Below are 115,343 nucleotides of genomic sequence, written 5' to 3' on the forward strand. Positions count from 1 at the left end.
CGCTTCGGCCGGGCCTGGCGCCGCAAGGCCCCGGTGGAATCCCTGATGCCGCTGCGCCTCGCCCGCTACGGCGTACCGCTGTCGGAGACCGCCCCGGCAGGCCTCGCCGCGGCCGGGATCGGCGCAGGGGCCGGCCGCGCCGAAGCCGGGGGCCCGGCGCCCGCCGTCCCCGTGGCCGAGGCGGTACGCCGCGTCCGCCGGGGCGCGGCCGACCTCCGGATCGCGCTGCCCGAGCCGCCGGCCGCCGCCGACCCGGTCGACGAGCCCGTGCAGCCCGAGTCGCCGCTGCGTCCGGGGGAGACGCCGGAAGCGGCAGCGGACCGGTTCGCGGACGCCTACCGGGCCTTCGTCGACCAGTTCCGCGTCGCACCGACCACCGCACAGTGGGCCTTCTGGCTGCACGACCGGTACGGCACGTCCACCACGTCGGGCAGCCCGTTCCCGGAGGCGTCCCTGGGCCCGCTGCTGCAAGTCCTGCGCCGACGCCACGGGGCTTCCCCCGAGGACACGGCGCCCGGTACCCCAGCGGCCACGACGCCCGCCGGACACCATCGCGCCTACGCCGAGGCCCGACGGTAGTCCTCCACCACGGCGGCGGGAACGACCCGGCCGGACCGGCCGGCCTTTCCCGCAGTCGCTCACAGAGGGACCCTGGTGACGGGCGGAGAGGCGCGCCCTGCGCTCGAGCCGACCGCCGAGGCGGGCCGAGGCAGGCCTGTCCGTCGCGCACGCACCGGATGACCAGGGAGGTGAGGGCCGTGATCAGGTCGGTCGTGGCCGGCGTGGACGATTCACGGGAGGGCAGCGCGGCGGCGGACTGGGCGGCCCGGGAGGCCCTGCGGCGAGACGTGCCGCTCCGCCTCGTGTGCGCCTGGGAAAGGGGCCTGCCCGAGGGCGGCACCGAGACCGCCGTGCCCGGACTGCGGGCTCCGCAACAGCACGCCCGCCAGGTCCTGCACACCGCGCTGGCGCAGCTGGGCCGGCGGTATCCGGGGCTGGCCGTCTCCGCCGAGCAGGTCGCCGGGCCGCCCGTTCCCGCACTGCTCGCCGAGGCTCAGGGCGCCGATCTCCTCGTCATCGGCAGCCAGGGAAGCAGCGGGCTGAGCGGGTTCGTCTCCGGGGCGGTCGCCATGGCCGCCGTGGCCCGTATGGAGCGGCCGATCGTGCTGGTCCGGTCCGACGAGACCGCGGAGACCGAGCATCTGCGCGCCGCCGACGGGCAGCCGTCGGTCCGCACCCCGTTCCGCGACGTCGCCGTCGCCGTCGACGTCGAGGGGTCCTACGACGAAGTGCTGGACTTCGCTTTCCGCGCCGCCGAGCTGCGCCGGGCGCCGCTGCGGGCGGTGCACGCCTGGCACGTGCCGTACTCCCCGGGCCTCGCGGCCACCGAGCAGCGCGCCCGTGTCAGGGCGGTCGCCGAAGAGGAACTGACGCGGCTGCTCGCGCCCTGGCGGACGAAGTATCCGGCGGTGGCCGTCCGGGAGAACCTCCACGAAGGGCGGCCGGCCCATGTGCTCGTCCGGGCCGCGGGCGGAGCGGGACTGGTGGTCGCGGGCATCCGCAGGAGCCGCACCCCCGGCCCCCCGCGCACCGGGCCGGTCGCGCACGCGCTGATCCACCACGTGCGGTGCCCCGTCGCGCTGGTCCCGCACGCCTGAGCGCCGCCGCGGCCTGCGCCGAACCCCCGGCGGGCGGCTCCCCGGACCCGAGCCGCGGCCCTCGACCATGGTCCGCGCGTCACAGGCGGGCCGCGTGATCGGGGACGTAGGTCTGCAAGTCGCGCGGCGGGCGCTCGTACCCGGTGGACGACGGCCGCTCGGGCAGCTCGATCGAGGGCTCCGGCACGCCGTGGTACGGCACCGAGTCGAGCAGGTGGGCGATCATGTTCAGCCGGGCCCGCCGCTTGTCGTCGCTCTCGACGACGAACCAGGGCGCCTCCGGGATGTCGGTGTGCACCATCATGTCGTCCTTGGCCCGTGAGTACGCCTCCCAGTGCGTGATGGACTCCAGATCCATCGGGGAGAGCTTCCACCGGCGCAGCGGGTCCTCCAGCCGCTTGCGGAACCGCTCCTGCTGCTCGGTGTCGCTCACCGAGAACCAGTACTTGCGCAGCAGGATGCCGTCCTCCACCAGCATCCGCTCGAAGATGGGGCACTGGTGCAGGAAGCGCTGGTGCTCCTCCTTGGTGCAGAAGCCCATCACATGCTCCACACCGGCGCGGTTGTACCAGGACCGGTCGAACAGGACGATCTCCCCGGCGGCGGGCAGCTGCGCCACGTACCGCTGGAAGTACCACTGGGTGCGCTCGCGTTCGGTCGGCGTCGGCAGGGCCGCGATGCGGGCGACGCGCGGGTTGAGATGCTCGGTGACCCGTTTGATGGTGCCACCCTTGCCGGCCGCGTCCCGGCCCTCGAAGACGACCACCAGCCGGGCGCCCTGCGCCCGCACCCACTCCTGCAGCCGCACCAACTCCGTCTGCAAACGCAGCAGTTCCTGCTCGTAGACCTTGCGCGGCACCTTCGCCGTCTGCCCGCCGGCCATGTCGCCCGCCTTCCTGGCCCCTGCCCGGGACCCGCTGCCGTGGACGCTCGCAGTGTAGGCACCCGGGCCGCGCCGGCGCCCGCGGGAGGCCACCGGAACCTCCGGCCGGCGACCCGCCTGTGGGGCGCGGCCGGCGGTGCGCGCCGTGGGCGACGGCGATGGCAGGATCGGCCGGATGAGCAAGGATCAAGAGGATCGGCCCGTCGCCCTGGTCACCGGGTCCACGTCGGGGATCGGGGAGGCCGTCGCGCGCAGGCTGGCGGCGGACGGCATGCGGGTCGTGGTGCACTCACGGCGCAGCACACGGGAGGGGGAGGAACTGGCGGCCGGGCTCGGCGGGACATACCTGCGCGCCGACCTGGCCGTGGAGCACGAGGCCCGGGGCCTGGTGGAGGCGGCCCTCGACCGGTACGGGCGGCTGGACGTGCTGGTGAACAACGCCGGCATCAGCCGGCCCGTCCCGCACCACGACCTGGCCGCGGCCGCCCCGGAGGAATGGCGGGAGGTGCTCGAGGTCAATCTGATCGCACCGTGGGTGCTGTGCACCGCGGCGCTTCCGGCGCTGCAGGCGTCACCGGGCGGCGGCAGCATCGTGAACATCACCAGCCACGCCGGAGTGCGCCCCAAGGGCTCGTCGGTGCCGTACGCGGCGAGCAAGGCCGCGCTGAACCACGTGACCCGGCTGCTCGCGGCCGCGCTCGCCCCCGGCGTGCGGGTCAACGCGGTGGCGCCGGGCCTGGTGGACACGCCGATGACGAAGGACTGGGCCGACGCCCACGCACTCTGGCGGGAGCGCGCACCCATGGGCCGGCCGGCCCGGCCCGCCGACGTGGCCGACCTGGTGGCATCGGTGATCGCCCACAGCTATCTCACCGGCGAGGTCATCGTGCTCGACGGCGGCCTGAACCTGACCTGACGGGGGAAGGCAAGAGGCAGGTGCGCCTTGACAGTTGGAAGTCGTCAAGGCGTACTTGCCTCATGCCTCTGGTCGAGGACTACGGCGAGCACTGCCGGACGCACGGCAGTTCGTGGGCCGGCATCGGCGTGGCCTTCGGCGCGGAGTCGGCCGGTGTCGCGCCCGGGACGGTCCACGAGGCGGTCGGCGCCCGGCTGCGCAGGGGAGCCTCGCAGGCCGCCGCACGGATCGCCTGGACGCCGTACTCCCGCAAGGCGATGGCCACCGCCGAAGCGCGCGCCGGGCAGGCCGCGCTCCGCGACGAGTCCGACGAGGTGACGCGATGACGGCACCCGGTACGGCCGATGCCGAGCGGGTCAACGCCGGGATGTGGCACGCCTATGGGGCGCACCACCTCGGCCGGGCCACGCCCCTGCCCGAGGTGGACGGCATCGACTGGGGACCGTCGGGGACCGGGCCGGGGGACGGTGTTCTCGGTGACCTCACCGGCCTGCGCGTGCTCGACCTCGGCTGCGGTCCGGGGCGGCACGCCGCCCACCTGGCCCGCGCCCACCGCGCCGCCGTGGACGCCGTCGACGTCTCACCGACCCAGATCGACCGCGCGCGGGCGCGCTACGGCGACCTGCCGGGCCTGCGGTTGATCCAGGCCGACGCCGTCGCGCATCTGCGCGCATCGGCGCCGTACGACGTGATCTACTCCCTGTCCGCCATCCACTTCATCGACCCGCACCGACTGCTGCCCGTCCTGTCCGCGGCCCTCAAGCCCGGTGGGCGGCTGTACTTCACCGTGCTGCACACCAACTCGTCCGGACACGGGCCCTCTTCGGAGGTGAAACCGCGCCCGGAGATCCTGCGCCTGGCCGGCGGCGGTGAACTGACCGGACACATGTGGGTGCTCACCCCGAAGCTGTGGACGGAGCTGCTCGCGCACCACGGGCTGCGCGTCGAGGAGGTCACCGCGCTGGACGCGCCCGAGGACGGCAACCAGGCCTCCTACCGGCTCTTCCAGGTCCGCAGGCCCGCCCGGATCACGTCCCGTCCCCGTACGGCTCAGCCGCCCGTCGCGCACGCGGCGGCCGGGGTCGGCGCCGTGCTGGTGGGACCGCGCGGTCTGCTGCTGGGCCGCCACCGGCGGGGGACCGTCGAGCTGCCCGGCGGCACGGTGGAGCCGGGCGAGTCGCTGGAGGAGACGGTCGTGCGCGAACTGGCCGAGGAGACCGGCCTGCACGCGGACCCTGCCGACGTCCGCCTGCTGGGCATGCTCCTGGACCAGGTCGGCGGCGTCGTCCGCATCACGTTCGGCGCGCTCGTCACGCGGTGGCGCGGCGAGCCCGCCGACCAGCCGGGCGAGCGCGTCGGCGACTGGGGCTGGTGGCCGCTGGACGCGCTGCCGGCGGGCCTGTTCGAGTGCAGCGCCCAGATCCTCACCGCCTGGCGCCCCGACCTGCCCATCGACCATCCGCCCGCCCGCTTCACGCCCTTCGCCCAGCCACACGGCGGCGAGCCGCCCCGCCCTGGTCCGGACGCCGTCGGTCAGGCCGGGAAGTAGCCGCTCAGCACGCAGCCGTCGACGAGCGCCTTCTCCGTGCGGTGGCCGCTCGGCGGCGAGAAGTCCGGGTCGCAGGTCAGGAAGGCGAGTCCGGACGGCGACAGGGCCTCGATCTGGTCGTCGCCGACGGGTACGACCGCGTAGTTCCTGCCGATGGCGGACAGGTCGTTGTTCTTCTTGGCCGCGGTCTGGAACTTCCGCATGTCCGACACCAGCAGCAGAGCGATGGGATGCCGGAAGTCCTTGCAGACCGCGCGCTCCTTGATGCCCCAGGAGGGGTCCGCCGCCTCCTGCGTACCCCAGGCGGTGTCCTCGGCGCCGTGTCCGGCGTCGTACTCCGCGCCCGGCACCACGTCCTTGCAGGAGGTGAACACGTCGATGTAGCGGGAGAGCGTGTCCATGTCCGAGGCCTCGGACAGATCACCGCCGAAGCCCTGCTCGGTCGCACCCTCGCCGCCCGCCCCGGCCGGGCCGGCCGAGGACGACCCGGGCACGGCCTGCTCGGCGCCCGAAGCGGCGGAGGTGCCGCCGCCGCACCCCGCCGTCGCCGCGAGCGCCATCAGGGAGGCGGCGGCCGCGAGTGCTCGCTTGACGTGGATGATGTCCGTTCTTTGTCGGAGACATGATCGTCAGGTCCCTAGCCGAACGAACCTCCCGCCTCCCACGCCCGCCGATCTCCGTGGCCGACCGCGATCCCCCGGTGTCGACAGCGGGGCTCCCCTGCGGCTATTTTTTTTACATGTATAAAAAAACGCGAGGACAGCCGGGAATGGTGCTGGCAGCCGTGGCCGTCCCCCAGTTCGCCGTCGCCCTGGACCTGTCGGTGGTCAACGTCGCCCTGCCCGCGATCCGCACCGCGCTGGGGTTCGCCCCACTCGACCTGGCGTGGGTCGTGCACGTCTACGCGCTCACGCTCGGCGGATTTCTGCTGCTGGGTGGCCGCGCATGCGACCTGTACGGCCGGCGCCGGCTCTTTGTGGTGGGCCTGGCCGTCTTCGGGCTGTGCTCCCTGGCGGGCGGGCGGGCTGGCCCAGGCGCCCTGGCAGCTGATCGCCGCCCGCGCCGGTCAGGGCTTGGGAGCCGCCGCGGCCACCCCGGCCACGCTGGCGATGCTCACCACCACGTTCCCCGAGGGGCCGCGGCGCGTACGCGCGCTCGGGGTGTGGAGCGGGGTGAACGCCGCAGGAGGAGCACTGGGCGTGCTGGCGGGTGGCCTGCTGACCCAGTACGCGGGCTGGCGCGGGGTGATGCTGATCAATCTGCCCATCGTGGCGACGGCGCTCGCGCTGGTTCTCGCAGGCGTGCCCGTCGACGCACGTCCCGCCCGGCGCGAGAGGCTGGATGTGCTCGGTGCCGTCCTGGCCACGGGCGGAGCCGGGCTGCTGGTGATCGGTGTCGTGCGCACCGACACCCAAGGGTGGGGCTCACCGGCCACATGGGCCATGCTCGTCGCCGCGGCCACGCTCCTGGCCGCCTTCGTTCACGCCGAATCCCGGTCTCCCGCACCGCTGTTGCGCCTCGGCCTGCTGCGCAGCCGCTGGGTCGCCGGCGCCAACGTGCTGGTCTTCTTCTCCACGGCCGGGCAGTTCGCGGCCTTCTACTTCGTGTCCCTGTACATGCAGCAGGTGCTGGGCATGGGTGCCGCAGCAACCGGTGCCGCGTTCTTGCCCTTCTCCGTGAGTCTGGTCGCGGGCAGCGTCGTCGCGACCCGGGTCACCGCGGCACGCACCCCCCGTGCCTCCCTGGTCCCCGGCGCCCTGCTCGCCGCCGCGGGCCTGGCATGGTTCGCCTGCATCAGCCCCGACGGCCGCTTCCTCACGGACGTACTCGGCCCCTGCGTCATCACCGGAGTCGGCGTCGGACTGGTCATCGCCCCGATCGTCGCCGCCGCGACCACTGGCGTCGCCCCCCATGAGGCCGGTATGGCCTCCGGCCTCATGAACAGTTCCCGCCAACTCGGCGGCTGCGTCGGCCTGGCCGCCCTGGCCACCATCGCCGCGCACCGCACCGGCACGGCCACCGACCCAGCCGCGCTCAACGCCGGCTACGCCCTGGGTCTGGCCATCGCCGCCGCGCTTTTCCTGCTCGCGGCGGTCGTGGCGATCGGCGTACTGCCACGCCGCCAGGCCGGAACACCTGCCCCGCAATCCGCCCCCACCAGGGAGAACCGGCTGGAAGGAACGCCGTCATGACGCCTTCCCGGGCGTCGTCCGACGGGGTACGTGCTCCCGGGCGTCCGAGCCCCTTGCCCCGCAGGGGAGTTCACCTGTCGGACGGCAACCGCCCCCGCGTGGCGCGTGCTCAGCGGTGGGCCGTCGCGGTGAGGCGGCGGAGCGCGGCCTGGGCCGGTGGCCCCCAGGTGGGCTTGCCGCCGGGGCGCCCGCGCACACCCGCCTCGCCGATGAGGACGCCACCCAGGGCGCGCATCACGGCCCAGCCGCGGGCACGGCGCAGGGTCGCCGGGTCCGGGGCCGGGCGGTAGGCGTCGTGGCAGAGGTCCACGGCGCCGTCCGGCAGCAGGATCCACGCCGCCGCGAGATCGCAGGCCGGATCGCCCGCGCAGAGATCGCCGAAGTCGATGACACCGCAGAAAGTGCCGTCCGCGGTGAGGACGTTGGCCGGATGCAGGTCGCCGTGGAGCCACAGGGCCGGGCCCGTCCAGACGGGTGCGGCAAGGGCGTCCTCCCAGACGGCGCGGACCGCGTCCGGGTCGGGCAGCAGCCCCAGTTCGGTGGCCGAGGCCAGGCCCTCGGCGACCTGCTCGGCCAGGTCGGCCAGCGGTCCACCGCGGTGATGGCCGGCCGGTGCCCCGGCGGGGGCCGGCCGGTGCAGCGCCGTCAGGAAGCCGGCCAAGGTGCGGGCCGCCTCCGCGGCACGGGTGGCGGGGGCGAGGTCGGCGGGCGTACCCGGCACCCAGGTGGTGACGATCCAGTGCCGGGGGAACCGCTCGGAGGGCTCGCCGAGCCGCTGCGGGACCGGGACCGGCAGCGGAAGGTGCGGCGCCAGGGCGGGCAGCCAGGCGTGCTCCTTGCGCAGCAGCACATCCGCTCTCGGCGTCGCCCAGGGCATCCGCACGGCGAGGTCGTCACCGAGCCGCCACAGCTGGTTGTCCCAGCCGCGCGCGCCGAGCCGCACGGGGTGTTCGGCGAGGTCGGGGTGCTGGTCGCGCAGCAGACTGCGTACCAAGTCCGCCGTGATCTCCGGCATGAGGTGCGTCATGCCGGCCCACCCTAGGGCGTGGCGGTGACGAGGACCCGGCACGGTAGCGTGGTGATCATGGTGGACTGGGTGCTGCGCCCGGCGTCGACGGCGGACATCGACGCGGCGGCGGAACTGCGTGAGGCGGCGATGAGGCCGGATCTGGAGCGCCTGGGGCGGTACGACGAGCACCGGGTGCGGCAACGCCTGCGCGACCGGTTCGAGCCTGCGCACACCTGGGTCATCGAGGTGGGTGGCGCGATGGCCGGCTGTGTGGCGCTGCGGCCGGCCGAGGACGCCCACTGGCTGGAGCACTTCTTCCTCGCCCCGGATCTGCACGGTCACGGCATAGGCTCCGCCGTGCTGCGACGGTTGCTGGAGCGGACCGACCACGCGGGCGCCCTCGTCCGGCTGAACGTGCTGCGAGGCAGTGCGGCCCGACGGCTCTACGAGCGGCACGGGTTCACCGTGGAGAGCGAGGACCCCGTCGACGTCTGGATGGTGCGCAGGCCCGACCGGACCCCGGTCCGCCCCTGACAGGACGTCAGGCGAGGTCGCCCACGACCTCCCAGGTGCGCAGCCGGTCGTCCGGGCCGCCGAGCTCACTGGCGGTGACGACGACCTCCGTGGCCCCGGCGTCGCGGTAACGGCGTACCGTCTCGGCGAGGTGCTTGTCGTCGCCGATGGCCGCGAGGTCCACGGGGTGTGCGGCGCCGGACTGCTCGATGACCCGGGCGTAGGACGGGATCTGCTGGTAGAAGCCGAGCGCCTCGTGCGCGGTGGCGCGGACCCGGTCGGGGTCGCCGGTGACGACACCCGGCACGAACGCGACGACCCGCGGGCGGGGCCGTCCCGCCTCCTCGGCGGCGCGGGTGAGCGCCGGCACGATGTGCTGCTCCAGAGCCCGCGGCCCGGCCAGATACGGCAGGATCCCGTCGGCGAGCCGGCCGGCGACGCGCAGCGCCTGCGGCCCCATCGCGGCCACGAGCAGCGGTACGACGGGCTCGGCACCCGGCACGGACGCGGGCAGCGGCGTGCGCGCCGTGATCAGTTCCCCCTCGAAGTCCGCCCGCCCGGTCTCGGTCAACTGCCGCAGCGCCAGCAGGAATTCCCGAAGCCGGCCCACGGGCCGTTCGAAGGGCAGCCCGAAGGCCCCCTCCGTGAACAGCTTCGTGCCGAGGGCCAGGCCGAGGTGGTAGCGCCCGCCGGTGGCGGCCTGCACCGTCTGCGCCTGGCTGGAGACGAGCAGCGGATGCCGGCCGAACACCGGAAGCGCGGAACTGCCGAGGTGGATGTCGGGCACCTCGCGGCCCACCACCGCCGCGAGCGTGGGGGAGTCGTAGCCGAAGGTCTGGCCGAACCAGACGCTCTTGACGCCGGACGCCCGTGCCTCGCGAGCCTGCCGCACCACCTCGTCGACGGTCAGCGCGGCACCGGGCGTGTCGATGGTCACTCCTACAGTCATGACGACGTCAACTTGCCGTCACCGCAGCGAATTCCGTGACGGTCGTGAACTCCGTGTGTCGTCCCGGGCCGACTCGGGCGTACGGATGGTGCCGCCGTACCAGGTAGATGGATGTCCGCGCCGCGGCGGCCCGGTTCGCGCGACGCGGCCCGCCGTGCCCACGCCCCCGGCACGGTCGTACCCGGTGAAGCGCCCATGTCCCGGGCCTCGTCCGGTGTGCAGGAGTACTAGTGTCCGTGTCATGACCGAAGACTCCCTGCGCTCCGTCACCGTCGAGCGAACCGGCACCGGGCACTTCACCGCGACGAACGCCCGCGGCGGGACGATCAGCTTCGCCACCGAGGGCGCCGCCTTCACCCCGGTCGAGCTGCTGCTCGCCGCGATCGGCGGCTGCACGGCGGTCGACGTCGACGTCGCCACCACCCGCCACGCCGAGCCGGACCGCTTCGCCGTCACCGTGACGGGTCACAAGGTCAGCGACGAGCAGGGCAACCGCCTGACCGATCTCGCCGTCACGTTCTCCGTCGCCTTCCCGGACGGCGAGGCGGCCGAGCGCGCCCGCGCGATCCTGCCGCGCGCGGTCAAGGCCTCCCACGACCGGCTCTGCACGGTCAGCCGCACGGTCGAGACCGGCACGCCCGTCACCGCGACGATCGAGGAGGCGTGACTGCGGAAAGGGATCCCCGCGACGGCCGATGAGTTTTCCCGCGATCGGCAGTCGAAGAAGACGGCTGGTGCGCACGGCCTCCGCGAACGCGGCGCGCGCACCGCACGCATCCGCTGAGCACACGACCCGAAGGAACGACCATGCGCACCCTGATCAGCACCGCCTTCATCTCGCTCGACGGTGTCGTGGAGGCCCCCGGTGGCGAGTCCGGCTACCGCAATGCCGGCTGGACCTTCAAGGACGTCGAGTTCGTCCCCGAGGCGTACGCCCTCAAGGGCCAGGAGCAGCAGGAGGCCACCGCGATGCTGCTGGGCCGGGTCAGCTACCAGGCGTTCAGCCCGGTGTGGCCGGACATGGCGGACTTCGCCGACTACAAGGTGATGCCCAAGTACGTCGTCTCCACCACCCTCACCGAGGGCGACCTCGTCACCGACTGGGGTGAGACCACGATCCTGCGCTCGCTCGACGAGGTCGCCGCGCTGAAGGAGACCGAGGGCGGCCCGATCATCGTCCACGGCAGCGCCGAACTGAACCACAGCCTGTCGGACGCCGGCCTGATCGACCGCTACCACCTGCTCGTCTTCCCGCTGCTGCTCGGTGCCGGCAAGCGCCTGTTCAGCGCCACCGACAAGGACGCCCAGAAGCTGAAGCTGGTCGAGCACGAGGCGTACGCCAACGGGCTGCAGAAGCAGATCTTCGACGTCGTCCGCTGACGGGCCGTCGGGTCGGCTGTCATCCTGTGACGAGGGCGGAGTTGTGCCACGTGATCACGTGCGCATAGGTTCCGCCCCATGGACATGACACGCAGGGCGATTCTCAAGGGCATGGCCGCGGCGCCGTTCGTCACCGCCGCGGGCAGCGCGCTCTTCCCGGCCGTCGCTCAGGCGGCCACCATCGACGCGAGCCAGTTCGGGCTCACCTACCGGACCGGCAACAGCCACGGCGCCTACGCCGACCTCGTAGCCGGGCTCGCCACCAAGCTCCCCACCGTCGACGCCACGGCCGTCATCGCCGACACCAACCGCAGCGCCACCCGCCTCACCAGCGCGCCCGGCACCGTGCAGGCGTTCGCGGCCGGCTTCACCTGGGAGAGCGGCGACCAGACCGTCGACTACTGGATCCCCCAGGGCGTCACCACCAGCGCCGACGCCTACGCCGACGGCCTCTACCCGTCGAACGGCTCCAAGCGCGTGGTCGCGGTCTCCTGGTACTTCGAGACCGACCCGGACGGTGACGGCGTCGACGAGTACCCGATCGACAAGGGCGTACGGCTTTCGTTCGTCGACACCACCAACGCCTCCGCACCCACCTACCGTCACGTCCTGCTGGTCGAGCCGGCCAAGACGTCCTCCGGGGAGTACTCCTTCAACCCCGTCCGCCGGCACGCCGGCGGCATCATGTGGTACGGCGACCTGCTCTACATGGTCGACACCTTCAAGGGGCTGCGGGTCTTCGACCTGACCAAGATGTTCACGGTCGACACCGCCGAGAAGGACGTCTGCGGCCTGCACACCGACGGCAAGTACTACGGCTACTCCTACCAGTACGTCCTGCCGCAGGCCGCCGCCTACGACAACACCGGCAAGTACGTGCGCTACAGCGCGATCGGCCTCGACCGCGCCAGCAGCCCCGACTCCCTCGTGGTCAGCGAGTACTCCGTCTCCGGCAGCGTCGACTACACGGACGGCACCTTCAGCGGCAGCGGCGTCGCCACCACCACGCCCAAGGTGGTGCGCTGGAACCTCGACTACACCAACCGGCAGATCTCCTCGCCCACCGCGTCCGAGGCCGTGACCGTCGCCCAGCAGAAGATCCAGGGCGTCGTGTCCCAGAACAGCAAGCACTACCTCGCGGCCAGCAACGGCTCCTCCGCGGGATCCCTGCGCACCTTCACCTCCGGCGCCTCCACCGCGAGCGCCGTGTGCAACCTGGCCGTCGGCTGCGAGGACCTCAGCTTCCACAGCAGCGCCACCACGGGCTGGGCCTACAGCGAGTCCGTGATCTGGAACCTCAGCGAGTACGCCGGAAAGCGGTACGTCTACGCCGTCCACGCCGACGGCTCGTAACCACGGTTCCGTCCTGGGGTGGCGCGGCCCGCGCCACCCCGTCGGGGCGTCGTCGCGTCAGTGCACCGCCCGCTTCACCAGCTCGGCGAGACGCGCCTCGTCGGCGGCGCTCAGCCCGGTCAGGGCGTACGACGCCGGCCACATGCTGCCCTCGTCGAGGTGCGCCTGGTCGCTGAAGCCGAACGTCGCGTACCGGGACTTGAACTTCTCCGCGCTCTGGAAGAAACAGACGACCTTGCCGTCCAGGGCGTACGCGGGCATCCCGTACCAGAGCTTCGGCGCGAGCTGCGGCGCACTCTCCTTGACGACGGCGTGCACCCGCTCGGCCATGACCCGGTCCGACTCCTGCATCTCGGCGATCTTCGCCAGCACCGCGGCCTCGTCCTCGGCGGCCTTCGCGGCCTTGGAGGCGCGGCGCCCGGAGGCCCTGACCTCCTTGGCGCGCTCCTTCATCGCGGCCCGCTCCTCCGCCGTGAACCCCTCCGCCGGCTCGTCGGCGGCCGTGGCGCTCTTCGCAGACTTCTGGGTGTCCTTCACTGCGGGTTCCCTCCTGGAACATGGATCACGATGGGCCTCGGTATGGGGGGAGTTGCCGGCCCGTCCCGGCCGGCGAAGCGACGTCATCCCCAGGTGCCGGCGATCTGCCGGGTCGTGGCGTTGAGCCGGTTGAACAGGTTCGTGACGCCGATCATCAGCACGATCGCGGCCAGCTGCTTCTCGTCGAAGTAGGTGGCGGCCGTGTCCCAGATCTCGTCGCTCACCGCGTCGGGACGGTCGGCCAGGCGCGTCGCCGCCTCGGCCAGGGCGAGGGCCGCCCGCTCCTCGTCGGAGAAGTACGGCGCCTCCCGCCAGGCCACGACCGTGGCCAGCCGCTCGTCGCTCAGGCCCGCCTTGCGGGCGGTCCTGGCGCCGCCGTCGACGCAGGCGCTGCAGCCGTTGATCTGGCTGACCCGCAGATGCACCAGCTCCAGGATCTGCACGTCCACACCACCGGAGTGCACGGCCTTGAAGAGCTGCTGGACGGGCTGCATGGCATCGGACAGGACGACGGCGGGGTTCTGCATACGGGGCTGCATCTCGGGCTCCTTCGCCGGTTCGGTGCCCCGCTGGCGTCGGGGCGTGACTCCATCACAGACCGGCCCGCGCGTCCGGGCCACGGCGATGGGACACCATGGGACAGCTGAAACAGCCTTGACCAGCGGCTACTTGGCCGGGAAGACTTCTGCGGCCACGGGACGCGAAGGCGGGGGGAACACGGTGGAGGTACGCGAACGGGCGGCGCAGGCCGAACCGCAGGACGAACTGGCGGCACGGCTGCGCCTGCTGCAGGAACTGTCCGGACTCGGCGTGCGGGCCCTCGCCCGCGACACCGGCCTCAGCTCCTCCTCCCTCTCGCGCTACCTCAGCGGACAGACCGTGCCGCCCTGGCCCGCCGTGGTCGCGCTGTGCCGTCTCGTCAAACGCGACCCGCGCCCCCTGCGCCCCCTGTGGGAGCGCACCTCCAACCCGCTGCCGGCGCCCCCGAAGAGCAGCCGCCAGGGCCGGCCCCGGCCCCGCAACGACCTGCCGCGCGACGTCCCCGACTTCACCGGACGCCAGGACCAGCTCACCGCCCTGCTCGACGCGGTCGCCACCCACCGCGCGGTCTGCGTCGACGGCATGGCGGGCGTCGGAAAGACCTCCCTCGCGGTGCACGCCGCCCACCGGCTCGCCGCCGACTTCCCCGACGCCCAGCTCTATGTCGACCTGCACGGCTTCACCGAGGGCCGTCCCCCGCTCGACCCCGACTCCGCGCTGCGCATGCTGCTCGGCGCCCTCGACGTCCCCTCCGAGCGCGTCCCGCAGGACGGCCTGGAACAACTTGCCGCCTGCTGGCGGTCCGAACTCGCCCACCGCCGGGTCGTCGTGGTCCTCGACAACGCCGCCGACGCCGAGCAGGTCCGCCCGCTCCTGCCCGGCGCCGGAGACTCCGTCGCGCTGATCACCAGCCGCAACCGGCTCCTCGGCCTGGACGAGGTGCCCCCGCTCTCGCTCGGCGTGCTCAGCCCCGAGGAGAGCGCCGAACTGCTCGCCCGCGCCAGCGGCGACGGGGGCGGCCCCGACGGGCGCCTCGCCCGCGACCCCGAGTCGGCCGCCGAAGTGCTGCGGCTGTGCGGCCATCTGCCGCTCGCCCTGCGGCTCGCCGGAGCACGGCTGCGGCACCGGCCGGGCTGGACCGTGGGCATCCTCGTCGAGCGGATGGCCGGGGGCACGAGCGAGTTCGACACCGCGTTCGCCATGTCCGTACGGCAGCTCGACCGCGCGCAGGCGCGCCTGTTCCGCATGCTGGGCCTGCTGCCCGGCGAGTCCTTCGACGAGTACCTGGCGGCCGCGCTGGCCGACGTGCCGCTGCGCACCGCGCAGGCGATGCTCGAGGACCTGCTCGACGCCCACCTCGTCCAGCAGCCGACAGCCGGCCGTTACCGGCTGCACGACCTGGTGCACCAGCACGCGCGCCGCGCCGCCGCCGAACAGGACTCGGCGGCCGAGCGGGAACGGGCCCTCGGCCGTGTGCTCGGGTACTACGTGCACGCGGCGGCCGCCGCCGACGCCGCGATGCCGTTCCTGTCGCCGGGCCGGGCGGCCACCGCCGGCCCGCCCCCGGCCGTCCTGCCCCGGTTCGCGGACAAGAACGCCGCCTTCGCCTGGCTGGTGACGGAGTACGCCAACCTGATCGCCGCCTTCGAAACGGCGGCCGCCGTCGGCGCCGACGTTCATGTGTGCGAGCTGCCGCGCTTCCTGCGCGCCTACTTCGCCCGCCGCTGCGGCACCATGCACCTGAACTTCCTCTTCGAGCGGTCACTGGCCGCCGCCGAGCGCCTCGGCGACCCGCTGCAACTCGCCGAGGCGCACAGCGACCTGGGCTTCGCGCGCTACAACGCCGGCCGGCTGCCGGAGGCCGCCGACGCCTACGAAACCGCCCGCACCCTGGTGGCCCGGGCCGGCGATCCCCGCACCGAGGCCGAACTCGCCCTGCGGCGCGGCTACTTGAGCTGGGACGCCGGGGATGTCGAGGAACCGCTCGAACTCTTCCGGCTGGCCGGGACGTTGTACGAGCAGGCCGGTTTCCCGACCGGCGCCGCCGACGCCGCCGCGGCGGAGGCCTGGGCGATGCTCCAGCTGGGACACCGCGAGGAAGCCGCGCGGCGCGCCCGCGACGTGCTCGCCGTCCCGCACACCGACCCGGCCTGGCCGCCCGCCCTGACCGCCCGCATCACCCTCGGCGTGGCCATCGCGGAGGAGGCGCCCGACGAGGCGGCCGCACACCTGGAGCAGGCGCTCGCGGTGGCCCGCGCCGACGGACATCTGCACAACCAGGCCTGGTGCCTGAACTGCCGGGGTGTCGCGCTGCGGCGGATGGGCCGCTACGAGGAGGCGCTGGCCAGCCATCGGGAGGCGTTCGCGCTGCTCGACGAGTTGTTCGAGGAGCACTGGAAGATCCACTTCCTCAACGGCTACGCCGAGACCTGCCGGCGCGCGGGCCTGCCCGAGGAGGCCCTGCGGCTGCACCGGCAGGCGCTGGAACTGGCCCCGGGGCTCGGCAACCGCTACGAGGAGGCGCTGGCCCACGACGGCATAGCGGCTCTGCTCGACGGGGCCGACCCGACAGCGGCCGAGGAACACCGCGCGGCGGGTCGGACACTGCTGCGGGAGCTGCGGGCGGGGTGACGGAGGGCGGGCGGCTGCCGTGTCAGAGGTGCGCGCCGACCGGTCAGGCGGCTGTCGTACGGGAGGCGAGGGCGTCGATGAGCTGGTCTCGGCTCATCTTCGAGCGGCCCGGGATGTCCCGGTCGGTGGCCCGCTGGTAGAGCTCGGCCTTGCTCAGCCCGGCCAGCTCGCGCTTCGAGCCCTGGGAGCGGCGGGTGCTCCCGGCCCCGGTGCTGCGGCCGGTGCCCTTCGCGCCAGCGCCGCGGCCGGCGCTCTTCGCGCGCGTGCCGCCGCCGGTGTTCTTGGGGCCGGTGCTCTTGGCGCCCGCGCCGCGGCCACCCCTCCCCGACGCCTTGTCGCGGCCGGACGGCGCCCCGCGGGACCTGCCGGCCCCGGCCTGCCGTTTACGGCCGCTGCCGCTGCCGCTGCCGCTGCCGCTGCCGCTGCCGCTGCCGCTGCCGCTGCCGCTGCCGCCGCCGGACGAGCGGGCGTTGTCCAGGCTGCTCTCCAGCGCCTTCATCAGGTCGATGACGTTGGTCGCCTCGGGCGCCTCCTCGGCGAGGGCGACCTCCTCGCCCTGCGCCTTGGCCTGCACCAGTTCCCGTACCTTCTCCTGGTACGTGTCGTGATAGCGGCCCGGCTCCCACGGGGCGCTCAGGGCGTCGACGAGCTGCAGCGCGACATCCAGCTCCTTGCCGCGCGCGGCTCGCCCGGACGGCAGTTCCGGCAGCTCCTTGCGGGGGTCGCGCACCTCGTCGGCCCAGTGCAGGGTCTGCAGCACCACGGCCTTGTCCTCGGCCCGCAGCGCGGTCAGATACTCCTTGCCACGCATGACGAAGGTCGCGATGCCGGCCTTGTTCGCCTCGGCGAGCGCGGCGCGCAGCAGCTCGTACACCTTCTGGTACTCCTTGCCGCGCGGGCCCACATAGTAGGTACGGGCGAAGTACACCGGCTCGATGGCGTCCAGGTCGACGAAGTCACTGATCTCGATCACCTGGGAGCGGCCCGGCGCGATCTCGTCCAGCTCGTCGGGCTCGACGATCACATACTCGCCCTCGGACACCTCGTACCCCTTGACGATGTCGTCGGTGTCGACCTCCTTGCCGGTGCGCTCGTTCACCCGCCGGTTGCGGATGCGGTCCGCTGTGCCGCGCTGGAGCTGGTGGAAGTGGACGGTGTGGTCCTCGGTCGCGGAGTACAGGCCGACGGGCACGGTGACCAGCCCGAACGTGATCACACCCGTCCAGATCGCGCGCGCCATGACCGACCCTTCCGTCCCGGACCGCCCCACCGGGTGTCTGTGCCACGGTGGCTTCTGCCGTCCACGCTGACACCGCCGGGCCCGCGGCGCGCGCCGAGTGCGGCCCGTGTGTCACGCCGCGGCGGCCGGATCTAAGTCGATGATCTCCAGCTGCGCGTCGGGGCGGCAGTGGATGCAGGCGGGCAGGCCACCGGCCAGCAGTCGGCGGGCCTCCTCCCGGCCGACCGGGCGGTGGCGCGAACCGGCCATCCGGCAGTCGCCGGTGTGCACCTGAAGAGGCGGGCGTCCGGCGCCGATGCCGAGCTGGACGATCCAATCCGGCCGCGCGGGCCGGTTGCGCCGGCCGCGTTCCTGTTCGGCCTGGCGCCGCTGGAGCGCCGCGATCTTGCGGTCGATGCGCTCGAGCCACAGGGCGTGCCACACCCGCAGGGTGTGCAGGCGGTCGAGGTCGGGCGGCAGGTCATCGAACACAGTTTTGATTCTAGGCCCAAGATCCACCCTCGTGCACTCGCGTGTTCGATTTTTCGTTCGATATCGTGGTGGTGGGAGGTGAGATCCATGAACGCCGACGTTCCCGCACGTCAGACGGCGACGGTCATGCACGTGCGCTGTCCGGACCGGCTGCCGGAGGAGACCTACCGGCAGGTCCTGGAGCAGCTCACGGAGCTGTCGCCGGTCGTGCAGGCCCTGCCGCCCTCCGCGGCCCTGGTCGAACTCAGGGGCGCGCTGCGCTACCACGGCGCCGACCCGCGCCGGCTCGGCGAGATGCTGCGGGTGCGGACCATCTCCCGCCTCGGCGTCGACGTCCGCGTCGGCGTCGGACCGTCCATCACCGTCGCCGCCACCGCCTCCGGACAGATCGCCCCACCCGGCGGCGTCCTCGCCGTCGCTGCGGACCAGGTGACCGACTGGCTCGGCCCGCTCCCCGTCGAGGCCCTGCACGGCATCGGCCCCCGCCAGGCGCAGGTTCTGCGCGACTACGGCATCCACTGCGTCGGCCTGCTCGCCGCCGCCCCGCCCGCCACCGTGCAGCGGCTGCTCGGCGGCCGCGCCGGCCGGCTGGCGGCGGACCGCGCCCGCGGTGTCGACCCACGCCCCGTCGTCCCGCGCGCACTGCCCGCCTCGGCGAGCGTGCGGCACACCTTTCCGCGCGAGGCGCTGGACGGCGCCGACGTCCGCTCCGCCCTCCTGGAACTGGTCGTCCGCCTCGGGATGCTGCTGCGCCGCCGGGGCCAGGCTGCCCGCGCCCTGACCCTGCAGCTGTCCTTCGCCGCCGGCGGCAGCTGGGAGAAGACCCGCCGCCTGGCCGAACCCTCCGCGCACGACGACGACCTGCGCGTCCTCGCCTACCAGCTGATGGACGCCGCGGGCCTGCAACGGGGCCGGCTCACGCGGATCACACTCAAGGGCGAGGACCTCGTCGACGCCGACCGGGTCGCCCGGCAGCTCAGCCTGGAGACCGGCCGTGAGGCGCGGCTGATGGCCGAGGGCGCGATCGACCGCATCCGCGACCGGTTCGGCCCCGGCGTCATCGGCCCCGCGGCGATCTTCCGCAACGCCTCCTGACCGCCCACGCGGGCCGCCCACCCGGGCGGCCCCCGCCCGGGTCGCACCGGCCGACCGACGTGCATCAGCGCGCGGCCGGGCTGTTCGTCGCCCTCCCGCCTCGCCTGGCACCGGCCGGGGTGATGCTGAACCAGCGGCAGGGCGTGGCCTCACCCCTCCCGAGGACCGGAGCTGATCCGCGCCAGGTCCGCGGTCAGCGACTCCAGCCACGACACCGTCGCGTAGTACAGCCGCGGCGTGTCCGGCGGCTCGGCGGCGAACTCCGCGAAGATCACATCGATCGACGGCACGGGCGCGCTCGGTGTGTCCCCGCCGGGATCCAGCGCCGCCGAGACCAGCAGCATCCGCCCGGCCACGCGCTCCCCGACCCCGGCGAGCGCCTCGGCCGCCACCGGGCCCAGCACGGCGTGCGGCGGCTCCAGCAGCCGCTGCGACCCCCACAGGGTGTGATGGCCGGCCATCAGCGTCGCCTGCCAGTCCACCGCGGCCGGCACCGCCGCGGGGGCCCGGCCCCCGAAGTGCGTCGGCTCGCTCTGGAACTGCGCGTACGCGGACTCCGCGAGGATGACCGAGCGATGCAGCGACCGGTGCCCGGCCGGCACTCCCGACGGAGCGGCCACCGGTGTGCCGTGCGCGGCCGAGGCACTGGTCGCCACGACGATCTCCGCCGCCCTGCGCAACAGCTCCGCGGCCGCGTAGCGCAGCTCGTCGTGGGCGCCGCGCGGCCACGCCAGCACCCCGAAGATCGCGCCGATCACGCTGCCGACCAGCACGTCCAGCATCCGCACCTCCGCCAGGTGCCACGTCGGCGGCGCGAGCTGAGCGAAGACCAGCGCCACGAGCACGGTGAACAGGCCCTGCGCCCAGCCGACGCCCCGGACCGGCCCGACGGTGAAGGCGATCAGCATCCACACCGGCAGCAGCACCGCGTAGAAGCGGGTGTCCGTCCCGGCCAGCGCCAAGATCCCGGCGGTCACCAGCGCACCGGCCAAGGTGCCCGACAGTGCCAGGCGGACGGTGTGCCAGGTCGCGTCCATGGTCGTCCTGGTGAGCGTGAGCGTCGCCAGCATGGCCCAGAAACCGTGGGGCAGTGTGTCCACCCCGGCCACGACCCGCGCGGCCGTCAGCGCCAGGGCGATGCGCACCGCGTTCTGGAAGAAAACCGACCGGCGGCCTGCGTGCCCGCGCAGCCGGTGCCCCCACAACAGCGGCGCCGACGTCGTGGCGTACCAGAAACGGCCCGGCGGCACCGGCAGAGCCGCATGCCGGCCCCGTACGGCCAGATCGGCGGCGACCCCCATGGCCAGCGCCGCGTCGGCGACCTCCAGCACGGCGGCGTGGCCGCGCAGCACCGCCGGAGCGAAGCTCAGCACGCCGGTGCCGCGGCACGGCCCGGCGGAGACGGCCGACAGGCGGGCGCGCGCGGTGACCAGCGCCTCGTACGGCGCCAGGGCCGACGACCCGGACCGCAGACAGCCGGCCGTCGCCCCGGCCAGCTCCGCCACCGCGCGCAGCACGGCCGTGACCTCCGGGTCCGGCTCGCCGCGGCCGGTGCCCAGCGCCGCCAGACGGCTCAGCAGGGTGCGGATGGCCAGGCCGGTGTGCGCGAGGGCGCGCGCCCGCCTGCCCGGCCCCGCCGGGCGTTCCGCCTCCGGCACGTGCAGCGGCCGCAGCGCCTGCCCGGCCTCCCACGCCGCCGCCCGGTCCGCGCCGGTCAGGGCGTGCGGCGGTGCGGCGAGGCGCCGAGCGCACTGCGCGGCGTTCCGCGCGGCCCCCGCGGCCCGCTCCTCGTAGGACGGCGGGGCGCGCTCGGCCAGGAGCAGCGCCTCCGCCGCGACGAGCAGGGCGACACCCGCGCTCGTCCCGATCAGGCGGTCGCCGAGCGACCCCGGATCGTACGGAGGGAATGACGGCAGGATGTACAGCAGTTGCAGGCCCGGTGCCGCCCCCGCCGCGCGCGGGCCGCCCACGGCGGAGAAGGCCAGGGTGAAGCCGACCACCAGCATGCCGGCGGCGGCGCTCCAGGTGCGGACCGACAGAGCGGTGCCGACCACCACCAGGACCCAGCACAGTGGCACGGCCCGCAGCAGTACGGCCGCGCGCTGCCGCCCGGTGCCGGGGATCCGCGACAGCCCGCCCAGCGCGATGGCGGTGAACAGCGCGTAGGTCGCCGCCACGGGGCGGTCCAGGCCGTAGCGGAAGACGTAGAAGCCGGTCGCCGCGACCAGTGACACCCGCACGGCTCGGCGGCCCGAGGCGGCGTAGGCCGCCGGGCTCCACCACCGGGCAACGACACCCCGCACCCCTTCAGCATCACGCACACCACCGGACCCGGCACCCGCCCGCGCCCCGCACCGCCCGGAAGGCCGGCCGCTGCCGGCCGCTCAGTACGGGCTGTTCATGGCCGCGCGTACCTCGGCGAGCGTGGCGTCGGCCACGGCCCGGGCGCGCTCGTTCCCCTCGCGCAGGATCTCGCGGACGTGGGCGCGGTCCTGGGCGTAGGCGGCTCGCCGCGCCCTGATCGGGGCCAGGTACTCGTTGACCGCCTCGGTCACCGTCTTCTTCAGCGCGGCGGCACCCGCCGAGCCGATGTCGTCGGCGACCTCCTCGGGGGTGCGCTGCCGGCAGAGGGCCGCCAGCAGAAGGAGGGAGGACACCTCGGGGCGCGTGACCGGGTCGTAGGCGATGTGGCGCTCGGAGTCGGTCTTGGCGCCCTTGATCAGGCGGGCGGTCTCGTCGGCGTCGGCGGCCAGGGTGATGGCGTTGCGGCGGCTCTTGCTCATCTTGGTGCCGTCCGTGCCGAGCAGCAGCGGCGCGCTCGACAGCAGCGCCTCCGGCTGCGGGAAGACGGCGGCGCCGTCGCCGTAGCGGTCGTTGAAGCGGCGGGCGATCGTGCGGGTGATCTCCAGGTGGGGAAGCTGGTCCTGGCCGACCGGTACCAGGTTGGCCTTGCAGAAGAGGATGTCGGCCGCCTGGTGGACGGGATAGGTGAACATCAGGCCGCTGACCGCGGACTGGCGCGAGTGCGCGATCTCGTCCTTGACGGTGGGGTTGCGGCCCAGCTCGGCGACGGAGACGAGGCTGAGAAAGGGCAGCATCAGCTGGTTGAGGGCGGGCACCGCGCTGTGCGTGAAGATCGTGCTGCGGGCCGGGTCGACGCCGATGGCGAGATGGTCCAGGACCAGGTCCTCGACGTGCCCGGCCAGGTTGTCCGCCACATCACGGTCGGTCAGCACCTGGTAGTCCGCGACCAGTACGAACAGCTCCACGCCGAGGTCCTGGAGCCGGACCCGGTTGTGCAGCGTGCCGAAGTAGTGCCCCAGATGCAGCCGTCCGGTGGGGCGGTCGCCGGTCAGGACCCGGAACTGCCCGGGTTCCTTGCGGATCAGCGCCTCCAGCACCGCGCTGCGGGCCCGGGCGGCGGACACCCCGAGAGCGTCGGGGGAGGGAGCGGTGGCGGTGGGAAGGGTGGTGTCCATGAGATCTCCTGGTGAGTGCTGGACGCCGTCGGACGACACAAGCCCTGTTCCAGGGGACACAAAAAGGGCCGTTCGTCCGAACGGCCCTTGTCATGCGTGTGAGGCGGCCGCTCCTAGGAGGAGCGCCACCAGCTCAGACACGCGAAACGATGCATGCGCACATCATACCGTCGGCCGCGTCGGCCCGAGAGGACTTCGACACGACCCGCCGTCCCCTCCGACGCGGTGCGGGGAGGGGACGGCTGGTGCGGCCGGTGAATCCCACGGCCGGCGGGGGGCTACGGCTTGCGGGCGAGCCCCCCGTGCTCGGCGACGATCTCCGGGGTGCTGCCCGGCTCCGGACGCCACTGCGTGACCGGCACCACGCCGGGCTCGACCAGCTCGAGACCGTCGAAGTACGCGGCGATCTCGTCGACCGTACGCAGGTTGTACGGCACGGCGCCGCTGCTGTTGTACGCGTCCTGGGCCGCTTCGAAGACGGGGTCGATGCCGAGCGAACCGTCGTTGACCGCGAGGTAGCTGCCCGACGGCAGGGCTGCCATCAGCCGCGTGACGATGGCGCGTGCCTGCTCGTGGTCACCGACGTGGCCCAGGATGTTGCTGAGGATGAGCGCGGTGGGCCGACCGAGGTCCAGCGTCTTCTCGGCGGAGGCGAGGATGCGCTCCGGGTCCGTCACATCGGCGTCGATGTAGGAGGTCGCGCCCTCGGGGGAGGAGTACAGCAGGGCACGGGCGTGGGCCAGGACCAGCGGGTCGTTGTCGACGTACACGATCCGCGTCTCGGGGGCGAGCCGCTGGGCCACCTCATGGGTGTTCTCGGCGGTCGGCAGACCCGTGCCGACGTCCAGGAACTGCCGGATGCCCGCCTCGCGGACCAGATACGTGATGGTGCGGCGCAGGAACGCTCGGCTGCTGCGGGCGATGGTGACGATGCCGGGGAAGACGGCGGTGTAGGCGTCGCCGGCCTCCTCGTCGACGGGGTAGTTGTCCTTGCCGCCGAGCCAGTAGTTCCAGATGCGGGCGGAGTGCGGCACCGACGTGTCGATCTTCTGGTGCGTCGTCGCGGGGTCGGTCATGGGTCCTAACCGTCTTTCAGCCGAGGCGTGGATCATTCACCGCACAACCTACGTCCGAACCTCCCCCTCCCACCCGCCAGTTCGACCTTTCCCGTGGTGGCGGACCGCCCGGCGCCGCGCCCCGTCCCGGAGCGCCGATTCCGGGCCCGCTGCTCAGCCGGGACGGCCGGGTCGACACGGTCGTCGCGGTGCGCGTCGGCGACGGCCTCATCGCCGGCCCGGACGCCGTGCGCAACCCCGCCGAGCTGTCGCGCGTCGACCGGGAGACCGTGGTGATCCGTTGAGGAAAAGAGCTGAGGAAAAGACGAAGGCAAGGAGGAAAAAACCACTCCTTGCCACTCTCAAGGTATAGCGCACAGGGGGGCTTGCGGCAAGGCCCCCCTCGTGCCGCAGAATCGCCCGGCGAAGCCAAAACCAGCGAAAACGGGGACTTTTGATGATCGATGTGCTCATTGCCGGCGGCGGCCCGACCGGCCTGATGCTCGCCGCCGAGCTGCGGCTGCACCATGTGCGGGTGGTCGTGCTGGAGAAGCTGGCCGAGCCGACCGAGGAGTCCCGCGGGCGTGGCCTGCATGTGCGCAGCGTCGAGATGATGGACCAGCGCGGCCTGCTCGACCGGTTCCTCGCGGTCGGTGAGAAGTTCCAGGTCGGCGGCTTCTTCGGGGGCATCCACAAGCCGTGGCCGCAGGGCGTGGACACGACCCATCCGTACGGCCTCTCCATCCTGCAGCCGGTCACCGAGCGGCTGCTGCGCGAGCGGGCACTCGAACTCGGCGCCGAGCTGAGGCTCGGCTGCGAAGTGGTCGGGGTGAGCCAGGACGCGGACGGGGTGATCGCCGAACTGGCCGACGGCACGCGGCTGCGCTCGCGCCATCTGGTCGGCTGCGACGGCGGCCGCAGCACCGTGCGCAGGCAGCTCGGCGTCGCGTTCCCCGGCGAACCCGCCAAGGTCGAGACGCTGCTGGGCGACGTGGAGATGACCGCGGACCCGGACACGGTCGCCGCCGTCGTCGCCGAAGTCCGCAAGACGCAGCTGCGGTTCGGCGTCATCCCCAACGGCGACGGGGTGTTCCGCGTCGGCATGCCCGCGGCGAAGGTGTCCGAGGAGGATGCGGGCCCGCCGACTCTGGAGGAGTTCAAGGCGCAGCTGCGGGCCGTCGCGGGCACCGACTTCGGCGTGCACTCGCCGCGCTGGCTGTCCCGGTTCGGCGACGCCACCCGGCAGGCCGAGCGCTACCGGGTCGGCCGGGTGCTGCTGGCCGGCGACGCCGCCCACATCCACCCGCCGACCGGCGGGCAGGGGCTGAACCTGGGCATCCAGGACGCGTTCAACCTCGGCTGGAAGCTGGCAGCCGAGGTGCACGGCTGGGCGCCGCGGGGACTGCTGGACAGCTACCACGCCGAACGGCATCCGGTCGGCGCGGCCGTGGTGGCCAACACCCGTGCCCAGATGACGCTGCTGGGGACCGACGCGGGGGCCGTGGCGCTGCGCGCGCTGCTGTCGAAGCTCATGGACTTCAACGAGGTGAACCGGTACATGACCGAGACGGCCTTCGCGGTCGGCGTGCGCTACGACCTCGGCGAGGGCCACCAGTTGCTCGGCCGGCGGCTGCGGGACGTGCAGTTGAAGGGAGGCCGGCTGTACGAGTTGATGCACAGCGGCCGGGGGCTGCTGCTCGACGGTACCGGCACGCTGTCGGTGGCCGGCTGGGAGGACCGCGTCGACCACGTCGTCGACGTCGGCGAGGAGCTGGACGTACCCGCCGTGCTGCTGAGGCCGGACGGCCACGTCGCGTGGGCAGGCGAGGACCAGCAGGCCCTTCTCGGCCCGCTGCGGACGTGGTTCGGCGACCCTACCGACTGATCAATCGGTCGGTTACGGGCTTTCGTCGGAGCGCCGAGCCGGTGGGCGTACCAGACCGGACCGGCCTACCGTTTCCGTCCATACGCGGGACATCCGTGCAACGGCGCCCCGTCCGGGCGCCGTTGCCCTTGAGGGGGCCCCACGGGGGCCAACTCCTACCTGCTCCTGCGCCCTTCCGGCAGGGGCGCGGACGCCGACCAGGTGATCCGCGAGATGTCCGGCCGGCTGCACACGCCGGCCGGACGCACTCGACTGCTGCGGCCCCGGCCCGTCGACTTCACGGCCGTGCGCTGGTGACCGGGCCCGAGCCGGTGAGGACGACGAGCTGCCCCGTGGCCCGGGTCATCGCCACATAGCGGTCGACGGCCCCTGTGACGCCCGTGCCGAACTCCTCCGGGTCGACGAGGACGACCAGGTCGAACTCCAGCCCCTTCGCCAGCTCCGGCGTCAGCGACCGCACACGCGGCCGCTCACGGAACGAAGGGGCGCCGATCACGCAGGCGATCCCCTCGGCATGGGCGGCGAGCCAGCCGTCCAGGACCGGCTCCAGCTCCGACGTCGAGCCGTGCACGACGGGCAGGCCGTTGCTGCGCACCGAGACCGGCACGTTGGCGTCCGGCAGCGCGGCCCGGATGACCGGCTCCGCCTCCGCCATGATCTCCCGCGGCGTGCGGTAGTTGATGGTGAGGGAGGCCAGGGTGACCCGGTCCAGCCCGACCCGCTCCAGCCGCTCCCGCCACGACTCGGTGAAGCCGTGCCGGGCCTGGGCGCGGTCCCCGACGATGGTGAAGCTGCGCGACGGGCACCGCAGGAGCAGCATCTGCCACTCCGCGTCGGTCAGTTCCTGCGCCTCGTCCACGACGACGTGCGCGAACGGGCCGGCCAGCAGATCCGGGTCGGCGGTCGCCAGTTCCGACTCGTCGACCAGGCTGACCCGGGCGTCCTCGCCGCCGAGCATCCGCACCAGCCCCTCGCCGTCGTCACCGTCGGCGCCCGAGTCGGCCACGGCCGCGATCAGGTTGTCCACGACCCGCGCCATGCGCTCGCGCTGGGCGGCGAGCACGGCCACGCGCCGCTGCGCGCGCCGTGCCGCCTCCGGGTCGCCCAGGCGCTGGCGTGCCGCGTCCAGCAGCGGCAGATCGGACACCGTCCAGGCCTGTGGGTCGGCGCGCTGCAGCGTGCGCACCTCGTCGCGGCTCAGCCAGGGCGCGCACATGCGCAGATAGGCGGGCACCGACCACAGGTCCGCGACCAGGTCGGCGGCCTCCAGCAGCGGCCACGCGCGATGGAAGGCCGTCAGCAGCTCCCGGTGCTTGCGCAGCCATGTGCGCAGCTCCTCGGGGGAGGCGTCGCCCTCGTGCTTGTCCACCAGGATGGTGAGCAGTTCCTCCCGGACCTGCTCGCGGGCCTCGTTGTGCGGTGTGCCCGGTTCCGCCGCGTCGAACGCGGCCGCCCAGTCACCGGCCGTGAGCCGGATGTCGGACCAGGGCGTGGTGACCGTCATGCCCTCGGTCGGCGGCTCCTCGTAGAACCGGACGGCCTTCTCGATCGCGCCGACCATGGCCGCGGACGACTTGAGCCGGGCCACCTCGGGATCGGCCTCGACACCCGCCGTCGCTCCCTCGGTCACCAGGTCGCGCAGGATGCAGGTCTGCACGCCCTCCTCGCCGAGACTGGGCAGGACGTCGGAGACGTACGACAGATAGGGCCGGTGCGGGCCGACGAACAGCACGCCGCCGCGGCGGTGACCGAGACGCGGATCGGAGTGGAGGAGGTAGGCGGAGCGGTGCAGGGCGACGACGGTCTTGCCGGTGCCCGGCCCGCCGTCGACGACGAGGGCGCCACGGGATCCGGCGCGGATGATGGCGTCCTGGTCGGCCTGGAGGGTGGCGAGCACGTCCCGCATCCGCGACGACCGGGCGCCGCCCAGAGCGACGATGAACGCCGACTGATCGTCGAGCGCCGCGTGCCCTTCCAGCCCGTCGGCGGTGAACACCTCGTCCCAGTAGTCGCTGATCCGGCCACCGGTCCAGCGGTAGCGGCGCCGGGCGGCCAGCCCCATCGGGTCGGCGTGGGTGGCCCCGAAGAACGGCTCGGCCGCCGGGGAGCGCCAGTCGAGCAGCAGCCGGTGGCCGGTGCTGTCGGTCAGCCCGAGCCGTCCGACGTACACCGGCTCGCCGCCGTCCGCGCCGACCATGCGGCCCAGGCACAGGTCCAGGCCGAAGCGGTGCAGGGTGCGCAGGCGGGTGGTCAGCCGGTGGATCTCGGTGTCCCGGTCCATCGCCGCCCGGCCCATGCCTCCGGGCGCCCTGCGCATGGCGGCGAGACGGTCGGACAGTTCGGCGATCGACTGCTCGAGGCAGGCGGCGACGGCCGCGAAGTGCCGCTCGTCGTCGGCGATCAGTTCCGGGTCGGCCTTCGCGGACAGCCGCTCGGGCAGGTCGAAGGCACTGCTGGTCAGGGGGGTCAAGGTCAGCTCCGTTCACATGCTGGCGCGCGGGGTGTGCCGGTCGGCCCGCGCCGGTCGGTGCCCGGCCGCGGCAGGGTGCGCCGCCGGGCCGGGGGCACCGGGCGTTGGTGGTTGCTCGGGTGGTGGGCGGGGCCCGGGCGGCTGGTGCCCTCGCCTGGGCGTGGCGGGCAGCCGGGTGGGTGCACCGGGCGTTTGTGGTTGCTCGTGGGGCGGACGGTGCCCCGGCTGTCTCAGCCGATCGCGTCGAGCAGGAGCTTCGCCGCCACCACCGTACCGTCGTCGGTGCGGACCACGGCGGCCACCTCGCTCCCCTTGGTGCGGGTCGTGGGGGCAGGGGCCGTGTCCGGCGCGGCCGACGGGGTCGCCACGGCCGGCGTCGGACCGTCGTGCGCCGCGCCGACGCGCTCGTCGTCGATCGATGTCAGGTCGGCCCGGCCGCGGACGACGAGCACGCGGCGTCCCTGCGCCCGGATCGCCTCACCCGCCACCCGGGCGACGTCCGTCGGCGCGTGCATCGGCCTGCTGCCGAAGCCCACGTACATCGGTGGCTCACCGGCCTCCAGGAACGCCGCCGGCCCGGCCGGCAATGGGCGCGCGCCCGGCGTGAGCCGCGCGCCGGTCCGGACGACGTCGAGGCCCGGCGTCTCGTGCCACGGGCCCCCCAGCACCGGGTCCGTCGCCGTCCACGGCCGGCCGTCCACGGCGTAGTCGCGGACGCGCCCCGCCGGGGTCAGGCCGATCACCGTCCGGTGGGTGTTCGGCGCCTCGCCGAAGAGCGCGTCGATGTCGTCGGCCGCCGCCGGACACATGCCGGTCGCCACCCGAACGTCACCTCCCCCGGCCGCCGAGATCACCGACTCCGTCCGAGCGGCGATCACTTGGGCCGCGCGCCGGGGCAGGGGTGAGGCGGGCGCCGCCGCCCTCGTCGGGGCGCGTGCCGACGGGGCGAGCGGCACCAGCGGCACACCGACACCGCCCGGCCACCGTGCGAAGGCCTCGCCCGGCGGCGCGCCCACCCGCACCTGAGCACCGTGTTCCCGCAGCTGGACCGCGAGCCTCGCCGGCGGTTCCACGTCCCGTCGGGACTCATAAGTAGACAAAACCACACGCACTGCGCGACTCCCCCTGTTTCGACCGTTCCTGGCTCCGGCCGTCGATTCTGCGCCAGGAGGGGGGCCTTGCGGCAAGCCCCCCGATGCGCTATAGGTTGAGAGTGGAAAGGAGCTGACGGCGTCCTTTCCTTTTTTTGTGCGCCGAGCACGCAACGCTCTTTCCGGAGCGCGCAGCTCCCTTTCCTGTACGCGTGACTCCCCTGTGTGCGCCTTCACGCCCCTTCCGGACCACGGAACTCCGGCTTTCCCTCGGCAAGTCGCGAATCGCCACACCGTCCATCATTTATGCTCGATCGGTGAATCAGCCTGTTGGGGGCCTGACCAGGGCGGACATCGACCGCAATCCGGTCGGACCCACAATGCTTTTCACATGATCTGCATGGGGGGGGGAATCCCGTGAAGGGGTCGTACACACCACTGGTATCCGTCGTGTTACCGGTCTACAACGCGCTGCCCTATCTGGAGCAGACACTCGCCTCGATCGCCCAGCAATCGATTGGCATGGACGCGCTAGAAATCATCGCCGTCGACGACGGCAGCACGGACGGCAGCGGCGAGCGGCTCGACGCTTGGGCGACGGACCGGCCCTGGCGGATGAAGGTGATCCACCAAGAGGCGTCGGGCGGCCCGAGCCGGCCGCGCAACGTCGGGCTCGACCACGCCAGTGGCACCTATGTGTTCTTCCTCGACGGCGACGACTGCCTCGGCCCCGAGGCGCTGGAGCGGCTGGTCGCCATGGCGGAGAAGAACAGCTCCGACGTGGTCCTCGCCAAACTCGTCGGCGTCGGACGGCGCGTGCCGCGGCAGGTGTTCGCCAAGAACGTCGACAAGGCCGACCTGTCGAAAGGCGACGTCTACTACACGCTGATGCCGTTCAAGCTGTTCCGGCGCAGCATGCTCGAGGCGCACGGCATCCGCTTCCCGGAGCACATGCGCATCAGCGAGGACCAGCACTTCGTCGCACGCGCCTATCTGCACAGCAAGGTCATCTCGATCGTCGGCGACTACGACTGCTACTACGTCGTCAAGCGGGGCGACGAGGGGAACATCACCGCGAACGGCCTGGAGCTGAGCGCCGTCCTGCAACAGGCGGACGAAATGGTCCGGTTGGTCACGGACATGACCGAACCCGGGCCGCTGCGCAACCATCTGATCACTCGTCACGTCCGGGTGGAGATGGTGCGCCGCTTCGACCGCCGATTCCTCGACGCCGACGCCGCGACCCGCAGGGAACTGGTCGAGCTGGCCCGCCCGTACGCCCGCAAGTGGATCACGCCCGCGGTGCTGGCCGAGTTCGTCCTCCACGAGCGGCTCGTCAGCCACTGCCTGCGCGAGGGGCTGGCGGACGAACTCGCCGCGGTCGTCGAGTGGGAGCTCGCCGACCGCCCCGGCAAGGCGCTCACGAGGAACGGCAGGCTGTACGCCGCGCCGCCGTACCCCACCGCGGATTCCCCCGTGTACGAGGACCTCTGCGAGATCACCTCCGACATGCTCAAGGTCAGCCCGCGCCGCCGGCTCGACCACCTCCTCTGGCGGGGCAGCGTCCTCGAACTGGGCGGCTACGGCTACCTCGACCAGGTGGACACCGATGACCTGGTCACCGAACTGGTCCTGCGCCACGCCCGCAGCGGCAAGGAGATCGCCGTCCGGTGCGAGCAGGTGCCCTCCCCGCACCTGACCGTCGCGCGCGGCAAGGAGACGTACGACTACGGGCGGGCCTGCTTCCGGGCCCGTATCGACCTGGCGAGCGTCGACGACGGACGTGCCCTGCCCTCCGGTGACTGGCATCTGTCGCTGCGCTGCACCGCGCACGGCATGAGCGCGCGCGGCGCTCTCGGCGGAGCGCTCGGCAACGGCGTCGGCCGCCGCGGCCCGCACGCCCTCTCCCTGCCCGGGAACGGCAAACGCGTCCACACCGCCCGGATCCTGCCCGACGACGGGCAGCTCGTCCTGCAACTGCGGCCCGCCCCGTCGGCCGTCACGGCCTACGCCTTCAGCGTCACCGGCAAGGCCGCCCGCGCACTGCGCGCCCGCCTCACCTAGCCCTGTCGTCTGCCGTTCCTCCGCGCGGTCACCGGCGCGAAGGAGAGGAACGCGCCGCCGTCCGCGGTGAGCATGTCGAGCACCGGCCGGTAGCCCGGGCCGTCCGGCCGGTGCCCGGCGCACGCCTGCGTCCGCAGCGGCCCGTCGCACCGGGTCGCAACCGGAGGAACGCGGCTACCGGGCGGGGTTTACGAGTCGATCCAGGGCAGTCCCCTGCGACGGTCCGACCGGTCCACCGATACCGCGGCAACTGCTGTCGTTCCGCGCGCACTTGCTAGGGTTGACCCGGCGCGGGACACGTGCGCCCACGGGACGCGGGAGGTTGATGAATATGGCCGTCACCGGCTGTCTTCGGCATGCCCTCATCCGGCCCGCGTGCTGACACGCCCGGGGCCGGTCGTTCCCACGACCAGGAGTCACCTGTGTCTTCCTCAACCTCCCTGCCGCTGACCACCGACCGTCTCGTCCTGCGGCCCTGGACCCCGCCCGAGGTCACCGCGGTCCTCACCGGCACCCGCCCGGCGCACTGGGCGGAGGACTTCCCCGCCGACGGCGACCATGTCATCGTCGGCCTCCTCGAGCAGAACCCGGCCTGGCTCGGCGCCCACGGCCACCGGCTGATCGTCGAACGCGACAGCGGCCAGGTGGTGGGCTCCATCGGCCTGTTCTGGCCGCCCACCGACGCAACCGTCGAGATCGGCTACGGCGTCGTGGCCTCCCGCCGGGGCCGGGGCTACGCCACCGAGGCCACCCGGGCCCTGGCCGCCTTCGCCCTCGCGGCACCCGAGGTGCACACCGTGGCGGCGGGCGCGGAGATCGCCAACCCCGCCTCCCTGCGCGTCCTGGAGAAGGCCGGCTTCCGCCGGCACGCCACCGAGGGCGGCATCGCCCGTTTCCTGCTCACCGCCCCTGACCACCAGGAGCAGTGACCCCGGGGGCCGGCGGACGCACCGCCGGCCCCACCTCTGCGGCGACTTCGTGGGAGGCGGCGTGCCGGACCGCCGGGACATCGGGAACACTGGGCGCACGCAGCGTAGGAGGAGAACAGCCGCCGATGACCGAACCCCGCCCGGCCTCCGCGTCCCGTCAGCCGACGATCGCCGATGTGGCACGCGCCGCCGGTGTGTCGCGTACGACCGTCTCGCACGCGCTCAACGGGCTGGGCAAGGTCGACCCGCGCACCCGTGAACGCGTCAAGCGGGTCGCCGAGGAACTGGGCTACCGGCCCAACCTGCGCGCCCAGCGGCTGCGGCGCGGCGAGGCGAGGGCGATCGCCCTGCTGTCGTCGATGCCGCTGGCCGTGGCCGGGGGGCCGTCCCGGCTGGGCTTCTACATGGAGGTCGCGGCCGCCGCCGCCGAACACGCGCTGGCGCACGGATTCGCGCTGGTGCTGCTGCCGCCGGGGGAGTCCGGCGCGGGACTGCGCACCGTCGACGTCGACGGCGCCATCGTCGTGGAGCCGCGGGAGGACGATCCGGTCGTCGCCGAGCTGCGCGGACGCGGCCTGCCATGGGTGGCGCTCGGCCGGCCGGTGCCGGACGCCGCGCAGGCGCCGTACGTCGACCTCAACGGCGAGGCGGTCACCGAACTGCTGCTGGACCACCTGGCGCGTGCGGGCGCCCGCCGGCCCGCGCTGCTCACCGCGCCGGGCACCCGCTCCTCGGCCGTGGACGCCCGGGAGGCCTACGCCAAGGCCGCCGAACGGCACGGCTGGCCGCCGGTGACGGCCGTCGCCGAGGAGTCCGGCGGGGAACAGGCGGGATACGAGGCGTGCGCCGCCCTGCTGCGCGAACACCCCGGCATCGACGCGCTGTGCGTCATGGTCGACGCGTTCGCGGTGGGCGCGGTGCGCGCCCTGCACGACAGCGGCCGCGCGGTGCCGGACGACGTCCTGGTCGTCACGCGCTACGACGGGGTGCGGGCGCGGACCTGCATGCCCCCGCTGACCGCGGTGGACCTGCACCTGGAACAGGCCGCCGCGCAGGCGCTCGGCCTCCTGCTGCGGCGGCTGCGCGGCGGCGCGGACGACACGGGCACGGACCCGTCCCCGTCAGTGCCGGCCCCGCGCCTGGTGCCCCGCGCGTCCTCCGTGCGGGCGCCCGGGGGGACCCTCTGACGCCGGGCGCCGTGGCCCACCCGCAAGGGGCGCGGGGAACCGCGCGACCGGCTTCCCAGCGGCCCGCACCCGAAAGACCAGCACACGCGGGCAGCGAAGGCGCAGGGGGCTCAGATCCCCAGCATCAGCACCAGGCCCGACACCAGCGCGAACACCAGCACCCCCAGCCGCAGGCGCCGCGCGTCGAGCCGGTGGTGCACCAGCCGGCTCAGAGCCGCCCCCGCGGCCAGCGCGGGCAGCATCCACAGCGCCGTACCCACGTGGTCCAGGTGGGCGCGTCCCGTGCAGAACAGCAGGACCAGGGAGGCGGCCTCGCCGAGCAGGAAGCACACGGCGACCGTGGCGCGCAGCTCCGGCGGCGGCCGGTGCTGATAGACCAGCGCGAGCGGCGGGCCGCCCACGCCGGTGGCCGTCTCGGTGATCCCGGTGACCAGACCGGCGCCCACGTATGCGGCACGGCCCGGGGCGAACGCCGGCGCGGCGAGGCTCACCAGCGCGGCGAGCACGGTCGCGACGCCCACCAGGAGTCCGAGATCGTGCTCGGGGACGGCGGCGAGCAGCACCAGCCCCGCTGGGGTGGCCGCGAGGCGGGCGCCGGTGATCCATCCGGCGCCGCGCAGATCGATGCTGGAGCGTTCCCGCCAGGCCACGTACAGGTTCAGCGGGATCATCGACGCGAGCAGGAAGACGGGCAGCAGCCCCGGGTCCGCGAGCCCGGCCACCGGCGCGACGATGAGGGCGTAACCGAGGCCGCTGGAACCCTGCACGAAGGCGGCGACGGCCACGGTCACGGCGAGCAGGGCGAGGGTGTCGCCGCTCATGCGCTCACCTCCCGCGCGATCTCGACGCCGATCATCGGGCGGCCTCCGTGGAGGGCCGGTGCACCCGGACGATGGGGGCCCGCCGCACGACCTCGGCGGCGAGTTCCCGGGCCCGCGCCACGAGGGCCCGGCCGTCCCAGGTCAGGGGCGAGCCGTGCCACAGCCGCAGGCGCCCGGCCGTGAACACCGCCGTGATCTGGTCGCGGTTGCCGCGGCGCAGCAGCTCCCAGGGCAGATCGTGCGAGGCGGCCAGTTCGGGGACGGTGAGGTCGACGAGCAGGAAGTCGGCCGCCGCGCCCGTGGCCACCACCCCCGTACGCACGCCCGCGACACCGGCCTTGGAACCCAGGCCGACCGCGTCGGCGCCCAGCCGGGTGCCGTGCTCCAGCCAGGTCCAGCCGCCGCCGCACGAGGAGTCGCCGGTGGCCATCCCGTGGGTGAGGCGCTGGGCGGTCTCGGCGGCGTCGAGCAGCCGGAAGGCGTCGCCGCGCGTGCCGTCGGTGCCGAGGCCGAAGCGGATGCCCTCCTCGGCCATGAGCAGCGCGGGCGCCACGGCGTTGCCCTTCCAGGCGCTGGCCACCGGGTTGTAGCTGACGGCGGTGCCGGTGTCGCGCAGCAGGGCGAGTTCACGGGGCGTCAGCAGGGTGGCGTGGGCGGCGAGCAGGTGCGGCCCGAGGACCCCGAGCCGGTGCAGATGCTCCAGCGGGCGCAGTCCGTGCCGTACGAGGGAGCGCTCGACGGAGGCCAGGTGTTCGTTGACGTGGATCTGGAGGACCGCGCCCGCCTCGGCGGCGAGGCGGGCCAGACTTGCGAGGGTGGCCTCCGTGGCCGCCTCCGGGATGGAGACGGCCACGGACGGGTGCACCAGCGGGTCGCCCGCGTAGCGGGAGAGGTGCTTGCCGGCGCGGGCGATCACGTCGTCCGCGCCGCTGACGTCGACGTCGTTGCAGATCGCGCCCAGGACGCAGCGCAGGCCCGCGTCGCGTGCGGCGCTCGCCACGGCCTCCACGTCGATCGGCGCGCGTGTTCCGGCGTCGGCGACGGTCGTGAAGCCGCCGCGCAGCGCCTCCCACGCGGCGAGTTTCGCCGCCACGTACGCCGATTCCTCGTCGAGCGCGTTCTCCAGCGGCACCCACACCCGCCGGAAGATCTCCGAGGGTTCACCGAAGGCCAGCGCGGCGCCGAAGCTCTGGGTGAGGTGGTGGTGGGCGTCGACGAAGCCGGGCAGCAGGGCGCGGCCGGGCAGCCGTACGGGGCTGAGTGCGGGATGGTCGCGCAGCACGCGGGCGGTCGGTCCCACGTCGGTGAAGGCGGTGCCGGTCACCACGACGGCATGGTCCTCGGCGGGTCCGTCGGGCAGCAGCACGGTGTCGGGGACCAGCAGCAGCGGTGCGTCGTCGCGCAGCAGTGGCCCGGGGTCGGGGCTGGGCAGGGGGTGCATGGTGTCCTTGTCGTCGAGGTGTGTGGGGGGCTCAGGGGCGGTGCTGGTCCGGGGGAGCGTCACCTGCCGGGGCTGCCGCGGGGACGGGCCCGGCGGGGGCCGGCTTGAGGGAACGCGAGACCCAGGGCGTCCGGTGGAAGAGCGCGTGCAGCAGGGCCGCGGTGAACGCCCCGACGGCGACGCCGCTTTCCAGGAGGATGCGCGGGGTGGGCGGGAGCTGGGCGTAGACGCCGGGCACGAGGATCGGGAGCAGTCCGGCGGCCAGGGCCACGGCGACGATAAAGGTGTCGGTGTGGTCGTCCAGGCCGCTGCGGCCGAGGAGTTGGATGCCGAGCACCGTGATGACGCCGAAGACGACCAGCGCGGTGCCGCCCACCACGGGGGCGGGGATGGCGTTGACGAGCCGGGCCACGGGTGCGAGGAACCCGATGACGATCAGTACGAGTCCGGCGGCCACCGTGACGAAGCGGCTGCGTACGCCGGTGAGTTTGACGATGCCGATGTTCTCGCCGCTGGTCACCATCAGGGGCAGGCCGAAGAAGCCGCCCGCCAGCGACACGAGCGCGTCACCGCGGATGGTCCGGGGCGCGTCCCGGCGGGCGTCGGGTTCCAGGCCGACGGCCTCGCTGTTGACCACGGTCTGCCCCGTCGCCTCGGCCATCGAGGCCAGGCTGTAGACCAGCAGGGGGAGCGCGGCGACGAGGTTGAACTGCGGGGTGCCGAACGGCATCAGCTCCGGCGCGTGCAGCAGTCCCCCGCCGCCCGCCACATGCACGCGGCCGAGCAGGGCGGCGAGCACGGTGCCGGCCAGCAGGCCGAGCATGACGGAGAGTTGGCGCAGGGTGCCGCGCAGCAGCCCGTAGGCGACGACGGTGAAGCCGACGGTGGCCAGACCCAGCACCAGGGCGCCCGGTTCGCCGAAGCCGCTGGTTCCGGGGCGGCCGGTGACCAGCAGGGCGCCGACCTTCACCAGGTTCACGCCGACGATGGTGATCATCGTGCCGATGACCAGGGTGGGGAAGAACTTCAGCAGCCGTGAGAACACCGGCAGGACGACGAAGTAGAAGGCGGCCGTGATGATCACCGCCCCGGTCGCCGTCCGCACTCCGTGCTGGTCGGCGATGGAGAGGAACAGCACGAGCGGCGCGCCGCCGGGCAGCATGACGAACGGCAGCCGTGCCCCGATGCCCCACGGTCCCAGGGACTGCACCAGGGAGCCGAGGCCGGAGAGCACGAAGGCGGCGGCCAGCAGGTTGGCGGTCAGGTCGGGCGTGAGGTGCAGCGTCGTGCTGACCAGGAAGACGCTGGAGATCGGGGTGGCGGCCATGACCAGCACGTGCTGGATGCCGAACAGCAGCATCCGGTGCACGGGACGGCAGGCGTCGACGGGGTGGTGGCGCCGGTCGTCGGCGTGCGCGCTGGTGTCGCGGTCCGGGGCGGGGAGTGGAGCGGTGCGTAGCGACACGGGGGACTCCGTTTCGGGGTCGACTCGCTCGGTGGTTCGGCCTTCACGATGGGCCCGGACGGCGGCCAAATCGATTTGGCCAAATCGATTTGGCCGTCAGTATGGAAGGGGCGGCGGGGGGAGTCAAGAGCGTGCGGCGATCCGGTGGGGAAGGGGTGCGCGGGCAGGCGGGCGTGCGTTCCGCTCCCGGCCCGCCGCAGCCTTCAGGAACGCCGCCGCCGCGGCATGTGGACGACCGCGAGGGAGGCCGCCGCGGCGGCGAAGCCGAGGACCCCGCCGGCCGCCACGTCGCCGGGGTAGTGCACGCCGGTGTGGACCCGGGCGTAACCGACGGCGACCGCCAGCGCCCCGAGCGGCACCGCCGCGGCGGGCAGCACGACGCCCACGGCGGTGGCGAACGCGGTCGCCGACGCCGTGTGACCCGACGGGAAGGACGCCGACTTCGGCATGGGGACGTGCCGGTCCAGGATCACCCGGGCCTCTTCGCGGTCGGGCCGCCGCCGGCGGACCATCCGCTTGCCGCACAGGTTCGCCGCCGCCGACGCCAGCGCGACCGCGCCCACCCCGGCCAGCGCCGCCCGACGGGAGCGGCCCGGCCCGAGCGCGAGGAGCCCCGCGACGGTGAGCGAGATCTTCGAGTGGTCGGCCGCGTACGACAGCCGCCGCAGCGCGCGGTCCAGGGTGGGCGTGGGAGTGGCGGCCACCGCCGCGTACAGCGCCCCGTCGATCGCGCGGAGGTCGCCGAGCACGGCGGCGCCGGCCCGTGCCACGGTCCGGCGGACCGCTGCGGCGGGCGGGACGTGGATACGGTCGGCCACGGTCGTCTCCTCACTGCGGTGCACGGCGCTCTGCCCGGCCCGCGCACCGCTCGCTCCGTCGCCCGCCGTGGGCGCTGCCGTGCCCAGCCTGCGCACCGCCGCGGCGCAGAGCGCCCCGGCCGGTCCGTACGGGTGAGTCACGCACCGCACGCCCGCCGCGCCCGCGGGAGGGGAACCCCCTGGTGACCCGTCACGGCCGTACGTCCTCCCGGGCCGGCGTGTGTTCCGCCGCCCGGCCGGCCGGGCGGCGGCCCTCCCGGTCCACGACGAGGGCGACCAGGCCCGCGGTCAGCGACAGCACACCGCCGACGACGAACCCGGCGCGGGCGCCCCAGCGCTCGCTCAGCCAGCCGACGCACAGCGCGCCGAGCGGCGTCGAGCCCTGCATCACCAGCGTGTACAGCGCCAGCACCCGGCCGCGGTAGCGCGGGTCGCTGCCCAGCTGGATGCGGTGATTGGCGGCCTGGGCGAAGTAGATCGTGGCGAGGCCGGTGAGGAAGAGCAGGACGACGGCGGCGGAGGGCGCGGGCGCCCAGCCGACCGCCGCCTCCAGCAGCCCGAACCCGATCCCGGCGCCCGTGACGAGCCGCGCGGACGGCCGGCCGCTGCGCCCACTGGTGGCGAGGGCGCCGAGCAGGGACCCGGCCGCGAAGACCGTGGTCAGCAGGCCGAAGGAGGAGGCGCCGGTGTGGAACACCGTCTTCGCCAGCAGCGGCAGGGTGAGCTGGAAGTTCAGCCCGACCAGTCCGATCACGGCGACGAGCGCCATGGGGACGGCCAGGTCGGGCCTGTCCAGCGTGTAGCGCAGCCCGTCGACCACCCGGGCGCGGCCTTCCTCGCGGGGCGCCCGGAGCAGTTCGGCGGGCCGCATCAACCGCAGTCCGGCCACGGTCGCCAGATAGCTGAGGGCATTGACCAGCATCACCCAGCCGATGCCGAACGCGGTGAGGAGCAGCCCGGCGAGCGCCGGCCCGAGCACCCGGGCCACGTTGAAGTACGCGGCGCTCATCGCGGAGGCGTTCGGCACCACGCTCGGGGCGACGAGCTCGCTGATGAACGCGAGGCGGGCCGGTACCTCCACGGCGTTCACCAGGCCGACGCCGAGCGCGAACAGGTGGATGTGCCACAGGGCCACCGCGTCCGCGAACACCATCAGCGACAGCACCAGCGCGAGCACCGCCGACACGAGATTGGCCACGGTCAGCAGCGTCCGCTTGTCGCGGCTGTCGGCCAGCCGGCCGCCGTACAGCGTGAACAGCATGGGCGTGAACTGCAGCGCCGTCACCGTCCCCAGGGCGACGGCGGAGTCACCGGTCAGACCGAGCACGAGCCAGTCCTGCGCGACGACCATCATCCAGGTGCCGGCCACGGACACGATCTGCCCGGCCGCGAAGAGACGGAAGTTACGGGTGCGCAGGGCGCGGAAGCGGTACGACAGGGGAGCGATCACGCCCGTCATCGTGCGGGAGGGCTCATGAGCGCGGCTCGAGGTACACGCTGCGCCACCACACCGGGCGCTCACCCGGACCCGTACGGCCGAAGCGATGATTCACCGGCGGTCAGCCGGTCATCCCTTCGTCTGAAGGAAGCGAAGGGAGATCCGTCATGCCGGAACACAGGGCCGCCCGGCCGCCCGTCACCGAACTCGACGCCCGCTACAGCTCCGCGCTCAACCCCCGCCCGGGCGCCGCGGACGTCACCGCCACCGAGTGGGCCGAAGCCGAGCGCCGTCTGGAGGCCGCCGAGATCTTCTGGGTGTCCACGGTGCGCCCCGACGGCCGGCTGCACGTCACCCCCGTGATCGCCGCCTGGCACGACGGAGTGCTGTACTTCGCCACCGGCCCGGCGGAGCAGAAGGCGCGCAACCTCGCCCATCACGCGCACTGCGCCCTCACCACCGGCGGCAACTCCCTCACCTCGGGCCTCGACCTCGTCGTCGAGGGCAGGGCGGAGCGGGTCGCCGATCAGGCGCTGCTGGAGGAGGTGATCGCGGCGTACGAGGAGAAGTACGGCGCGCACATCACCTCGGCCGAGGGCACCTTCCACGGCCTGGGCGACGCCCTGCGCAAGGGCGACGTGACGGCGTTCGCGGTCGCCCCGGCGACGGCGTACGGCTTCGGGCGCGACGGCGGGGTGTAGTCCCACACACGGTGGTCGTTCTGAACGCAGGCGTCAGCCGTCCCGCAGGCGACGGGCCGCCGCCACCAGATCGGCGGGCAGACCGGGACCGGCGCAGGCGACGTCGAGCAGCAGGTTCCGGTACGGAGAGCCGGCGAGCTGCGGCGCCACCGCGAGGAGTTCGCTCAGGTCGGCCGGCGAACCGCTGAGCCGTGCGCGGTAGGCGGCGCCGGCGGCCCGCAGGGTGGGCTCGGTCGGCTCGCACATCAGCCCTTGGTCCGCCAGCCGCACCGCGGCGGCGAAATCACCCTGCTCGGCCCGCAGGTCCGCGAGGTCGAGGTGCAGCGACCAGTTGCCGGGGTCCAGGGCGAGCGCCCGCTCGAACGCCGCCGCGGCCCGGTGGCGATCGCCCAGCTTGCGCCAGGTGCCCGCGCGCACGACCTCCGTCAGCATGCTCGGCTCGACGGAGTCCGCGCGGTCGCAGAGGGCGAAGGACGCGTCCGCGAGACCGCAGGCCCGCAGCAGTATCGCCGTCTTGGCCAGCGGTTCGGGTGCCGGGGTGGGCCGGCGGGAGGCGACCGCGTCGACGGCGCGGAACCAGGGCCGGAACCGCTCCCGCATGGTGTCGCCGTCCAGGTCGTGGCCGTGGTCCATCGTCCGCATCGCGGCCTCGGCCAGGGCCTCGGCGCTCACCGCGCCGAGAAAGCGGTCGTCACCGAACCAGGGGGCGCCGGCCCAGCCGATGTCCGGTCGCACGCCCGTGACCGATCCGATGGCCAGCACCGCGGTGTCCATGTCGCCGTCGAGGAAGCCGAGGTAGGACCGCGCCAGTACGTTCCTCAGGGAACCGCCGTCCTCGACGGCTGCGGCCAGCTCCGCCCGGCTGTCCCTCCACAGCTCGGCCAGGACCGCGTAGGGTTCCGGGTCCTCGGGTGCGGAGGCGATGGCACCCGCGAGGAAGTTCACCGCCGCCGCCGGGCTGCCCCCGCAGTGCGCCATGACCCGGGCGAGAGCGATACCGGCCGTCACTCCTCGATTCGACACGGCGCGAGAATATCCCCGCCCTGATCACCGGCGGAGGGCGCAGTGGGTTCCCTGGTCGGGGCACCGGCGGGAATGCCCGGGAGGCCACCACGGTTACACCTCTCGTGACTGACATGCACTGACCAAGATCGTGGTGGTGTCGGTCCGGGAAAGGAGACCCCCATGGCACGCAGCACCGTGCGTCCCGTCGTCCGGCTGACGTCGACGGCCGGGACCGGTGTCACCTACGTGACGCGCAAGAACCGGCAGAACGACCCCGACCGGCTGGTCCTGCGCAAGTACGACCCGGTGGCCGGGCAGCACGTTCTGTTCCGCGAAGAGCGCTAGCACCAGCGCGCGGCAGGCGCCGACGGGCCGGGGTCTCACACGAGGCCCCGGCCCGTCGATGTTTCCTACGATCCCTACAGGGGCTCGAGGCGACCGAGGCGACGTGCATCACCGGCCAGGCTCTGCTGCCGTGCCCGATGTAGGACGGAAACCGACCTAGATGCCGCGTACCGTCCTTCCATCGGCGTCATCGACGAGAGGAAGCCCGTGTCCCAGCAGAGCAGCCCCGCACCGGACGGCTACACCACCGTCGCGCCCTGGGTCGTCACCGAGGACACGGGGGCGTTTCTCGACTTTGTCGCGGAGGTGTTCGGCGGCGTGGAACTGGCCCGGGTGCGCACCGGGGACGGGTTGATCGGGCACGGTGAGATCCGGGTCGGCGACACCGTCGTCCTCGCCTTCGACCGGCACGCGGACTGGCCCCTGCTGCCCAGCCTGCTGCGCGTGTTCGTCGCCGACGCGGACGAGGTGTTCGCGCGGGCGGTCGCGGCCGGCGCCCACGTGGTCACGCCCGTGTCGGACGACGCGTTCGGCCGGCGCGGCGGACGCGTCAAGGACCCCTTCGGCAACGTGTGGTGGGTCGTCGCCCCCGTGGAGGACGTACCCGAGGACGAGATGTGGAAGCGGCTGCAAGAGCCCCGGTACGCCGAGTCCATGCGGGTGGCGCAGGAGACCCTCGACGCCGAGCTGAGCGGGCGGCCGCAGGGGCGCAGCAGCGCGCCGGTACGGACGACCGGCTGACCGCCGGGGCCGCGGACGGTCCCGGCTCCCGCCCGGGTCGGGCCGCGGCCCGTTCCACCGCCGCGACCACGGCCTCCACGGCCGTGTCGTACAGCGCCTTCGGATCGACGGCGCCCAACTGCTCCGGCGCACACGGGGGTTCAGGCGCCGCGGACCCCAACTGAGCACGGACGAGGAGACGGGCACCGCCCGGCCCGCGGCGGAATCGGTGGTGGCACCTGAGACAAGCATCCGGTAACGATCCACCTGCGCACCTTGTGGCAGGTTGCCCCCCTTCTAGCATCCGACCATGCCCTTCTTCTCGACTCGCGGCCGCACCCCGCGTCTCGCTCCCGAACTTGGCGACGCCGACCTCGGCAAGCTGCTGAAACGCCTGCTTTCCGCTTCGAGGTTGAGCATGGCCGGGGAAACGGAGATCTGCGTGGCCCAGATCGCCCAGGTCCTGGAACAGGACTCCCAGAACACCGACCGCAGGGCACACCGTCTGTCCGTCCTCGCCGAGTTCCTCGCGGAGTCCCATCTGCCGGGCGCCTGGGCGAAGTGGGAGCCGCGCAACGCCCGCGCGCTGGCGCTCCAGGCCTGGTCGGAACTCGAACGGGGCCGCGGCAACGGCCGTATGACCGATGCCGCGGCCACCTGGAAGGCGTGCCTGCTGGCCGCCGAACTCGATCCGGCGGACCCCTCGCCCTGGGTGGTCATGCTGGGCATCGCCCGCCTGGAGCGCTATGCCGAGCGTGAGGTCTTCGCCGTCTGGAACGAGATCGTGGCCCGGGACCGCTGGAACCGCGAGGCGTATCTCAGCATGCTGGCCCATCTCAGCCCGCAGGAGGCGGGTTCTCTCGCCCAGGTCCTCGAATTCGTCGGCACGCTGCGCACCCGGATGCCGGCGAACGCCCCCTGCGCGTCCGTCGAACTCGCGGCGCACGTCATGCAGTACCACTCCGCCGTGGCGCGCGGCGGGACGGAGGCGCTGCTGGCGCGCAATCACTGGAACGGCGAGGGGGCGGCGCAGTTCCTGGACCGCGCGCTGGCCACCTGGCCCAGCCCGGCGTTCTTCTCCCACGCCGCGGCCGTCGCGGACCTCAACCTGCTCGCCTACGCCCTGACGGCGGCCGGCGGTCCCCGGGAGGCCGCCCCGGTGTTCGACGCCATTGGCGGAAAGGTCACCAGCTGGCCCTGGCGCGTCGACGGCGACCCCGTCCTCGCGTTCGAGACGGCCCGCAGCAAGGCGCGCTGAACCGCTGCCGCGAGCAGCCGCAAGGCCCGGACCCGCACCGGTCCGGGCCTTCCTCTTCGGCGTCTCCAGGCCGCCGGGTCACCCAGATTTGTGGAGACAGCAGGCGGGTGAGGAACCGCGCCATCCGGCAGTCGTAGCGGCGCTACCCGGTGCGCCGCGGTGGAACACCGTCGTCCGTCCCGAGTGCCGTCATGGTGCCGATGGGCCGTTTCGGGCTGTTGTCGTCCCCTTTGCCCCTGGCCTCTTGCCGATGCCTTGACATTCTGTTCGGTCGAGGTTCAACCAACTGCCCCCGCCCGAGCCGTGTGCCGTCCCTAAGGTCCCTGAGCGTTGCGGAAGAAGGGACTCATGGGCACACACCTCGTGGTCCAGGCTCGCGGGATCACCAAGTGCTTCGGCGATGTCGTCGCCCTCGACGGCGTCGACCTCGATGTGACGCAAGGTCAGATCCACGGCCTGGTCGGACCGAACGGCGCCGGCAAGACGACCCTGCTCGGCCTCCTGCTGGGCCTGGCCGTCGCCGACAGCGGCAGCCTGCGCATCCTCGGCACACCCGTCGGCCGGGCGCTCGCCGCACCCGACGGGGTCGCCGGCTTCGTGGACGGGCCCGGGCTCTACCCGTCGCTCACCGCACGGCAGAACCTCGCCACCCTGGCCGCTCTGCGCGGCCAGGGCGCCCGGACGGCAGGCATCACCGACGTCCTGGACCAGGTAGGGCTGGCCGATGTCGCCGACGACCGGGTCCGCGGCTTCTCCCTCGGTATGCGGCAACGGCTCGGGCTCGCCGCCGCCTTGCTCACCCGCCCCCGGCTCCTGGTGCTCGACGAACCCGCCAACGGCCTCGACCCGGCGGGCACCCGGCACGTGCGCGGCGTGCTCACCGCCCTCGCGGCCGAGGGCACCGCCGTCGTCCTCTCCAGCCACCGCATGGACGACCTGGAAGCCCTGTGCTCCGAGGTCACCATCCTCGCCACCGGACGCGTCGTCTTCTCCGGCCCGCTCGGCAAACTCGCCGCCGAGAACAGCGCCCTCGACTACCGGCTGCTGACCTCCGACCCGCGCACCGCCCGCCGGCTGGCCGCCGCGACCGCCGGGGTCCACGTCGCCGACGACGCCGTGGTCCGGCCCGACGGGGAGGCGATCGTCGTGCGCGCCGCCGTGCCCGCCCTGGACGCGCTGGTCTCGGCCCTCGTGCACGCCGGCGTCGCGGTACGCGAACTCGCCCCCGTGGTCTCGCCGCTGGAAGCCGCCTTCCTCGCCCTGACCGAGCAGCAGCAGGAGGCCGGACGATGACCGCGACCATCGCCCGTGACAGCGTTGCCATCACCGCCCGTGCGTCCGTGCCGCGCGCCTACCGCTTCGAACTGGTCAAACTCCTCTCGCAGTGGCGGATCCGCCTGCTCGTCCTCGCCTGCTGGCTGGCGCCGGGGCTCTTCGTCGCCGCGGTGAGCCGGCAGAGCACCCTCCCCGTCGACACCCTCTTCGGCCGATGGATGCACGCCACCGGCTGGGCCGGGCCCCTGGTCCTGCTCGGCTTCGCGGGCACCTGGGCACTGCCGCTGCTGACCTCCGTCGTCGCCGGTGACGTGTTCGCCGCCGAGGACCGGCTCGGCACCTGGCGCCATCTGCTCGTGGCCGTGCGCTCCCCCCGGCGGATCTTCGCCGCCAAGGCACTGGCCGGTCTCAGCGTCATCCTGCTGACGGTGGCCGGGCTGGTCGCCTCCAGCATCCTCGGCGGACTGCTGGCGGTCGGCAACCAGCCGCTGGTCGGCCTCGACGGCCATCTGCTGACCCCGGGCGACGCCGCCGTCAAGGTCCTGCTCGCCTGGGCCTGCGCCCTCGCACCGACCCTGGCCCTCGCGGCGATCGGCCTGCTCGGCTCCGTCCTGCTGGGCCGCTCCCCGATGGGCCTCCTGCTGCCCGCACTGGTCGCCCTGGCGATGCAGCTCGCCCAGATGCTCCCGCTGCCCGTGGCGGTACGCCTCGCCCTGCCCGGATACGCCTTCATCTCGTTCAGCGGCCTGTTCACCAGCCCCACCCAGCCGGCCCCGCTGCTCATCGGCGTCGCCGTCAGCCTGGTGTGGGCGGTGACCGCGACGGTGCTGGCCCATGTCCTGTTCGTACGGCGGGACTTCACCAACCCGGCCTACGACGGATCGGCCCGCCGCGCGGTCACCGCCGGTGTCCTGCCGCTCGCCCTGCTGGTCGCCGCGGGCGCGGCCGTCGTCGCCGCGACGACCGGCGCCACCGGCTCCGGCATAGACCAGGACAAGCTGCAGCGGTCCCTGGCCACGGAGTTCGCGCATCTGTACCGGATGCAGACCGAGCAGCTCAACCGGCCCGACGTCACCGAGGCCGCGCTGAAGGCCACCGCGGCCTGCACCAAGGGCAGCCTCAAGGACGCCGCCGAGGGGCCCGGCAACGACTGGCGCTGCGTCGTCACCTGGCACCTGCCCGGCATCCAGGCCGCAGGCACGGCCGTCTACCAACTGGACGTCACCGCGGACGGCCGCTTCATGGCCGACGGCGACGGACCGAAGGAAGTCAACGGCTACTTCCTGGTGCGCACCGAGACCGGTGACGCGCCGAACCCCCTCTGGCAGTTCGACGGCAACGTCGAGCTTCTCCCCGCCACCTCGAAGGGATGACTCCATGCAGGTAACACGCCGTCGTCGGCGTGTCGAGAAGGACGCCCCCGGCCTTCTCGCCAGACGCCTTGGCCGCCGCATACCCCTGGTCACTGCAGGCACCACCGCTCTCGCCGTCGTGGCCGCGGGCGTCGCCTACGCCCAGACCCACCAGTTCGGCACCGACCAGGTCGGCCAGAACACCGATCAGGGCCAGGTCATCTCCAGCGACCAGTACATCGCCCCCTACGGCGAACGTCTCGTCATCAACGACGGCAAGATCATGTCGTCGGCCCTCAGCCCGGACGGCACCCACCTCGCCGCCGCCGTCACCGACGGCGGCAGCGCGCTGGCCCTCGTCGACCTGAAGACCTACAAGGTCCAGCAGGTCGTCGGTACCGCCGCCGCCTCGAACCCGCGCCTGAAGAGCAACAGCGTGGGCCAGGAAGGCCCCACCTACTCACCCGACGGCAAGCAGCTGTGGCTGGGCCAGACCGACGGCTACACCCGCTTCACGGTGAACCCCGACGGCACCGTCGCGGCCCCGACGTCCGTCCCCATCCCGGCGGACGGCGCCCAGCACGCGCTCGTCGGGGAGCCGGTCTTCTCGGCCGACGGCTCCACCGTGTACGCCGCGGTCAACGGCCAGAACCGGGTGGTCGCCCTCGACGCGGCGACCGGTACGATCCGGCAGAGCTGGGCCGTGGGCAACGCGCCGCGCGACATGGTCCGGGTCGGCGACAAGCTCTACGTCGGCAACGAGGGCGGACGCCCGGCGAAGCCCGGCGAGACGACCATGAACTCCTACGGCACCCAGGTGCCCGCCGACCCGAAGACCGGCGCCACCACCACGGGCACGGTCAGCGTCATCGACCTGGCCCACCCGGCCGCCGCCCCCGGCAGCATCGACGTCGGCCTGCACCCGACCGCCCTGTACGCCAAGAAGGGCGCGCTGTTCGTCACCAACACGGCCACCAACGACGTGTCGGTCATCGACACCGCCCGTGACAAGGTCGTCCAGACCATCGCCACCCAGCCGTGGCCCGAGGCGTCCGTGGGCTACGAGCCCGACGCGGTCACCCTCACCGACGACGGCCACCTGCTGGTGACGCTCGGCCGCGCCAACGCGGTCGCCGTGTACCGGTACACCACCGCGCAGGAGCCGGTGAGTTACGTCGGTCTGCTCCCGACGGACTACTTCCCCTCCGAGATCGCCACCGTGGGCGACCAGGTGTACGTCTCCAACACCCGCGGCATCGACGCCCGCCGCCCCACCACCAAGGCCGGGCACGCCACCCACGACACCACATCGAGCGTGCAGCGGTTCACGCTGCCCGACGACAGCGTCACCCGCGCGCAGACGGCCAAGGTGTTCCGGCAGAACGGCTGGAGCGGCGGCAGGGTCGCCTTCAGCCGGCCCCGCAGCAGTTCCCGGCCGGTACCGGTGCCCACGCGGCTCGGCGACCCCTCGGCGATCAAGCACGTCTTCCTCATCGTCAAGGAGAACCGGACCTACGACCAGGTGTTCGGCGACATGCCGCAGGGCAACGGCGACGCGTCGGTGACCCAGTTCGGCGAGAACGTGACGCCGAACCAGCACGCCCTGGCCCGCCAGTTCGGCCTGTACGACAACACCTACGACATCGGCACGAACTCCGCCGAGGGCCACAACTGGCTGATGCAGGCCGACGATCCGGAGTACACCGAGTCCTCGGCCGGTGAGTACCAGCGCAGCTACGACACCGAGAACGACGCCCTCGGCCACCAGAAGTCCGGATTCCTCTGGACGGGTGCGCAGGCGGCCGGCAAGTCCGTGCGCGACTTCGGCGAGTTCCAGTCGGTCGAGAGCAAGCCGGCCGGCGCGACCTGGCAGAACCTGTACTGCGACGCCAAGGACATGGCCGCCACCGGCAAGCCCACCGCGTACCCCATCCAGACCGGCTCCGCGATCCCGTCGCTGAACGCCGTCTCGGCGCCCGGCTTCCCGATGTTCGACCTCGACGTCCCCGACGTCTACAAGTACGAGATCTGGAAGCAGGACTTCGAGAAGAACGGCCCGGCGAACCTGAACATGTTCTGGTTCTCCAACGACCACACCGGCGGCCCGGCGAGCGCGACCGCGCAGGTGGCCGACAACGACCTCGCGGTCGGCAGGATGGTCGACAAGATCTCCCACAGCAAGTACTGGAAGGACTCGGCGATCTTCGTCGTCGAGGACGACTCCCAGGCCGGTCTCGACCACGTCGACGGCCACCGCGCCCCGATCCAGATCATCAGCCCCTGGGCCCGGCACGGTGTGGTCGACAGCCACTACTACACCCAGATCACGATGATCCGCACCATCGAGCAGATCCTCGGGATCCACCCGATGAACCAGAAGGACAGCGCGGCCACCCCGATGCGCGGCGCCTTCACCCCGCGCGCGGACCTCACGCCGTTCAAGGCGCTGCCCAACCGGGCGTCGCTGACCGACGGTCTGAAGACCCCGCCGACCTGCGGCACGGACACCCCGGCACCGCAGAACCCGCAGGCGGCGGCCGTGCCGTCGGCGAAGGTCCCGGCGGACAAGCGGCAGCTCGCGGCGCAGTGGGACACGTGGAAGGCGAAGCAGCGCCTGACCGGCCCGCACGCCGTGCCGGACTTCGCCAACCCCGCGCAGATGAACCACTTCACGTGGTACCAGACGCACGAGTGGAAGAAGCCCTACCCGGGCGAGAGCAAGATCTACGCCCCGCAGGACGTGCCCGGCGCCTTCATCCCGTCGGCGGAGTCCGACGGCTGACGCGGTCCACCCCTGCGAACAGGGCCCCCGGCCGGCAGCATCGCCGGCCGGGGGCCTCGTCATCGGGGGGCGGTGGACCGGTCAGGGGTGCCGGGCGTGCACCGGGTCGTGGGCGACCTCGTCCGGGCACTTCCCGTGCGCCCCGCGTGTGCACCGGTCGCGCCGCCAGTCGACCGTCGCCAGCGCCAGCGACGCGAGCATGCCCGTGAGGGCCGCGACCAGCGCGGTGACCACGGCCCGGCGGTAGTCGTCGCTCTTGCCCAGCACCAGGTAGAACAGGCCCGGCAGGGCGGCGGTGCCCACGGCCGCGCCGAGCCGCTGTCCCGTCTGAAGGGCTCCGCCCGCCGCACCGGCCATCCGCACCGGCACGTCCCGCAGCGTCAGGGTGATGTTGGGGGAGACGACCAGACCACTGCCGACGCCACCGACGAGCAGCAGCGGGGCGGCGAGCCAGGGAGCGACGTCCAGGGGAGCGAGGAGCAGCAGCAGCGCCGTGCCGCCCAGGCCGACGATCACACCGGCGAGGCCGCACACGGTGAGCAGCCGCCCGAACCGGTCCACCAGCCGGCCGGAGCCCACCGCTGCGCACGCCGAGCCGAACGCGAAGGGCGTCACGGCCAGCCCCGAGTGCAGCGGCGAGAAGCCGAGTCCGCGCTGGTAGAAGAGGGCGAAGACCAGAAAGACGCCGCTGAAGCCGACGAAGTAGAGCGTGCCCACGGCGGCGCCCGCGGCGTACCCGCGCACGGTCGTGAACAGCCGCGGATCGAGCAGCGGCTGGGCGCCTCGCGCGACGAGCCGGTGCTGCCACCAGGTGAAGACGGCGAGGACCGCGGCACCGGCCGGGAACAGCCACCACACCCGGCCGATCCCGCCGGAGTCCGCCTGCACCAGCGGATACATCAGCGCCAGCACACCGAGCCCGAGGAGCGCCACTCCCGGCCAGTCCACCCGCCCCCGGCCCGAGCGGCGGGTGCGCGGCAGCAGACGGCGGCCGAGCAGCACGGCGAGGATGCCGATGGGCACGTTGACGTAGAAGATCCACCGCCAGCCCTGCGCGCCGGACGCCAGGGCCAGGATGGCGCCGCCCGTGATCGGGCCGGCGGCGGCCGAGACACCGACGGTCGCGCCGAAGAAGCCGAAGGCGCGTCCGCGTTCGGCACCGCGGAACATCTGCTGGATCAGAGCGGAGTTCTGCGGCGCCATGAAGCCGGCCGCCAGGCCCTGGGCGAGGCGGGCCACCACCAGCAGCGTGATGTCGGGGGCCGCCCCGCAAGCCGCGCTGAAGACGACGAAGCCGCTCAGGGCCAGCAGGAAGATCCGGCGCCGGTCCAGGGCGTCGCCGAGGCGGCCGGCGGTGACGAGGGCGAGGGCGAAGGTGAGGGCGTACCCGGACACCACCCACTGCACCTGCGCCGGGGAGGCGCGCAGGTCGTGCTGGATCGTGGGCAGGGCGACCGCCACGATCGTCACGTCGAGCAGACTCATGAATCCGGCCACCAGAGTGACCCACAGGGCCCGCCAGCGGTGCGGGTCCGGCCGGTACCCGGCGTCCGGGTTCCGGTCGCTCGCCGCTGACACCTGCGCTGTCACAAGGGCTCCTCTCACCGGGGGCCGTGTCGGAGACGAATCAGGTTCCCCCACCGGAGTACGGGCACACACCGGTGCCCGCAACCCGGGACGCCGACTTCCCGATCATCGGCTGTGGATGGCCGCGGTGGTGAAGAAGCCGGTGGCCGCGGCGGAGATCAGGGCGCAGACGGCGAGCAGTGCGGTACGTCGCATGGACGGGTTCCTTCCTGGTGAGGGGCAGAGGAGGTGACGGACCTGCACAACGCCGGTCCCTGCCGTCCCGCATCGCCGCGGCGGCGGCCTCCACTCGAACGGACGCGCCGTTCGGGCCCGCCGTCCACCGGCGCAGCCCGATGTGACCTGCTTCCTTGCACGCGGGGCGTCCGATGCGGTGACCTCTCTTCGCACGTCTGGGCGAAAACCGTTATCCGGCGCTCCCTCCGGGATCTCCCATGTGACGGACCACGACGTTCGACGTCGACGACAGGGGAGCTGGGCATGAACACACGGCACACGATCGATCCCGCGGCACTGGTGACCGCCGCCCGGGACGGCGACCAGGCGGCCCAGGACGCGCTGGTCGGCGCGTTCCTGCCGCTGGTCTACAACATCGTGGGCCGTGCGCTGAACGGTTCGGTGGACGTGGACGACGTCGTCCAGGACACCATGCTCCGGGCGCTCGACGCCCTGGACGACCTGCGCGACCCCGCGCGCTTCCGCTCCTGGCTGGTCGCCATCGCGATGAACCAGGTGCGCGCCCACTGGCACACGCGGCAGCCCGCCCAGGGGCCGGTGGAGGACGCGTGGGACGTCGCCGACCCCGGTGCCGACTTCGTCGACCTGACGATCGTGCGGTTGCAGCTGTCCGGCCAGCGGCAGGAGACCGCGCGCGCCACCCGCTGGCTGGAGCCCGGCGACCGGGGGCTGCTGTCGCTGTGGTGGCTGGAGACCGCCGGTGAACTGACCCGGGCCGAGGTCGCCGCGGCGCTGGAACTGTCCCCGCAGCACGCGGCGGTGCGGGTGCAGCGGATGAAGGCCCAGCTGGAGGCGGCACGGGTGGTGGTGCGGGCGCTGGACGCGCGGCCGCGCTGCCCGCAGCTGCACACCGACCTGACCGGCTGGGACGGCCTGCCCTCGGCGCTGTGGCGCAAGCGCATCGCCCGGCACGCCCGCGGCTGTGCGCGCTGCTCGGGCCTGTGGAGCGGTCTGATGCCCGCGGAGGGCCTGCTGGCGGGTCTGGCGCTCGTCCCGGTCGCCCCCGTGCTCCTGGACCGGGTCCGCGCCGCCGGGGACACCGTGGCCCTGGCCGCGACGGCCGACACGGTGTCCGTGCGTCCGGGCAGGCAGGGCGGGACGAGGCCCGGCTCCCGTGGTGCGGCGCGTCGCAGGCGGCGGCTGCGCCGACGGGCGGTCGGCGGCGCGGTCGTGGCGGTCTGCCTGGCCGGCGGCGGCCTGGTCTACCTCACCATCCTGCCCGGCGGCGGTACGCGGGAGGGGGCCGCGTCGGCCCGGAGCGTGGAGCCGGCGATCGTGCCGGAGCAGGCCACGGCCGCCCCCGGCGCGCACACCTTGCCGTCCCTCTCCGCGAGCCCCAGGGCGACCCCGACCCCGTCCCCGTCCCCGTCCGCGTCGGCTTCGGCTTCGCCGAGCGCGAGCGCCACTGGCGGTTCCGGCAAGGCGGCGCCCACGCGCCGCGCGCCGCGGCCGACCCCGTCGAAACCGGCCCCGGCACGCGGCGCGGCCGCCCAGCCGGCCGGCTCCGACCCGGCCTCGCAAGTGATCGCCCTGGTCAACAAGGAACGGCAGGCGGCGGGCTGCGCCCCCGTCACCCAGGACAGCGGGCTGGCGAACGCCGCACAGGCCCACTCCGACGACATGGCCGCCCGGAACTACTTCGAGCACAACTCGCCCGACGGCACCGACCCCGGTCAGCGGATCACGGCCGCCGGATACCGCTGGTCGACGTACGGGGAGAACATAGCCAAGGGGCAGCAGACGCCCGACGCGGTGATGACGTCGTGGATGAACAGCCCCGGCCACCGGGCCAACATCCTCAACTGCTCCTTCCGGAACCTGGGCGTCGGAATCCACCAGGGCGACGGCGGCCCGTGGTGGACCCAGGACTTCGGCAGCAAACTCTAGGGGCGCCTTCACCTCATCAGCGCGGCCTGCGGCCCCATCACCACCACCGGCTGCTTCGCCGCGTCCAGGACGCGCAGCAGGGCGAGCATGTAGGCCTTGTCCATCGCGATGCACGCGTTGGTGGGGCCGCCGTGGTCCACGTGCAGCCACACCCCGCCGCCCTTGTCCTCGCCCAGGGGCCGCGTCTCGTCCAGCGGGCTGCTGCCCGGGACCCGGTTGTAGTCGATGGCGATCACATAGTCGAAGGCGCCGTCCAGCGGCTCCCCGAGATGACCGGTGCCGGAGGCGGTGAAGCCCTCGTCCTGGTCGTACGGCAGCCGGGCCCCCGGGTCGGGCAGCAGGCCGCCGGCGTTGCTGAGCCGGAAGACACCGATCGGCGTGCGCAGGTCGTTCAGGTCGTGGTCGTCGCTCCAGCCGCGCAGCCCGTTGCGGGCGGGCCAGGGACCGGCAACGGCGTGCCAGCCCAAGCCGGGCGTCTGCTCGTAGAGCACCACCCGGGCCTCGTTCGTGTCGGCGGTCGCGCCGGTGACCACCAGCGCCTGCCGCGCGGCCGCCGGGATACGGGCTCGCATCGCCGGCCCGACACCCGGCAGTGGGCGGAAGACGGCACGCGGGGGAGCGGGATGGGCCGGGCCCCCGCCGGCCGGCGAAGCGGCGTGCGCGGACGGGCGCCCCGCCGGCCGCTCGCACCCGGCGGTGCCCGGCACGGCGACGCACACGGCGGCGACCAGGAAGGCCAGGGCCTTACTGCGGTTCACTGCGACCTCCGACGGGGGGCGTGGACGAGTGATGCATAACCACCTCGTCCGCCGCCCTGCCCGCCGGCCGCGATTCCTCCCCCGTATGGCACGCCGAGGCCTACGGGGGCAGTACGCCGAGCGACCCCGGTTGCCCGCTCAGCCGCACGGCGGCGAGGGCGATGTACAGCTCGGCGGAGGACTCGGCGTCGGTGGTGCGGCGGCCGGTCAGGTCGGCGATGCGGCCCAGGCGGTACAGGACCGTGTTGCGGTGGCAGTGCAGGCGGTCGGCCGCCGCCGTCGTCGATCCGCCGGCGGTGAACCAGGCATGCAGGGTCGCCAGCAGCGTGGCCCGCTCCTGCGGGGGCAGGGCGAGGACGGGCCCCAGCACGGCCCCGGCGACCTCCTGGGCGGTGTCGGGGGAGGCGGCGGCCAGCAGTGACACGGGCGCGCTGCCGTACAGATGGGTGCCGTGGGTGCCGTAGGGCAGGCACTGCACGGCCAGTTGGGCCTGCCGCCAGGCCGCCGGGGCGTTGACGGGGGAGGTGAAGGCGCGGCTGAGGCCGACCCGGGACAGGGCGATCGCGGTCAGCTGGTCGACGGCCGCCGCGAGGGCCTGTTCGTGGGGGAGGGACAGCAGGCCCACCCAGGCCCCTATCTGCTGCAGCCACTCGGAGCCGATCCCGGCGGCGCCCAGGCGGCCGCGGACGCTGGGCAGCGGCTCGACCCGGTCGTGGACCTCCGCGCAGACCACTGCGAACGGGCCCTGCCGGTCGAGGTCCAGGACGCGGGCGATCTCCCACGCGCTCGCATGCGTACCGGCCCGGCCCTCGAGCAGGGTGGTGAGCATCATGCTCCGGGCCGCGGCGTCGCGCCGCGAGCGCTCCTCGACGGCGGCCCGGTAGGCGTCCGCGGCCGCGCCGGAGTAGTCGTCGATGGCCGCCCACATGTCCGAGGCCAGGTGCAGCAGCTGGACGGTGCTCTCCTCGTCCACTGCGACGGCGAGCAGCCGGTCCCAGATGAAACGGCCGGCCAGCCGGTAGGCGTGCAGCAGCGCGGCCAGCGGGATGCCCTGTTCGGCCTTCAGCCGGCCCGCGGCGCGGGGCGCGTCCAGTGTCGTGGGCCGCCCTTGCAGGGCGGTGAACATGGTGGACAGGTTGTCGCGTACGACGGCGAGCAGCTGTGCGCGGCCCAGCAGCGTGCTCTCGGCGTAGGCGTGTTCACCGCCGAGGATCTGGTCGGTGAGGTCCTCCGCGAGCCGGTCGACCTCGGTCAGCAGGCGGCCCACGAGTTCGACGACCCGCTCGCCTGCCCTCAGCTGTGGCGTCACGGGCGCAGTGTAGCCGGGCGTGTTTGTGCGCCGGCACAAACGCGGGCCGTCTTTTCCCGCCGCCCGCCCATGGCCGAAACCGGTGGTGAGCGGTGGAATCACCGGCAGTGAGCCGCATCGTCGTCGCGCGCACGGTGCGTGTGCACAAGTCGTGGCGGAGTGAAGGAGAAACCCGTGGGAGGACAGGTGACGGACCCGGAGGAGCGTCCTGCGCGCGCGGGGATCGAACGCCGGAGATTTCTCGGCTATGTGCTGGCCGCCTCGACCCTGACCGTCGCCGCCGAGCTCGGCGACGCCGTGCTCGCCCCCGACGAGGCGGCGGCCGTCGTCCCCTCCGTGCCGGGGCCCGCGGAGATCTACGACCTCAACGACATGCTCACCCACGCCGCCCTGCCCACGGCGAACCTGATCACGATCCGCGTCGACGCCGACGGCACGGCCTCCTTCGCGCTGCCCCGCGCGGAGGTCGGGCAGGGCATCACGACGTCCAGCGCCATGCTGATCGCCGAGGAGCTGGACCTGCCACTGGAGCGGATCCGGGTCACGCTCGCCGACGCCCGGCCGGAGCTGCTGTTCAACCAGCTCACCGGCGGCTCCAACACCACGATCTCCACCTTCACCCCGATCCGGGTGGCGGCCGCCGTCGCCCGGGGCCGACTGCTGCGGTCGGCTGCCCTGGAACTGGGCGAGGCCGTGGACACCCTGACCGCCAAGGCCGGCGTCGTCACCTCGACGGCGTCCGGGCGCAGCCTGACCTACGGCGACCTGGCGCAGAAGGCCGCGGCGGTGACGACGGCTCAGGTGCCGGTCACGCTGAAGGAGGCCGCCGAGTTCCGGGTCATCGGCACCGCGCAGCGGCGCATCGACGCGCTGGAGGCGGTCACCGGGCGCAAGCGGTTCGCCATGGACCTGCACGTCCCCGGCGCCCTGCCGACGATGGTGTGCCGGCCGCCGACCGTCAACGGTACGGTCCGCGCGGTGGACAACCTGGCCGAGGTGCGGTCGATGCCCGGCATCACCGACGTCGCCACCGTCTCCACCGGGGTCGCCGTCCGCGGGCGCACGTTCGGGCAGTGCATCGACGCCGTGCGCGCGCTGAAGGTCTCCTGGGCCCCGGGACCGGTCGAGGGCGGAAGCGACGACACGGTCCGCGACGAGCTGCGCAGGGCGGAACTCCCGCTGCCTGCCCTGGACTTGCTGACCAAGTCGGTCGACGCGCGGTTCACCTTCCACTTCGCGAGCAACAGCGCCCTGGAGACCAACTGCGCCATCGCCGACGTACGGGCGGACGCGGCGGAGATCTGGGGGAGCCTGAAGTCCCCGATCGTCGCGCAGGAACAGATCGCGGCGCAGCTCGGGCTGCCCGTGTCCGCGGTGAAGGTCCATGTCACCGAGGGCGGGGGGTCGTTCGGCCGCAAACTCTTCCACGACGCCGCCGCCGAGGCCGCCGAGATCTCCCGGGCCATGGGCAAGCCGGTCAAGCTGATGTGGCACCGCACCGACGACTTCCGCCACGGCCGCGCCCACCCCATGGCCACCTCCCGGGTACGTGCCACCTATGCGCTAGGTCAGGTGCTCACCTACGACCAGCGGCACACCTCCGTCGCCACCGAATTCGGCCACGGCGTCGGCGAGATCATCACCGCCGAGGCCGCCCGGCTGCCGGTCGGCGACCTCACCTTCTCCGAGACGATCTTCGCGCTCACCCAGCAGACGCCGTACCACTTCGGGGTCGTCACCCAGCTGCTCAGCGAGACGGACAAGGGTTTCCACACCGGCTCCATGCGCAACATCTACTCGCCCAACGTGCGCTGCGCGCAGGAGCTGGTCGTGGACGAGCTGGCGAAGAGGCTGGGCAAGGATCCCTACCGGTTCCGTCGCGAGTTCCTCAAGGACGACCGGGCGCGGGCCGTGCTGGACAAGGTGGCCGAGGTGGGGCAGTGGGGCCGGAGCATGCCCGCCGGCACGGCGCAGGGCATCGCGCTCCACCCCGAGTACCACGCCTGTGTCGCCGTCCTCGCCGAGATCGACTGCCGGCCCGAGACTACCGGCCGCACGGTCCGCGACGGTTACACCGGACCGCGCGTCACCAAGGTGGTCTGCGCCGTCGACGTGGGCCTGGCCGTCAACCCGCGTGGACTGCAGGCGCAGATGATGGGCGGCATCATGGACGGCATCGCGATCACCCTGAGTTCAGGACTGCACCTTCAGGACGGGCACTTCCTGGAGGGCAGTTGGGACAACTATTTCTACACCCGGCAGTGGAACACCCCGCCCGAGCTGGAGATCGTCGTCATGCCGCCCACCACGGGTGAGCCCGGCGGTGCCGGCGAGCTGGCCGTGGCCGGCGCCGCCGCCGCGGTGGCCTGCGCCTACGGCCGCGCCACCGGCACCATGCCGACGACCTTCCCGGTCAACCACACCGGACCGCTCGGCTTCGAGCCGCTGCCCACCACCCCGCCGATCCCCGCGTCCCCCACCGACGGCCTCGACCGCGCCTTCTAGGAGAACCCCGTGCCCGAACACACCTTCATCCTCAACGGCGAACGGGTGACCGTCGACATCGAGGACGACGTCCGGCTGCTGTGGGTGCTCAGAGACGTCCTCGGCGTCACCGGCCCCAAGTACGGCTGCGGGCTCGGCGTCTGCCAGGCCTGCACCAGCCACCTCAACGGCAAGGCGTTCAACCCGTGTTCGGTGCCGGTCGAGAACATCGGCCCGGACGACGAGATCACCACCATCGAGGGCCTGCCCGCCACCGTCGGCCGTGATCTGCACCCGATGCAGGAGGCCTGGCTGGAGTACGACGTCGCGCAGTGCGGCTACTGCCAGCCCGGCCAGATCATGACCGCCGTCGCCAAGGTGCGCAAGGCCCGCGAGGAGGGCCGCGAGATCACCGAGGCCGACCTCGACGAGATCCGCAACGTCTGCCGCTGCGGCACCTATCACCGCATCCGCGAGGCGATCGTGGCCGGCGCGAAGAAGTACTGAGCCCCGGCGGGCGCCCGTTGCCGGCCGCGGGTGCACCTGCCCGGCCGCGGCCGTGAGGAACGTGTCCAGGACCCCGTCCCTTACCTCGGGCCAGGCGCTGCCCAGGTGTTGCGGACGGTCCGGACAGGGACGGCGCGGGGGCGATCCCGCAGGTCACGTGACTCAGGAGCACGGCTTGGGCGTGGGCGGCGTCCCCGCCCTCCTGGGCGGCCGGCGCAGCGGGGCCGGGTGCCGTCCAGCCAGGGGAAGACGTCGGTGACGAAGCCCTGCCGTACGGCGCCGCCCGGACGCCGGGCGGCGCCTGCCCGACGCGCTCGGCGTGGGCGGGCGCGCAGCGCCCGCAGCGCCAAGACGTCGCCCCCTCGCTTGGGTCATGCGAGGCATCACGTTCACTCCCGCCGCCGTCACCCCGTCGTCCACGCGCGGAGTTTTTCCGGGTTCAGTACCGCCCAGATGTGGTGGATGCGGTCGTCGGACATCTCGAAGGCCATCACGGACACCGTGACGCCGTCCCGTTGAGCGATCAGCCCCGGGTGGCCGTTGACCGTGCGCTCCACGAGCGTCACCTCGGCGGGGGGCCGTTCGGTGAAGAAGCGGGCGACCTGCTCGGCGCCCTCGACCGGGCGGAGCGCGGCCGTGACGAGTCCGCCGCCGTCGCCGGTCGCCGTGACGTCGGGGGCCAGCAGTTCGACGAGGGCGTCGATGTCCCGCGCCTCCCAGGCCCGCCGGAACGCTCTGACCAGGCCGCTTCGCCGGTCCGCCGGACGCTCGCCGGGCGGTGACGCGCGCAGGCGGCGGCGCGCGGAGGAGGCCAGCTGACGGCAGGCCGCCGGACTGCGGCCGACGATCTCGGCGATGTCACCGAACGGATAGCGGAAGACATCGTGCAGGACGAACGCGACCCGCTCGGCCGGCGTCATCGCCTCGAGCACGACGAGGAAGGCCATCGTGACCGACTCGTCGAGGGTGACCCGGTCGGCCGGGTCACCCATGTCGGGGCCCGACCGCCCGCCGATCCACTCCGTGCGGTCGGGCAGCGGCTCCGGAATCCACTCGCCCACATAGCGCTCGCGCCGCACCCGCGCCGAGCCGAGCAGATCCAGACAGATCCGGCCGGCGACGGTCGTCAGCCAGGCGCCGGGGGAGTCGACGGCCTCCCGTTGCCCGGGAGACAGCGCGCACCAGCGGGCGTAGGTCTCCTGGACGACGTCCTCCGCCTCGGTGAGCGAGCCCAGCAGCCGGTAGGCGAGATTGGTCAGCCGGCGCCGCTCGCTCATGATCGCGCTCAGGCCCGCGTCGGGCCGGCCGCCCTCTCCCGGCGCGGACGGGTGGTTGGTCATGATCTCCCCGGCTCTCTCGGAACTCCGTCTCACCCCCTACGACGAAGCGGAGCCCCGAAGTGTGAGGCGGGCCTGCCGCCTCACATCCCGCGGGGCTGTTCCGTCGTAACGATCGGAACCCGACAGGGAGGAAGACCGATCATGCGATCCGTGAACGTCGCGATCATCTACTACAGCTCCACCGGCACCGTGCACGCCCTCGCGCAAGCCGCCGCCGAGGGCGCCGAGAAGGCCGGTGCCGAGGTGCGCCTGCGCAAGGTCGCCGAAACGGCACCTCCGGAAGCGGTAGGCGCCAGGGCGGAGTGGTCCCGACACCTCGAGGACACCGCCGACGTCCCCGAGGCGACCCACGACGACCTGGAGTGGGCCGACGCGGTGCTCTTCGGCACCCCGACCCGCTTCGGCAACCCGGCCGGCCAGCTCAGGGCGTTCATCGACACCACCGGACCGCTCTGGTTCCAGGGCAAGCTCGCCGACAAGGTCTACTCGGCCTTCACCGCCTCCAACACCGCCCACGGCGGACAGGAATCCACCCTGCTCGCGCTGGCGAACACCTTCTACCACTGGGGCGGTGTCATCGTGCCCCCCGACTACACCGACCCCGTCCAGTTCCGGTCGGGCAACCCGTACGGGACGTCCCACGTGGCCGGCGACGGCCCGCCCGGTGAGGTGGTGCTGCAAGCGGCCCGTCACCAGGCCCGCCGGGTCGCGGAGACCGCCGCCGCACTCAAGGCGGGCCGCGCCGGCTGAGGCCCGGGCCGGGACCGCCGCGGCCGGGTGATCAGGCGGCGAGATCCGTCGTGCGTGCCTCCTCGGCACTGCCGTACACCACCAGCGCGCTCTCCCGCAGGGTGAGCGGTGCGAGCCGGTCCAGCAGCGCCGGCGGGGAGACCACGACCAGGCGGCCGCGGGCCTCGCCGGCGCGGCGGCACAGCCGCAGGACCGTGTTCAGGCCGGAGGAGTCGCACGCGGTGACGCCGGCCAGGTCCACGACGAGCGACGCGTGCCGTTCCAGCACGCGCGTGGCCCGGCGGTACAGATGGGGGCCGCTGTACAGGTCCAGCGGGCCGGTCATGGTGATCAGCGGCACATGGCCGGGCTCTTCCGTCACCTGGATGCGCACCTCGTTGTTCACGGTGGCTCCTTCTGTTGTCTCCCACCCCGGTTGCCCATGACGCAACGCGGTCCCGGAGCAGCAACGCTGCCGCGTATATGTTCCCTGCGCGGGCCGCAGGCAAAGCCCACCGGACGAAACGCCGGTGCGCGGCTGTCCGGAAAACGCAACGCGGGGCACCCCCTGACGCATCGCCGCGCGGCGACGGGGTAGCGTCGAAGGACATACCCGGTCGCCGACCTGCGCGTTCCCGCGACCGGGCCGTACAGGGCTTCTCATCTTGCCGGGGCGGTGACGCGATGGACTCGCTGGTGTTCGACAGCCAGGACCTGGCCGAGACCGAGGACTTCCTGTGCCGGGCCTACGCCCGCATGACCATAGGCAGCAACACCCCGCAGCACAGCAGGGCGCACATCCGCCGCGACGCCATGCCCTCGGTCAGCGTCGACGAGCTGGACCTCGGCTTCGACATGAGCTACGCGGTGACCCCGCTCGGCAAGATCTGCCTGTGCATGGTCCACGAGGGCACCATCCAGGACCACGTCTTCCAGGGCGTGCAGGACGACTTCGGCCCCGGCGACATGGTGCTCTTCGCACCCCCGGACCTGCCCTACGCCGGACGCATCTGCACCGCCCGCTACAACATCACGATGCTGGACAGCGCCCTGCTGGACCAGGTCGCCGCCACCGGCCCGAAACCGGCTCTGGAACCCGTCCGGCTGACCGGTCACCGGCCGCACTCGCCGGCCGCCGCCCGCCACCTCAAGAGCACGATCGTCCATCTGCGCGACCACGTCCTCGCCGACCCGGCCGTCGCCGCCCAGCCGCTGATCGCCTCGACCAGCGGCCAGCTGCTCGCGGCGAGCGTCCTGGCCGCCTTCCCGAACACCGCCCACACCGATCCGACCGCGCAGGACCGGACCGACGCCCACTCCACCACCCTGCGGCGGGCCGTCGCCCACATCGAGGACCACGCCCACCGGCCCCTCACCGTCGCCGACATCGCCGCCGCCGCGCATGTCACCGTCCGTGCCCTTCAGTACGCCTTCCGCCGCCACCTCGACACCACCCCGCTGGGCTACCTGCGCCGCGTGCGTCTGGCCCATGTCCACCAGGAACTGCGGGCCGCCGACCCCGCGGAGACGACCGTCGGGGACATCGCCGCCCGCTGGGGGTTCGCCCACCCCGGCCGGTTCGCCGCCCTCTACCGCGAGGCGTACGGCACCAGCCCGTCGAGCACCCTGCACGGCTGAGCCGGAAGACGCCGGCGGGTCCTCAGCCCCGCTGCCCGTGCCCGACGGCGTGCGTCCGCCGCTCCAGCGCGGTGCGCAGAGCCCGGCCGATCTCCGGTGGCAGCCAGCCGCAGCGCGGCCACTGCACCAGGTGTTCGGCCACGTCCCGCAGTTTGGTGTTCGTGTGCTGGGAGACGTCCTTCAACACGTCCCAGGCCGACTCGGGCGGCAGTCTGCCCCGGGCGATCACGACCCCGATGGCCTGGTCGACGACGGCGTGGGAGACGACGGCCTGCTTCAGCTGCAGGATCTCCTCCTGCAGGGCGAGGATCGTACGTTCCTGGTCCTCGTGCTCGGGCATGGCGGTGCTGCTCTCCTGACGCGACGGTCTGCTGGTCACCGTCCTCCTGCCCGGGCCGGGCGCACTGCGGAACGCCGGAAACGAAGACCTGCCGTGGCGGCGGTCCAGAAAACGAAATAATGGATTCCGCCGGCGGTGCCGGCCCCGCATCCGGCGTCTCGGGAACGGGGCTGCGGCGCCGTCTCACTCCGCCCGGCGGCTGATCGTCACGGCCGCCGCGTCGTCGCCGAGGCGGCCTGGGGCGTACGCCGTGAGTTCTTCGCGCAGGCGGCGCAGCAGGTCGTCGGGTCGTTCGGCGGCCCAGGCCTCGACCCGGTCGGACAGCGGGAAGAAGACCCCCCGCTCGTCGCGGGCCTCCAGGACGCCGTCGGTGCACAGCAGCAGCACGTCGCCGGGGCGGAACGGAAACGACTCCACGGTGTACGCGTCGTCGCCGGACAGTCCGCCGAGGCCGAGCGGCGGCGCGATCCGCCGGACGGGCAGCGGCTCGGCGCGCCCGCCGCTCAGCAACAGAGGAGAGGGGTGCCCGCACGCCACGAGGTGCACGACGGGCTCCGTGTCGGGGAGGTCCAGCACCAGGGCGGTGGCGAACGCCTCCTCGGTGTCGGGTGTCCCCGGCGGACTCCACTGGCGGGACTCCCAGCGCATGCTGCCGTCGAGGTGTGTGGCGAGCCGGGGCAGGCTGGGCCGCCGGTGCGCCGCAGCCCGGAAGGCCCCGAGCAGCAGCGCGGCATGGGTGATCGCCGGCAGGCCCTTGCCGCGCACGTCCGCGAGCAGCAGCCGGGTGCTGTCCAGGGTGCGGACGGCGGCATAGAGGTCCCCGCCCATGGTCGCCTCGTCCTGCGCGGCGAGATAGAGACAGGCCAGGTCCAGGGGGCCGCTGCGCCGGGGCAGCGCGGGAAAGAGCACCTCCTGGACGGCCTGGGCGACCGTGCGGCTGTGCGAGAGCTGCCGCTCGCGTCTCTCCCGGACCAGGCAGAACAGCACGATGAGGCCGGAGACGAGGACCAGGGCGCCGATCTGCGCGACGAGGTTCTCGGTGCCGAGGACGCCCCGCGACACTCCGATGAGTATCTGGGCGGCGACGGCCAGCAGCCCGATCAGCGCGGTGAGCCGGGGGCCGGCGAACGCGGCGGTGAGCGCCGGCGCCGCCACCAGCAGCGGTCCCAGATGGACGTCCGACGGTGCCAGGACGTCCACCAGGTACACCGCGACGATCAGCCCGATCGGGATGAGGACCAACGCCCTCCCGGATCGCGTCCGCCGCAACTCCTGCAGGGGCACACGCCATGATCTCACCTCCGCCGCCGCGCCACCACATGCCGCCGGGTGCCGCAGGGACGGGGTTCAGGCGGGAACGAGCCGGTCGTCGAGGCCGCCCGGCCGGGGTCCGCCGCCGTGCAGGGCGCCGAGGGCGGGCCCAGTGCGCGCCGAAGTGAGCCGCAGCTCGATGATGGCGCGGACGGCGGGCCATTCCTCGTCCAGGATCGAGTAGAACGCGGTGTCGCGCACGACCCCGTCCAGCCCACGGGAGTGGGCCCGGCGCACGCCCTCGCAGGTGGCGCCGAGGCGTTCGATCGCGGCGCGCGAGCGGAGGTTGCGGGCATCGGCGCGGAAGCACACCCGGCGCAGCCGCCAGGTCTCGAAGGCGTGGCGCAGCATGAGCAGCTTGGCCTCGGCGTTGATCCCGGTGCCCTGGGCTCGCGCTGACAGCCAGGTGTTGCCGATCTCGGCGGCGTCCGGGACGGCGGTGACCGGGTCGCCGTGCGGGAGGCCGGGCACGGCGGGCCACACCAGGGGGCCCTGCCAGTAGTCGAGTTCGACGAACCGGGTCGATCCGACGACACGTCCGTCGTCGGCGCGGACCACGGCGAACGGCAGCGCCCGGCCCGCCCCCTGCTCGGCGAGCGCGCGGTCGACGTAATGGGCGGCCCCGTCGAGGCCCTGCGGGACAGGGGTGAACGCATAGGAGCTGCGGTCCTCGGCTGCGGCTTGAGCCAGACCCTCGACATGGTGCGTCGCGAGGGGCTCCAGCCGCGTCAGGCGACCGGCGAGAACGACGGCAACGGGCACGACCTTCGGTCTTTCTGGTGAGGGGGGCTCTCCCGGTCACCGGTGGCCCGGCGCGAAGGGGGGAGAGACAGGATGCGTCAGAGGTCCCGTTGTGCGAGCAACGAAGACGTGAAGGACAGTAGACGGCCGGATGACGTGATTCCGCAAGGCGCGTGCCCTGTGTCGTTGCAGGTCACGTACGGGAAGCCGGGCGTATCGGGCAACGCGAATCCGGTGCCCTCGGCGGTCCGTTCCCGACCGGGGCCGGCCCGTTCTCCTCCTACGGCGACCCGGAGGGTCCGTCGGCGTCCGCGACTCGCAACGCGCTTCGTCGGATTCCTTGACCCCCGACCCCCTCTCCGCGATGCTGTGTTGCGAAATACGAGATGCGTATCGCAATAGGCAACATCTCGATCCTCTGTCAGCCGAGGAGTGGCCATGGCTCAGCAGGTCCGCGCGGTCGTCGCACGCAGCAAGGGTGCCCCCGTCAGTCTGGAAACGATCATCGTGCCCGACCCCGGTCCGGGCGAGGCCGTGGTCAAGATCGAGGCCTGCGGCGTCTGCCACACCGATCTGCACTACCGCGAGGGCGGCATCAGCGACGACTTCCCCTTCCTGCTGGGGCACGAGGCCGCCGGTGTCGTGGAGGCGGTGGGGGAGGGCGTCACCGACGTGGCGCCCGGCGACTTCGTCGTCCTGAACTGGCGGGCGGTGTGCGGCCAGTGCCGCGCGTGTCTGCGCGGCCGGCCCTGGTACTGCTTCAACACGCACAACGCCCGGCAGAAGATGACCCTGACCGACGGCACGGAACTCTCGCCGGCCCTCGGCATCGGCGCCTTCGCGGAGAAGACCCTGGTCGCCGCCGGGCAGTGCACCAAGGTCGACCCGGCCGCCTCCGCGGCCGCCGTCGGTCTGCTCGGGTGCGGCGTGATGGCGGGCATCGGCGCGGCGATCAACACCGGCAACGTCGGCCGCGGCGACACCGTCGCCGTGATCGGCTGCGGCGGTGTCGGCGACGCGGCGATCGTCGGGTCCAAGCTGGCCGGCGCCGCGAAGGTCATCGCCGTCGACATCGACGACCGCAAGCTCGCCACGGCCGAGAAGCTGGGCGCCACGCACACGGTCAACTCCAAGGCGACCGACGCGGTGGAGGCGGTGCGCGAGCTGACCGGCGGCTTCGGCGCCGACGTCGTCATCGAGGCCGTCGGCCGCCCGGAGACCTACCAGCAGGCCTTCTACGCCCGTGATCTGGCCGGCACGGTGGTGCTGGTCGGCGTCCCCACCCCGGAGATGAAGCTGGAGCTGCCGCTGCTGGACGTCTTCGGCCGGGGCGGGGCACTGAAGTCGTCCTGGTACGGCGACTGCCTGCCCTCCCGGGACTTCCCGATGCTCGTCGACCTCTATCTCCAGGGCCGCCTCGACCTGGACGCCTTCGTCACCGAGACGATCGCGCTCGACGACGTCGAGAAGGCCTTCGAGCGCATGCACCACGGCGACGTCCTGCGCTCGGTGGTGGTCCTGTGACCGCCGGGGCACGCATCGAACGCCTCGTCACCTCGGGGACGTTCTCCCTGGACGGCGGCACCTGGGACGTCGACAACAACGTCTGGATCGTCGGTGACGACGACGAGGCCGTGGTGATCGACGCCGCGCACGACGTCGACGCCGTCGAACGCGCCCTCGGCGGACGCGCCCTGCGCGCCATCGTGTGCACCCACGCGCACAACGACCACATCGGCGCAGCCCCCGCCCTCGCCGACCGCACCGGCGCCCCGGTCCTGCTGCACCCGGACGATCTGCCGCTGTGGCGGCAGACCCACCCGGACCGCAAACCCGACGGCGAGCTGGCCGACGGGCAGCGGCTCACGGTGGCGGGCACGGAGCTGACCGTGCTGCACACCCCGGGCCACGCGCCGGGAGCCGTCTGTCTGTACGCGCCCGCGCTGTCCGCGCTGTTCAGCGGTGACACCCTGTTCGCCGGCGGGCCGGGGGCGACGGGACGGTCGTACAGCGACTTCCCGACCATCATCGACTCCATCAGCGAGCGTCTGCTCTCCCTGCCGCACGACACCGTCGTGCACACCGGGCACGGCGACACCACCACCGTCGGCGCCGAGGCGCCGCATCGTCAGGAGTGGATCGACCGCGGCTTCTGAGCAAGCCGCCCCGGCGTGATGGCGGCCCTGCCCCGGCACCGGCGGCAGGGCCGTCGCCGCACCGTGCGAGGCGCCCCCACCCGTGTGCCCGCACCTCCTCACTGGCGCCCGCATGTGCGCCGACCCTGCTTCCCACCTGCGCTTTCGCAGGCGCTCCAGCGTGCCCGGAAAACGCCGCCGGACCTCGCGCAACCCGCCCGGTGAACGCCTTGACAACGCTTCTCGGCGGCCCGCAGACTGACGTTGCGCTAACCGCAATCCGTTTCGCTATACGCACCGAGGTGTCATGATGATTCCCGCGTGCCGTCTCGCGGATCTGCCGCGAGGCGAGGCCCACCGGCTCGACATCGACCCGCCGGTCTCGGTGTTCCACACCGACGACGGCGAGCTCTACGCCATCGACGACACCTGCACCCACCAGGACGCCTCGCTCGCCGACGGCTGGCTGGAGGGCTGCGAGGTCGAATGCCCGCTGCACGCCTCGAAGTTCGACCTCAGGACCGGGGCCGTGGACGCCCCGCCGGCCAAGCTCCCGGTCCGCACCCACGAGGTGATCGTCGAGAACGGCATGATCTTCGTCCGGCTGTCCACCGAGGCACCCAACCTGCCCCCGTGCGTCGCCGCCCGCCTGGCCGGAGGCCCCGCGTGAGGACCGTCGCCGTCGTGGGCGCCTCGCTGGCCGGTCTGTCGGCCGCGCGCTCGCTGCGGCAACGGGGGTACGACGGCCGGCTGGTCGTCATCGGCGACGAGCCCCACCGTCCGTACGACCGGCCGCCGCTGTCCAAGGAGTTCCTCGCCGGAACCCTCGGCGAGGCGGACCTGGCCCTCGAACGCGACGGTGAGGAACTCCAGGCCGAGTGGGTGCTCGGCACCCGCGCCACCGCACTGGACCGCACCGAGCGGTCGATACGGCTCGCCGACGGCCGGGAGATCCGCGCCGACGGCGTCGTCCTCGCGACCGGCGCCGCCGCCCGCACCCTGCCCGGCACGGACGGCCTCGCCGGCGTCCACACGCTGCGCACCCTGGACGACGCCCGCGCCCTGCGGGACGAACTGGCCTTCGGCGGACGGCTGGTGGTGATCGGCGGCGGCTTCATCGGCGCCGAGGTCGCCTCCACGGCGTACGCCCTCGGCCTCGACGTCACCGTGGTCGAGGCGGCCCCGACACCGCTGGCCGGACCGCTCGGCGCGGACATGGGAGCGGTCGTCTCCGCCCTCCATGCCGACCACGGCGTACGGCTGCTGTGCGGGGTGGGCGTCAAGGGGCTGAGCGGCGAGCGGCGCGTCGACGCCGTCCTGCTGGAGGACGGGCGCACCGTCCCCGCGGACATCGTCGTCGTGGGCGTCGGGGCACGCCCCGACGTGGACTGGCTGGAGGGTTCCGGCGTCGCCCTGAACAACGGCGTCACCTGCGGCTCCGACGGGCGCACCAGCCTCGCCGGGGTGGTCGCCGTCGGCGACTGCGCCAACTGGTACGACCCGCACACCGGCACGCACCGCCGCGTCGAGCACTGGACCGGCGCGCTGGAACGGCCCGACGCCGCCGTGGCCACCCTGCTCGCACACGGCGCGCGCGAACCGGGGACGCCCCGGCCGCCGTACTTCTGGTCCGACCAGTACGGCGTGAAGATCCAGTTCACCGGGCACGCCGCCGGCGCCGACAGCGTGACGGTCGAGGCGGGCCGCACCGACGAGCGCAGCTTCCTCGCCGTGTACCGGCAAGCCGGCACGCCCGTCGCCGCGCTCGGGATGAACCAGCCGCGCCTGTTCACCCGCTGGCGCAAGCAGCTCGCCGCGACCTCTTGACACCTCTCTCGCGGCCGCCGATGCTGCGTTGCACATCACACGCGACATTGCGTCATGAGCAACAGAGTGATCGCATCACGCTTCTCACAACGCCGTTCGAAGCCGCTCTTCCCGGCGCGTGACCCACCGACCCACGACGTTCTCCCGAGGAGTGCACCCGTGACCTCGACCAGCCTGCCGGACAGTCTGATCGCCACCCTCCCCGGCTCCTCCTACACCGACCCGGGCATCTTCGCCCAGGAACAGGAGCACATCTTCGAGGCGATGTGGTTCTGCGTCGCCCGCGCCTCCGACCTGCCCAAGCCCGGGGCCTTCCGCACCGTCGACGTGGGCCGCGAGTCGATCCTCGTCACCCGCGCACGCGACTCCTCGATCCGCGCGTTCTTCAATGTGTGCCGGCACCGCGGAGCCAAGCTCTGCACCGAGGAGTCCGGCGAGGTCAAGCGCGCCTTCCAGTGCCCGTACCACGCCTGGACCTACGACCTGAACGGCAAGCTCGTCGCGGCGCCCAACCTCACCAAGATGCCCGACGTCGGCCGTACCGAATACGGCCTGGCCGATGTGGCCGTGCGGGAATGGCTCGGCTATGTCTGGGTGTGCCTTGCGGAGAACCCGCCCTCCTTCGAGGAGGAGGTGATCGGCGCGGTCGTCGAGCGTCTCGGGGACGTGGCGGCGATCGAGCGCTACGGCATCGAGGACCTCGCGGTGGGCAAGCGGATCGTCTACGACGTGCAGGCGAACTGGAAGCTCATCATCGAGAACTTCATGGAGTGCTACCACTGCGCCACGATCCACCCCGAACTCACCGAGGTGCTCCCGGAGTTCGCCGACGGGTACGCCGCCCAGTACTACGTCGGGCACGGCGCGGAGTTCGGCGAGGAGGTCAAGGGCTTCACAGTCGACGGCTCCGAAGGCCTGGACCGCATCCCCGGGGTGTCCGAGGACCAGGACCGGCGCTACTACGCGATCACCGTCAAGCCGCAGGTCTTCATCAACCTCGTGCCCGACCATGTGATCTTCCACCGGATGTACCCGGTCGCCGTCGACCGCACGGTCGTCGAGTGCGACTGGCTGTACCTGCCCGGCGTGGTGGAGAGCGGCAGGGACGTCAGCCGGTCCGTGGAGCTGTTCGACCGGGTCAACCGCCAGGACTTCGACGCCTGTGAGCGCACCCAGCCCGGCATGAGCTCGCGGCTGTACGCCAAGGGCGGTGTGCTGGTGCCCAGCGAGCACCACATCGGCGCCTTCCACGACTGGGTGAACGAGCGGCTCGGCACGCGGCAGCCGGAGTGAGGCCGGGGCCGGTGCCCGGGGCCCGCGCGGGGGGCGTACGCGGGCCGTGCGGCGGTCGTGCTCCGGGCGCTTCGTCCGGCAAGGGCGTGCGGTCCACCACGGGCGTTCGGCGCGGAACAGGTCCGGGCGCTCAGCCCAGGTACCCCATGCGGTGGCTGATCTCGTCCGCCCCCTTCACCAGTACCGGAGCCAGCTCGTGCATGCGCTCCTCGGTGAACCGGTAGGCGGGGCCGGAGGCACTGATCGACGCGATCACCTGGCCCTCGCGGTCCCGGATCGGCGCGGCCATCGCGTGCAACCCGATCTCCAGCTCCTCCCGGGTCCAGGCGTACCCGCGCTCCCGGGCCTCGGCGAGGTCCTTCTCCAGCTTCGCCTTGGAGGAGATCGTGTGCGGGGTCACCTTCTTCAGGCCCGACTCCGTCAGCAGCGTGGCGCGCTGCTTGGCGGGCAGATGCGCCAGCATGATCTTGCCGCTGGAGGTGGCGTGCAGCGGGGTGAGCTGGCCGACCCAGTTGTGGGCGGTCACGGCGGCCGTGCCGCGCACCTGGTACAGGTTGATCGCGTAGTGCTCCTGCATCACGGCGATGTTGACCGTCTCGCCGATCTCCTCCGCGAGACGCTCGCACACCGGCCGGCCCTGCTGGGTGATGTCGATACGCCCCGTGACGGCGCCGGCCAGGCGCACGATGCCGAAGCCGAGCCGGTACTTGCCGCGCTCGCCGGCCTGCTCCACCAGGCCCCGCGACTCCAGGGCGCCCAGCAGGCGGAACGCGGTGGACTTGTGCACGTCCAGCTCGCCGGCCACCTCGCTGACGCCCGCCTCGCCACGCTGGGCGAGGATCTCGAGCACGCTGATGGCACGGTCGACGGACTGCACGCCGCCCGACGGCGGGCCGTTCGTTTCGGTATCCGGACTGTAGTTGCTCATAGCGGAACTATACGCGCGGTAAACAACGCCGTTGCAAGTAACACAACGTGAACGAGAATTTTGCAAGTTGCGCCGTCCGCAACCTAGTGCGTATAGCGCTACCCGTACTAGCATCCGTCGCGTATCGACGGCGCGACCGAGTGAGACGAGGCCCCATGGCTGTCCTGCACTACGACTTCGTCATCGTCGGCGGTGGATCGGCCGGCAGCGCACTGGCGAACCGGCTCTCGGCGGACCCCGGCAACCGGGTGCTCGTCCTGGAGGCGGGCCGCTCCGACTATCCCTGGGACGTCTTCATCCAGATGCCCGCGGCGCTGACCTACCCGATCGGCAGCCGCTTCTACGACTGGAAGTACGAGTCCGAGCCCGAGCCCCACATGGGCGGCCGGCGCATCTACCACGCCCGCGGCAAGGTACTCGGCGGATCCAGCAGCATCAACGGCATGATCTTCCAGCGCGGCAACCCCATGGACTACGAGCGCTGGGCCGCCGACCCCGGCATGGAGACCTGGGACTACGCCCACTGTCTGCCGTACTTCAAGCGGATGGAGAACTGTCTCGCGGCCGACCCGGACGACGAGTTCCGCGGCCACGACGGGCCCCTCGTCCTCGAACGCGGACCGGCCACGAACCCGCTGTTCGGCGCCTTCCTCAAGGCCACCCAGGAAGCGGGCTACGCCCCCACCGACGACGTCAACGGCTACCGGCAGGAGGGCTTCGCCAAGTTCGACCGCAACGTCCACCGCGGGCGCCGCCTTTCGGCCTCCAAGGCCTACCTCAAGCCCGTGATGAAGCGGCCGAACCTCACGGTGACCACCCGTGCCTTCGTCACCCGCGTCCTGTTCGAGGGCAAGCGCGCGGTCGGCGTCGAGTACCGGCGCGGGCGCGGCGCCCCGCAGCAGGTCAGGGCCGGCGAGGTCATCCTGTGCGGCGGCGCGATCAACTCCCCGCAGCTGCTCCAGCTGTCGGGCGTCGGCAATGCCACCGAGCTCTCCGCCCTCGGCATCGACGTCGTCCACGACCTGCCGGGCGTCGGCGAGAACCTCCAGGACCACCTGGAGGTCTACGTCCAGTACGCCTGCAAGCAGCCCGTCTCCATGCAGCCGTACATGGCGAAGTGGCGCGCCCCCTTTATCGGGCTGCAGTGGCTGATGCGCAAGGGCCCGGCCGCCACCAACCACTTCGAGGCCGGCGGGTTCGCGCGCAGCAACGAGGACGTGGAGTATCCCAACCTGATGTTCCACTTCCTGCCCGTCGCGGTCCGCTACGACGGCTCCTCGCCGGCCGGCGGCCACGGCTACCAGGTGCACGTGGGTCCCATGTACTCCGACGCCATCGGCTCGGTGAAGATCAAGAGCCGGGACCCGCGGGTGCACCCGGCGCTGCGCTTCAACTACCTCTCCACCGAGCAGGACCGCCGGGAATGGGTCGAGGCCATCCGGGTCACCCGCGAGATCCTCGGTCAGCCCGCGCTCTCCCCCTACAACGGCGGCGAGATCTCGCCCGGACCCTCCGTCGAGACCGACGAGGAGATCCTCGACTGGGTCGCCAAGGAGGGCGAGACCGCCCTGCACCCGTCGTGCACCTGCAAGATGGGCACCGACGACCTGTCGGTCGTCGACCCGCTCAGCATGAAGGTGCACGGCATGGAGGGGCTGCGCGTGGTGGACGCTTCGGTGATGCCGTACGTCACCAACGGCAACATCTACGCACCCGTGATGATGGTCGCCGAGAAGGCGGCCGACCTCATCCTCGGCAAGCAGCCGCTGGAGCCGTCCAAGGCCGCGTACTACCGGCACCGCGACGCCCAGCAGCAGGTCGGGTAGCCCCCGTGCCCGCCGACGCACTGCGCTCGCTGCTCGGCCGCGTCCGCTACGAGGTGCTGCCCGCCCGCACGACCGAGGAGAAGGTCCTCGCCCATGTCCCGAGTGACGTCGTGGTCACGGTGACGGCGTCGCCGGTCAAGGGTCTGGAGCCGACACTCGCCCTCACCGAGCGGCTCGCGGCGCACGGATATCGGGTCGCCCCGCACGTTCCCGCACGGCTGCTGAGGGACGACGCGCACCTCAAGGACGTGGCCGAGCGGCTGCGCGCGGTGGGCGTCGACGACGTCTTCGTGCCGGCGGGCGACGCCGACCCGCCGGCCGGGCCGTACGAGGGAGCGCTGCCGGTGCTGCGCCGTCTTGACGAGCTGGGCGGCCCCTTCGCGCACCGGGGCATCACCGGCTATCCGGAGAGCCATCCGCTGCTGCGCGACGACATCACCGTCCAGGCGATGTGGGACAAGCGCGCCCACGCCACGTACATCGTCAGCAACCTCTGCTTCGACCCGCGTGTGCTCGGGCACTGGATCGCCCGGATACGGCACCGGGGGGTCACGCTGCCCGTGTACGTCGGTGTCGCCGGGCCCGTGCAACGGGCGAAGCTGCTGGCCATGGCGACGAAGATCGGCGTGGGGGAGTCGACGCGCTTCCTCACCCGGCACGCCTCGTGGTTCGTGCGCTTCGCCACGCCCGGGGGCTATGCGCCGGAGAAGCTCCTTCGGCGCGGCGCCGACGCGCTCACCGCGCCGTCGGCCGGCGTGGCGGGCCTGCACCTGTTCACCTTCAACCAGATCGCCGAGACCGAACGGTGGCGCCGCGCGCTGCTCGACCGCCTCGGCTGAGCCGGAGTCGCCGTGCGCGCACGGCCGCTCGACGCTGTGGGAAACGGGATCCCCAGACCCCTTGACGGTGGTCGCCCCGTCGGACAAGGTGTTCCACCACAAGCAATGCGATGCACAATGCGCAACGAAATCCTGAAGGGTCGGCGCATGGCAGATCTGTATGTGGACGGCGAATGGCGCGCCCCCGTGGCCGGTGGCAGCCGGGAGATCCACTGCCCCGCGGACGGCACACTCGTCGCCACGGTCTCCGAGGCGACACGCCCCGACAGCGAGGCGGCGATCGCCGCGGCACGGCGGGCCTTCGACGCCGGCCCCTGGCCCCACACCCCCGAACGCGAGCGCGGCGCCCTGCTCCTGCGCACCGCCGACATCCTGGAGCGCGACGCGAAGGAGTTCGCCCGCGCCGAGTCCCTCGACACCGGCAAGCGGCTCGTGGAGAGCGAGTACGACATCGCCGACGTCGTCTCCTGCTTCCGCTACTACGGCGGCATCGCCGGCAGCGACGCCGGCCGGGTGGTCGACACCGGCCGCGTCGACGCCGTCAGCCGGGTCACCTACGAACCGGTCGGCGTCTGCGCACTGATCACCCCCTGGAACTACCCGCTGCTTCAGGCCTCCTGGAAGGTCGCCCCTGCCCTCCTCGCCGGCAACACGATCGTGCTCAAGCCCAGCGAGCTCACCCCCTCCACCTCCGTCCTGCTGATGAAGGCGCTCGAAGAGGCGGGGCTGCCGGCCGGTGCGGGCAACTTGATCCTGGGCGCCGGCGCCGAGGCGGGCGCCCCGCTGGCCGAGCACCGGGACGTCGACATGGTGTCCTTCACCGGCGGCCTGGACACCGGCCGGCACATCATGGCCACCGCCGCGGCGACGGTGAAGAAGGTCGCCCTCGAACTCGGCGGCAAGAACCCCAACGTCGTTTTCGCCGACGCCGACTTCGAGGCGGCCGTGGACTTCGCGCTCACCGCGGTCTTCCTGCACTCCGGGCAGGTCTGCTCGGCCGGCGCCCGGCTCGTCGTCGAGGACTCGATCCACGACGCCTTCGTCGACGAGGTCGTCCGCCGCGCCCGCCGGATCCGGCTCGGCGGGCCCTTCGACCCGGAGGCGGAGACCGGCGCGCTGATCTCCGCACAGCACCGGGAGAAGGTCGAGGCGTACGTCGCCGCCGGCCTCGCCGAGGGCGCCGTACTGCGCTGCGGCGGGGCCCGCCCCGACGACCCCGCACTCGCCCACGGCTTCTACTACCTGCCCACGGTCCTCGACGAATGCCGCCAGGACATGCGCGTGGTGCACGAGGAGTCCTTCGGGCCCGTCCTCACCGTCGAGCGCTTCCACGACGAGGACGACGCCGTCCGCATCGCCAACGACACCGAGTACGGACTCGCCGGTGCCGTCTGGACGCAGGACGCCGGCAAGGCCCAGCGGGTCGCGCGCCGGCTGCGCCACGGCACCGTGTGGATCAACGACTACCACCCCTATGTACCGCAAGCCGAATGGGGTGGCTTCGGCTACTCCGGCGTAGGCCGTGAACTGGGGCCGACCGGCCTCGCCGAGTACCGAGAGCCCAAGCACGTCTGGCAGAACATCCAACCCCGGCCGCAGCACTGGTTCAGCGGCTGAACGCCGAAAAGAGGTCGAACGTGACCACAGCACAGACCGAGGTGCCGCAGCGGCGCGGCACGTCCCAGAACCCCGAGGACCGCACCCCGGTCATCTCCGTGCGCCGGCTGTGGAAGGTGTTCGGGCCCAAGGCCGACCAGGTGCCGCAGTCCGAGGAGCTGTGCGGGCTGACCCGCCGCGAACTCATGGACCGCACCGGATGCACCGCCGCCGTGCGCGACGTCAGCTTCGACGTCTCGCCCGGTGAGGTCTTCGTCGTCATGGGCCTGTCCGGCTCCGGCAAGTCGACCCTGGTGCGCTGTCTGACCCGGCTGATCGAACCCACCTCAGGCGAGGTGGTCTTCGAGGGCGAGGACATCCGCGACGCCGACGCCAAGCGCCTGCGCGAACTGCGGCGCAGCAAGTTCTCCATGGTCTTCCAGCACTTCGGCCTGCTGCCGCACCGCAAGGTCGTGGAGAACGTGGCGTTCGGCCTGGAGATCCGCGGCATGGGCCGCTCGGAGCGCATGAGAAAGGCCATGGAGGTCGTCGAACTCGTCGGCCTCGCCGGATACGAGAACTCCTACCCCGACCAGCTCTCCGGCGGCATGCAGCAGCGCGTCGGCCTCGCCCGCGCCCTGGCCGGCGACCCCGAAGTCCTCTTCTTCGACGAGCCGTTCTCCGCGCTCGACCCGCTGATCCGCCGGGACATGCAGAACGAGGTCATCCGGCTGCACCACGAGGTCGGCAAGACGATGGTGTTCATCACCCACGACCTCTCCGAGGCCCTCAAGCTGGGCGATCGCATCCTGATCATGCGCGACGGCAAGATGGTCCAGTGCGGCACCGGCGACGAACTGGTCGGCGCCCCCGCCGACGACTACGTACGCGACTTCGTGCAGGACGTGCCGCGCGGCGATGTCCTCACCCTGCGCTGGATCATGCGCCCGCCGCAGCCCGACGACGCCCTCGACGGCCCCGAGCTGGGCCCGGACGTCGTGGTGCGCGAGGCCACCAGGGCGGTGCTGGCGGCGGAGAAGCCGGTCAAGGTCGTCGAGAACGGCAAGCTGCTCGGCATCGTCGGCGACGAGGAGATCCTCGCCGTCGTCGCCGGGCAGCAGGGCGGTGCCTGATGGCCGCCGTCGCCGACACGACCGCACCGGTCACGACCCTGCGGGAGAAGATCAGCCGCCCCATGGTGGTGGGGGCTATCTTCCTGGCCTGGCTGGTGCTCTTCGCCGTGCTGCGCGGCCGGCAGACCCTCACCCTGGCCGCGGCCGACCTCACGGGACTGCACCGCTGGCTGAACGACGTCAACGACACCATCGGAGCCAACCGCAACTCCAACCCGCTTTTCCTGTACTTCTTCAACGAGATCCGGCTGGGCATCGACAACCTGGTCACCTTCGTCCAGTCCCTGATCTCCCAGCCCACCGCCGGCCGCCCGGTCCCGCAGGTCGGCTGGCTCGGCGTGGTCGGCCTCGCCGGTTACCTCTCCTGGGCCGTCGGCAACTGGCGGGTCGCCCTGCTGGCCGTGGCCGGCTTCACCTTCTTCGGGCTGCAGGGCCTGTGGCAGGAGAGCATGGACACGCTGGCGCTGACCCTGGCGGCGGTCCTCGTGGCACTGCTCATCGGCATCCCGCTCGGCGTCTGGGCGGGTCTTTCCGACCGGTTCAACAAGGTCATGACGCCGTTCCTGGACTTCATGCAGACGATGCCGACCTTCGTCTACCTGGCCCCGCTGACCCTGGTGTTCCTCATCGGCGGCGCCTCCGCCGTGATCACCACGGTGATCTACGCCGCCCCGCCCGCCATCCGCATCACCGCGCACGCCATCCGCTCCGTGCCGGAGACCACCGTGGAGGCGGCCGACTCGCTCGGCACCACCCGCGGACAGCAACTGCGGAAGGTGCTGCTGCCGATGTCGAAGCGCACGGTCGTCATGGGCGTCAACCAGACCATCATGGCCGCCCTCGCCATGGTGACCATCGCCGCCCTGATCGACGCGCCGGGCCTCGGCAAGACCGTCGTCCAGGCCCTGCAGTCGCTCGACGTGGGCACCGCCTTCAACGCCGGTCTCGCCATCGTCGTCATGGCCATCGTGCTCGACCGCGTCACCACGGCGGCCGCCGGCCGCGCCGAGACGGCCCGGCGCACGAGCGGACGACTGGCCCGGTGGCGCCGGCCGCTGCTCGCGGCGGGCGGCATCGGCACCGCGTTCCTGCTCTACGTCTCCCACACCTACGTCTACGCCGCCGAGTTCCCCGGTGACGGCACCGTCGGCACGCACATCGCGAGCGCGGCGGACACCGCGACCACCTGGCTGCAGGACCACCTGTCGGGGCTGACCAACGCGCTGCGGGACGTCATCACCACGGTGCTGCTCAACCCGTTCCAGACGCTGCTCACCGACTCCCCGTGGTGGCTCGTCGGCCTCACCCTGGTCGCGCTCGGCGCGGTGCTCGGCGGCCGGCGCGCGGCGGCCACGGCGGCCGTGTGCGTCGGGCTGCTCGTCGCGACGGGACTGTGGTCGGACGGCATGACCACGCTGGCCTCCACGGCGGTGGCCACGGTGCTGGTCATGCTGCTCGGCGCGGTCTTCGGCGTGTGGATGGGGCGCAGTGCCCTGGTGGACCGGCTGGTGCGGCCCACGCTGGACGCCGCCCAGGTCATGCCGCCGTTCGTCTATCTGGTGCCGTTCCTCGCCCTGTTCGGGGCGACCCGGTTCACCGCGATCGTCGCGGCCGTCGTCTACGCGGCACCCGTGGCGATCAAGATCATCGCGGACGGGGTGCGGACCGTGCCCGAGTCCACCGTGGAGGCGGCCACCTCGGTCGGCTGCAACACCTGGCAGATCATCACCAAGGTCCAGCTGCCCATGGCCCGCAGCGCCCTGACGCTCGCCACCAACCAGGGCCTGATCTACGTGCTGTCGATGGTGGTGGTGGGCGGTCTGGTGGGGGCCGGCGCCCTCGGCTACGACGTCGTGGCCGGGTTCTCGCAGGGACAGCTGTACGGCAAGGGCCTGGCGGCCGGGCTCGCCATCGTCCTGCTGGGAGTCATGTTCGACCGGATCACTCAGGCTGCGGCGCGACGCACCCGGGCATAAGGAGCACCACACCATGGCACGACACTGGAGAACCGGCGCGGCCGGCCTGACCGTTCTCGGCCTGACGCTCACGGGGTGCGTGGGAGCGAAGGTCGGCGAGGACACCTCCGCCGCGAAGAACGCGGACGGCACCTGCGGCACCTTCAACCTGGCCGTCAACCCGTGGGTGGGTTACCAGGCGGACGCGGCGGTCGTCGCGTACGTGGCGCAGCACGATCTCGGCTGCAAGGTCACCAAGAAGGACCTGAAGGAGGAGATCGCCTGGCAGGGCTTCGGCACCGGCGAGGTCGACGCGGTCCTGGAGAACTGGGGTCACGACGACCTGAAGAAGAAGTACGTCACCGGTCAGAAGACCGCCGTCCTGGCCGGGCAGACCGGCAACAAGGGTGTCATCGGCTGGTGGGTGCCGCCGTGGCTGGCCAAGGCCCACCCGGACATCAAGGACTGGCGGAACCTGAACAAGTACGCCGCCAGCTTCAAGACCTCCGAGTCCGGCGGCAAGGGCCAGCTCCTCGACGGCGACCCCTCCTACGTCACCAACGACGCGGCGCTGGTGACGAATCTGAAGCTGGACTTCAAGGTGGTGTACGCGGGCAGCGAGACCGCGCTCATCCAGGCGTTCCGCAACGCCGAGAAGAACAAGCAGTGGCTGATCGGCTACTTCTACGAGCCGCAGTGGTTCATGACCGAGGTGCCGCTGGTCAAGGTCGATCTGCCGGCGTACAGGACCGGCTGTGACGCCGACGCGGCCAAGATCGCCTGTGACTACCCCGTCTACGGCCTGGACAAGATCGTCAGTGCCCAGTTCGCCAAGTCGGGCAGCCCGGCGTACAAGCTGGTGAAGAACTTCCACTGGACCAACGAGGACCAGAACACCGTCGCCAAGTACATCGCCGTGGACAAGATGTCCGACGACGCGGCGGCCAAGAAGTGGGTGGAGGCGAACCGCGGCACGGTGGAGGCCTGGCTGAAGTAACGAGGCCGTACGGCAGAGCTGTTGATGATGCCCGGCGGGCGGCGCGCACACCTGCGTGCCGCCCGCCGGGCATCGCCGCGTCCGGCCTGTTCTCCGGGCTGTTTTCCGACGTCACGCACCCCTTGACACCCATCATGGGGACAGGCAGATTGAGTTGCGCAACCTGAAGCGAGTTGCGTAGAAGGCAACTGGACGGTTTCGAGTTCGGAGGTTGGGCGATGGCGGGACCCCGAGTGGTCATCATCGGAGCGGGTGTCGTGGGAGCGGCCCTCGCGGATGAGATCTCCGCGCGCGGCTGGACCGAAGTGACCGTGGTCGACCAGGGCCCCCTGCCGGCCACCGGGGGTTCCTCCTCGCACGCCCCGGGCCTGGTCTTCCAGACGAACGCCTCGAAGACCATGACGGAGCTGGCCCGCTACACCGTCGAGAAGTTCCGCTCCCTGGACGTGGACGGCAAGCCCTGCTTCCTCCAGGTCGGCGGCCTGGAAGTGGCGACCAGCCCCGAGCGCCTCGCCGAGCTGCGGCGCCGGCACGGCTGGATCACCTCCTGGGGCGTCGAGGGGCGCCTGCTCACCCCCGACGAGTGCGTGGAGCAGCACCCCCTCCTCGACCGCGACAGGATCCTCGGCGGTCTGCTGATCCCCACCGACGGCCTGGCCAAGGCCGTCCTCGCCGTCGAGGCGCAGATCCGCCGGGCCACCGAGCGCGGCGTGCGCTTCCTCGCCCGCCACGAGGTCCTGGACATCAAGCAGAGCGAGGGCCGCGTCACCGGCGTCGTCACCGACCACGGCGAACTCGACGCCGACATCGTCGTGTGCTGCGCCGGCATCTGGGGCCCGAGGATCGCCCGCATGGTCGGCATGAACCTGCCGCTGACCCCGCTCGCCCACCAGCTCGCCTGGACCGGCCCGGTCCCCGCCCTTGCCGGCCAGACCGAGGAGGCGATCCGCCCGATCCTGCGCCACCAGGACGCCGACCTGTACTACCGCGACCGCTACGACGGCCTCGGCATCGGCTACTACGGCCACCGCCCCATGCCCGTCTCCGCCGACGACATCCTCTCCGTGGACGAGGCCGAGGAGATGCCCTCGGTGCTGAAGTTCACCGAGGAGGACTTCGAGCCGGCCTGGGCCGAGACGCAGTCCCTGCTCCCGGCGACCCAGGAGGCGAAGGTCGAGGAGGGCATCAACGGCCTGTTCTCCTTCACCACCGACGGCTACCCGCTGCTCGGCGAGTCCCCTCAGGTCAAGGGCTTCTGGGTCGCCGAGGCCGTGTGGGTCACTCACTCCGCTGGCGTCGGCCGGGCCGTCGCCGAATGGCTGGTCGACGGCTACTGCTCCTCCTTCGACCTGCACGAGTGCGACGTCAACCGCTTTGAACCGCACCAGCTCTCCCCGGAGTACGTGCTGGCCCGCGACTGCCGGAACTTCGAGGAGGTCTACGACATCCTCCACCCGCTCCAGCCGTCCGGCGACCCGCGCCCGATCCGCACCAGCCCTTTCTACGCCCGCCAGCAGGACCACGGCGCGTTCTTCCTGGAGGCCAACGGCTGGGAGCGCCCCCAGTGGTACGACGCCAACGCACCGCTGGTCGAGGGGCGCAAGATCCCCACCCCCAACGACTGGGCGGCACGCTACTGGTCCCCGATCGTCGGCGCCGAAGCCCAGGCCACCCGCGAGACCGTCGCCCTGTACGACATGACCGCCCTCAAGCGCCTGGAGGTCACTGGTCCGGGTGCCGCGGCCTTCCTGGAACGCCTGTGCACCGGCAAGATCGACAAGTCGGTCGGCTCGGTGACGTACACGCTGCTCCTCGACCACGACGGCGGCATCCGCAGTGACGTCACCGTCGCCCGCCTCGCCCGCGACCGCTTCCAGGTCGGCGCCAACGGCAACCTCGACCTCGACTGGTTCACCCGGCACCTGCCCGCCGCCGGCACCGTCCAGGTCCGCGACATCACCGCCGGCACCTGCTGCATCGGCCTATGGGGACCGCTCGCCCGCACAGTCCTGCAGCCCCTCACCGACGAGGACTTCTCCAACGAGGGCCTGAAGTACTTCCGCGCCAAGCACGCCTACATCGGCTCGGTGCCCGTGACGGCCATGCGACTGAGTTACGTCGGCGAACTCGGCTGGGAGCTGTACACCACCGCCGACCAGGGGCTGAAGCTGTGGGACACCCTGTGGGCGGCGGCCGAACCGCTCGGCGGCGTCATCGCCGGCCGCGGCGCCTTCAACAGCCTCCGCCTGGAGAAGGGTTACCGCTCCTTCGGCACCGACATGACCTACGAGCACGACCCCTACGAGGCCGGCGTCGGCTTCGCCGTCAAGCCCGACAAGGGTGACTTCATCGGCAAGGCGGCGCTGGAACTGCGCAAGGCCGACGTGCGGCGCAGGCTCACCTGCCTCACCATCGACGACCCGCAGGCCGTCGTCCTCGGCAAGGAGCCGGTGTACGCCGGCGAGAGGCCCGTCGGCTACGTCACCAGCGCCGCCTACGGCTACACCATCGGCAACGGCATCGCCTACGCCTGGCTCCCGGCCGAACTCGCCACCCCCGGCACCACCGTGCACATCGGCTACTTCGACCAGCGGATCGAGGCGGTCGTCGCCGAGGAGCCGCTGTTCGACCCGACCATGTCCCGTCTGCGTGGCTGACCCTCCGGAAGGAGCACCGCCGGTGACCGCACAACTCCTCGACGGCAAGGCGACCGCGGCCGGCATCCGCCGCGCACTTGCTGACAGAGTAGCCAAGTTGACAGCCATCCAAGGGCGCCCGCCAGGACTCGGTACCGTCCTCGTCGGCGACGACCCCGGCAGCCACGCCTACGTCGGCGGCAAGCACCGCGACTGCGCCCAGGTCGGCATCGCCTCCCTGCGCCGCGAACTGCCCGCCGACGCCGGCCGGCAGCAGGTCGAGGACGTCATCGACGAACTCAACGCCGACCCCGCCTGCACCGGCTACATCGTCCAGCTGCCCCTCCCGCGCCACCTGGACGCGAACGCCGTCCTCGCCCGCATGGACCCGGCCAAGGACGCCGACGGACTGCACCCCGTCAACCTCGGCCGGCTCGTCCTCGGCACCGACGCCCCGCTGCCCTGCACCCCGCGCGGCATCGTCGAACTCCTGCGCCGGTACGACGTCCCGCTCGCCGGCGCGCGGGTGTGCGTCATCGGCCGGGGCATCACCGTCGGCCGCCTCATCGGACTGCTGCTGACCCGCCGGTCCGAGAACGCCACCGTCACCCTGTGCCACACCGGAACCAAGGACCTGGCCCGGCACACCCGCGTGGCGGACATCGTCGTCGCGGCGGCCGGCTCACCCGGACTGATCACCCAGGACATGCTGCGCCCCGGCGCCGCCGTCCTGGACGTCGGCATCACCCGCACCGAGCAGGGGCTCGTCGGCGACATCCACCCGGACGCCGCCGAGGTCGCCGGATGGCTCGCCCCCATGCCCGGGGGAGTGGGACCCATGACCCGCGCGATGCTGCTCGCCAATGTCGTCGAGGCCGCCGAGAGGAACGCGAACACCGTATGAACGCGCTGAACACGCCCCTGGCGGAGCTGGACCCCGAGGTCCACGAAGCCCTCCGCGCCGAGCTGCACCGCCAGCAGTCCACCCTGGAGATGATCGCCTCCGAGAACTTCGCACCCACCGCGGTGATGGAGGCCCAGGGCTCGGTCGCGACCAACAAGTACGCCGAGGGCTACCCCGGCCGCCGCTACTACGGCGGCTGCGAACACGTCGACGTCACCGAGCGGCTCGCCATCGAACGCGTCAAGTCCCTCTTCGGGGCGTCCTTCGCCAACGTCCAGCCGCACTCGGGCGCGCAGGCCAACACGGCCGTCTTCTTCGCCCTGCTCCAGCCCGGCGACACCGTCCTCGGCCTGGACCTCGCGCACGGCGGCCACCTCACCCACGGCATGCGCCTCAACTACAGCGGCAAGATGCTCAACGTCGTGCCCTACCACGTCTGCGAGGGGGACCACCTCGTCGACATGGACGAGGTGGAGCGGCTCGCCAAGGAACATCGCCCCAAGATGATCATCGCGGGCTGGTCGGCGTACCCCAGGCAGCTGGACTTCGCCGCCTTCCGCCGGATCGCCGACGAGGTCGGCGCCCTCCTCATGGTCGACATGGCTCACTTCGCGGGCCTGGTCGCCGCCGGACTGCACCCGAGCCCCGTCCCGCACGCGCATGTCGTCACCACCACCACGCACAAGACACTCGGCGGCCCCCGCGGCGGCGTGATCCTCACCAACGACGCCGACCTCGCGAAGAAGATCAACTCGGCGGTGTTCCCGGGCATGCAGGGCGGCCCGCTCGAGCACGTCATCGCCGCCAAGGCGGTCGCCTTCAAGGTCGCGGCCACCCCCGCGTTCGCCGAACGCCAGGCCCGCACCCTGGCCGGCGCCCACCTCCTCGCCGAACGCCTCGGCCGCCCCGACGCGGCCGCGGCCGGCGTGAAGGTGCTGACGGGCGGCACCGACGTCCACCTCGTCCTGGTCGACCTGCGCGACTCGCCCCTGGACGGCAAGCAGGCCGAGGACCTCCTCCACCAAATCGGCATCACCGTCAACCGCAACGCCGTCCCCTTCGACCCGCGCCCGCCCATGGTCACCTCCGGCCTGCGCATCGGCACCCCGGCCCTGGCCACCCGCGGCTTCACCGAGGCCGACTTCGCCGAGGTCGCCGACGTCATCGCACTCGCCCTCCAGCCCGCGCCGGACATCACCGCCCTGCGCGCCCGCACGGAGGCCCTCGCGGCCAAGCACCCGCTCTACCCGCACCTCTCGCACGACGGAGACGCCCGATGAGCCCCCGCACCCCAGGCGCCGACCTCCCCGACCACCCCGACTTCCTGTGGCGCAACCCCGACCCCAAACCGTCCTACGACGTGATCGTCGTGGGCGGCGGCGGACACGGCCTGGCCACCGCCCACTATCTGGCGAAGAACCACGGCATCACCAACGTCGCCGTGCTGGAGAAGGGGTGGCTGGCGGGCGGCAACATGGCCCGCAACACCACGATCATCCGCTCCAACTACCTGTGGGACGAGAGCGCCGGGATCTACGAGCACGCCCTGAAACTGTGGGAGGGGCTGGAGGAGGAGCTGGACTACCCGATCCTCTTCTCCCAGCGCGGTGTGCTGAACCTCGCCCACAGCCTCCAGGACGTCCGCGACAGCGTCCGCCGCGTCGAGGCCAACCGCCTCAACGGCGTCGACGCCGAATGGCTGGACGCGGACGGGGTCAAGGAAGTCTGCCCGATCGTCAACACCTCGCCCGACGTGCGCTACCCGGTCCTCGGCGGCACCTACCAGCCGCGCGCCGGCATCGCCAAGCACGACTACGTGGCCTGGGGCTTCGCCCGCTCCGCGGACGCCGCCGGCATCGACATCATCCAGAACTGCGAGGTCACCGGCCTCGACGTGATCGGCGGCCGGGTCGTCGGCGTACAGACCACCCGCGGTCCCATCGCGGCCGGCAAGGTCGCCCTGTGCTCGGCCGGCCACACCTCGGTCCTCGCCGCCATGGCCGGCGTCGAACTGCCCCTCCAGAGCCACCCGTTGCAGGCACTCGTCTCCGAACTCCTGGAGCCGGTGCATCCGACGGTCGTCATGTCCAACGCCGTCCACGTGTACGTCAGCCAGGCGCACAAGGGCGAGCTGGTGATGGGCGCCGGCATCGACGCGTACAACTCCTACACCCAGCGCGGCGCGTTCCACATCATCGAGGAGCAGATGGCGGCCGCCCTGGAGCTCTTCCCGGTGTTCGCCCGCGCCCACGTGCTGCGCACCTGGGGCGGCATCGTCGACGTCAGCCCCGACGCCTCGCCCATCGTCGGACTCTCCCCGGTCGGCAACCTCTACCTCAACTGCGGCTGGGGCACCGGCGGTTTCAAGGCGACCCCGGGTGTCGGCTGGGTCTACGCCCACACCATCGCCCACGACACGCCCCACGCCCTGAACGCCCCGTTCTCGCTCGACCGTTTCACCACCGGCGCGCTCGTCGACGAGCACGGCGCGGCCGCGGTGGCCCACTAGGAGCCGACCCATGCTGCTGATCTCCTGCCCGTGGTGCGGGCCCCGCGACGAGGCCGAGTTCCACTACGGCGGCCAGGCCCACGTGCCTTACCCCGAGGACCCGGCCGCCCTCACCGACGAGGAGTGGGCCCGCTACCTGTTCTTCCGCGACAACCCCAAGGGACCCTTCGCCGAACGCTGGAGCCACGCGGCGGGCTGCCGCAAGTGGTTCAACGCGGTACGGAACACGGCGACGAACGAGATCCTGGCGGTGTACAAGACGGGCGAGCCGCGCCCGGAGACGCTCCAGCCGCGCCCGGCAACGTCTCAGCCGACTCCGGTCGTCTCCCAGCCGCGCCCGGCCACGTCTCAGCCGGGTCCCGTCACCTCTCAGCCGAGCGCGGTCGCTTCTCAGCCCGGTCCGGCACCATCAGCCCGTCCGGCGACTGAGGACGAGGCCGTTCAGGCCGAAGGGGGGCCTGGGGGCGCAGCCCCCAGCGGGGTCGAAGGGGCCGAGCCCCTTCAGGAGGGGACGCGTAGGGGCGGCGGGGGCGCAACCCAGCCGTTCCGCACCCCCACCGGCGGCCGCATAGACCGAGACATCCCCCTCACCTTCACCTTCGACGGCAAGGAGTACCGCGGCTACCGAGGCGACACCCTCGCCTCCGCCCTCCTCGCCAACGGCGTCATCCAGGCCGGCACCAGCATCAGACTCGGCCGCCCCCGCGGCATCTTCTCCGCCGGCGTCGAGGAACCGAACGCGGTCGTCCAGATCGAGGCCCCCTTCCCGGAGCCCATGCTCCCCGCCCCCGCCGTCGAGCTGTACGACGGCCTGGTCGCGAGCAGCCTGCCGGGCCAGGGCCGCCTCGCCACCGACCCCGACCCCGCCCGCTACGACGCCGTGCACGCCCACTGCGACCTGCTGGTCGTCGGCGCCGGCCCGGCCGGTCTCGCGGCCGCGGCGGCGGCAGCGGACAGCGGCGCCCGCGTCATCCTCGCCGACGACCAGCCCGAGCCGGGCGGCAGCCTGCTCGGCACCGGCGAGCACCTCGACTGGGTCGCCGAGACCCACGCCCGGCTCGACCTCGCGCCCGAGGTGCGCGTCCTGCGCCGTACCACCGTCTTCGGCTACTACGACGACAACCACCTGCTCGCCGTCGAGCGCCGCACCAGCCACCTCGGCGCCGACGCCCCCGGGAACGTCTCCCGCGAGCGGGTCTGGCGCATCCGCGCCCGGCGCGTGGTCCTCGCGACCGGCGCCCACGAACGCTCGCTGGCGTTCGGCGACAACGACCGCCCCGGTGTGATGCTGGCGGCTTCGGCCCGGACGTACCTGCACCGCTACGGGGTCGTCCCCGGCCGCCACGCGGTGGTGTTCACCACCAACGACAGCGCCTACGCCGCCGCACTCGACCTCGCAGCAGCCGGCGTGCACATCGCGGCGATCGTCGACCCCCGGCCCGAGCCGGGGGAGTGGGCGCGGCGGGCCGGGGCCGCGGGGATCGAGGTGCTCGCCGGGCACGCGGTGACCGGCACGGAGGGCGCCGCCCGGCTCACCGCCGTGACCGTCGCCCCGTACGGACACAGCGCCGGACAGCGGGAGTTCGCCGTCGACCTGCTGCTGGTCTCCGGCGGCTGGAACCCGGTCGCGCACCTGTTCAGCCAGTCCGGCGGCAAGCTCCGCCACGACGACACGCTCGGCACGTTCGTTCCCGACAGCGCCCGTCAGGCGGTCGAGGCCGCGGGCAGCGCCAACGGCGCCTTCGACCTCGCCACGTCCCTCACCGAGGGCGCGGCGGCCGGCGCCCGCGCCATCGAGGCGGAGGGTTACACCGCCGCCACACCCGCCCTGCCGGCCGTGGCCGTCCAGCCGTACACCCCGCCCCTGCCGGTCTTCACGATCCCCACCCCCACCGGCGCGCCCCGGTTCGTCGACCTCCAGCGCGACGTCACCGTCGACGACCTGGCCCGGGCCACCGGGGCGGGACTGCGCTCGGTGGAGCACACCAAGCGTTACACCACCGCCGGCACCGGCGGCGACCAGGGCCGCACGGCCGGCGTGCTGGCGAGCGGGGTCGTCGCCGAACTCCTCGGCGTGGACATCTCGGCGCTGGGCCTGCCGACCTTCCGCCCGCCGTACACACCGGTGTCCTTCGCCGCCCTCGCCGGCCGCGACCGCGGCGCGCTGAGCGACCCGGTCCGCACCACCGCCCTGCACGCCTGGCATGCCGAGCACGGCGCGCTGTTCGAGAACGTCGGCCAGTGGAAGCGGCCCTGGTACTACCCGCGGCCCGGCGAGGACATGGAGAGCGCGGTACTGCGCGAGTGCCGCGCCGCCCGCGAGGGCGTCGCCTTCATGGACGCCTCCACCCTCGGCAAGATCGACGTACAGGGGCCGGACGCGGCGGTCCTCCTCGACCGGCTCTACACCAACATGATGAGCACCCTGAAGGTCGGCATGATCCGCTACGGCGTGATGTGCCGTCCGGACGGCATGGTCTTCGACGACGGCACGGTCATCCGGCTCGAGAAGAACCGCTTCCTGGTCACCACCACGACCGGCAACGCAGCCGCCGTACTGGACTGGATGGAGGAGTGGCTGCAGACGGAGTGGCCCGACCTGAAGGTGCACTGCACCTCCGTCACCGAGCAGTGGGCCACCGTCGCCCTGGTCGGTCCGAAGTCCCGCGAGGTCCTCGGCTCCCTCGCGCCCGAACTGGCCGTCTCCAACGACGACTTCCCGTTCATGGCGTGGCGGGAGACGACCGTGGCGGGCATCGGGGCGCGGGTCTGCCGCATCTCCTTCTCCGGCGAACTCGCCTACGAGATCAACGTCTCGCCCTGGGAGGCCCTCGCCCTGTGGGAGGCGCTGTACGAGGCCGGCGCCCCGTACGGCATCACCCCGTACGGCACGGAGACCATGCACGTCCTGCGCGCCGAGAAGGGCTACCCGATCATCGGCCAGGACACCGACGGCACGGTCACCCCGCAGGACCTCGGCATGAACTGGGCGGTGTCGAAGAAGAAGCCCGACTTCATCGGCAAGCGCTCCTACGCCCGCGCCGACACCGTCCGTCCCGACCGCAAGCACCTCGTCGGCCTGCTGCCCGAGGACCCGGCCGACTTCCTGCCCGAGGGCACCCACCTGGTCGCCGACAGCGAACTGCCCGCCCCGCCGGTGCCGATGCTCGGGCACGTCACCTCCAGCTACCGCAGCGCGGCGCTCGGCCGTGCCTTCGCGCTCGCCCTGATCAAGGGCGGCCGGGAACGCATCGGCGAACGCCTCTACGCGCCCGTCGGCGACCGCCTGGTCCCGGTGACCGTCGCCAGTCCCGTCCTCTTCGACCCCGAGGGAGCCCGCCGCGATGGCTGACACCGCCCTGACCGCACGGCAGCGCAGCCCCCTGGCGCACGCCGCCGCCCGCCTGGCCGCCGCGACCCGTGCCTCCCGGGGAGCGATCCGCCTGGCCGAACTGCCCCTGCTGGCGCAGGTGAACGTGCGGCTCGACGCCAAGGGCCAGGCCGCGGACGCCGTCGGGCTCGCCCTGGGCCTCCAACTGCCTCTGGAACCCAACACGGTCGTCCACGCCGGGGAGGTCACCGTGGTGTGGCTCGGCCCCGACGAATGGCTCGTGGTGGGCCGGCCCGGCACCCAGCGGGACCTGGAGAGCCGGATCCGCGAGGCGGCCGGGGACGAGCACGTGTCCGTCACCGACGTCTCCGCCCAGCGCACCACCCTGCTGGTCGGCGGGCCACGCGCCCGCGACCTGCTGGCCCACGGCTGCTCGCTGGACCTGCACCCGCGGGCCTTCGGCCCCGGGCGCTGCGCCCAGACGACGCTGGCCCGCACCCAGGTCGTCCTCGTGGCCCGCGACGAGTCCAGGGCGGGTTTCTGGGTCCTGGTGCGGTCCTCCTTCGCCGGCTATCTGACGGACTGGCTGCTGGACGCGGCCGTGGAGTACCGGTGAGGGGCACGGTGGCCACGACGCCCCCGGCGGGGTCCCCGTGACCGCCACGGCCCCTGCCCTCACCGCGTCCCGCCCGGGCATGCCGCAGCTGTACCCGTCCGGGCTGCCGCGGCCCGGGCGGACGCTGGTGATGGGCGTCGTCAACGTCACCCCGGACTCTTTCTCCGACGGCGGGCTCTGCCACGCTTCTGACGCGGCGGTCGCGCACGGGCTGACCCTGCTGGAGCAGGGCGCCGACCTCGTGGACGTGGGCGGGGGAGTCCACCCGGCCCGGCGCGGCCCGCCCGACGGTGGAGCAGGAGCTGCGGCGCGTCCTGCCGGTCGTGCGGGAGCTGGCCGCGGCCGGGGCGACCGTCAGCGTCGACACCATGCGGGCCGAGGTCGCCGCCCGCGCCCTGGAGGCAGGAGCGCGGCTGGTCAACGACGTCTCCGGCGGCCTCGCCGACCCGGCGCTGCTTGAGCTGATGGCCCGGGCGCAGGTGCCGTACGTCGTCATGCACTGGCGCGGCCACTCCGCCGGCATGCAGGGCAATGCCGTGTACGACGACGTCGTGACCGACGTGGCCGACGAGCTGCGCCTGCGGATCGACGCCGCGCTGGAGGCGGGGATCCGGCCGGACCGTCTGGTCGTCGACCCCGGGCTGGGCTTCGCCAAGACGGCCGAGCACAACTGGGAACTGCTGGGCCGTCTCGACGAGATCCGGGCGCTGGGCCTGCCCGTCCTCGTGGGCGCGTCCCGCAAGTCCTTCCTGGGCCAGGTGCTGGCCGATCCGGTGACGGGACGGCCGCGCCCGGCGCCCTTGCGGGACACGGCGACGGCCGCGGTCTCCGTGCTCGCCGCCGCACAGGGCGTGTGGTGCCTGCGCGTGCATGACGTGGCCTCCACGCTCGACGCGGTACGGGTGACGGCCCGCTGGGGCGCCGAGGCCCGGCCCGCGCCGCGAGGGGTGCCCACCGGCCCCTCCGCACTGCCGGCGCGGGCAAGGCGTCGGCCCTGACGAGCACGCCGCCCCCCGGGCCCGCGGACCTGCTCGGCCGGTCGGCGGGCGTGAGTCCTCGCTAGCATCCAGTCATGGCAACGGAACCGAGCGCCCGCGGCCCGAACCGGCCGGATCCCGCCGACGGCCCGACGGGGTCGGTCTTCGACACCGTCGTGGACCGCAGGTCCTCCAACTCGATGAAGTGGGCCTGCGCCGACCAGTTCCTCGACCCCGGCGAGGCCGCGGCGGACCCGCTGCCGATGTGGGTCGCCGACATGGACTTCCGGGCTCCCCAGGCCGTGCTCGACGCGCTGCACGAGGCCGTGGACCACGGTGTCTTCGGGTACCCCGCCGGTGCCACCGACAGCTACCTCGACGCCGTGACCGGCTGGCAGGCGAAGCGTTTCGGCTGGGAGGTGCCCCGGGAGTGGGTGCTGCAGACGGCGGGCATCATCACCACGCTCAAGACGGCCGTGCAGGCGTTCTCCGCGCCCGGCGACTCGGTCCTGATCCAGCCGCCGGTGTACGCGCACTTCCACGACGACGTACGGCTCAACGGCCGGCACCTCGCGTGCGCCCCGCTGGAGCGGACCGACGACGGCTACCGGTTCGACGCCCGGACCTTCGAGGCCGCGATACGGCCCGACACGAAACTGTTCGTCCTGAGCCACCCCCACAACCCCACCGGGAACGTCTGGACCGAGGACGAGCTGACGGCCATGGGTGAGATCTGTGCCCGCCACGGAGTCCTGGTCGTCTCCGACGAGGTCCACCAGGACCTCGTCATCAACCCGGACAAGAAGCACGTCCCCTTCGCCTCGCTCGGCCCGCGCTTCGCGCGCAACAGCATCACGTGCACCGCCCCCAGCAAGACCTTCAACCTCCCGGGCCTGCAGAGCGCCAACGTCTTCGTGCCCGACGCGAGGCTGCGCGAGGAACTGGCCCGGCAGTACGAACGCAATGCGTTCCCGCTGGTCAACGTGCTCGGCATGGTCGCCGCCGAGGCGGCCTACGCGCACGGCGAGCCATGGCTGGAGGAGCTGCTGACCTATCTGCGCGGCAACCACGCCCGCTTCGCGCAGGCGGTGAACCACGGCACCTCGAAGATCCGGGTCCTGCCGGCCGACTCCCTCTACCTGGCGTGGATGGACTGCCGGGGGCTGGGGATGGACGCCGAGTCCCTGGACTCGTTCATGCTCACCCGGGCACGGCTGTGGCTGGACAAGGGACAGAAGTTCGGCGTCGAGGGCCACGGCTACATGCGGGTGAACCTCGGCTGCCCCCGCGCCACGGTCGACGAGGCGATCCGGCGCCTGCTCACGGCGGTCACCGCTACGGCCTGAGGCGCCACCGGACGCGATGACTACCGACGGCGTGCCGCCGGCCACCCCTGCCAAGAGACAGGGCCGGGCTCAGCCGACGTATCCCATACGGTGGCTGATCTCCTGCGCGCCCTTGACCAGCAGGGGTGCCAGTTCGTGCATCCGTTCCTCGGTGAAGCGGTACGCGGGTCCGGAGGCGCTGAGCGCGGCGACGACCTCGCCGTGGTGGGCGCGGACCGGGGCCGCCACGGCATGCAGCCCGATCTCCAGCTCCTCCAGCGTCACCGCGTACCCGCGCTCCCGTGCCTCGGCGAGATCCTTCTCCAGCTTCGTCCGGGCGGTCAGCGTGCGCGGAGTGAGCTTCGGCAGCCCGGATGTCTCGAGTACCTCGTCGCGCCGCGCGGCCGGCAGATGGGCGAGGAGGATCTTGCCGCTGGACGTGGCGTGCACCGGGGTGAGCTGCCCGACCCAGTTGTGGGTGCCGACGGCGCCCGGTCCGCGCACCTGGTACAGGTTGACGGCGTAGTGCTCCTGCAGGACGGCGATGTTGACGGTCTCGCCGATCTCCTCGCTGAGCCGCTCGCACACCTCCCGGCCCTGCTGGGTGATGTCGAGGCGGCCCGTGACCGCGCCGGCCAGGCGGACGATCCCGAAGCCGAGCCGGTACTTGCCGCGCTCGCCCGACTGCTCCACGAGGCCGCGCGCCTCCAGGGCGCCGAGCAGGCGGAACGCCGTCGACTTGTGGACGTCTATCTCGGCGGCCACCTCGCTGACGCCGGCCTCCCCGCGCTGGGCGAGGATCTCCAGGACGCTGACGGCACGGTCGACGGACTGCACCCCGTTCACCGCGGGAGCCGCCGTTTCGCCCTCTGCGATGTAGTTGCTCATGACGCAACTATACGCACGGCAGGGCCCCGTGAACCCGGCTTCGCACAGGGAGAATACGACGACCCCCGGGTCCGCGGGGGCCGTCCATGGCGGCCGGCTTCAGCCGAAGACGACCGTGCAGCGGCCGTGCACCAGGACACGGCTCTCACTGTGCCACTTCACGGCGCGCGCGAGGACCCGGGCCTCGACGTCGCGGCCCATGGTGACCAGGTCGTCCGGCGCGTGGGAGTGGTCGACGCGGACCACGTCCTGCTCGATGATCGGGCCTTCGTCGAGGTCCGGGGTGACGTAGTGCGCCGTGGCGCCCACGAGCTTGACGCCGCGTTCATGGGCCTGGACGTAGGGCCGTGCGCCCTTGAAGCTCGGCAGGAACGAGTGGTGGATGTTGATGGCCCGCCCGTCGAGCTGCTTGCACAGGTCGTCGGAGAGGATCTGCATGTAGCGGGCGAGTACCACCAGGTCGATGCCGAGTTCGCCGACCAGCTCCAGCAGTCTGGCCTCCGCCTGTGCCTTGGTGTCCTTGGTGACCGGGATGTGATGGAAGGGGATGCCGTAGTTGCGGGCCAGCGGCTCGAAGTCGCGGTGGTTGGAGACGATCGCCGGGATCTCGATGTTGAGCGCGCCCGTGGACTGGCGGAAGAGCAGGTCGTTCAGGCAGTGGCCGAACTTCGACACCATGATCAGCGTCCGGGTCGGGGTCGCGGCGTCGTGCAGCTGCCAGGTGATCCGGTAGGCCTCGGCGACCGGGCCGAAGCCGGTGCGCAGCTGGTCGAGGCTGACGCCCGGATGTGAGACGTCGAAGTGCACCCGCATGAAGAAGCGGTCCTGGAGACGGTCGTCGAACTGCCGGCTCTCCAGGATGTTGCCGGAGTGCCGCACCAGAAAGCTGGTGACGGCGTGGACGAGGCCGGCCCGGTCGGGGCACGAGAGGGTGAGGACGAACTCGCGGCCGGGCTGCGGGCGAGGAGACATGGCATCCTCCGTGGGTGCGTAATACGCAACAGTGAGAGTGATACGCAACATCGTCCCGTGGGGGCGGGTGGTGGTCAAGGGGTATGCCCCGCAGAGTGCACTGCCATGCGCAGTGCGCAACAGCTGACGGTCCATCGGCGGCCTGTGTCACGGCTCTGAACCCGGCCCCGCGCATCTCTTGACACTGCTCAGCCACGGGGATCGGTGGCCCGGCTGCTGCGGGAGCGGCCGCGGCTGCGCGAGCGGATCGTCATACCGGTCGTCGGCGGGCCGAGCGGCAGCGGCCTGGCCCGGCCGGAGGGACTGCACAAACTGGCGGCCGCGCTCGGCATCTCCGACGTCGTGCTGTTCCGGCCACCGGTCGGCCAGGACCGCCTCACCGACTGGTACCGGGCGGCGTCCGTCCTGGTCATGCCCTCCCGCAGCGAGTCCTTCGGCCTGGTGGCCCTCGAAGCCCAGGCCTGCGGCACCCCGGTGATCGCCGCCCGCGTCGGCGGCCTGCCGGTGGCCGTGCGCGACGGCGTGAGCGGCGTCCTCGTGCCGGGCCACGACCCGGCGGACTACGCCCGCGCACTGAGCCGCTTCGCCGACTACCCCTCCCTGACCGCCCGCATGGGCACGGCCGCGGCCCGCCACGCCCGCTCCTTCGGCTGGGACACGGCCGCGGCCGCGACGGCACAGGTGTACACGCAAGCCCTGCGGGAGCGCGGACCGCGCGGTTGAACCCGGCCATGAGGTCCGGCCGCCGGCCCGCCCGGCTTGAACGCGTCACCCGCGCTTGAACGCGGCGCCCGCGGTGCTTGATCGGCCACCCCTGGCGACCGATTCTGGACATCCCGCCTCGGGCGCCGCATCCGCGAACAGCAAGGACCGACCCATGGCAGACCTCTCGGAGACCACCGTGCCCTCCGGCACCACCGTCGGTGTGGCACCGGCGGCTCCCGTCTCGCGGGGCGTGCGCCGCATCACGGTGCAGGCCGGCCCCGTCACCCTCTCCGGGCTCAGCAGCGAGCCCCCTCATGGGCCGCCCCGTGCTCTCGTCTTGGCCCTGCACGGCGGCGGCACGAGCGCGGGGTACTTCGACGGGCAGGCGCACCCCGACCTGTCCCTGCTGACCCTCGGCGCGGACCTCGGCCACCGGGTGGTCGCCCTCGACCGCCCCGGATACGGCGCGTCCGCCGCCGAACTGCCCGACGGGCGGACCCTCGTCGAGCAGGCGGCCGACATCGCGGCCGCGGTACGGCAGTTGGCCTGCGACGGCCCCGTGGGCGGCGGTGTCCTGCTGCTCGCCCACTCCTTCGCCGGCAAGCCGGCCTTCCTGCTCGCCGCCGAGCACGCCCCGGACATGCTGCTGGGCCTGGACGTGTCGGGATGCGGCACCCGGCTCGCCGTGCCCTACGACCAGGTGCGGCACGGCCGGAACGGGCGACGGCTCAACTGGGGGCCGCTGAGCCTGTACCCGCCCGCCACCTTCCAGGCCGCCGCGACGGTCGTCGCCCCGATGCCGCCGCGCGAGGCGGAGTCGGCCGGCGACTGGGAGCGGCTGTCCGCCGAGGTGCTGCCCCGGGTCAGGGTGCCCGTCCGGCTGACGTTCGCCGAGCACGAGGCGTGGTGGCGGCACGGCGACGAGGACGTCGCCGACATGGTCGGCCGGCTGACCGCCGCGCCCCGTGTGCGCGTGGACCGGATGCCGGGCGCGGGCCACAACATCAGCCTCGGCTGGGCCGCGCGGACGTATCACCTCAGGGCCTTGGCGTTCGTGGAGGAATGCCTGAGGCGCACCGCTTGACCGGTCCAGCCGAGGGGCTGCCCGATGGCCGGTGGCCGACGACCGGCCGGGGCGATGCGACCCAACGGCCGTTTACCTGCCCGCCCCACGGGTCACCCCTTGAGGACACAGGCGCGTGGAGGGAGTCCGTCGTGGTGGACAGCACGGCCACAGGGAACGATCCGGCAGGGCTCGACGAGTGCCGCGTCGACGCCGTCGACGTACACGCCTTCGAGGTGCCCACCGACGGCCCCGACGGCAGGGAGCAGGACGGCACCCTGGAGTGGGACTCCACGACGATGGTGCTGGTCAGGGTGCACGCCGGCGGCACCTGCGGCCTCGGCTACACGTACGGGGACGTGTCGGTCGCCGCGTTCGCCGAGTCCCTCCTCGCTCCCCTCCTGAAGGATCAGCCGGTCGCCTCACCGCCGGCGCTGTGGCACCGCATGGAGCGGCAGATCCGCAACGCCGGCCGCCCCGGCGTCGGTGCCATGGCCGTCTCCGCCGTGGACGTCGCCCTGTGGGACCTCAAGGCACGGCTGCTGGACCTGCCGCTCGTGCACGTGCTGCCCGCATTCCACGACCGTGTCCCGGTGTACGGCAGCGGCGGCTTCACCAACTACCCCCTGGACCGGCTCGCCGAGCAGCTCGGCGCGTGGACCGACCAGGGCATCCCGCGGGTCAAGCTGAAGACCTCGCGGGAGCCGGAGCGCGACCCGCAGCGGCTGACGGCCGTACGCAAGGCGGTGGGCGACGCACCCGAGATCTTCACCGACGCCAACGGGGCGCTGAGCCGCAAGGAAGCGCTGTACTGGGCCCGCCGGTTCCACGAGGAGTGGGACGTGCGGTGGTTCGAGGAGCCCGTCTCCTCCGCCGACCTGGAGGGCCTGCGCACGCTGCGCGAACAGGGCCCCGGACGGCTGGAGATCGCGGCGGGGGAGTACGCCTACACCACCCAGGACTTCACCAACCTCGTCGAGGGCCCCGCCGTGGACTGCCTCCAGGCCGACGTCACCCGCTGCGGCGGCATCACCGGCGTCCTCGAGACGGCCGGCCTGGCGGCCGCCCACCACCTGGACCTGTCGGCCCACTGCGCGCCGGCGCTCTCGGCCCACGCGTTCTGCGCCGTACGCCGGCTGCGGCACCTGGAGTACTTCCACGACCACGTCCGCGTCGAGCGCCTGCTGTTCGACGGCACGCTGTCCCCCGACGGCGGCGCCCTGCGCCCCGACCCCTCCCGTCCCGGCCTCGGCCTGGACGTCAAGTGGCCCGACGCCGAGCGCTACCGCGTGTACGGGTCCCGGAAGGCGTGATCCCAGGTCCCCGAGAACCGGTCCGCGTACGAGAACCGGAGCCGCGATCATCCGAACGCGCCCCGGCACCGCGCCGTTGGAGCACGAGCGCGGCCGGAGCCGCGGTGAAGACGGAGGAGTACGTGCCCACCGCCAGGCCGACGAGCAGGGCCAGCGCGAAGTCGGTGAGCGCGGGGCCGCCGAGCACGGCCAGGGCGGTCAGGACGAAGACGGCACCCATGCCGGTGTTCAGGGTGCGCGGCAACGTCTGCACGATCGCCCGGTCGGTGACCGTGGCCGGCGGTGTCCCGGGGGTCTTGCGGGCGATGTCCCTGATCCGGTCGAAGAGGACGACGGAGTCGTTGACCGAGTAGCCGACGACGGTGAGCAGCGCGGCGAGGAACACCCCGTCGACAGGCTTGCCCAGCCAGGCGAAGACACCGACCAGCACGACCACGTCGTGGGCGAGCGCGAGGACCGCCGCCGCGCCGAACACCCAGCGGAAGCGCGCCGCGAGATAGACGAGCTGCGCACCCAGCGCCACGGCGAGCGCGATCAGGGCGCCCCGGCGCAGCTCCGCGCCGATGCTCGGGCCGATCAGCTCGTCGCGCACCTTCTCCGCCCGGCCCGCCAGCCCCCGCACGACGCCGGTGACCTCGGCCTCCTCGGCGCCGGTCAGCGACGCGGTCCGCACCGTCAGTCCCGAGGGGCCCGACGACTGCACGACGGCGCGGGCGAACCCGGCGTCGGCGAGCGCGGCGCGGGCTCGTTCGGCCTCGACCGGACCGGTGGTGGCGTACTCGATGAGGCGGCCGCCGGTGAACTCCACGCCGAGGTCGACGCCCCGCACCGCGACGCCCGCGCCGGCCAGGGCGAGCACGGCGGCGGAGGCGGCCAGCCAGCGGCGCGGGCGGCGCATCGGCCGGGGATCGCGGCGGGCGAGGCGGTCGGGGACCGCGCCCGTCGTCGCGATGCCGGTGAGACGGGGACGCCGGCGCACCCCGGGCAGGCCCGCGGTGAACTCGGCGAGCACGCGGGTGATCACCAGGGCGCTGAACATGGAGGCGAGGACACCGATCGCGAGGGTGACGCCGAAGCCCCGCACGGGCCCGGATGCGAGGAAGAACAGCAGGGCCGCGGCGATCAGTGTGGTGATGTTGGAGTCGGCGATCGCGCTGAGGGCGTTGCGGAATCCGGCCGCCAGCGCCGAGCGGGCACTGGGGCGGCGGCGGGCCGCGAACTCCTCACGGGCCCGCTCGAAGACGAGCACGTTGGCGTCCACGGCCATGCCGATCGCCAGCACGAACCCGGCCAGCCCCGGCAGGGTCAGGGTGGCGCCGAGCGCGGCCAGGGCGGCGTAGGAGACGAGGCCGTAGCAGACCAGGGCGACGGCGGCGAGCACGCCCATCAGCCGGTAGACGACGCTGATGAACAGCGAGGTCAGCGCGGTGCCGATGACGGCGGCCCAGGCGCTCGCGGTGATCGCCTCCCGGCCCAGGGTCGGGCCGACGGTGCGCTGTTCGACGGTCTCGACGGGGACCGGCAGCGCGCCACCGCTGATGAGCAGGGCCAGCTCGCGGGCCTCCTCGGGGCTGAAGGATCCCGTGATCCGGGTGCCGCCGTCGCGGATCCCGGCCGGACAGGGGACGGACGGGTCGACCTGAGGGGAGGAGATGACCTTGCCGTCGAGGACGACGGCGATCCGGCGCGCCGCGTCCCCCGCCGGACGGCAGGCGGCCGCGCCGGTCAGCCGGGCCCAGCCGTCGCGGCCGGCGCCCGCGAAGTCGACGGTGACATGCCATCCCGCGCCGCCCTGCTGGTCGAACCCGGCGGCGGCCTTCCTCACGTGCTCGCCGGTCAGGGCCGGGGCGCCGAGACGCAGGGGTGCGCCGGACTCGTCGGGCAGGACCCCCTCCGGGGGCCGGTCGGGCAGCGGGGGAGCGGAGACCTCCGCGTCGCCGGCCGGCCCGAGGACCGGGTGGACGGTGAGCTGTGCCGTGCGGCCGAGGACGTCGGCGGCCTTCCTGGGGTCCTGGACGCCGGGCAGTTCGACGATGATCCGGTGCTCGCCGGAGCGCACCAGGGTGGGTTCCGCGACGCCGAGCGCGTCGATGCGGCCGCGCAGCACTTCCAGGGTGCGGTCGGTGGCGTCGGTGCCGGTGCCGGTGTCGGTGGAGCGGGTCTCGAGGACGATCTGGGTGCCGCCGCGCAGGTCGAGTCCGAGACGGACCGGCACGGTCGCGGCGATGTACAGCGATACGGCGAGCACGGCGAGGGCGAGCACGGCTCTGAAACGCAGCGAACGGTTCAACGGGGGCCTCCGGCAAGGGCACCCGGGCGGACGGCGGCCAGGGTGCGGGCGAGGTGCGGTGAGGGGGATCAGGCGCCGGAGAACAAGGGAGGTGCCCGCCCGTGGTCGTGATGACCGTGCGGCGCGCAGGCGGGCAAGGGCGGCGGTGGTGCGCGCAGGGGAGACGGCCGGGGCGGGAGCGGCGCCGGGGTGTGGTGACCGCCGTGCGGGGCGGGGTGGTCGCTGTGCTGCTCGTGGCGGCTGACCGTCCGCAGTGCGGACACGGCGGTGTCGCCCACGTCGTCGGCGAGCGGCTCGGCGCCCTGAGCCTGGCCGGCCACCGCGGGCGCCACCGGCACACCACCGGCGCTGTCCGGCGGCAGGCCGGCGAGCGCGAGGGCGGCCAGCAGCGCCAGGATCGCGGCCGTCAGGCGCGCGGAGAGCCGGGACACCGTGGGCTCAGGGCTCGATCAGGCCGGCGCGGATGGCGTACCGGGTGAGTTCCAGACGGTCGCGCAGGCCCAGCTTGTGCAGCAGGTTGGCGCGGTGCCGCTGCACCGTCTTGACGCTGATGAACAGCAGGTCGGCGATCTGCTGGGAGGAATGCCCCTCCGCGACCAGCTTGAGGACCTCCTCCTCGCGCGGCGTGAGGATGCGGTCGGGGGCTTCCTCGCCGCCGCCGACCCGGTCGAGGTAGGTGCGGATCAGAGCGGTGATCGCGCCCGGGTACAGAAACGGCTCGTTGCGCATCGTGGCCCGGCAGGCGGCGACCAGGTCCTGATCCGCGACCGACTTCAGCACGTACCCGCTGGCGCCGGCCTTCAGGGCCTGGAAGAAGTACTGCTCGTTGTCGTGCATGGTGAGCATCAGGATCCGCAGGCCCGGCCGGAGAGCGGCCAGTTCCCGGGCGGCCTGCAGTCCGGTCAGGCGGGGCATGGCGATGTCGAGCACGGCCAGGTCGATGTCGTGGGTGCGGGCCAGCTCGATGGCCTCGGCACCGTCCCCGGCCTCGGCGACCACCTCGAGGTCCGGCTCCTGGTCGAGGATGAGACGCACGCCGCGGCGTACCAGCGCGTGGTCGTCGGCGAGCAGGATGCGGATCGTGCGCGTCCGCGCCGTGGGGGAGGTGCTCGTGTCGGTCATGGCTCACGCCTGCTTTCCGGACAGGGGCGCGGTGAGCCGGACCCTGGTGCCGGTGCGGATTGGCGTGCCGGTGGTCCCGGTCCGGGTCCCGGCGCCGGTTCCGGTCCCGGTTCTGGTCTCCGTCCCGCCGTCGGCCCCGGTCCGGGCCCACGTCCCGGTGCCGCCGCCGGTCCCGGTCCCGGCTCCGCCTGCCGGGGAGATCGTGAGGCTGCCGCCGATGAGCAGGGCCCGCTCGCGCATGCCGCGGATGCCGGCGCCCTCGCACGGGGCGTCGATGCCGCAGCCGTCGTCGGTGACCGCCAGCATGACCCGGCCGTCGGTGTGCCGCAGCGCGACGGTGACCCGTTCCGCGTCCGCGTGGCGGGCGGCGTTGGTCAGCGACTCCTGGACGACGCGGTAGAGGACCAGCTCCGTCTCCGGCCCGAGCGCGGGCAGGTCGGCGTCGAAGCGGCGGGTGATCTTCAGCCCGGTGTGGGTGGCGATCTCCTCCGTGAGGGAGGTCAGCGCGCTGACCAGACCGAGGTCGTCCAGCACGCCGGGCCGCAGCCGCCGCACCAGGCGGCGGACCTCGTCCAGGCTGTCCCGGGTGATCTCCTGCACCTCGTACAGGTCCGCGCGCAGCGGTGGCGGCGCTTCGTCAGCGGCGCGCTTGAGCCCGAGCAGGATCGCGGTCATGCTCTGGCCGACCTCGTCGTGCAACTCCTGCGCGATACGGCGGCGTTCGGCCTCCTGCGCCAGCAGCACCCGGGCACTGCCGGCGACCCGTTCCTGTTCCAGCCGCTCCAGCATGGCGTTGAACGTGCGGATCACCTCGGCGACCTCGGCGCCGCCCCGGGCGGGCAGGCGCTGACCGGGGCGCAGCAGATCCACGGTGGTCATCAGCTTCGTGAGCCTCTCCAGCGGCGCCAGGCCAAGCCGCAGCAGCGCGGCATTGGCGACCAGCATGACCGCCAGACCACCGACCAGGATGATCGCCTCGGTGAGCACGACCGGCACCGACACGGTCACCGGAGCCCACAGCAGCAGGGCGGTGGCCGTACCCAGCACCAAGGCGTTGAGGGCGAAGATCCGCCAGAACAAGGACACGGGACCGCGCCTCTCCTCTGTGACGTTCAGGGGTCTCCACGGCTGGTGTGCCATGGGGTGCGCCGCGGCCGTCACGTGTCGGACGCCCACGGCCGCCGGGTGCTCGCACGAGCCACGAGCCCGCAGCCAGCCTGCCGTCTTCCCGCGCACCCGGAAATGGGGCCCGACCCCCATTTCCCGGGGCACGCACTGCTCACCGTGCGACCGGCTACACCCCGTGCCCCGGCCGGAATGGGGTCCGCGCCCGATAGGCGGACGCCGCCGGCCCGGCGAGGGTGTGAGGGAGACGCTCCGCACGGAGCACATGCCGTACGCCGTTGAGAAGGGATGGACCATGACGCTCGACACCACCCGGGCCGAACCCCATCTGCACGAGGCCCGACAGCGCCTGGAAGGCGCCCGTACCTCCCGCCTGGCCCAGCTGCACGCTCTCGACGAGACCGGGCGCAGCAGCCGGGACGACCACCTGCTGTCCGCACAGCGGACGGCGATGGAGGGCGTCCTGAAGGAGATCGAGGAAGCCTTCGCCCGCATCCAGGACGGCACCTACGGAACCTGCCTGGGCTGCGCCGAACCCATCCCCGCCGAGCGGCTGGAGATCCTTCCCTACACCCGCCACTGCGTCGCGTGCCGGCGCCGGGCCGCCTGACCACCACCTGCTGCGAACCGTCCCGGCAAAGATGCGCCTGCCCTCGGAAAGAGGTGACGTGGTGAACCACCGGACCATCGGCGACAGTGCGACGCACCTGTCGGCCGCGGATCTCGTCGCGCTGCGCGAGAACCTGCACGAACAGCGACTGTTCCGCCGTGAGCAGCTGCGCCGCCTGGCCGGCCCCGCCGGCTCCGGTGCCGGCGACCGGCCGCGGGAGCAGACCGCCGCGCGGCTCGAGGTCTGCGTCAAGCTCGCCGCCTCCGCCCGCATGGTCCTCGCCGACGTCGAAGCGGCCCTCCAGCGCATGGACGCGGGCACGTACGGCACGTGCCACCTGTGCCGGTGCTCCGTCGACCGGGAACGGCTGACGATCGTTCCGCAGGCCCGCTACTGCGCCCGCTGCCAGCAGGTGAAGGAGGCGGTCCGGTGACCGGCGCCCCTCACCGGGCCGCGCGGGCCGGCGCGGCCCGCCATCCGTTCCGGCCGACGCGCCGCCGCCGTCCCGGCATCGCCCTCGACATGGGCAGCGCCCGCACCCGCGCCTGGCTCACCGGCCGCGGTGTGATCGTCGACGTGCCGACCGTCACCCATCCCGGCACCGGGGCGGTCCATCCGATCCAGCGCGGCGCCATCATCGACACCCCGGGCTGCGCGCGGATGCTGCAGCGCCTGCTGGGCGACCATCTGCCCCGTTCCGTGCGCCCGATGGTCCTCGTCACGACCCCCGTCCTGGACGGCGTCGCCTACCGCGCCCAGGCCCGCACCGCGGTCGAGGCACTGCGCCCGCAGACCGTGCTGACCGTGCCCACCGCGCGGGGCATCGCCCTGGCCACGGGCGCGGACCTGTCCGGCCCGCTGCTGGTGCTGGACATGGGCGCCCACCTGACCGAGGCGGTGCTGCTGTGCGACGGCGCCGTCACCGACGCCCGCCGCACCGCTCTCGGCACCGAAGACCTGGACGAGGAGACCACGGCCGAGGAACTCGCCGAGGCGGCGGCCCGGATGCTGACCGCGATGCTCCGCCAGGACCGCACCTCCCTCTCCCTCGACGCCCTGCGCCGCGGCACCCTCCTCGCCGGCGGCGGCGCCCTGCGTCCCGAGGTCACCGACCATCTCACCGCCCGGCTGCACGCGCCGCTGCGCGTGGTTCCGGCCCCGCACACCGCGGCCGTCCGGGGCGCCGCCCGACTCCTGCACGCGGCCCTCGGCCATCCGTCCACGCTGCCGCCCACGCCCGGGCTCACCACGGTCCTCTGAGGGCACGCGGTTCCCGCCGCAGGGGCGGTGCGACGTGTCTAGCCCGCCCGCAGGAGGGAGAAGCAGGGATCGCCGGTGAGGGCGTCCAGGTCGGGGTCCGTGTCCGCCGCCCAGGCCGCGTAGCCGTCGGGGCGGACCAGCACGGCACCGGGCAGCCCGTCCACCGGCTCCGCGCGAACGGCGCCGAGACCGGGCGGGAGGATCCCGGCGAGGTCGAGCAGGACGGGCCTGCCCGACCGGAACAGCGCCGGGTCGACGCCCGGGACCCGGTGACCGGTCAGCGGGTGGCCGCCCGGCACGTCATACGCGTGTGAAAGGCCCGACATGAGTCCGGCCAGGTGCCGGTTGGTCTCGGGCAGGTGCATCAGGTCGGTGAAGACCTCGCGCAGGGCGATGACGTCAGCCCCGGCCCGGGGCGCGGCGAAGACGCGCTGTGCCTGGGTGATGTGCAGGACCCAGGCTCCGGCGGGGTGGCGCTCGGCGTGGTAGGTGTCCAGCAGGTCCGCCGAGGCACCCTCCCGCAGCACGGCCGCCATCTTCCAGCCCAGGTTGAAGGCGTCCTGCACGCCGAGGTTCAGGCCCTGTCCGCCGAAGGGCGGGTGGATGTGGGCGGCGTCGCCGGCGAAGAACACCCGGCCCGCCCGGTAACCGTCGATCTGCCGGGTGGCGTCGCTGAACCGGGAGGCGTTCTCCACCTCGGCCGGCACGGTCTGCTGGCCGTACACGCGGCGCAGCAGCTCGGCGATCTCCTCGAGCGTCACCGGCCTGTCCTTGGCGGGCTCGTCCCCGTCCACCACTCCTGCGGTGAACCGGTAACGGTCGCCGCCCAGCGGCACCAGCATCCCCCAGCTGCCCTCGGCCTCGCGCGTGAGCGTGCTGATGTGCCCGTGTGTCCGGGGGACGAGGTCGGACGCCGACGCCAGCCGCACATCGGCCAGGACGGCCGTGAACGTGCCCGGCCTGCCGGGGAACGGCACGCCGAGCAGCTTCCTGACGGTGCTGTGCGCTCCGTCGCAGGCCACGAGGTAGCCGGCTTCGATCCGCTCGTCGCCGGCCGTCACCGTCACGCCGTCGTCCGACGCTTCCACCGCCGAGACCGTGGTGTCGCGCAGCACCTTCACACCCAGCGCCGTGGCGCGTTCCTCCAGCACCTCCTCGATCTCCCACTGCGGGATCGGGAGCACGTAGGGGTGCGCGGTGTCCCAGGCCGTGCAGTCCAGGGGTACGGGCAGCATCGCGAAATGCCCGCCGACCGGCTCCCGGGACATCGCCCTGGCCTGCATCGGCCCCAGCAGCCCACGCAACTCCAGCAACTCCTGCGTCCGCGGCTGGATCGCCCCGCCCTTCGTCTGCCGGATCCGCTCCGGCAGGCGCTCCAGCACCACGGTGTCCACTCCGGCGAGGGCCAGCTCGCAGGCCAGCATCAGTCCGGTGGGCCCGGCGCCCACCACGATCACGTCGATCATTGCTCCTCCAGTGGCTTCACTGAGGGCAAAAGTACACCGAGTGCAGAAAGTCTCCAAGTGCAGTTTTCGGCTACCATGGCGGCATGACAGGGCTACGGGAACGCAAGCGGGCACGGACTCATGCCGCCATCTCGGAGGCGGCCATCGCGCTTTTCCTGGAGCACGGGTTCGACCAGGTGTCGGTGGCGCAGGTGGCGGAGGCCGCCGAGGTGTCGAAGCGGACCGTGTTCGCGTACTTCCCGGCCAAGGAGGACCTCGTCGTCCACCGCTTCGCCGACCACGAGGACGAGGCCGGCCGCCTGGTGCGCGCCCGCCCGGCCGGCGTCGGCCCACTGGCCGCCCTGCGCGACCACTTCCTGCGGGCGCTGCACGACCGCGACCCGGTCACCGGCCTCAACGACACGCCGCAGATCCTCGCGTTCACGCGCATGGTGCGCGAGACACCGGCGCTGCGGACGCGAGCCATCGGCTTCCAGGAGGCGTCCGAGCGGGCGCTCGCGGAGGCGCTCCAGGACACCGCGGGAGTCCCGCCCCTGACCGCGCGCCTGGCGGCCACCCACGTGGTGAGCACGCACTGGCTGCTGTCGATGGACAACTTCCGGGCCCTGGACGGCGGCCGGTCCGCCGACGAGCGCTACCCGCAGGCGGTGGCCGACGCCGAACACGCCTTCACACTCCTGGCGGAAGGGCTCGCCGGACACCTCGATCACCCGTGACGCCGAGGCAAGCCGGCGGACGGCGGTTCAGCGGGGCCGTGCCGCGCAGGTCGGGTCGGTCACCGGGAGCCGACCGGTGGCCAAGTAGGCGTTGACCGCCGTGTCGACGCAATCGCTGCCGTAGACGCCGAACACCGCGTGCTGGTCGGCGCCTCGCAGGGTGATCAGCCGGGAGGACGGCCACATGCGGCGCACGGCCGTGGCCCCCGGGTAGTCGGTGCGCGGGTCGCCGGTGGCGTTCACCAGCAGCGCGGGCACATCGCCCCGGATCGTGGTCGGCCGCTCGCGCGGCGGGGCCCAGAACGCGCACGGGTTGATGTCGTGGGTGAAGGGCCCGATCAACGGGTCCTCGGCGCGGGCGCGTTGGACGTCGCGCCAGTACACCTCCGGATCGCGCGGGGCGGCGACGTCGCCGCACAGGATCGCCGTCTGCGCGCTGCCGTACCGGGAGTCCGCGCCGCTCTGCTCGACGGCGAGCACCTCCGCCAGCCCTGGCGAGGGAGTGACCGGCTCGCCCCGCGCCGCGCGCAGCAGATCCCGCACACCCTGCGCGAAGTCGCCGTAGGCGGCGGCGTTGTCCTGCGACAGGCCGTTGAACACGACGAACGGCGTCATGTGCTCGTCCACCGGGTAGGCGCCGACCCGCAGAGGTTCCCGGGCGGCCGCCGCCTGGATCCGGTCCACCGCCGCGAGCACCGCGCCGCGGGTACGGCCGAGGCCGTACGTCGTGTCACGGGCCGCGGTCCAGGCCGCCCAGCCTTCCAGCGCGTGCCGGTTGGACGGTCCGGCGAAGCGCAGGAGCCGGGGACCGTACCGGTCCGGGGAGATCACCCCGTCCAGCACGACCCGGTCGGTGCGGCCGGGGAACATCGCGGTGTACACCTCGCCGAGGTAACTGCCGTACGAGTAACCGAGGTAGGAGATCCGCCGCTCGCCCAGCGCCGCCCGCAGCACGTCCATGTCGCGGGCGGTGTCACGGGTGGTGGCGTACGGCAGGAGGTCACCGGCGTTGCTGCGGCAGCGCCGGGCGAGGTCCTTGGCCAGTCTCGTCATCCGGTCGAACCCGGCCCGGTCGTGGCCCGCGCCGCGGAACGCGGACCCCGTCGGCCACCGGCAGTCCAGCGGGGTGCTGCGGCCGACGAAGCGGGGGTCGACGCCGATCACGTCGAAGCGCGCGCCCGTCTCCCGCATCGCCCTGCGCACCCACGGCGGGTCGCCGAGCGTCTGCCCGCCGGGCCCGCCGCTGTTGAGCAGCAGCGCGCCCACGCGGTGGGCGGGGTCGGTGGCGCGTATCCGGGAGACGGCGATGGTGAGGGTACGGCCCTGGGGGCGCGTGTAGTCCAGCGGGACCGTCAGGTCGGCGCACCGGGCGCCCGCCTGCTGAAGTTCCTTGCCCATGGCGTCCTCCGCGCCGAGCACACAGCTCTTCCAGGTGAGGCGCTGGTGCTGGTAGCGGGCGAGGGGGCTGTGCGCGGCCGGCGCGGCCTGGCTCGTCGCAGGCAGCACGGCGACGGCGAGGGTGGCCGCCGCACCGAGGGTGGCCGCCCTGGCACGCCAACCTCGGAAGGGTAAGGGGGACTTGGTCACGGTCGGGTCCTTTCGGTTCGTCCGGGGGCCGGTCCGCGTGGAACGGGGCCTGGACGGTGTCGAGGAAGCCGAGTCCGGCGGACAGCGCGTCCGGGACCCGGTTCGTCAGGGGACCTTCACGCTAGAGCGGGGCCCGGCGCCGCTCACTCCGGCTGGCAGGCGGCTCGCCGCTGGGGCCAACCCCCGTAGGGAGGCGGTGGGTTGCCCCCTGAGCGGCCCGCGGGGCGGCGCGCCGGCCCCCGGCCGGACCCAATGCCGGGCGCGCACGGCTGTGGAGCGGTCGCGAAGATCACGAAGCGGCCCGGTCGAGCGCCGTTCGATACCCCCTATGGGTACATCGTGTCCCGATCCAAGACCGCGGCGATCAACGAGCACCACCTCTGCCCGGGCCCGGCCACCGTCGTCCCGTGCAGGGCGCTGCACACTGGAGTACATCCGCCCGTAGGGGTCCCAGAGCGGTGCCGGTCCCGCGGAAGGCGGCGGCCGGGCCGACCGCGGAGGTGCCATGCCCGATCCCGGCTCGCCCGCCCCACCAGAGTCCGCCCGGACCGCCGGCCCGTGGCGTCGCACCCTGCGCCGTCTCAGGCGCCGCCGCCCGGTACCCGTCGGCCGGGTGCCCCGCGCGTCACAGCTGCGCATGCTGGTCGCGGTGCTGGACGACGCCGTGGCGGCGCTGTCGTCCGCCGACCTCGCGGTCGCCGCGTGCGGGGCGCCGGACGGTGCCACGTGGCAGGCCGCTCAGGGCTGCGGACGAGCCGCCCGCGGCTTCCACCGGCTGCGCGCACGCCTGGACGAGCTGCCGATCAGCGAGCCCGATCTGGTGGACGCGCGGGACGACGCGGGCAGGCTGCTGGCCTACCACCAGTGGATGGTGCACCAGGCCATGAACCTGGCGTTCACCATCCACCCCGACGCCCGCACCGAGGCGGCACGGCTGGAACTCAACGGCCTGGGACGGCCCGCCGACCGCCTGCGACTGCTGCGGGACGCCCTCGACGAGACACGGGCCGGCGAGCCGCGGCAGGGATGAGTGAAGCGCCGAGGCGCCGATGCCCGGTGCGTGAGCAGGGTGTCCCTTACGGTGACGTCCGGTGCCGTACGTCCGTGAACGAAAAGGGGTGGACACCGTGGCGTTCGCGGAGGCCGGCGGCGACAACGTACCGTCCCGCGAGAGCGGGGGGCGGTCCTGGGCACCGCTGCTCGCGGTGTGCGCCGGGTACTTCATGGTCATCCTCGACGTGACCGTCATCAACGTCGCCGTGCCGGTGATCGGGCGGGAGCTGTCGGCGTCCCTCACCGGCGTCCAGTGGATCACCGACGGTTACACCCTGGTCTTCGCCGGGTTCCTGCTCACCGCCGGCGCGCTCGGTGACCGGCTCGGCAACCGCCGCGTCTTCTGCGCGGGCGTGGCGGTGTTCGCCGTGTCCTCCGCCGCGTGCGCGCTGGCGCCGGGCACCCTGTTCCTGGTGGCCGCCCGGCTGGTGGAGGGCCTCGGTGCGGCGCTGATCGTGCCGGGCTCCCTGGCCCTGCTCCAGCAGGCCTACCCCCGGCCGGCGGCACGCTCGCGCGCCTTCGGGCTGTGGGGTTCCATGGCCGGCATCGCCGCGTCCGCCGGACCGCTGCTGGGCGGCCTGCTGGTCGCCACGGTCGGCTGGCGCTGGGTGTTCCTCGTCAACCTGCCCGTCGGAGCGGCCTGCCTGCTGCTGACCCTGCGCTACGTCGCGCCCTCGCCCCGGCGCGCCACCCGGTCCCTGGACTGGCCGGCGCAGTGCGCGGTGGTGTCGACGGTGGCCCTGCTGACCGCGGCACTCAACGAGGCAGGCCGGCGCGCCGACCCGGCCGTTCTCGCCGGACTCCTCCTGGCCGGGGCGGCCGCCGCGGCGTTCGCGGTACGTGAGCGACTGGCCCGCTCGCCCGCCCTCCCGCCGGGCATGCTGCGCTCCCGCCCGATGGGCGGCGCCGCCGTCATCGGCCTGCTGTTCAACTTCGCCTTCTACGGCATGGTGTTCACCGCCAGCCTGGAGTTCCAGCACCAGCGCGGTTACAGCGCCCTCGGCACCGGTCTCGCGCTGTTCCCGGCGGTGGCGATGACCATGTTCGCCTCCGTCCTGTCCGGGCGGCTGGCCCGCCGTACCGGGGAGCGCCCACTGGTGGTCTGCGGCATGCTCCTGGCCTCCCTGGGGCTGGCCGGCTGGGCCGCGGCGGGCGACGATCCCGCCTACGCGCTGCTGGTCGCCCCGATGATGGCCGCCGGATTCGGCACCTCCTTCGCCCTCACCGGCTCCACCACCACCGTGATGGCCGCCGCGCCCCCGGACCACGCCGGGGCGGCCTCGGCCCTGTTCAACACCACCCGGCAGATCGGCAGCGCCACCGGCGTCGCGCTCGGCGGCAGCCTGCTCGCCACCGCCGACTACGCGGCCGGGCTGCGGCACAGCATGGCCATCGGAGCGCTCGCTTGTCTGACCGCCGCGGTGCTGGCGTGGCGATGCGTGCCGGCGCACTCCGCGACGCGGGCATAGGACGAGCGCTCGCTGCGTGCGGGAGGCGGCTCTACAGTGACCTACGTCGAACCGGACCGGTCGGTCTCCTCCCCAAGGAGTGCAGCGTGCGTGACATCCTGCCGGCGCTGGAACGCTGGTACGCCTCCGGTGTCCCGTTCGGGCTCGCCACGGTCGTCGCGGTCAGCCGCAGTGCGCCGCGCGAGCCCGGCGCCGCCATGGCCGTGGGGCCGGACGACGAGGTCGTGGGGAGCGTGTCCGGCGGCTGTGTGGAAGGCGCGGTGTTCGAACTCGCGCAGGAGGTCGTCGCGAGCGGCGAGGCCCGCCTGGCGACCTTCGGATACAGCGACGAGGACGCTTTCGCGGTCGGGCTGACCTGCGGCGGCGAGATCACCCTGCTGGTGCGGCCCGTGACCCCGGCGGCGGACCCGGTGTTCGGGGCGCTCGCCGCGTCCGTCGCCGCCCGGGAACCGGTGACGCTGGCCATGGTCGTCGACGGCCCCGCCCCGCGCGGGGCCACTCTCGCGGTGTGGCCGGACCGCGTGGCCGGCACGCTCGGCACACCCGGCCTCGACGCGGCCGTCACCGCCGACGCGCGCGGCGAACTCGCCCTCGGTGCCACGGTCCAGCGGCACTACGGGCCGCGCGGAGAGCGCCGCGAGGACGAGGTCACCGTCTTCCTGCAGTCCTACGCGCCGCCGCCGCGCATGCTGGTCTTCGGCGCCATCGACTACGCGGCCGCCGTGGCCCGGATCGGCGACTTCCTGGGCTACCGGGTCACCGTGTGCGACGCCCGCCCCGTCTTCGCCACACCCAAGCGCTTCCCGGCCGGTGTCGAGGTCGTCGTGGACTGGCCGCACCGCTATCTCGCCGGGACCGTCACCGACGAGCGCACGGTGATCTGCGTCGTCACCCACGACCCCAAGTTCGACGTGCCGCTTCTCGAGGAGGCGCTGCGCCGGCCGGCCGCCTACATCGGCGCGATGGGCAGCCGCCGTACCCACGACGACCGGTTGGCGAGGCTCATGGAGGCCGGTGTCACGGCGCGGGAGCTGTCCCGGCTGCGCTCGCCGCTCGGCCTCGACCTCGGCGCCCGCACCCCCGAGGAGGTCGCGGTGTCCGTCGCCGCCGAGATCGTCGCCCTGCGCTGGGGCGGCACCGGGACACCGCTCACCGCGACGAGCGGGGCCATCCACCCACCCGCGGCCACCTGACGGCGAGCCGGCTCAGCAGGCAGGCTGCCGGCCGGGCGAGGGCTCGCCCGGCCGGCAGGGGGTCACGGCGTCGGCGTCCTCCAGATGCCACGGCCGTGCGTGGCCACGTACACCTGGCCGCCGTCGGGACTCGGGGCGAGGTAGACCGCCGGCGCGGTGGGCAGGTTCGTGCCCAGGCGCGTCCAGTGGCCCGCCGAGGTGCTGGTGAACACGCCCAGGTCGGTGGCCACCACGAGGGTGCCGTCCCGGGTGATGAGCGCCGCGTTGGCCGGGGCGTCCGGGAAGGAGTCCGCGGCCGCGGGGTCACCGCTGACGTCCGTCCAGGTCGTGCCGCCGTCGGTGGTCTTCCAGACGTGGCCGTATCCGGCCCCCGGGCCCTCGTTCCAGTGCCGGGAGAAGCCGTTGACGACCGCGTAGACCGTCTTGCCGGAGGCATCGGACGGGTCGATGGCCAGACCGGAGATGTAACGGTTCGGGAAGGCGGCGGGCAGGCTCACCTGGTGCCAGGCGCCGCCGTAGTCGGTGGCGACACCGCGTCCGAAGGTCCCGTCGACCGCGGAGCACGGGCCGCACCATGCCGCCCACGTCACGTGGCCCCGGCTGGCGACGGCCGAGGCGGAATGACCGGCGCCCAGGTCGAACAGCCGCGTCCAGTCGGCGCCCGACGTGCTCTGCCAGGTCCTGGTGTTGCCCCAGACGTACTGGCCGCCCGCGACCCACAGACCGTTCGGGTCGGTCTCGTCCGCGGCGAACGGGGCGATGAAGCGGGCCCCCGGGTCGCCGGGCGCGATGTCGGTGATCACGTCCTCGGAGCCGTCGTCGCTCGCGGTGTAGCCGCAGTTGCCGGTGATCTGCAGCGCGAGGTCGACGTACTCCCCGACCGTCTGGCAGCCGTTGGCGGGGTTGACCAGCTGGTCGCCGCCGTCACCGCCGAACGGCGAGACCATCTCACCGTCCGGGTTCAGCCGCTGCCCCTGGTAGGTGGCGCCCTTGGGGGCGAGCAGCGAGACGCCGTTGTCCTGCAGACCGCCCCAGACGGCGTCGCCGCTGCCGTCGGTCATCCGGCCCGCGCGCACCGAGTAGTACTGGAGATTGCGCAGGGTGCCGGACTCGTTGAGGTTGCGCCAGCCGGCCGTCGTCTGTGTGGTCGGGCGGGCGTAGGCGCCGCCGTCGTTGCCGACGAACACCTCCGGCGTGCCGCCCTTCCACTGCGAGAAGGCGAGGGCGTGCTGGTCGGAGTGCATCACGTCGCCGTCGCAGGAGTTCTGGGCCGGGTCGTACGAGAAGCACGGCATGCCGAAGTCCCAGTAGCGGCCGATCGCCTTCCAGGTCGCGCCGCCGTTCCGGGACTCGAACATCTCCTCTAGGCCGAGGTAGACGTGGTCCGGGTCGCTCGGGTCGACGGCGATGACCTGGTCGTACCAGGCCTGGGAGCCGGGCTGGTAGCCGCTGCCGATCTCGTTGATCTTCATCGCGGAACCGGTCGCCGACAGCGCCGAGGACGTGGCGATCTGCTTGAACGAGCCGCTCGCGTCGCCGCTCCGGCTGACGTACACACCGGCCAGCACCGAGTACACGCCGGAACCCGAGGACTTGTCGAGCAGCTTCGGAGACTCCATCGAGACGTACAGCCGGCTGCCGTCGGCCGCGTACGCGAAGGCGGCGTTGCCGATCTCGGCGGGGTTGATCGCACCGGTCGGGTTGGCGCGCTTCCAGGTGGCGCCGGCGTCGTCGGAGTAGTAGAAGCCGTTGTAGCCGGCGCCACCGCGCCAGGCCACGTTGGCCAGCAGCTTCCTGCCGTCGCTGCCGGGCTGTACGGCGATGTCGTTGGCGATGTCCGCGTAGTGGCTGTCCACCCCGCAGCTGACGCCGCTGATGCCGACGCCCGCGCACGGGGCCAGGACCTTCGTCCAGGCGGTGGACTGCCCCGCCGTCAGCGGGCGCCGGAAGACGCCGTGCGAGGAGGCGGCGAAGACGTAGCCGGCGGCCTTGTCGAAGGTGACGGTGTGGACGGAGCTGCTGTCCAGCTCGGTGCCGCCCACCTTGCCGGTCTCGGCGAAGGTGCCGGTGGCCGGGTTCGCCAGCCGGTAGACGCCGCTGCCCAGGTAGTTGTCGGAGGCGGTGGTCGCCTCGCCGGTGGCCAGCCACAGCGAGCCGTCGGGCGCGACGGCGAGGGCGCCCACGGACAGGGCGGGCAGCCGGTCGGCGATCGGCGTCCAGGTCCGCCCGTCGTCCGTGGAACGGAACACGCCGCCGCCCGCGGCGCCCGCGTAGACCACGCCCTGGTGCGTCGGGTCGGTGGCCAGGGCGGCGATCCGGCCCGCCGAGTGCCCCGCGCCACCACCGGAGTTGGAGGCGGACCGGTCCCGGTAGTGCAGTGCGTCCTCGTTGTACGGCGCGGTGGTGACCTCGCTCCAACTGCCCGCCCTGACCGGCATGTTCTTGATGTGGGTCCAGGCGTCGGCGTAGGCGCCCGGTGCGATGCGGCCGTCGGGGGAGAGCCTCGGCTCGTTGAACGAGTCGAGGGACTCCATCAGTTCGTGGGACTCCTCGCCCGCCACGTCATGGCGGCCGGACCCCCTGTCGGCGTCCACCCCGTAGGCGGCGACCGGTATCGCCCCCGCCAGCAGAAGCGCGGCGGCGGCGACGGCGATCACCGGTCTGCCGCCGCCCTCCGCGGCGCGGCGCGGTCTGCGCCGTGCGGAAAACACACCCATGGACTTGTCTCCGGGTTCTTCGGAGTAAGGGGCGGCCGCCCCTACGGCCGCGGGATCTCTTACTGCCGAGCGCCGGAACCGTACTCCCGTGGCGTGTGCCGATCACAGAGGTTTACAGCGACTTTAGAGTCTGACAAACGTAATGATTGGCAAAAACAGGCTCGTTCGGCGCGTCACCGCTCATACCTCTCAAGGGGCCGTCACCCCCTGTGGGTTACAGCGCGCACGGTCCGGAATGTGTCACCCCTGGGCCCGAAGACCGGGGTGCAGGACGGCGAACAGCCCCTGGACTCGGGTGCCGTCCGGCAGGGTCCAGGGCGCGGCGACGTGGCCGACCGCTCCCTGCGGGGCGACGGGCGCGCCGTCCGGCGCCGGCCGCAGGACCCGGTGCAGCCGAAGCGTCGCGCCCTGCGACAGGGGCAGTTCGGTGCCGTCCTGGTCGTCGGCGGGAGCCTGGGCGGGGTCGATGGCGAGCGGGCCCTCGCCGGTGCAGGAGCCGATGACCGTCGGGTCGGGAGTGTCGGTGGTGTTCTGGTCCTGGGCCTGTGCCGCGCCCTGGACCAGGGCGAGCAACTGCGCGCCCAGAACGGGGTCGTGGCAGCCGTCGTAGACCCAGCGCCGGCCGAGCACTCCGTGTTCCATGGTGCCGACGAGGGCGTGCTCGGCCCCGTCGAGCGGGGCGCCGCGGTAGGTGAGCGGCACCAGGTAGGTGGTCGGTCCGGAAGCCGAGACGTCGGTGACCACCATGAATTCCATCCCGACTGCGCCGTCGGGGTCGTCCAGCCGGAAGCCTCCGGACTTGGCCAGGTCCGGTGCGGCCGCGCCGCGGTACCACGGACGGGAGGGCAGCCAGGAGGTGAGCAGTTCCAGTTTGGTCGGCTTCACGAATGTCTTGTGGATGACGGCCATGCCGAGGTCTCCTTCCGTGAGGTGATCAAGTCCCGACATCCTCGCACCGGAGCGGCGCCGGGGCGTCGGACGTGCGCTCGTGAGCGGGCGCCGGCGACGGATCCGCCGGTGTGGGCCTGTCGCGCCGCCCGGTGCGGGCGATGACGGTGGTCAGGGCGCCCGCGAGCAGGCCCCAGAAGGCGGAGCCGATGCCGAGGAGGGTGACTCCGGACGCGGTGGCGAGGAAGGTGATGACGGCGGCTTCCCGCGACTCCTTGTCGGACAGGGCCGTGGTCAGCGAGTTCTCGATCGTGGCCAGCAGGCCGACGCCCGCGGTGGCGAGGACCAGCGCCTGCGGCATGGCGGTGAGCAGCGAGGCGACCGTGGCGCCGAAGACACCGGCGCAGAGGTAGAAGATCCCGGCCCACACGCCGGCGACGTACCGCTTGGCGCGGTCCGGATGCGCCTGTGGGCCGGTGCAGATGGCGGCGGTGATGGCGGCGAGGTTCAGTCCGAACGCGCCGAACGGGGCCAGCAGGACGTTGACCGCACCGGTCCAGGACATCAGGGGGGACACGGGGACGTCGTAGCCCGAGGCGCGCAGGACGGCGACTCCGGGCAGGTTCTGCGAGGCCATGGTGACGACGAACAGCGGCACGCCGACGCTGACGATAATCTTCCAGTCGAAGTCCGGCGCGACGAAGACCGGTGCGGCCAGTGAGACTCGCAGCCTGTCCATGTGCCAGCCGCCGGCGACGACCGAGGCGAGGACACCGCCGGCGAGCGCGAGAAGCACCGCGTACCGGGCTGCGAAACGGCGCGCCAGGAGATACAGCGCCAACACGGGGAAGGCGATCGCGAAATGGCCGTGCATCGTGCTGAACAGACCGGTGCCGAACCGCAGCAGCACCCCCGCGAGCAGAGCCGAGGCGAGCGGCACCGGGATGCGGTCCATGGCGCGGGCGAACCAGCCCGTCACGCCGGTGACAAGGACGAGCAGCGCCGAGAACACGAACGCGCCGACCGCCTGCCGCATCGGCACCCCGGCGAGACTCGTCGACAGCAGGGCCGCGCCGGGCGTCGACCAGGCGGTGACGACGGGGGCGCGATACCGCAGGGAGAGACCGACGCAGGTGACGGCGAGCCCGACGCCGAGCGCGAGCATCCAGGAGCCGATCTCCCGCGGGCCCGCCCCCGCGGCCCTGGCAGCGGTGAACACGAGCGCGGCGGAACTGGTGACGCCCACGGTGACGGCGATCAGCCCGGCGGCCACGGCCGACGGCGGCGCGGCCGCGCGCAGGCGGGTGGTGAAGGAGAGCATGGGCGACTTCTCAGGGAGGAGGGGTGCTCCGGCGTTCTGACGGAGCGTTCTGCAGCTCGAAGCGTTCTGTAAACGGAACGTTCTGTATGTGGAACACTAGGGAGGAGTGCCGAGGCCGTCAACCACGGCGGACGAGAGCGGGAGCGGGATCCGGCGATGGGGCTGAACGACGAGGTGGGGCGCAGGCTCCGGGAACTGCGCGGCGAGCGGGGCCTGTCGCTCTCCGAGCTGGCGCGTCGCTCGGGAGTGGGCAAGGGCACCCTCTCCGAACTCGAGAGCGGCACCCGCAACCCCACCCTGGAGACCCTCTACGCGCTGACCACGGCACTGAACCGGCCGCTCAGCGCGGTTCTCAGCGACGCCCCGCCCGCACGGGCCGACGAGCACGAGGGCGCGGTCTCCGGCAGCGCGGTCACGGCGGCCCTGATCGAACGGCACGAGGACGCCGACGCGGTCACCGACATCTTCCGCGTCACCATCGCCGCGGGCGCCACGCAGGAGTCGGCCGCGCACGTCGCGGGCACGAGCGAGACCCTGATGATCCTCAGCGGCACGGCCGTCGTCGGCGTCCTGGACGATCCGGTCACGGCCGGACCGGGCATGTCGGTGTCCTGGCCGGCCGACACCCCGCACCTCTACAGCGCCCCGCACGGCGACGTCCACGGCATCCTCTTCGTGCGCTATTCGGCCGCCGCACTGTGAGGTGCCGGTGAACGGCCCGGCGGGAACGGCCGCTTCGCGCATTTCCGCCGCAGGGGCCACGAAAGGCACCCACTCCGCTAACATGATCGAACTAAAAACGATCGCTTTTATATCTGACAAAACGGCTGAAAAATTGATATCCAGACCATCGCGGATTCCTTCGCAGAGAAACAACAGAATAGAGTCCGGCGCGTGGCGTCCGTCACGGGCGATGCTGTGGACCGCGATGGGTGTGGTGACCTTCGCCTTCCTCATCACCCTGGAGATCGCCGCACGTCACTACGGGGAGCCGGGGCCGATCACCGATCAGGCGCGAGAGCTGGTGTTCGCGCCCAAATCGGGGCCACTGCTGTACGCCGGTATGGCGTTGATGATGGTGGTGCTCAGCCGGCGGGACCGGTTGGCAGCGGCCGGCGTGGCGATCGGTGTCGACGTCGTCCTGTGGCTGGTGCGCTGGGCCGCCGGCGCGGAGGCGACCCACGGCCATCCCTTCGGCACCGGCGCGTTGTGGGTCGTACTGGGTTACGGGGTCATAGCCGTCACGCGTCGCACCGGCCCGGAGCGGGTGCTGTTGCTGAAGGGCGTCGGACTGGGCCTGCTGCTGGTGGCCGGCCGCAAGACGGGCGACACCTGGCTGCTGATCACGTCGAAGACCCGCCCGACGGTGCTCGACCAGTACGTGGCCGTGGCC

At 72.9% G+C, this 115,343-nt stretch carries 94 protein-coding genes and 4 pseudogenes (1 of these 98 running past the window's edge); 59 read left to right on the plus strand and 39 right to left on the minus strand.

Annotated elements, in window-relative coordinates; genetic code table 11:
• A pseudogene (locus AB0J12_RS04810) lies at nucleotides 1-579 on the plus strand (hypothetical protein); the annotation flags it as partial.
• Between the two features lie 179 nt (nucleotides 580-758).
• Complete coding sequence (locus AB0J12_RS04815; RefSeq protein WP_363262762.1) at nucleotides 759-1,658, plus strand: universal stress protein; 900 nt, start codon at nucleotides 759-761, stop codon at nucleotides 1,656-1,658.
• A gap of 79 nt (nucleotides 1,659-1,737) precedes the next feature.
• On the opposite strand, the gene ppk2 is transcribed toward AB0J12_RS04815, so the two are convergent.
• Nucleotides 1,738-2,541, minus strand: a complete 804-nt coding sequence (ppk2, locus tag AB0J12_RS04820) for a polyphosphate kinase 2 (RefSeq protein WP_363262763.1) — start codon at nucleotides 2,539-2,541, stop codon at nucleotides 1,738-1,740.
• 175 nt (nucleotides 2,542-2,716) lie between these two features.
• Here ppk2 and AB0J12_RS04825 point away from each other — a divergent pair, with 175 nt between their 5' ends.
• The 3 genes from AB0J12_RS04825 to AB0J12_RS04835 all read left to right on the plus strand — a co-directional run bounded on the left by AB0J12_RS04825 (nucleotide 2,717) and on the right by AB0J12_RS04835 (nucleotide 5,006).
• Complete coding sequence (locus AB0J12_RS04825) at nucleotides 2,717-3,457, plus strand: SDR family oxidoreductase (protein ID WP_363262765.1); 741 nt, start codon at nucleotides 2,717-2,719, stop codon at nucleotides 3,455-3,457.
• 62 nt (nucleotides 3,458-3,519) lie between these two features.
• On the plus strand, nucleotides 3,520-3,783 hold the full coding sequence (locus AB0J12_RS04830) for a hypothetical protein (RefSeq protein WP_363262766.1): 264 nt from the start codon (nucleotides 3,520-3,522) through the stop codon (nucleotides 3,781-3,783).
• Nucleotides 3,780-5,006 (plus strand): bifunctional class I SAM-dependent methyltransferase/NUDIX hydrolase, encoded by a 1,227-nt coding sequence (locus AB0J12_RS04835; protein WP_363262767.1) that lies wholly within the window; start codon nucleotides 3,780-3,782, stop codon nucleotides 5,004-5,006. The genes AB0J12_RS04830 and AB0J12_RS04835 overlap by 4 nt, the downstream gene beginning before the upstream one ends.
• Here AB0J12_RS04835 and AB0J12_RS04840 read toward each other — a convergent pair.
• Nucleotides 4,991-5,566, minus strand: coding sequence for a hypothetical protein (locus tag AB0J12_RS04840; protein WP_363262768.1), 576 nt, complete (start codon nucleotides 5,564-5,566; stop codon nucleotides 4,991-4,993). The genes AB0J12_RS04835 and AB0J12_RS04840 overlap by 16 nt on opposite strands.
• A gap of 179 nt (nucleotides 5,567-5,745) precedes the next feature.
• Between AB0J12_RS04840 and AB0J12_RS04845 the strand changes: the two are divergent.
• A pseudogene (locus AB0J12_RS04845) lies at nucleotides 5,746-7,198 on the plus strand (MFS transporter).
• Nucleotides 7,199-7,307: 109 nt separating this feature from the next.
• Here the strand turns inward: AB0J12_RS04845 and AB0J12_RS04850 are convergent.
• Complete coding sequence (locus AB0J12_RS04850; protein WP_363262770.1) at nucleotides 7,308-8,225, minus strand: aminoglycoside phosphotransferase family protein; 918 nt, start codon at nucleotides 8,223-8,225, stop codon at nucleotides 7,308-7,310.
• Between the two features lie 57 nt (nucleotides 8,226-8,282).
• Here AB0J12_RS04850 and AB0J12_RS04855 point away from each other — a divergent pair, with 57 nt between their 5' ends.
• A complete protein-coding gene (locus AB0J12_RS04855) occupies nucleotides 8,283-8,741 on the plus strand; it encodes a GNAT family N-acetyltransferase (protein WP_363262771.1) in 459 nt (152 codons plus the stop codon).
• A gap of 7 nt (nucleotides 8,742-8,748) precedes the next feature.
• On the opposite strand, the gene AB0J12_RS04860 is transcribed toward AB0J12_RS04855, so the two are convergent.
• Nucleotides 8,749-9,669, minus strand: a complete 921-nt coding sequence (locus AB0J12_RS04860; protein ID WP_363262772.1) for an LLM class F420-dependent oxidoreductase — start codon at nucleotides 9,667-9,669, stop codon at nucleotides 8,749-8,751.
• A gap of 241 nt (nucleotides 9,670-9,910) precedes the next feature.
• Between AB0J12_RS04860 and AB0J12_RS04865 the strand changes: the two genes are divergently transcribed.
• The 3 genes from AB0J12_RS04865 to AB0J12_RS04875 all read left to right on the plus strand — a co-directional run bounded on the left by AB0J12_RS04865 (nucleotide 9,911) and on the right by AB0J12_RS04875 (nucleotide 12,402).
• On the plus strand, nucleotides 9,911-10,336 hold the full coding sequence (locus AB0J12_RS04865; RefSeq protein ID WP_363262773.1) for an OsmC family protein: 426 nt from the start codon (nucleotides 9,911-9,913) through the stop codon (nucleotides 10,334-10,336).
• A 140-nt stretch (nucleotides 10,337-10,476) separates the two neighbouring features.
• On the plus strand, nucleotides 10,477-11,049 hold the full coding sequence (locus AB0J12_RS04870; protein ID WP_363262775.1) for a dihydrofolate reductase family protein: 573 nt from the start codon (nucleotides 10,477-10,479) through the stop codon (nucleotides 11,047-11,049).
• Nucleotides 11,050-11,127: 78 nt separating this feature from the next.
• On the plus strand, nucleotides 11,128-12,402 hold the full coding sequence (locus tag AB0J12_RS04875; RefSeq protein ID WP_363262776.1) for a hypothetical protein: 1,275 nt from the start codon (nucleotides 11,128-11,130) through the stop codon (nucleotides 12,400-12,402).
• A 57-nt stretch (nucleotides 12,403-12,459) separates the two neighbouring features.
• On the opposite strand, the gene AB0J12_RS04880 is transcribed toward AB0J12_RS04875, so the two are convergent.
• Both AB0J12_RS04880 and AB0J12_RS04885 read right to left on the minus strand, forming a co-directional pair.
• Nucleotides 12,460-12,855, minus strand: coding sequence for a DUF1801 domain-containing protein (locus AB0J12_RS04880; protein ID WP_363263204.1), 396 nt, complete (start codon nucleotides 12,853-12,855; stop codon nucleotides 12,460-12,462).
• Between the two features lie 167 nt (nucleotides 12,856-13,022).
• Nucleotides 13,023-13,478 (minus strand): carboxymuconolactone decarboxylase family protein, encoded by a 456-nt coding sequence (locus AB0J12_RS04885; protein ID WP_363262777.1) that lies wholly within the window; start codon nucleotides 13,476-13,478, stop codon nucleotides 13,023-13,025.
• A gap of 181 nt (nucleotides 13,479-13,659) precedes the next feature.
• On the opposite strand from AB0J12_RS04885, the gene AB0J12_RS04890 reads away from it, so the two are divergent.
• A complete protein-coding gene (locus AB0J12_RS04890) occupies nucleotides 13,660-16,110 on the plus strand; it encodes a tetratricopeptide repeat protein (RefSeq protein WP_363262778.1) in 2,451 nt (816 codons plus the stop codon).
• Between the two features lie 43 nt (nucleotides 16,111-16,153).
• On the opposite strand, the gene AB0J12_RS04895 is transcribed toward AB0J12_RS04890, so the two are convergent.
• A complete protein-coding gene (locus AB0J12_RS04895) occupies nucleotides 16,154-17,350 on the minus strand; it encodes a Ku protein (protein ID WP_363262779.1) in 1,197 nt (398 codons plus the stop codon).
• Between the two features lie 111 nt (nucleotides 17,351-17,461).
• Nucleotides 17,462-17,821, minus strand: a complete 360-nt coding sequence (locus AB0J12_RS04900; RefSeq protein WP_363262780.1) for a DUF6233 domain-containing protein — start codon at nucleotides 17,819-17,821, stop codon at nucleotides 17,462-17,464.
• Between the two features lie 87 nt (nucleotides 17,822-17,908).
• Between AB0J12_RS04900 and AB0J12_RS04905 the strand changes: the two genes are divergently transcribed.
• Complete coding sequence (locus tag AB0J12_RS04905) at nucleotides 17,909-18,916, plus strand: hypothetical protein (RefSeq protein ID WP_363262781.1); 1,008 nt, start codon at nucleotides 17,909-17,911, stop codon at nucleotides 18,914-18,916.
• Between the two features lie 149 nt (nucleotides 18,917-19,065).
• Here AB0J12_RS04905 and AB0J12_RS04910 read toward each other — a convergent pair whose 3' ends face one another.
• The 3 genes from AB0J12_RS04910 to AB0J12_RS04920 form a co-directional block, all read right to left on the minus strand.
• Entirely contained in the window at nucleotides 19,066-21,219 is a 2,154-nt protein-coding gene (locus tag AB0J12_RS04910; RefSeq protein WP_363262782.1) for an FUSC family protein, read from the minus strand.
• Between the two features lie 81 nt (nucleotides 21,220-21,300).
• Nucleotides 21,301-22,395 (minus strand): tryptophan--tRNA ligase, encoded by a 1,095-nt coding sequence (trpS, locus tag AB0J12_RS04915; RefSeq protein ID WP_363262783.1) that lies wholly within the window; start codon nucleotides 22,393-22,395, stop codon nucleotides 21,301-21,303.
• Nucleotides 22,396-22,673: 278 nt separating this feature from the next.
• Nucleotides 22,674-23,471, minus strand: coding sequence for an SAM-dependent methyltransferase (locus tag AB0J12_RS04920; RefSeq protein WP_363262784.1), 798 nt, complete (start codon nucleotides 23,469-23,471; stop codon nucleotides 22,674-22,676).
• 436 nt (nucleotides 23,472-23,907) lie between these two features.
• Between AB0J12_RS04920 and rox the strand changes: the two genes are divergently transcribed.
• Nucleotides 23,908-25,335 (plus strand): rifampin monooxygenase, encoded by a 1,428-nt coding sequence (gene rox, locus AB0J12_RS04925; protein WP_363262785.1) that lies wholly within the window; start codon nucleotides 23,908-23,910, stop codon nucleotides 25,333-25,335.
• A 277-nt stretch (nucleotides 25,336-25,612) separates the two neighbouring features.
• Here the strand turns inward: rox and helR are convergent, their stop codons facing one another.
• Entirely contained in the window at nucleotides 25,613-27,805 is a 2,193-nt protein-coding gene (gene helR / locus AB0J12_RS04930) for an RNA polymerase recycling motor ATPase HelR (protein ID WP_363262786.1), read from the minus strand.
• A gap of 230 nt (nucleotides 27,806-28,035) precedes the next feature.
• Nucleotides 28,036-28,878, minus strand: coding sequence for a hypothetical protein (locus AB0J12_RS04935; RefSeq protein ID WP_363262787.1), 843 nt, complete (start codon nucleotides 28,876-28,878; stop codon nucleotides 28,036-28,038).
• 468 nt (nucleotides 28,879-29,346) lie between these two features.
• Here AB0J12_RS04935 and AB0J12_RS04940 point away from each other — a divergent pair, with 468 nt between their 5' ends.
• From AB0J12_RS04940 to AB0J12_RS04950, 3 genes are all read left to right on the plus strand, one after another.
• A complete protein-coding gene (locus AB0J12_RS04940; protein WP_363262788.1) occupies nucleotides 29,347-30,960 on the plus strand; it encodes a glycosyltransferase family A protein in 1,614 nt (537 codons plus the stop codon).
• Nucleotides 30,961-31,316: 356 nt separating this feature from the next.
• The gene (locus tag AB0J12_RS04945) at nucleotides 31,317-31,889 is read left to right on the plus strand and encodes a GNAT family N-acetyltransferase (protein WP_363262789.1); all 573 of its coding nucleotides are present in this window, start codon (nucleotides 31,317-31,319) and stop codon (nucleotides 31,887-31,889) included.
• 125 nt (nucleotides 31,890-32,014) lie between these two features.
• A complete protein-coding gene (locus AB0J12_RS04950; protein ID WP_363262790.1) occupies nucleotides 32,015-33,076 on the plus strand; it encodes a LacI family DNA-binding transcriptional regulator in 1,062 nt (353 codons plus the stop codon).
• A 110-nt stretch (nucleotides 33,077-33,186) separates the two neighbouring features.
• Here the strand turns inward: AB0J12_RS04950 and AB0J12_RS04955 are convergent, their stop codons facing one another.
• The 5 genes from AB0J12_RS04955 to AB0J12_RS04975 form a co-directional block, all read right to left on the minus strand.
• Nucleotides 33,187-33,897, minus strand: a complete 711-nt coding sequence (locus tag AB0J12_RS04955) for a sulfite exporter TauE/SafE family protein (RefSeq protein ID WP_363262791.1) — start codon at nucleotides 33,895-33,897, stop codon at nucleotides 33,187-33,189.
• 31 nt (nucleotides 33,898-33,928) lie between these two features.
• Nucleotides 33,929-35,338 (minus strand): amidohydrolase family protein, encoded by a 1,410-nt coding sequence (locus AB0J12_RS04960; protein WP_363263205.1) that lies wholly within the window; start codon nucleotides 35,336-35,338, stop codon nucleotides 33,929-33,931.
• Nucleotides 35,339-35,369: 31 nt separating this feature from the next.
• Nucleotides 35,370-36,803, minus strand: a complete 1,434-nt coding sequence (locus AB0J12_RS04965; protein ID WP_363262792.1) for a uracil-xanthine permease family protein — start codon at nucleotides 36,801-36,803, stop codon at nucleotides 35,370-35,372.
• A gap of 203 nt (nucleotides 36,804-37,006) precedes the next feature.
• A complete protein-coding gene (locus tag AB0J12_RS04970) occupies nucleotides 37,007-37,609 on the minus strand; it encodes a phosphatase PAP2 family protein (RefSeq protein ID WP_363263206.1) in 603 nt (200 codons plus the stop codon).
• Between the two features lie 202 nt (nucleotides 37,610-37,811).
• Nucleotides 37,812-39,071 (minus strand): MFS transporter, encoded by a 1,260-nt coding sequence (locus AB0J12_RS04975; RefSeq protein ID WP_363262793.1) that lies wholly within the window; start codon nucleotides 39,069-39,071, stop codon nucleotides 37,812-37,814.
• A 155-nt stretch (nucleotides 39,072-39,226) separates the two neighbouring features.
• Between AB0J12_RS04975 and AB0J12_RS04980 the strand changes: the two genes are divergently transcribed.
• Nucleotides 39,227-39,760 carry a pyridoxamine 5'-phosphate oxidase family protein gene (locus tag AB0J12_RS04980; RefSeq protein ID WP_363262794.1) on the plus strand — a complete coding sequence of 178 codons (534 nt, stop codon included), beginning with the start codon at nucleotides 39,227-39,229 and terminating at the stop codon, nucleotides 39,758-39,760.
• A gap of 33 nt (nucleotides 39,761-39,793) precedes the next feature.
• Here AB0J12_RS04980 and AB0J12_RS04985 read toward each other — a convergent pair whose 3' ends face one another.
• Nucleotides 39,794-40,783 (minus strand): tetratricopeptide repeat protein, encoded by a 990-nt coding sequence (locus tag AB0J12_RS04985; protein WP_363262795.1) that lies wholly within the window; start codon nucleotides 40,781-40,783, stop codon nucleotides 39,794-39,796.
• Nucleotides 40,784-40,945: 162 nt separating this feature from the next.
• Between AB0J12_RS04985 and rpmG the strand changes: the two genes are divergently transcribed.
• The 6 genes from rpmG (at nucleotide 40,946) to AB0J12_RS05015 (ending at nucleotide 48,497) form a co-directional block, all read left to right on the plus strand.
• Entirely contained in the window at nucleotides 40,946-41,110 is a 165-nt protein-coding gene (gene rpmG / locus AB0J12_RS04990; RefSeq protein ID WP_363262796.1) for a 50S ribosomal protein L33, read from the plus strand.
• 207 nt (nucleotides 41,111-41,317) lie between these two features.
• Entirely contained in the window at nucleotides 41,318-41,851 is a 534-nt protein-coding gene (locus tag AB0J12_RS04995) for a VOC family protein (RefSeq protein WP_363262797.1), read from the plus strand.
• 289 nt (nucleotides 41,852-42,140) lie between these two features.
• The gene (locus tag AB0J12_RS05000) at nucleotides 42,141-43,088 is read left to right on the plus strand and encodes a hypothetical protein (RefSeq protein WP_363262798.1); all 948 of its coding nucleotides are present in this window, start codon (nucleotides 42,141-42,143) and stop codon (nucleotides 43,086-43,088) included.
• A gap of 348 nt (nucleotides 43,089-43,436) precedes the next feature.
• The gene (locus tag AB0J12_RS05005; protein ID WP_363262799.1) at nucleotides 43,437-44,381 is read left to right on the plus strand and encodes an ABC transporter ATP-binding protein; all 945 of its coding nucleotides are present in this window, start codon (nucleotides 43,437-43,439) and stop codon (nucleotides 44,379-44,381) included.
• Nucleotides 44,378-45,736, plus strand: coding sequence for an ABC transporter permease (locus AB0J12_RS05010; RefSeq protein WP_363262800.1), 1,359 nt, complete (start codon nucleotides 44,378-44,380; stop codon nucleotides 45,734-45,736). The genes AB0J12_RS05005 and AB0J12_RS05010 overlap by 4 nt, the downstream gene beginning before the upstream one ends.
• Nucleotides 45,737-45,740: 4 nt before the next feature.
• Nucleotides 45,741-48,497, plus strand: coding sequence for a bifunctional YncE family protein/alkaline phosphatase family protein (locus tag AB0J12_RS05015; RefSeq protein ID WP_363262801.1), 2,757 nt, complete (start codon nucleotides 45,741-45,743; stop codon nucleotides 48,495-48,497).
• Nucleotides 48,498-48,578: 81 nt separating this feature from the next.
• Here AB0J12_RS05015 and AB0J12_RS05020 read toward each other — a convergent pair whose 3' ends face one another.
• Entirely contained in the window at nucleotides 48,579-50,087 is a 1,509-nt protein-coding gene (locus tag AB0J12_RS05020) for an MFS transporter (protein WP_363262802.1), read from the minus strand.
• 477 nt (nucleotides 50,088-50,564) lie between these two features.
• On the opposite strand from AB0J12_RS05020, the gene AB0J12_RS05025 reads away from it, so the two are divergent.
• Nucleotides 50,565-52,208: a sigma-70 family RNA polymerase sigma factor gene (locus AB0J12_RS05025; RefSeq protein ID WP_363262803.1), complete on the plus strand. Its 1,644-nt coding sequence runs from the start codon at nucleotides 50,565-50,567 to the stop codon at nucleotides 52,206-52,208.
• 8 nt (nucleotides 52,209-52,216) lie between these two features.
• On the opposite strand, the gene AB0J12_RS05030 is transcribed toward AB0J12_RS05025, so the two are convergent.
• Both AB0J12_RS05030 and AB0J12_RS05035 read right to left on the minus strand, forming a co-directional pair.
• Nucleotides 52,217-52,966 carry a hypothetical protein gene (locus AB0J12_RS05030; RefSeq protein WP_363262805.1) on the minus strand — a complete coding sequence of 250 codons (750 nt, stop codon included), beginning with the start codon at nucleotides 52,964-52,966 and terminating at the stop codon, nucleotides 52,217-52,219.
• 100 nt (nucleotides 52,967-53,066) lie between these two features.
• The gene (locus AB0J12_RS05035) at nucleotides 53,067-54,275 is read right to left on the minus strand and encodes a helix-turn-helix domain-containing protein (protein ID WP_363262806.1); all 1,209 of its coding nucleotides are present in this window, start codon (nucleotides 54,273-54,275) and stop codon (nucleotides 53,067-53,069) included.
• A 174-nt stretch (nucleotides 54,276-54,449) separates the two neighbouring features.
• Between AB0J12_RS05035 and AB0J12_RS05040 the strand changes: the two genes are divergently transcribed.
• A complete protein-coding gene (locus tag AB0J12_RS05040; RefSeq protein ID WP_363262807.1) occupies nucleotides 54,450-56,780 on the plus strand; it encodes a molybdopterin cofactor-binding domain-containing protein in 2,331 nt (776 codons plus the stop codon).
• Between the two features lie 9 nt (nucleotides 56,781-56,789).
• Nucleotides 56,790-57,266: a (2Fe-2S)-binding protein gene (locus AB0J12_RS05045; RefSeq protein WP_363262808.1), complete on the plus strand. Its 477-nt coding sequence runs from the start codon at nucleotides 56,790-56,792 to the stop codon at nucleotides 57,264-57,266.
• 404 nt (nucleotides 57,267-57,670) lie between these two features.
• On the opposite strand, the gene sigJ is transcribed toward AB0J12_RS05045, so the two are convergent.
• A complete protein-coding gene (gene sigJ / locus AB0J12_RS05050; RefSeq protein ID WP_363262809.1) occupies nucleotides 57,671-58,606 on the minus strand; it encodes an RNA polymerase sigma factor SigJ in 936 nt (311 codons plus the stop codon).
• A 138-nt stretch (nucleotides 58,607-58,744) separates the two neighbouring features.
• Here sigJ and wrbA point away from each other — a divergent pair, with 138 nt between their 5' ends.
• Nucleotides 58,745-59,356: an NAD(P)H:quinone oxidoreductase gene (gene wrbA / locus AB0J12_RS05055; RefSeq protein WP_363263207.1), complete on the plus strand. Its 612-nt coding sequence runs from the start codon at nucleotides 58,745-58,747 to the stop codon at nucleotides 59,354-59,356.
• Nucleotides 59,357-59,387: 31 nt separating this feature from the next.
• On the opposite strand, the gene AB0J12_RS05060 is transcribed toward wrbA, so the two are convergent.
• Nucleotides 59,388-59,741 carry an STAS domain-containing protein gene (locus tag AB0J12_RS05060; protein WP_363262810.1) on the minus strand — a complete coding sequence of 118 codons (354 nt, stop codon included), beginning with the start codon at nucleotides 59,739-59,741 and terminating at the stop codon, nucleotides 59,388-59,390.
• A 278-nt stretch (nucleotides 59,742-60,019) separates the two neighbouring features.
• Between AB0J12_RS05060 and AB0J12_RS05065 the strand changes: the two genes are divergently transcribed.
• On the plus strand, nucleotides 60,020-60,973 hold the full coding sequence (locus AB0J12_RS05065) for a helix-turn-helix transcriptional regulator (protein ID WP_363262811.1): 954 nt from the start codon (nucleotides 60,020-60,022) through the stop codon (nucleotides 60,971-60,973).
• Between the two features lie 22 nt (nucleotides 60,974-60,995).
• Here AB0J12_RS05065 and AB0J12_RS05070 read toward each other — a convergent pair whose 3' ends face one another.
• From AB0J12_RS05070 to AB0J12_RS05080, 3 genes are all read right to left on the minus strand, one after another.
• The gene (locus AB0J12_RS05070) at nucleotides 60,996-61,313 is read right to left on the minus strand and encodes an ANTAR domain-containing protein (RefSeq protein ID WP_363263208.1); all 318 of its coding nucleotides are present in this window, start codon (nucleotides 61,311-61,313) and stop codon (nucleotides 60,996-60,998) included.
• Between the two features lie 183 nt (nucleotides 61,314-61,496).
• Nucleotides 61,497-62,555 (minus strand): PP2C family protein-serine/threonine phosphatase, encoded by a 1,059-nt coding sequence (locus AB0J12_RS05075; RefSeq protein ID WP_363262812.1) that lies wholly within the window; start codon nucleotides 62,553-62,555, stop codon nucleotides 61,497-61,499.
• 105 nt (nucleotides 62,556-62,660) lie between these two features.
• Nucleotides 62,661-63,386, minus strand: coding sequence for a GNAT family protein (locus AB0J12_RS05080; RefSeq protein ID WP_363262813.1), 726 nt, complete (start codon nucleotides 63,384-63,386; stop codon nucleotides 62,661-62,663).
• A 417-nt stretch (nucleotides 63,387-63,803) separates the two neighbouring features.
• Between AB0J12_RS05080 and AB0J12_RS05085 the strand changes: the two genes are divergently transcribed.
• The 5 genes from AB0J12_RS05085 (at nucleotide 63,804) to AB0J12_RS05105 (ending at nucleotide 68,620) form a co-directional block, all read left to right on the plus strand.
• Complete coding sequence (locus AB0J12_RS05085; RefSeq protein ID WP_363262814.1) at nucleotides 63,804-64,889, plus strand: S-(hydroxymethyl)mycothiol dehydrogenase; 1,086 nt, start codon at nucleotides 63,804-63,806, stop codon at nucleotides 64,887-64,889.
• The gene (locus AB0J12_RS05090) at nucleotides 64,886-65,521 is read left to right on the plus strand and encodes an MBL fold metallo-hydrolase (protein WP_363262815.1); all 636 of its coding nucleotides are present in this window, start codon (nucleotides 64,886-64,888) and stop codon (nucleotides 65,519-65,521) included. Before AB0J12_RS05085 ends, AB0J12_RS05090 begins: the two co-directional genes overlap by 4 nt.
• A gap of 286 nt (nucleotides 65,522-65,807) precedes the next feature.
• Complete coding sequence (locus tag AB0J12_RS05095) at nucleotides 65,808-66,170, plus strand: bifunctional 3-phenylpropionate/cinnamic acid dioxygenase ferredoxin subunit (RefSeq protein WP_363262816.1); 363 nt, start codon at nucleotides 65,808-65,810, stop codon at nucleotides 66,168-66,170.
• The gene (locus tag AB0J12_RS05100) at nucleotides 66,167-67,327 is read left to right on the plus strand and encodes an FAD-dependent oxidoreductase (protein ID WP_363262817.1); all 1,161 of its coding nucleotides are present in this window, start codon (nucleotides 66,167-66,169) and stop codon (nucleotides 67,325-67,327) included. The genes AB0J12_RS05095 and AB0J12_RS05100 overlap by 4 nt, the downstream gene beginning before the upstream one ends.
• A 159-nt stretch (nucleotides 67,328-67,486) precedes the next feature.
• A complete protein-coding gene (locus AB0J12_RS05105) occupies nucleotides 67,487-68,620 on the plus strand; it encodes an aromatic ring-hydroxylating dioxygenase subunit alpha (protein WP_363262818.1) in 1,134 nt (377 codons plus the stop codon).
• Nucleotides 68,621-68,750: 130 nt separating this feature from the next.
• On the opposite strand, the gene AB0J12_RS05110 is transcribed toward AB0J12_RS05105, so the two are convergent.
• Nucleotides 68,751-69,548 carry an IclR family transcriptional regulator gene (locus tag AB0J12_RS05110; RefSeq protein WP_363262819.1) on the minus strand — a complete coding sequence of 266 codons (798 nt, stop codon included), beginning with the start codon at nucleotides 69,546-69,548 and terminating at the stop codon, nucleotides 68,751-68,753.
• Nucleotides 69,549-69,703: 155 nt separating this feature from the next.
• Here AB0J12_RS05110 and betA point away from each other — a divergent pair, with 155 nt between their 5' ends.
• From betA to AB0J12_RS05180, 14 genes and pseudogenes are all read left to right on the plus strand, one after another.
• Nucleotides 69,704-71,374, plus strand: coding sequence for a choline dehydrogenase (gene betA, locus AB0J12_RS05115; protein ID WP_363262820.1), 1,671 nt, complete (start codon nucleotides 69,704-69,706; stop codon nucleotides 71,372-71,374).
• A gap of 5 nt (nucleotides 71,375-71,379) precedes the next feature.
• On the plus strand, nucleotides 71,380-72,213 hold the full coding sequence (locus AB0J12_RS05120; protein WP_363262821.1) for a 5,10-methylenetetrahydrofolate reductase: 834 nt from the start codon (nucleotides 71,380-71,382) through the stop codon (nucleotides 72,211-72,213).
• 147 nt (nucleotides 72,214-72,360) lie between these two features.
• A complete protein-coding gene (locus tag AB0J12_RS05125; protein ID WP_363262822.1) occupies nucleotides 72,361-73,830 on the plus strand; it encodes an aldehyde dehydrogenase family protein in 1,470 nt (489 codons plus the stop codon).
• A gap of 20 nt (nucleotides 73,831-73,850) precedes the next feature.
• Nucleotides 73,851-74,942, plus strand: coding sequence for a glycine betaine/L-proline ABC transporter ATP-binding protein (locus AB0J12_RS05130; RefSeq protein ID WP_363262823.1), 1,092 nt, complete (start codon nucleotides 73,851-73,853; stop codon nucleotides 74,940-74,942).
• Nucleotides 74,942-76,918 (plus strand): ABC transporter permease subunit, encoded by a 1,977-nt coding sequence (locus tag AB0J12_RS05135; RefSeq protein ID WP_363262824.1) that lies wholly within the window; start codon nucleotides 74,942-74,944, stop codon nucleotides 76,916-76,918. The genes AB0J12_RS05130 and AB0J12_RS05135 overlap by 1 nt, the downstream gene beginning before the upstream one ends.
• A 13-nt stretch (nucleotides 76,919-76,931) precedes the next feature.
• On the plus strand, nucleotides 76,932-77,894 hold the full coding sequence (locus AB0J12_RS05140; protein WP_363262825.1) for an ABC transporter substrate-binding protein: 963 nt from the start codon (nucleotides 76,932-76,934) through the stop codon (nucleotides 77,892-77,894).
• Between the two features lie 218 nt (nucleotides 77,895-78,112).
• Nucleotides 78,113-80,551, plus strand: coding sequence for an FAD-dependent oxidoreductase (locus AB0J12_RS05145; RefSeq protein ID WP_363262826.1), 2,439 nt, complete (start codon nucleotides 78,113-78,115; stop codon nucleotides 80,549-80,551).
• A gap of 22 nt (nucleotides 80,552-80,573) precedes the next feature.
• Nucleotides 80,574-81,434 carry a bifunctional methylenetetrahydrofolate dehydrogenase/methenyltetrahydrofolate cyclohydrolase gene (locus tag AB0J12_RS05150; protein ID WP_363262827.1) on the plus strand — a complete coding sequence of 287 codons (861 nt, stop codon included), beginning with the start codon at nucleotides 80,574-80,576 and terminating at the stop codon, nucleotides 81,432-81,434.
• Entirely contained in the window at nucleotides 81,431-82,714 is a 1,284-nt protein-coding gene (gene glyA, locus AB0J12_RS05155) for a serine hydroxymethyltransferase (protein ID WP_363262828.1), read from the plus strand. The genes AB0J12_RS05150 and glyA overlap by 4 nt, the downstream gene beginning before the upstream one ends.
• Nucleotides 82,711-83,943, plus strand: a complete 1,233-nt coding sequence (locus AB0J12_RS05160; RefSeq protein ID WP_363262829.1) for a sarcosine oxidase subunit beta family protein — start codon at nucleotides 82,711-82,713, stop codon at nucleotides 83,941-83,943. Before glyA ends, AB0J12_RS05160 begins: the two co-directional genes overlap by 4 nt.
• Before the next feature lie 10 nt (nucleotides 83,944-83,953).
• A complete protein-coding gene (locus tag AB0J12_RS05165) occupies nucleotides 83,954-87,295 on the plus strand; it encodes a sarcosine oxidase subunit delta family protein (protein WP_363262830.1) in 3,342 nt (1,113 codons plus the stop codon).
• Nucleotides 87,288-87,890 carry a sarcosine oxidase subunit gamma family protein gene (locus AB0J12_RS05170; protein WP_363262831.1) on the plus strand — a complete coding sequence of 201 codons (603 nt, stop codon included), beginning with the start codon at nucleotides 87,288-87,290 and terminating at the stop codon, nucleotides 87,888-87,890. The genes AB0J12_RS05165 and AB0J12_RS05170 overlap by 8 nt, the downstream gene beginning before the upstream one ends.
• Before the next feature lie 130 nt (nucleotides 87,891-88,020).
• Nucleotides 88,021-88,888 (plus strand): annotated as a pseudogene (gene folP, locus AB0J12_RS05175) (dihydropteroate synthase).
• Between the two features lie 74 nt (nucleotides 88,889-88,962).
• Nucleotides 88,963-90,213, plus strand: coding sequence for a MalY/PatB family protein (locus AB0J12_RS05180; RefSeq protein WP_363262832.1), 1,251 nt, complete (start codon nucleotides 88,963-88,965; stop codon nucleotides 90,211-90,213).
• A gap of 69 nt (nucleotides 90,214-90,282) precedes the next feature.
• Here the strand turns inward: AB0J12_RS05180 and AB0J12_RS05185 are convergent, their stop codons facing one another.
• Both AB0J12_RS05185 and purU read right to left on the minus strand, forming a co-directional pair.
• Nucleotides 90,283-91,080 carry an IclR family transcriptional regulator gene (locus tag AB0J12_RS05185; RefSeq protein WP_363262833.1) on the minus strand — a complete coding sequence of 266 codons (798 nt, stop codon included), beginning with the start codon at nucleotides 91,078-91,080 and terminating at the stop codon, nucleotides 90,283-90,285.
• A gap of 99 nt (nucleotides 91,081-91,179) precedes the next feature.
• A complete protein-coding gene (gene purU, locus AB0J12_RS05190; protein WP_363262834.1) occupies nucleotides 91,180-92,052 on the minus strand; it encodes a formyltetrahydrofolate deformylase in 873 nt (290 codons plus the stop codon).
• A 201-nt stretch (nucleotides 92,053-92,253) separates the two neighbouring features.
• On the opposite strand from purU, the pseudogene AB0J12_RS05195 reads away from it, so the two are divergent.
• From AB0J12_RS05195 to AB0J12_RS05205, 3 genes and pseudogenes are all read left to right on the plus strand, one after another.
• A pseudogene (locus AB0J12_RS05195) lies at nucleotides 92,254-92,775 on the plus strand (glycosyltransferase); the annotation flags it as partial.
• A gap of 154 nt (nucleotides 92,776-92,929) precedes the next feature.
• Nucleotides 92,930-93,841 carry an alpha/beta hydrolase gene (locus tag AB0J12_RS05200; protein ID WP_363262835.1) on the plus strand — a complete coding sequence of 304 codons (912 nt, stop codon included), beginning with the start codon at nucleotides 92,930-92,932 and terminating at the stop codon, nucleotides 93,839-93,841.
• Nucleotides 93,842-93,975: 134 nt separating this feature from the next.
• Entirely contained in the window at nucleotides 93,976-95,133 is a 1,158-nt protein-coding gene (locus AB0J12_RS05205; RefSeq protein ID WP_363263209.1) for an enolase C-terminal domain-like protein, read from the plus strand.
• Here AB0J12_RS05205 and secD read toward each other — a convergent pair.
• The 4 genes from secD to AB0J12_RS05225 form a co-directional block, all read right to left on the minus strand.
• Nucleotides 95,081-97,423 (minus strand): protein translocase subunit SecD, encoded by a 2,343-nt coding sequence (gene secD, locus AB0J12_RS05210; protein WP_363262836.1) that lies wholly within the window; start codon nucleotides 97,421-97,423, stop codon nucleotides 95,081-95,083. The genes AB0J12_RS05205 and secD overlap by 53 nt on opposite strands.
• Nucleotides 97,424-97,491: 68 nt before the next feature.
• On the minus strand, nucleotides 97,492-97,854 hold the full coding sequence (locus AB0J12_RS05215) for a hypothetical protein (RefSeq protein WP_363262837.1): 363 nt from the start codon (nucleotides 97,852-97,854) through the stop codon (nucleotides 97,492-97,494).
• Between the two features lie 7 nt (nucleotides 97,855-97,861).
• A complete protein-coding gene (locus AB0J12_RS05220) occupies nucleotides 97,862-98,545 on the minus strand; it encodes a response regulator transcription factor (protein ID WP_363262838.1) in 684 nt (227 codons plus the stop codon).
• 3 nt (nucleotides 98,546-98,548) lie between these two features.
• Nucleotides 98,549-99,631, minus strand: a complete 1,083-nt coding sequence (locus tag AB0J12_RS05225) for a sensor histidine kinase (RefSeq protein ID WP_363262840.1) — start codon at nucleotides 99,629-99,631, stop codon at nucleotides 98,549-98,551.
• Nucleotides 99,632-99,965: 334 nt separating this feature from the next.
• On the opposite strand from AB0J12_RS05225, the gene AB0J12_RS05230 reads away from it, so the two are divergent.
• From AB0J12_RS05230 to AB0J12_RS05240, 3 genes are all read left to right on the plus strand, one after another.
• Complete coding sequence (locus AB0J12_RS05230) at nucleotides 99,966-100,280, plus strand: TraR/DksA C4-type zinc finger protein (protein ID WP_363262841.1); 315 nt, start codon at nucleotides 99,966-99,968, stop codon at nucleotides 100,278-100,280.
• A 58-nt stretch (nucleotides 100,281-100,338) separates the two neighbouring features.
• Nucleotides 100,339-100,713 (plus strand): TraR/DksA C4-type zinc finger protein, encoded by a 375-nt coding sequence (locus tag AB0J12_RS05235; RefSeq protein ID WP_363262842.1) that lies wholly within the window; start codon nucleotides 100,339-100,341, stop codon nucleotides 100,711-100,713.
• Between the two features lie 77 nt (nucleotides 100,714-100,790).
• The gene (locus AB0J12_RS05240) at nucleotides 100,791-101,540 is read left to right on the plus strand and encodes a hypothetical protein (RefSeq protein ID WP_363263210.1); all 750 of its coding nucleotides are present in this window, start codon (nucleotides 100,791-100,793) and stop codon (nucleotides 101,538-101,540) included.
• A 38-nt stretch (nucleotides 101,541-101,578) separates the two neighbouring features.
• Here the strand turns inward: AB0J12_RS05240 and AB0J12_RS05245 are convergent, their stop codons facing one another.
• Nucleotides 101,579-103,006 (minus strand): FAD-dependent oxidoreductase, encoded by a 1,428-nt coding sequence (locus AB0J12_RS05245; RefSeq protein ID WP_363262843.1) that lies wholly within the window; start codon nucleotides 103,004-103,006, stop codon nucleotides 101,579-101,581.
• Nucleotides 103,007-103,089: 83 nt separating this feature from the next.
• On the opposite strand from AB0J12_RS05245, the gene AB0J12_RS05250 reads away from it, so the two are divergent.
• Nucleotides 103,090-103,722, plus strand: a complete 633-nt coding sequence (locus tag AB0J12_RS05250) for a TetR family transcriptional regulator (protein WP_363262844.1) — start codon at nucleotides 103,090-103,092, stop codon at nucleotides 103,720-103,722.
• A gap of 27 nt (nucleotides 103,723-103,749) precedes the next feature.
• On the opposite strand, the gene AB0J12_RS05255 is transcribed toward AB0J12_RS05250, so the two are convergent.
• Nucleotides 103,750-105,228 (minus strand): alpha/beta hydrolase, encoded by a 1,479-nt coding sequence (locus AB0J12_RS05255; RefSeq protein ID WP_363263211.1) that lies wholly within the window; start codon nucleotides 105,226-105,228, stop codon nucleotides 103,750-103,752.
• Nucleotides 105,229-105,814: 586 nt separating this feature from the next.
• Here AB0J12_RS05255 and AB0J12_RS05260 point away from each other — a divergent pair.
• From AB0J12_RS05260 to AB0J12_RS05270, 3 genes are all read left to right on the plus strand, one after another.
• Nucleotides 105,815-106,339: a hypothetical protein gene (locus AB0J12_RS05260; RefSeq protein ID WP_363262845.1), complete on the plus strand. Its 525-nt coding sequence runs from the start codon at nucleotides 105,815-105,817 to the stop codon at nucleotides 106,337-106,339.
• Between the two features lie 166 nt (nucleotides 106,340-106,505).
• Nucleotides 106,506-107,831: an MFS transporter gene (locus AB0J12_RS05265; protein ID WP_363263212.1), complete on the plus strand. Its 1,326-nt coding sequence runs from the start codon at nucleotides 106,506-106,508 to the stop codon at nucleotides 107,829-107,831.
• Nucleotides 107,832-107,917: 86 nt separating this feature from the next.
• Nucleotides 107,918-109,024 (plus strand): XdhC family protein, encoded by a 1,107-nt coding sequence (locus AB0J12_RS05270; RefSeq protein ID WP_363262846.1) that lies wholly within the window; start codon nucleotides 107,918-107,920, stop codon nucleotides 109,022-109,024.
• 62 nt (nucleotides 109,025-109,086) lie between these two features.
• Here the strand turns inward: AB0J12_RS05270 and AB0J12_RS05275 are convergent, their stop codons facing one another.
• The 3 genes from AB0J12_RS05275 to AB0J12_RS05285 form a co-directional block, all read right to left on the minus strand.
• Entirely contained in the window at nucleotides 109,087-111,741 is a 2,655-nt protein-coding gene (locus AB0J12_RS05275; protein WP_363262847.1) for a glycosyl hydrolase, read from the minus strand.
• 240 nt (nucleotides 111,742-111,981) lie between these two features.
• Nucleotides 111,982-112,650 (minus strand): 1,4-alpha-glucan branching protein, encoded by a 669-nt coding sequence (locus AB0J12_RS05280; RefSeq protein ID WP_363262848.1) that lies wholly within the window; start codon nucleotides 112,648-112,650, stop codon nucleotides 111,982-111,984.
• A 25-nt stretch (nucleotides 112,651-112,675) separates the two neighbouring features.
• Entirely contained in the window at nucleotides 112,676-113,950 is a 1,275-nt protein-coding gene (locus AB0J12_RS05285) for a benzoate/H(+) symporter BenE family transporter (protein ID WP_363262850.1), read from the minus strand.
• A 156-nt stretch (nucleotides 113,951-114,106) separates the two neighbouring features.
• Here AB0J12_RS05285 and AB0J12_RS05290 point away from each other — a divergent pair, with 156 nt between their 5' ends.
• Complete coding sequence (locus AB0J12_RS05290; protein WP_363262851.1) at nucleotides 114,107-114,652, plus strand: helix-turn-helix domain-containing protein; 546 nt, start codon at nucleotides 114,107-114,109, stop codon at nucleotides 114,650-114,652.
• 211 nt (nucleotides 114,653-114,863) lie between these two features.
• A protein-coding gene (locus AB0J12_RS05295) for a phosphatase PAP2 family protein (protein ID WP_363262852.1) crosses the window boundary here: on the plus strand, nucleotides 114,864-115,343 show its start. The gene runs 819 nt beyond the window's last position; 480 of the gene's 1,299 nt are visible here — the first part of the coding sequence; it begins with the start codon at nucleotides 114,864-114,866; its stop codon lies beyond the right edge, outside the window.

It is taken from the genome of Streptomyces sp. NPDC049915 (assembly GCF_040656475.1).
Classification (GTDB): domain Bacteria; phylum Actinomycetota; class Actinomycetes; order Streptomycetales; family Streptomycetaceae; genus Streptomyces.

Excerpts from the sequence above, each read along its gene's own strand:
- AB0J12_RS04905 (WP_363262781.1), top strand. The coding sequence starts at position 17,909 with ATGAACGCCGACGTTCCCGCACGTCAGACGGCGACGGTCATGCACGTG.
- AB0J12_RS04875 (WP_363262776.1), top strand. The coding sequence starts at position 11,128 with ATGGACATGACACGCAGGGCGATTCTCAAGGGCATGGCCGCGGCGCCG.
- AB0J12_RS04980 (WP_363262794.1), top strand. The coding sequence starts at position 39,227 with ATGCCGGAACACAGGGCCGCCCGGCCGCCCGTCACCGAACTCGACGCC.
- glyA (WP_363262828.1), top strand. The coding sequence starts at position 81,431 with ATGAACGCGCTGAACACGCCCCTGGCGGAGCTGGACCCCGAGGTCCAC.
- AB0J12_RS04920 (WP_363262784.1), bottom strand. The coding sequence starts at position 23,471 with ATGACCGACCCCGCGACGACGCACCAGAAGATCGACACGTCGGTGCCG.
- AB0J12_RS04870 (WP_363262775.1), top strand. The coding sequence starts at position 10,477 with ATGCGCACCCTGATCAGCACCGCCTTCATCTCGCTCGACGGTGTCGTG.
- AB0J12_RS05165 (WP_363262830.1), top strand. The coding sequence starts at position 83,954 with ATGCTGCTGATCTCCTGCCCGTGGTGCGGGCCCCGCGACGAGGCCGAG.
- AB0J12_RS05245 (WP_363262843.1), bottom strand. The coding sequence starts at position 103,006 with ATGATCGACGTGATCGTGGTGGGCGCCGGGCCCACCGGACTGATGCTG.
- AB0J12_RS05250 (WP_363262844.1), top strand. The coding sequence starts at position 103,090 with ATGACAGGGCTACGGGAACGCAAGCGGGCACGGACTCATGCCGCCATC.
- AB0J12_RS04840 (WP_363262768.1), bottom strand. The coding sequence starts at position 5,566 with ATGGCGCTCGCGGCGACGGCGGGGTGCGGCGGCGGCACCTCCGCCGCT.
- AB0J12_RS05220 (WP_363262838.1), bottom strand. The coding sequence starts at position 98,545 with ATGACCGACACGAGCACCTCCCCCACGGCGCGGACGCGCACGATCCGC.
- AB0J12_RS05185 (WP_363262833.1), bottom strand. The coding sequence starts at position 91,080 with ATGAGCAACTACATCGCAGAGGGCGAAACGGCGGCTCCCGCGGTGAAC.
- AB0J12_RS04950 (WP_363262790.1), top strand. The coding sequence starts at position 32,015 with ATGACCGAACCCCGCCCGGCCTCCGCGTCCCGTCAGCCGACGATCGCC.
- sigJ (WP_363262809.1), bottom strand. The coding sequence starts at position 58,606 with ATGACCAACCACCCGTCCGCGCCGGGAGAGGGCGGCCGGCCCGACGCG.
- AB0J12_RS04825 (WP_363262765.1), top strand. The coding sequence starts at position 2,717 with ATGAGCAAGGATCAAGAGGATCGGCCCGTCGCCCTGGTCACCGGGTCC.
- AB0J12_RS04855 (WP_363262771.1), top strand. The coding sequence starts at position 8,283 with ATGGTGGACTGGGTGCTGCGCCCGGCGTCGACGGCGGACATCGACGCG.
- AB0J12_RS05160 (WP_363262829.1), top strand. The coding sequence starts at position 82,711 with ATGAGCCCCCGCACCCCAGGCGCCGACCTCCCCGACCACCCCGACTTC.
- AB0J12_RS05000 (WP_363262798.1), top strand. The coding sequence starts at position 42,141 with ATGCCCTTCTTCTCGACTCGCGGCCGCACCCCGCGTCTCGCTCCCGAA.
- AB0J12_RS05005 (WP_363262799.1), top strand. The coding sequence starts at position 43,437 with ATGGGCACACACCTCGTGGTCCAGGCTCGCGGGATCACCAAGTGCTTC.
- AB0J12_RS04880 (WP_363263204.1), bottom strand. The coding sequence starts at position 12,855 with ATGAAGGAGCGCGCCAAGGAGGTCAGGGCCTCCGGGCGCCGCGCCTCC.
- AB0J12_RS04835 (WP_363262767.1), top strand. The coding sequence starts at position 3,780 with ATGACGGCACCCGGTACGGCCGATGCCGAGCGGGTCAACGCCGGGATG.
- purU (WP_363262834.1), bottom strand. The coding sequence starts at position 92,052 with ATGTCTCCTCGCCCGCAGCCCGGCCGCGAGTTCGTCCTCACCCTCTCG.
- ppk2 (WP_363262763.1), bottom strand. The coding sequence starts at position 2,541 with ATGGCCGGCGGGCAGACGGCGAAGGTGCCGCGCAAGGTCTACGAGCAG.
- AB0J12_RS05110 (WP_363262819.1), bottom strand. The coding sequence starts at position 69,548 with ATGAGCAACTACAGTCCGGATACCGAAACGAACGGCCCGCCGTCGGGC.
- AB0J12_RS05180 (WP_363262832.1), top strand. The coding sequence starts at position 88,963 with ATGGCAACGGAACCGAGCGCCCGCGGCCCGAACCGGCCGGATCCCGCC.
- AB0J12_RS05290 (WP_363262851.1), top strand. The coding sequence starts at position 114,107 with ATGGGGCTGAACGACGAGGTGGGGCGCAGGCTCCGGGAACTGCGCGGC.
- AB0J12_RS05070 (WP_363263208.1), bottom strand. The coding sequence starts at position 61,313 with ATGCCCGAGCACGAGGACCAGGAACGTACGATCCTCGCCCTGCAGGAG.
- AB0J12_RS05140 (WP_363262825.1), top strand. The coding sequence starts at position 76,932 with ATGGCACGACACTGGAGAACCGGCGCGGCCGGCCTGACCGTTCTCGGC.
- AB0J12_RS05170 (WP_363262831.1), top strand. The coding sequence starts at position 87,288 with ATGGCTGACACCGCCCTGACCGCACGGCAGCGCAGCCCCCTGGCGCAC.
- AB0J12_RS05125 (WP_363262822.1), top strand. The coding sequence starts at position 72,361 with ATGGCAGATCTGTATGTGGACGGCGAATGGCGCGCCCCCGTGGCCGGT.
- AB0J12_RS05260 (WP_363262845.1), top strand. The coding sequence starts at position 105,815 with ATGCCCGATCCCGGCTCGCCCGCCCCACCAGAGTCCGCCCGGACCGCC.
- trpS (WP_363262783.1), bottom strand. The coding sequence starts at position 22,395 with ATGGACACCACCCTTCCCACCGCCACCGCTCCCTCCCCCGACGCTCTC.
- AB0J12_RS05085 (WP_363262814.1), top strand. The coding sequence starts at position 63,804 with ATGGCTCAGCAGGTCCGCGCGGTCGTCGCACGCAGCAAGGGTGCCCCC.
- AB0J12_RS05095 (WP_363262816.1), top strand. The coding sequence starts at position 65,808 with ATGATGATTCCCGCGTGCCGTCTCGCGGATCTGCCGCGAGGCGAGGCC.
- AB0J12_RS05285 (WP_363262850.1), bottom strand. The coding sequence starts at position 113,950 with ATGCTCTCCTTCACCACCCGCCTGCGCGCGGCCGCGCCGCCGTCGGCC.
- AB0J12_RS05010 (WP_363262800.1), top strand. The coding sequence starts at position 44,378 with ATGACCGCGACCATCGCCCGTGACAGCGTTGCCATCACCGCCCGTGCG.
- rox (WP_363262785.1), top strand. The coding sequence starts at position 23,908 with ATGATCGATGTGCTCATTGCCGGCGGCGGCCCGACCGGCCTGATGCTC.
- AB0J12_RS04865 (WP_363262773.1), top strand. The coding sequence starts at position 9,911 with ATGACCGAAGACTCCCTGCGCTCCGTCACCGTCGAGCGAACCGGCACC.
- AB0J12_RS05015 (WP_363262801.1), top strand. The coding sequence starts at position 45,741 with ATGCAGGTAACACGCCGTCGTCGGCGTGTCGAGAAGGACGCCCCCGGC.
- betA (WP_363262820.1), top strand. The coding sequence starts at position 69,704 with ATGGCTGTCCTGCACTACGACTTCGTCATCGTCGGCGGTGGATCGGCC.
- AB0J12_RS04860 (WP_363262772.1), bottom strand. The coding sequence starts at position 9,669 with ATGACTGTAGGAGTGACCATCGACACGCCCGGTGCCGCGCTGACCGTC.
- AB0J12_RS04885 (WP_363262777.1), bottom strand. The coding sequence starts at position 13,478 with ATGCAGCCCCGTATGCAGAACCCCGCCGTCGTCCTGTCCGATGCCATG.
- AB0J12_RS04955 (WP_363262791.1), bottom strand. The coding sequence starts at position 33,897 with ATGAGCGGCGACACCCTCGCCCTGCTCGCCGTGACCGTGGCCGTCGCC.
- AB0J12_RS05025 (WP_363262803.1), top strand. The coding sequence starts at position 50,565 with ATGAACACACGGCACACGATCGATCCCGCGGCACTGGTGACCGCCGCC.
- AB0J12_RS05135 (WP_363262824.1), top strand. The coding sequence starts at position 74,942 with ATGGCCGCCGTCGCCGACACGACCGCACCGGTCACGACCCTGCGGGAG.
- AB0J12_RS05065 (WP_363262811.1), top strand. The coding sequence starts at position 60,020 with ATGGACTCGCTGGTGTTCGACAGCCAGGACCTGGCCGAGACCGAGGAC.
- AB0J12_RS04945 (WP_363262789.1), top strand. The coding sequence starts at position 31,317 with ATGCCCTCATCCGGCCCGCGTGCTGACACGCCCGGGGCCGGTCGTTCC.
- AB0J12_RS05275 (WP_363262847.1), bottom strand. The coding sequence starts at position 111,741 with ATGGGTGTGTTTTCCGCACGGCGCAGACCGCGCCGCGCCGCGGAGGGC.
- AB0J12_RS04830 (WP_363262766.1), top strand. The coding sequence starts at position 3,520 with ATGCCTCTGGTCGAGGACTACGGCGAGCACTGCCGGACGCACGGCAGT.
- AB0J12_RS05145 (WP_363262826.1), top strand. The coding sequence starts at position 78,113 with ATGGCGGGACCCCGAGTGGTCATCATCGGAGCGGGTGTCGTGGGAGCG.
- AB0J12_RS05280 (WP_363262848.1), bottom strand. The coding sequence starts at position 112,650 with ATGGCCGTCATCCACAAGACATTCGTGAAGCCGACCAAACTGGAACTG.
- AB0J12_RS04850 (WP_363262770.1), bottom strand. The coding sequence starts at position 8,225 with ATGACGCACCTCATGCCGGAGATCACGGCGGACTTGGTACGCAGTCTG.
- AB0J12_RS05230 (WP_363262841.1), top strand. The coding sequence starts at position 99,966 with ATGACGCTCGACACCACCCGGGCCGAACCCCATCTGCACGAGGCCCGA.
- AB0J12_RS04960 (WP_363263205.1), bottom strand. The coding sequence starts at position 35,338 with ATGCACCCCCTGCCCAGCCCCGACCCCGGGCCACTGCTGCGCGACGAC.
- rpmG (WP_363262796.1), top strand. The coding sequence starts at position 40,946 with ATGGCACGCAGCACCGTGCGTCCCGTCGTCCGGCTGACGTCGACGGCC.
- AB0J12_RS05200 (WP_363262835.1), top strand. The coding sequence starts at position 92,930 with ATGGCAGACCTCTCGGAGACCACCGTGCCCTCCGGCACCACCGTCGGT.
- AB0J12_RS04895 (WP_363262779.1), bottom strand. The coding sequence starts at position 17,350 with ATGGCGCGCGCGATCTGGACGGGTGTGATCACGTTCGGGCTGGTCACC.